Consider the following 110,942-nt stretch of genomic DNA (forward strand, 5'->3'; position numbering starts at 1 on the left):
CAAGAGCGCTTCCGACTTCGTGCGCGCTACAGTGGAGAACCTGTTTGCCGAAGGCGGCGGCGAGGGCGAAGTCGCACTCGCCTACGCGCAGCCCGATACCGGCGTGCGCGACCTGGGCGTCGTGACCGATGGCGGGCTCTCGGGTATCGCCGAAAATGTGTCGATCCTGCCCAAGACCAAGCTGGCCGAAGACGCCGGGCTCGGTCGCTCCGAGCGCGTCATCACGATTCGCGAGACTGGTGCACTGAAAGAGCCGCTGCTCAAGAACGGCTTCGACAACCAGACCTACGACATGATCTCGGCGACGCTGAAGAATGTGCTGTCGTCGGCGAACGTGCCGAGTGGGGCGCGCCTGCGCATCCTGATGGGGCCGGCCCGCAATTCGCAGACCCTGATCCCGCACCGGCTCAGCATCTACTTCCCCGACCCCAAGACCGGTGAGATCAAGCATGCGGCGACCGCCGCACTGACCGACCGCGGCAGCTATGTGCTCGGACTCGAGCCGCCCAAGATCGAGTTCCCGGAAGAAGACACCGAGGAAATCAACGTCAACAACCTGCCCTCGGTCTACCGCTCGATCTGGGAGACGGCGCGCAAGCACGACATCGACGACGCCATCACCTCGCGTATCGTCGCCATGTTCGCCTACGATATCGACCTGACCAAGCGCATCAGCGCCGGCGACTCGATCGAAATTCTCGAGACCGAGAAGGATGCCACCGGCCACCAGGACCTGCTCTATGTGGCGCTGAAGCTCGGCACCACGACGCGCGAGCTGTTCCGCTTCCGCACCGACGACGGCACGGTGGATTTCTACGATCCGGATGGCGAGACCGGAAAGCGCTTCCTCACCCGCCGGCCGCTGCAGGGCGGCGGTCGCCTCGCCAGCCGCTTCGGCAATCGCGTGCATCCGATCTTCAAGTCCCGCCGCATGCATACCGGCGTCGACCTCGCGTCCAAGACCGGCACGCCGATCTACGCCTCGGGCGACGGTATGGTCGAGAAGGCAGGATGGGCCTCCGGCTATGGCAAGAAGGTCGAGATCAAGCATGTGAACGGCTTCGAGACCGGCTACGGCCACATGAGCCGCATCGCTGACGGAATGAAGCCGGGGGTGCGCGTCCGCCAGGGCCAGATCATCGGCTATGTCGGCTCCACCGGTAACTCCACCGGCCCGCACCTGCACTTCGAGATCAAGGTCAACGGCCGCTTCGTCGACCCCCTGAGCGTGAAGCTGCCGCGCGACAAGTCGCTCTCGGCGCAGTACGAGGGCAATTTCGAGCAGACCATCTCGCAGATCCGCGATCTGATGAAGCGCGACGCCGCCCCGATGACGGTTGCAGCGCTGAACTAGCAGCGCCTTCCCATATACAGGGACGTCATTCCCGCGCCCCGCGGGAATGTCCGCTTCTGAGCGGGCTCAGGCAGACGAAACGGCGCCCCGCCGTCGCGCCGGGAAGGCCCGGCAGTCGCGGCCCCTACGGGGCTTTCTTCCGCAGCTTGTTCTCCTGGGTGAACCAGGCGATCACCGCCGACAACAGCGCGAGGCCCGCATTGCTGTAGGCGATGGCGGCGAAGGCGGCGTTATTGGCGCCCTGCCGTGCCGTTTCCGCATCGGCGGCGAGCGGCGCATCGGGCTGCATGCCGAAGAACAGCGACAGCTCGGCAAAGCCGCCGAGCGAGCGCTCGAACACGAAGGCCGCGACACCGCCCATCAGCGCTACCGCGAGCAGGCCCGCAACGCGCGCCACCGCGTTGTTGACGCCCGAGGCGAGCCCGGTGTCGCGATCTTCGACCGAGGTCATCACCGCCGTCGAGAGCGGCGACACCACCGCGCTCATCCCCAGCCCCATCAGGATGGTGAGCGGCAAGACGCCAAGCCAGACATTCTGCAGCGGCGCCAGCAGACCGAGCAGTGCAAAGGCGATGGCGACGATCACGGCGCCCAGCGTGATCATCGGCCCGGGCCCGACCTTGTCGGAGAGCCGGCCGGCATAAGGCGACAGCACGGTGAGCGCGATGCCGAATGGCAGGAAAGCGATCGACACTTCTGCGGCGGTGACGCCCCAGCCGCCGATCAGCGTCATCGGCAGGAAGAAAGTCACCGCCGAGAGCGCGAAATAGAGCGCGAAGGTCAGCCCCTGCGCACCGGAGAAGGCGACGTTCTTGAAGTGGTAGAGCGGCAGCATCGGCGCCTTGCTGCGCGCTTCCCACCAGAGGAAGGCGATGAGCGCCACAAGGCCGATGCCGCAATAGGCCAGCACATGGCTCATGACCGGCGCATTGCCGCCGGTGCCGGTGAGCCCCAGCGCGATGAGCAGCAGCGCCACGGTGATCAACGCCCCGCCGACCAGGTCGAGCCGCCGGCCCGCCTCAGGCTGGTCGGCCGGCACCTTGAGGAACAGCAGCGCCAGCGCGATGCCGCCGAGCGGCAGGTTGATGGCGAACACCAGCCGCCAGCTCCAATCGCCCATGGTGGTGAGCACGAACCCGCCGATCACCGGCCCCAGAATCGTGGTGAGCGAGGAGAATGCCGACCACAGCCCGATGGCTTTGCCACGCTCCTCGCGCGGATAGGCCTTGGCGATGATGGCGAGACTGCCCGGCACCATCAGCGCCGCGCCCAGCCCCTGCACGGCGCGGGCAACGATCAGGAAAGTGGGGGTTGGCGCCACGGCGCAGACCAACGATGCGGCGACGAACAGCACGATGCCGAGCGCGAAGACATTCCGCAGCCCGAACCGATCCCCCGCCGCGCCGCCGATCAGCAGCAGCGAGGCGAGGAACAGCATGTAGGCGTTGGAGATCCACTGCGCGTCGGCGAGGCTGGCGCCGAGATCGGCCCGGATCGCCGGAGTGGCGATCGACAGCACCGAGCCGTCGATAAAGCCCATCGAGGAGGCAAGGATCGCCGCCACCAGCACATAGATGCGGTTCTCGGCCGGGCAGAAGCTGGCCGGCGCGGCACTCGATTTGACGTCGTTCATCCCCGGCTCCTCGAAGCGCTTCAGGCCCGGAGCCTACGCCTTCTCGATCCACACCGCGAGTTCGTTGCCGCCGGGTTCGCGGAAGTGAAAGCGCCGTCCACCGGGAAAATCGAACGCCGGTTTGGTGATCACCCCGCCGGCCTCCAGCACTTCGCGCGCAGCCAGTTCCAGGTCCTCGGTACGGATCACCGCCAAAGGCTTCTCGGTCCGCCCCTCGCCCGCATCGATGCCGGCATCGATGCCCGCATCATTGATCGCCTCGTAGGATGGACCGTAGCTGGTGAAGCTCCAGCCGAAGGCGTCGGCGAAAAAGCGGTGGCTCTGCTGCGTGCTGCTGGAGGGAAATTCGAGGTAGTCGATCTGGTAGCGCTGCTTCATCATCGTAACTCCAGTTGTTCCCTTTTTGTTCCTATCGCATCCCGGACCCATAGGCAATTATTCTGGAGCAGAACTTACTGCGGCCGCCGCGCGACCATCTCGAGCAGCACCGGATAGACCAGCTCCGTCCGGGCGCCTGGCATGCGTGGATCGACCAGGTCGTGCGGCAGAAGGTCGGAGCGCGGCAGCACCTCGAGATCCACCGCCCTGCCCTTGGCGCGCCACGCCGCCACCAGCTGGCGCGCCAGCGCATTGTTGACGGCGAAATCGGCGTCGTTCAGCAGCATGCCGAGCCCCGCGGCCTGCGGTGGCGCCTGCTGCGCGGCAGACTCCAGCACCTCGCCGAGCCGCATGAACTGCGCCAGCGCGTGGGTCGGGATGCGCGGATAGGAGTGCTCCATCCCCGGCGCCCCCTCCGGCTCGAGCGGATTCCATAAGAGCATCATATTGGGCATCCGGAGCAGCAGGTTGGCCGCGGCGCGGTTGGCCCAGGGCGGCACGAAATGCGGCCCGAGGAACGGCGAGACGGCGACGGTGTGCGCGACGTCGGCCCGGTACTGCGCCGCCCAGGCGGTCATCGCACCGCCGGCCGACATGCCGACCACAGTGACCTCGTCCCCCAGCCCGCGGGCCAGGTCGATCGCCGCATCGGTCCTCTCGACCATCTGCTCGGCGCTGAGCCCGGTGAGCGCCAGCGTCATCTGGTCGGCCTCGCCATGGCCGGGCCAGCGCGGCACGTAGACATTGTAGCCCGCCTCGAACAGCTGCCGCGCCAGGTCGTCCGCCTGCAGCGGACAATTGGTGAGGCCGTGCAGGTAGACCACGACCCTGGGCACGCGGGTGCCATGGGTGAACAGGCGTGAGCCGCACTCCGGATGGAGCGGCAGTTTCGCCTCCTCCGCCGCGATTGCCGCGAACGCTGTCGCCGCGGCCTCGTAGTCCGCAGCCGGATTGTTCATCGGGCGGTTCCCGCCGAGCGCCCCGGCATCGAGCGGCAGTTGCGTGAGCCAGGCGAAAGCGCCGCCGAGCAGCAGCACGATCGCCGTCAGTGTGATGGCTCCCGCTTTCAGCAGCCACGGCACCGGCTGCCACGCCGGCGCTGGCGGATAGACCTGGCCCAACAGCAGCGCTGCGATCACCCCGACTCCGGCCATGATCACCATCGCAACGAAGCCGGTGGTGAGGATGGTCAGCGCTGCGAGCTCGAGGATGCCGAAGCTGCGCACGCCGAGAGTCGCGACATCGACTGGCTCCCCCTGCCCGAACTCCGCGATCGCCAGCACTACCGGATAGGAACAGAGCCCGACCAGCGCCCCGGCGAACGCCGCCCGCACCAGCGACAACCGGCGCGGCCAGCCGATGAGCAGCCACCAGACGATTGCCGCCACGACGAAGCTACCGAGGAACGGCGCCACCCAGCTGGTATCGGCCTGCACCACGCCGGCGGGACCAGCGACAGCAAGCCCGGTCACCGGCGCGGCCGCGATCGCGCCAATCCCGAAGATCGCGCCGGCAACCGGCGTCCACCACCAGTTGCCGGCTCGGCTCATTTGCTCACTGCCGATTGGTCGGCGATACGGGCGAAGCGCTCGACCATCGCCGCCTTGAGGCTGGCGATCGCTTGATCGTCCCAGCCCGGCGGCTCGATCAGCGCCCGCCAGGCATCGATGTAATCGGCTGGCGCATAGTCGTGGCCATGCCCCGGCGGCGGCTCGAGCGCCAGCGCCATGTCCATGCCGAGCTGCAGGAATGTGACGACCGGATACCAGTTGAGGATCGGCGAAACGTCCGGCCCGCGTTCGCCCTTCAGCCAGTCCGGCTCGCGATGCAGCGACGTGTAGCTGAAGAACACGATCGGATCGCTGGCATGCTGCAGGAAGGCGATGCGCATCGGCCCCCACGGCACCCCGGGAACATCGAGACCGCCACCCTGGTTGGTGAAGCGGATGGTGGTCTGGTTGCCGAATTTCGGCAGCCACTCGGGCGTGCCCGCCTGCCGGTTGCTGGTGGCCCAGCGCCAGATGCCGCTGGTAAAGGGCGGGCCAACCCACAGCGCCCCCTGGAACGGATCCTGCAGCACATCGAAGAACTGCGCCGAGGCCTGCGAGGCGTGGGCGCCGAGGCTGAGGCCGTTGAGATAGAGTTTCGGTCGCTTGTCGTGCGGCAGCTTGGTCCAGTAGCCATAGACCACGTTGAAAAGCGCCTGCGCTGCCTCGGTGCCGTATTCCGGCTCGACCACCAGCGACAGCGGGCTGAGAAGGTACGAGTATTGCAGCGACACCGAAGCGATGTCGCCCGCTATCAGGTATTCGAGCGTATCCATGCCGGCCGGATCGACCCAGCCGGTGCCAACCGGCGTCACGATCAGCAGCACCGAGCGATCGAAGGCGCCGATCCGCAGCATCTCGTCCAGCGCCAGCTGCGCCCGCGCCTCGGTAGTCTCAGCCGAACGGAGCCCGACCGAAACCCGCAATGGCTCGAGCGCCGGGCGGCCAATCACCGCTTCGATCTCGGTCTTGCTCGGGCCGGAATCGGCGTAGATGCGCCCGTCGCGCCCGATCGTGCTCCAGTCGATCAGCGATTGGGCACTGCCCGATCTCAGCGGATCGGTCGGCGCCGTACCGAACTGGCCCGCAACGCCATCGAGCTGGAGAAAGAACGCATCGGCGGCGCGCAGCGCTGCGCGCATCAGCACACCGTTGAACAGCGTCGTCGCGATAACGCCGACCACCACGAGGCTCCCCACCAGCGCAACGCGCTGCGGCACGTAGCGCACCAGCCAGCGCGAGAAGAAGCCGACCCCGTATGCAAGGAGCTTGCCGGTGTAGATGAGGATGGCCGCCGGCAGCAGGGCGATCAACAGGACTGAGATCGGCAGGCCCGCTTCGACCGGCTGCATGCCCATGATCTCGCGCACCGAATTCTGCCAGCCGGTGGTCTGGTAGAGACACGCCGCCATCAGCACGAGGCAGCCCAGCGTCACGGCGATCTTCAGCCAGTGGGTGTATTTCGAACCCGGCAGCCTGAGGCCCATATAGCTCCACAGCCACTCGAGCGCGACGCCGATACCGTAACCGATGCCGAAGGCGCAGCCCGACAGCAACCCCTGGATCAGCGCTTCACGCGGCAGCAGCGACGGCGTCAGCGCCAGCGAGAACAGGATCGAGCCGACCACCAGCCCCATCTCGGAGAAGCCATCGAGCAGCCGCTTCAAGGACGCCGGTACCTGCACATCACGCCTCCTGCCGCCGCCCGGTCGCCCGGGTCATGGCCCTCGCTGAACTTGCCGCTGCGCTACCGCCAACCGATCAACATTGGGCCCGCAATTTAGTACGATTGCCGGTGACTGCTCAGAGCACCGGCCCAAGCATCGCCACGGTATTGTTCCAGATTCGCCGTGTGCCGCCCCATGCTTCCACTTCCGCGGCATGCACCAGCACGGACGCCTCGATATAGCTCTGCTGGCGTTGCCGCAGCGCCGCGGTGAGCGCTGTGTCGGCGATCAGCATGTTGTTCTCGAAGTTCAACTCGAAACTGCGCCGGTCCATGTTGGCCGAGCCAATCAGCGCCAGCTCGCCATCGACCGTGATGGTCTTGGAATGTAACAGCCCGCCTCGGTATTCGCGGATGATCACGCCGGCCTCGAGCAGCTCGGCGTAATAGCTGTGGCTGGCGGCTGCCACGACCCAGGAATCGTTGCGCTCGGGCACGATGAAGGTGGTCTCGACGCCGCGATAGGCGCTGGCGCAGAGCGCCGCCTGGATGGTTTCGTCGGGCACATAGTAAGGCGTGGTGATCACCAGCTCGCGCCGCGCCGCATTCATCACCGAAACGAAGATTTCCGGCATCGCCGAGGGGCGGACGGTGGCGCCGGTGCCGATCACCTGGGCAACGAAGCCGGGCTCGGCAGGCGGCAGCGGGCGCTGCAGCAACTGGGTCAGGTCGTCCTCGCCATGCCCCATCCAGTCCGACGCGAACAAATGCTGGTTCTGCCGGGCAATCGGTCCTTCGAGCCGCACCATCACATCGACCCATGGCGCGAACTTCGCCTTGGGGGCGAAGGCGGCATCGGCGCAGTTCTGGCTGCCGCAATAGGTGACGGCATTGTCGACGACGACTATCTTCCTGTGGTTGCGCATATCGAGCCGCCCCCAGATCGCGCCGATCAGCGGGTTGCCGATCGGCATGGCGCGGGCAAGCTGTACGCCGGCCGCCTGCATGGCGCGCCAGTGCTCGGAGCGGATCATCGTGCGCGAGCCGACATCGTCGGCCATCGCCCGGCAGGCGACGCCGCGCAGCACCGCCCGCTGCAGCGCTGCGACGATCTTGAGCCCATTGGTGTCGGGCAGCCAGATATAGAACAACAGGTGCACGTGGTCGGTGGCGGTGTCGATATCGGCGACCATCGCCTCGATCGCCGCGTCCGAACTCTCGAGCAGTTGCGCCCTGTTGCCGGCAACCGGCGGATAGCCACTGACCGAAGTGCCGGCGCGAAACAGCGGCAGTGTCCCCTCCGGCAGTTGCGCCTCGACACCGGGCGTGCCGAACGGTGGTGGCAGGGTCTCGAAGGCCTTACGAAGCCGTGCGGTGCGGGTGCGTCCGATATTGGTTTCGCCCACCAGCACATAAGCGATCATCCCGACCAATGGCGCGATGACGATGATCATCACCCAGGCGAGACGCGACACCGGTTCGCGATAGGGCCTGAGCAAGGCGCGGCCGACGAAGAACAGCTGCAGGCCGATTTCCAGCGCCAGCAGCAGCAACGCAACCGTCGATCCCTCCATGCGCCTGCCCCTTGCTCACCACCTCACGGAGACAATGGAATGATCAAGCTCAGAAAGTCGACAGGTGAGCTGCCGCAGTCGACTAAAATCGTCGTCAATCGGCATTAGGCAAGTTTAGACGGCCCCGCTGATACTGTGCTTTTGTAGTTCGGCCAGCCAATGAGGGGTCGCAGCAAGCAATGAGCGAGCAACATCGCCGTACGCCTCCGCCGCGCCATGGCGGCTGGGACGTCATCGCCGGCCTCGCCTTCGCCATCGTCGCGCTGCTGTCGGTGCCGCTTTCCGGCGTCGCCATCAACGAGCTCGTGGCCAGCCCGCAAGGCAGCGTCAGCTGGCTGACCCTGTTCGTCGGCGTCGGGCTGACCGGCGCAGTGTTCTGGTGGCTGCTGCTGATCCGGCCGCGCCGCTACACCCTGTTGCGTGGCGCCATCGCCGGCGTGCTGGTGGCGTTCTTTTCCTATCCGGTGGTGCTGACACTGGCCGATCTGCTGCGCCGCGGCAGCCTCGATCCCGAGACCTATGCCAGTCGCGGCAACAACCTGCTGCTGCGCACCATCATCACCCAGCTGACCACCGGCTTTGCCTCGACGCTGGTGCTCGCCTTCGTCGGCATCGTGCTGGTGCTGGCATTGCACCGCCGGCATCCGGAGACGATTCCGCAGCGCGACCGGCGTGGCTTCTGGCGCAGCGTGCCCAAGCTGGCGGCAGGCCTCGCGTTGTTCCTGGTGGTTGCACTGGTCGGCGCCTTCGCGGTGCTGACACTGCTGCCACTCGATACCGAGAGCCTCAGGGCCAACGCCGCGGCGAGCACCCCGGCCACCAGCTACGACGAAGCGGTGGCGAAAGTCGAAGCGGTGCGGGCCGAGGAAAAACAGCTGCCGCTCAATCCGCGCTGCCTTTCGAACCTCCTGACGCACGGCCGCAAGGTCGAGCGTGTCGTAGTGTTCTTCCACGGCCTGACCAACTGCCCGGCGCAGGCCGAGCAGCTCGGCACCAAGCTCTTCGCGCTCGGCTACAATGTCTACCTGCCGCGCATCCCGCAGCATGGCGATGCCGACCAGATGAGCCTGGTGCTCGCCAATCTGACGGCTGAAGAGCTGGTCGCTGTCGGCAACCAAGCGACCGACATCGCCCGGGGCCTCGGCGACGAGGTAGTCGTCACTGGACTATCGGCCGGCGGCATCATTGCCGGCTGGATCGGACAGCATCGCGCCGATGCCGACCAGTCGATCGCCATCGCGCCGTTCCTCAGCCCCAACCTGGTGCCCGGCTGGGCCAACCACGCAGCAACCGCCCTGTTGCTCAACGCCCCCAACGCCATGGTGTGGTGGGACCCGGCGACCCGCGACAACCCACCGGGCATGACCTACGCCTATCCGCGCTACGCCACCCACGGCCTGGCGCAGGCGCTCCGCCTCAGCATCGCACTGATGGACACCGCCGCCGCGAAAGCCCCGCTGTCGCCGGGGCTGGGCATGCTGATCAACGAGGCCGATGACGCGGTGAGCAAGGCCAAGATCGAGGAGTTGGTGCTCCACTGGCAGGACCACGGCGCCAAGGTGAACGTCGTGCGGCTGCCGCTGGCGCTGGAGCTCGGCCACGACCTGATCGACCCGCACCAGCCCACCGGCGATCCGGATCTCGTCTACCAGGTGATGGTCGACATGATGAACGGGGTGACGCCCACGATTCCCGAGACTGTTCAGTAGAAAGAGCGTTGCACGATTGGGCTGCGCCGGCGATCGTGGGTGCCCCGACTCTTGCCCCAGCCACCGGCTGTCATCCCAGCGAAAGCTGGGACCCATTTCGCCACCCGCGCGACAGGGGAGTTGGGTCCCAGCTTTCGCTGGGATGACACCGTAGGCGGGGTGATTGCAGTGGGTCAGCAGGTTCAGGACCGAGCCCAACTACCGTGCCGGTGCGGTGGAAGTGCCAAAAGCCCACCACCCAATGAGAAAGGGCCGGTCACTGGACCGGCCCTCATGCGTTACGCCGCGGCGTCGATTCCCGGCGCTTCGGCGGCGCCGCTGCCGAGCCGCAGTCCGCGCTCGCCGGCATCGATCACCACGCTCTGCCCGTCGCTGACCCGGCCCGCGAGGATTTCCTCGGCCAACCGGTCCTGCACTTCGCGCTGGATCACCCGCTTCAGCGGGCGGGCGCCATAGGCGGGGTCATAGCCTTCATTGGCCAGCCACTCGCGGGCCGCCTCGGTGAGCTCGAGCGAGATGTCGCGCTCCTTGAGCAGCCCACGCAGGCGCCCGAGCTGGATGTCGACGATCGCCCCCATATGGTCGCGCTGCAGCCGGTGGAAGACGATGATGTCATCGATCCGGTTGAGGAACTCCGGCCGGAACGAGGCCTTCACCACATCGAGCACCTTGCCGCGCACCAGTTCGACCGATTCGCCGTCCTTGAGGTTGACCAGATACTCCGACCCCAGGTTGGAGGTCATGATGATCAGCGTGTTGCGGAAGTCGACCGTCCGCCCCTGCCCGTCCGTCAGCCGCCCGTCGTCGAGCACCTGGAGCAGGATGTTGAAGACATCAGGATGCGCCTTCTCGATCTCGTCGAACAACACCACCTGGTATGGCCGGCGGCGCACCGCCTCGGTCAGCACTCCGCCTTCATCGTAACCGACATAGCCCGGAGGGGCGCCGATCAGCCGGGCAACCGAGTGCTTTTCCATGAACTCGCTCATGTCGAGCCGCACCAGCGCATGTTCGTCGTCGAACAGGAACTGCGCGAGGCTCTTGGTGAGCTCGGTCTTGCCGACGCCGGTTGGCCCGAGGAACATGAACGAGCCGATCGGCCGGTTCGGATCCTGCAGGCCCGCCCGGGCGCGCCGCACGGCCTTCGCCACGGCTTCGACGGCCTCGGCCTGGCCGATGACCCGCTTGCCGAGTTCCTTCTCCATGCCGAGCAGCTTTTCGCGCTCGCCTTCGAGCATGCGGTCCACCGGGATGCCGGTCCAGCGGCTGACGACGCCGGCGATGTGGCTGGGCATCACCACTTCCTCGACCATCGGGTTATCGGGCTTGCCGTCGCCATTCGGATCGTCGGCCGACTTGATGCGCTTTTCGAGATCGGGAATGACGCCATAGGCCAGCTCGCCCGCTTTCGCGAGGTTGCCGGTGCGCTGCGCCAGCTCGAGATCGGTGCGCGCCTTGTCGAGCTCTTCCTTGAGCTTCTGCGAGCCCTGCATGCGCTCCTTCTCGGCCTGCCAGCGCGCCGTCAACGCATTGGCTTGCTCCTCGAGGTCGGCGAGCTCCTGCTCGAGGCGCCCAAGCCGGGTCTTCGAGCCCTCGTCGGTCTCCTTCTTCAGCGCCTCGCGCTCGATCTTCAGCTGCATGATGCGGCGATCAAGTTCGTCGAGCTCTTCGGGCTTCGACTCGGCCGCCATACGCAGCCGCGCCGCTGCCTCGTCGATCAGGTCTATCGCCTTGTCCGGCAGGAACCGATCGGCAATGTAGCGCTTCGACAGGGTCGAGGCGGCAACGATGGCCGAATCCGAGATCCGGATGCCGTGATGCAGCTCGTACTTTTCCTTGAGGCCGCGGAGGATCGAGATCGTATCCTCGACCGTCGGCTCATCGACGAATACCGGCTGGAAACGACGGGCCAAAGCCGCGTCCTTCTCGACATGCTTGCGATACTCGTCGAGCGTCGTCGCGCCGACACAGTGGAGTTCACCGCGGGCGAGCGCCGGCTTCAACAGGTTCGATGCATCCATCGCCCCATCGGTCTTGCCGGCGCCGACCAGCGTATGCATCTCGTCGATGAACAGGATGATCTGCCCGTCGGCCGACGAGATCTCGTTGAGCACGGCCTTCAGCCGCTCCTCGAACTCGCCGCGATATTTCGCGCCAGCGATCAACGCGCCCATGTCGAGCGACAGCAGCGCCTTGTTCTTCAGCGATTCCGGCACGTCGCCATTGACGATGCGGATGGCGAGGCCTTCGACGATGGCGGTCTTGCCGACGCCGGGCTCGCCGATCAGCACCGGGTTGTTCTTGGTGCGGCGGGACAGCACCTGCACAGTGCGGCGTATCTCCTCGTCGCGGCCGATCACCGGATCGATCTTGCCCTCGCGGGCCGCCTCGGTGAGGTCGCGGGCATATTTCTTCAGCGCATCATAGCTGTTCTCGGCCGAAGCGGAATCGGCGGTGCGCCCCTTGCGTATCTCGTTGATCGCCTCGTTCAGCCCCTGCGGCGTGACGCCGGCCGAAGCGAGGATCTTGCCAGCATCGGTATCCTTCTCGACCGTCAAGGCGAGCAGCAGCCGTTCGACCGTGACGAAGGAATCGCCAGCCTTCTGCGCCGCACTCTCGGCGGTCTCGAAGACGCGCGCCAGCTCACGGCTCAGATAGAGCTGGCCGGCATCGCCGGACACCTTCGGGATTTTCTTGAGGGCAGCCTCGGTTTCGGCCCGCGCGATCCGGGCGTCGCCGCCGGCCTTGCTAATCAGCCCCGCGGCCATCCCCTCGTCGTCGTCAAGCAGCACCTTCAGCAGGTGGAGCGGCGCGAATTGCTGGTGACCTTGGCCAAGCGCCAGCTGCTGCGCATTCTGGATGAAGCCGCGCGCGCGCTCGGTGTGTTTCTCGATATTCATTCAACTCTCCTCGTCTGGCACGTCGGATCGCCCTGAATGAGGCACGTATCCAACGCCTGAAGCGTTGATTTGGCTCAAACGAAACCGTTGGAGGATCGATCAAACCAGATCAAGACCCGAGGCCCGCTCAGCGGCGCTCCCTGGTCTCGACGCTGATATGGGGAGCCTTTCGATTGAGAAAAGAGCCAACCCACGTTGCTGCAGCAAATGTCGCTGCTAGACTGCTCGAAAGCTTCGAGGAGGCCACGCCCATGTCAGCCGTCGCAACCCTGCAGAGCTATGTCGAACGGCATTTCGTCGAGCTGGCGGAACTCGCTGACCGCGCCGGTGCCGACATGGCCACCGTTGCAGGCCTTGTCGCCGCCGGCGCCGCACCAGAGCCGAGCTACCGGATCTGGCCCAACGGCGCCTTCTCGAGCCCGATCGGCGGGACCCATGGCGGCGAGCCCCAGGGCCTCCCGACCGACTGGTATGCCCCCGCCGCCGTCTGGTGGATCCGCCGGGCCCTCGGCATGAGCTTGGCGCCAGCCGAGATCGCCCAGCGCTTTGCCGCCGATTTCGTTGTAGAGTTCGTCACCCAGCTCAGCGCCCTGTCCGATGGGCAGCTGGCTTACCCCGATGTCTATGTCGGTGGTGTGCTGTCCCCGGACGCTGCAGCAGCGCTGGCCGCGGCCGAATGGGCCGACTGGATCAATGGCGGCTACGGCGTGTGCCTCCGGCACTGGAGCGCTGCCGATGCGATCGCCAAGATGCTGCAGCGCGGCCGCATCATCGCCCTGACCAATGGCGCAACCCGCGAAACGCTTAGCCCATCCGACCGGCTGGCATTGCTTGAGGCGCTGGAGCGGCTCGAAGCCGTGATACTGCCGTTTGCGCCGCACCAGCGCCCGACTGGCACGCCCGGCTTGTGGATCGACCGCATCCTCAAGCGCTACGGCCTTGGCCGTCCGACCGGCGACGCCACGGCAGAGCCGGCGACGTTGCGGCTCTGTGCCTGACGAAAAAGGCCGGGATCGCTCCCGGCCTTATGTCTTTCCAAGGCGTTTTCGGCCTATTCGGCCGGTGTATTTCCGGCCGTGAGGAAGGCCGGCAGCTCGCCGACGTCAGGCTGCGGGGCGCCGGCGGGATCGGCCCCGCCTTCACCGCCCTGCCCGCGCGACCGGCGACGTGGCCGGCGATCGCGGCGGCGCGGCTCGCCGTCGGCCGGCGGCGCCTCGCCTTCGGCGGCGGCCTGCGGCGCGGCGGCGACAGCGGTCTCGACCGCGGCCATCACCACCGGCTCGCTGCCGGGGATCGGCTGCTGCTGCGGTTGCTGCTGGTCGTGCTGCTGCTGCGGCTGCTGGTTGAACTGGCGCGGCTCGGGCGACGCGAACCGATCGTTGATCGGCGCGAAATCGTCGTCGTAATCGTCCTCGTCCGCCTGCTGACCGAACTGGTCGCGCTGCTGGTTCTGTGGCTGCGCGGCCGACAGGATGCGGAAATAGTGCTCTGCGTGCTGCAGATAGTTTTCAGCCATGACGCTGTCGCCGGAGGACTGAGCGTCGCGGGCGAGCTGCAGGTATTTCTCGGCGATGTGCGAGGCGTTGCCGCGCACCTTCACGTCCGGGCCGTTGCTCTCGTAGTTACGGCTCAACGGGTTGCCGTGTTTACGGCCACCATTGTTGTTCCGACCACGGGAGCGGTTCTTGTTGTTCTGTTGGTTGTTAGGTCTCATCGTCTCTTTTCAAGCCTTGGAAAAGAATACTGAAGGCAACATGGGGACATCGGCACCGGGGGCCGCAGGCGCAATATCCAGCGCGGGCGGTCTCGTTCCAGCAGTACCTGAGCTATCGCGTGTTGAACCACTTTTTGCTCATCAAGGCGTCTCGGTTCCTCGTCCGAGAATCGAACACTGCCAAATGCAGCTTCGCCGATGAGCGGGTGGCCGTCACCTTGGCGCGATCTCGACCGCACCGTTGACAGCACCCGGAACCTATCTGGTTCGCCCTGCCTTTCCAAGCACAAAATATGGGCGGCCCTAACGGATACTCAAGAGGCAGCGTTGAGACGGGCCACCAGCATGCGATCGAGCCCCGCCAGATCAGGCGCCACTTCGACCTCGGCAAAGCCGGCGCCAACGAAGATATCGCTGACCGTGTGGCCCTGGCCGGAGCCGATCTCGAGCAGCAGCACACCCTCGGCCGCAAGGAACAATCCGGCCTCGGCGGCGATCGCCCGATAGGCCGCGAGCCCATCCGGCCCGCCATCGAGCGCCAGCCGCGGATCGTGCTCGCGTACCTCGGGCATCAACCCGGCAATGACCCCGCTCTCGATATAGGGCGGGTTCGAAGTGATGAGGTCGAAGCGTTCGCCCGGCTCGAGCGGATCGAACCACGAGCCTTTGAGCGCGGTGAAGCGGCTGCCCACGCCATGCCGGTTGGCATTGAAGCGCGCCATCTCCAGCGCCTCGGCCGAGAGATCGACGGCCACCGCGGTGACATCGGAATACTCGGTCAGCAGCGAAATCGGGATGCAGCCGGTGCCGGTGCCCAGATCAAGGATGCGCGGCCTGTCGAGCGCCCCGATCACCTCGAGCCCGCGCTCGACCAGGAGCTCCGTCTCCGGCCGCGGCACCAGGGTCGCCGCGTTGAGCTTGAAGCTCAGCCCCCAGAACTCCTTCTCGCCGAGAATGCGGACCACCGGCTCGCCCTTGAGGCGGCGGGCGGCGAATGCCTCGAGCGTCTTCAGCTGCTTTGCCGGGACCTCCTCGCGCTCGCGATTGACCAGTTCCAGCCGGTCCATCTCGAAGGCTGCTTCGGCGAACAGCCGCGCATCCAGTTCCGCCGTGTCGATGCCGGCTTTCCGGAACAGGTCGCGTATCCCCCGCCATGCTGCGCCCACGCTGAGTGTCAGGAAATCCCCTCCATGGCGGCGAGCTGCGCCGCCTGGTTTTCGGTGATCAGCGCCGAGATCAGCTCCTCGAGCGCATCGCCGGCAATCACCTTGTCGAGTTTGTAGAGCGTCAGGTTGATCCGGTGATCGGTGACCCGTCCCTGCGGGAAATTATAGGTCCGGATGCGTTCCGACCGATCGCCCGAACCGACCTGCTCCTTGCGCGCTTCCGACCGCGCCGTGTCACGGGCGTTGCGCTGCTCTTCATAGAGCCGCGCCTGCAACACCTTCATGGCGGTGGCGCGGTTTTGATGTTGGCTCTTCTGGCTGGCGGTGACCACGATGCCCGACGGCAGGTGGGTGATGCGCACCGCCGAGTCGGTGGTGTTGACGTGCTGGCCGCCGGCGCCGGACGAGCGCATGGTGTCGATGCGGATATCCTCGGCTTTGATGTCGATGTCGATCTCTTCGACTTCCGGCAGCACCGCGACAGTCGCAGCGGACGTGTGGATGCGCCCCTGCGTTTCCGTCGCCGGCACGCGCTGCACCCGGTGCACGCCGCTCTCGTATTTCAGCTTGGCGTAGACGCCCTTGCCGGTGATGTTGGCGACCACTTCCTTGTAGCCGCCGACTTCGCCCGGGCTTTCTTCCAGGAGGCTGAACTTCCAGCCCTGGAGGTCCGCGTAGCGCTGGTACATCCGCAACAGGTCGCCGGCGAACAGCGCCGCTTCATCGCCGCCGGTACCGCCGCGCACTTCGAGGATGACACTTCTCTCGTCGGCGGCATCCTTGGGCAGCAAGAGGATGCGGATCTCGGCCACCGCCTGCTCGATCCTGGGCTTCAGCTCGCCGATCTCGGCGGCCGCCATCTCGGCCATTTCCTTGTCACCCGACCCGGCCAGCTCCTCCGCCGATTCGAGATCGGCGAGCAGCTTCTGGTAGGCCTGGATCGGCCGCACCACCGGCTCGAGCTCGGCATATTCCTTGCTCAGTTTGACGAACTGCTCGGCTGACGGTCCCGACGACAAAGCCGCCTCGATCGAATCAAAGCGCTTGGTCAGCGCGTCGAGCTTGTCCTGCGGAAGCGTAGCCATGAAAACCTAGATCACCAGCCCCTGCCGGCCGGCCCAGTCGAGCAGCAGCTCGCGGATACTGGGGCCATGCGCGCCTTCGAGCAGGGCGGCAGAGATGGAATTGCGAATGGGCGTGAGTTCGGTGCCAAGGATCATCTCCTTGATCGGACCGATGGAAGGCGGGCTCATCGAGAGCTTGGTCATGCCGATCGAGAGCAGCGCCAGCGCTTCGACGGTGCGGCCGGCAAGTTCGCCGCACATGGTCAGCGGCACGTTGTAGCGCCGCGCCATGTCGACGATGTGCTTGAGCGCCCTGAGCCGCGGCAGCGCGATCGGATCGTACGACTTGGCGACGCGCTTGTTGCCGCGGTCGGCGGCGGTGAGGAACATCACCAGGTCGTTGGAACCGATCGAGACGAAATCCGCCTCGGGCAGCACCTGGTCGAGCTCCCAGAGCAACGACGGCACCTCGATCATCGCGCCGAGCTCCAGCTTGCTCGGCACCGTCTGGCCGGCATGCTTCATGCGCTCGAGTTCCTTGTTGACCACCAGCCGGGTCTGCCGGAACTCCCAGGCATCGGTGACCATGGGCACGAGGATCTTCATCGGCCCGCCATTGGCGGCCTGCAGCAGGGCGCGGATCTGGATGCGCAGCAGCCCTTGCCGGTCGAGCGCCAGGCGCAGCGAGCGGAACCCCATGGCCGGGTTCTCCTCGGCCTCGTAGCGCAGGTACGGGATCACCTTGTCGCCGCCAATATCGAGCAGGCGGAAGACGATGGGCTTGCCCTCGGTGAGCCGGATCGCCTCGGCATAGAGTTCGACCTGCTCCCTCAACCGGGGGAGCCGCGAGGCGATCATGAACTGGAGTTCGGTGCGGAACAGCCCGACCCCCGAGGCACCGGTATCCTGCAGCATCGGCAGGTCGGCGACGATGCCCGAGTTGTGCAGCAGCGTGATCTCGTGGCCATCCCTGGTGATGGCCGGCTTGTCCTTGAGTTCGAGGTAATGCGCCCGGCGCTTGGCCCCCAGCCGCACCTTGTCGACATAGACCTGGATCATGTCCGGGGTCGGCCGCAGGTACACCGTGCCCTGCTGCCCATCGACGATGATGTCGTCACCCGTCTCCGACATCGAGACGATGTTCTCAGCCTGTCCGACCGCCACGAGGCCCAGCGACTTGGCGACGATCGCCACATGCGAGATGGCGGCGCCCTCCTCCAGCACCACCGCCCTGAGCCGGGTCCGGTCATACTCGAGCAGATCCGCCGGCCCCATGTTGCGGGCGACGAGGATGGCGTTCTCGGGCAGGTCCTTCTTGCCGGTGGCGCCGTCGCCGGTGAGCACGCGCAGCAGCCGGTTGGCAAGATCGTCGAGGTCGTGCAGCCGATCCTTGATGTAAGGGTCGGTCGACCGCATCATCCGGGCGCGGGTATCGTTCTGCACCCGCTCCACCGCCGCCTCGGCGGTGAGGCCGTTATTGATCGCCTCGGTCAGCCGGTCGACCCAGCCGCGATCGTTGGCGAACATCCGGTAGCTCTCGAGGATCTCGCGGTGATCCGAGAACGACTGCATGTCGCCATGGCTGAGCATCTGGTCGATCGAGACCCGCATCCGGTCGAGCGCAGCCGACAGGCGCTTCAGCTCGACCTCGGTATCCTCGGCGACGAAATTGGTGACGACGACACGCGGGTCGTGCAGCACGACCTTGCCTAGCGCCACCCCGTCGGTGAAGCCGTTGCCGGCGAACTGCCGCGGCCGCCTGAGGTCGATATCCTGGCCCGGCTTGATCAGCGCGTCGAAATCGGCGGTCGACATCATCTCGGCGAGCAAGGTCGCCGTGGTCAGCATCGCCTCGATCTCGTCTTCGCCATAGGCATGCGAATCGCGGTTCTGCACCACCAGTACGCCCAGCGTCTGGCCGGCGCGCAGCACCGGCACGCCGAGAAAGGCCTGGAACGGATCTTCGCCGGTTTCCGGGCGGTAGGCGAAGGCCGGGTGCGCCGGAGCGTTGTCGAGGCTGAGCGGCTCGGCCTGCGCCGCGATCAGGCCGACGAGGCCCTCGCCCAGCCGCAGCGTCGTCATGTGCACGGCGGTGGCGGCGAGGCCGCGGGTGGCGAACAGCTCCAGCGCGCCGTCGTCACGCAGCACGTAGAACGAACAGACGTCCGCGTGCATGTTGTCGGCGATGAGACTGACGATCTTGTCGAGCCGAGCCTGCGAAGCCAGCGGCTCCGCCATGGTTTCGCGCAACTGCTTCAGGAGCACGCGCGGCCCGCTGATCGCTATGGCCATAGTTCCCGCCCGGCGGCCCGGCGCCGCCCTATCGCCAGCGGCGCCGTGACCGGGGTCTAGGCGTCTCAGGCGTCCTGCTTGTCCAACCCGTAATACGTATGGAGCGCGCGAACCGCAAGTTCGGCATACTCGTCATCGATCAGCACTGAGGTCTTGATTTCCGAAGTGGTGATCAGCTGGATGTTGATCGACTTGTCGGCCAGCGCCTTGAACATCGAAGCGGCAACGCCCGCATGGTTGCGCATGCCCACCCCCACCACCGAGACCTTGGCGCCGCCCTTGGCGCTGGTCAGCGTGCGATACTCGAAGCGCCCGGCCTCGCCGGCAGCCTTCAGCGCCTTGACCGCCTTGTCGTGCTCGGCATCGGGCACGGTGAAGGTGATGTCGGTGGTCGAGCCATCCTCGGAAACGTTCTGGACGATCATGTCGACGACAATGGATTCGTCACTGAGCGCGCCGAAGATCGCCGCGGCAACGCCCGGCCGGTCCTTGACGTCGCGCAGCGTGATCTTGGATTCGGCCCGTGCCAGGGTAACGCCCGAAACGATCTGCTTTTCCATGATCTCTTCCTCATCGCATACGATTGTGCCGGGAACCCCCGGCGTGCCGTCCGGCGCGATCTGCGGCGCATTCGGATCGTCGAAAGTGGAACGGACGGTGAGGCGCACCTTATGCGCCATCGCCATCTCGACCGAGCGGATCATCAGCACCTTGGCGCCGAGCGAGGCCATCTCCAGCATCTCTTCGAACGAGATCTTCGAAAGCCGCTTGGCCTTGGGGGTGATGCGCGGGTCGGTGGTGTAGACCCCATCGACATCGGTGTAGATGTCGCAGCGATCGGCCTTCACCGCGGCGGCGACTGCCACCGCACTGGTATCGGAACCGCCACGGCCCAGCGTCGTCACCCGGCCCGACGGCGCAACACCCTGGAAGCCGGTGATGACAGGCACCACGCCATCGGCGAAGCGCTTTTCGAGTTCGGTCGGGTCGATCTCGACGATGCGGGCCGCGCCATGCGCGTCGTCGGTCTTGATCGGCACCTGCCAGCCCTGGAACGAGCGCGACGGGATGCCCATCTCGCTCAGCACCACCGCCATCAGCCCGGCCGTCACCTGCTCGCCCGAGGCGACCACGGCGTCATACTCGCGCGCATCGTGGAGTTTCGACGCGTCGTTGACCCAGCCGACCAACTCGTTGGTCTTGCCCGACATGGCCGAGACCACCACGGCGACCTGGTTGCCGGCGTCGACTTCACGCTTCACATGCAGCGCCGCCTGACGGATGCGCTCGACCGAGGCGACCGAGGTGCCGCCGAACTTGACTACGATACGGCCCAAGGCCCCTACCCCGACTGTTGCCCGGCTGAACCCGCCGGTACGCTCAGAATTCGGCCGGGGACATGCCACAAACAGCCGGGGTTATCAACTGCGGGGACGTCACCTATAGCTAGGCAGGCTGGAGGCCGAACCGATGACTATCGAGATTGCACGGCAGGCGCTGGAGACGATCAGTCGGCGCATGCGCGACAGGGACCCAGCAATTGCGGACCTTTTTGTGCCCCATGCGCTGCTTGTTGGCTCCGGGATGGGCGAAATCGCCCGTGGCCGGGGGGCCATCGCCGCACTGTTCGCCAGCATCCACGCAAGGGATTACACGGTTTCATGGGATTTTCCTGAGCTCGACAGCCGTGGCGACGCGGCACGCGTCTGGCTCTTCGCCGAAGGTCATGCGGTAATAGCGCGGGCCGGCGGTTTGGACCGCCTGCCCTATCGACTTGCCGCCGTCCTCGTCGCCGAGGGTGATGATTGGTGCTGGGAGCTGTTCCACGGCTCTGAGCCGCGGCACTAGCCTGCGCCGAAGCGTCCCCTTGCAGCCGGGGCCCGAGCGGCGGATATATCTGACATGACCGACACCACCATCAATCCCGACGAGATCGCCAAGTTTGCCGCCATGGCCGACGAGTGGTGGGACCCCAAGGGCAAGTTCAAGCCGCTGCACAAATTCAACCCGGTGCGGCTGGGCTATGTGCGCGACAAGGTGATCGCCCATTTTGGCAAGGACGGCACCGTGCGCCGCCCGCTCGATGGGGTGCGCATCCTCGATATCGGTTGCGGCGGCGGGCTGTTGAGCGAACCGCTGGCGCGGCTCGGCGCGACGATGGTGGGGATCGATGCCGGCGAAAAGAACATCCGCATCGCGGAACTGCACGCCCAGCAGTCGGGGCTAGAGATCGACTATCGCGCCGTGACGGCGGAGGCGCTCGATGCCTCGGGCGAACGGTTCGACGTGGTGCTGAACATGGAAGTGGTGGAGCACGTCGACAATGTGCCGCTCTACATGAAGAGCTGCGCGAGCCTGGTAAAGCCCGGTGGGTTGATGTTCACCGCCACCATCAACCGCACGCCGCGTGCCTACGCGCTGGCGATCGTCGGGGCCGAATATGTGCTGGGCTGGCTGCCCAGGGGCACCCACGATTTCTCGAAATTCCTGACGCCGGATGAGATCTCGGCGCTCTGCGTCCGCAACGGCCTGAAGATCATCGACAAGACCGGCGTCGTGTTCCATCCGCTGGCCGACGAATGGCGGCCGAGCCGCGATCTGGGCGTCAACTACATGGTGCTGGCGGCAAAGCCCGCCTGAAGCGGCGCCTGGAGCGTTTTCAGGAAAAGTTGCAGACTTTTCCTCCTCGGACTTGATCCGGGGATCGAAAGCGCGACCAAATCAAAGACTCAGCCGATCACCAGCGTATCGCGGCCGAACGCCAGCGTGATGGTGCCGCGGATCGGGTGGCCCGAGAGGTCTTCATCCCAGTAGAGAAACCAGCGGCCGGCGCCGTAGCTGCGGTCGAGCGCGTCTTCGATGGCGACATCGAACGGCTTCAGCGCCTTCAGCGCTGCCGACGCGGCCTCGCTCATCACGGCGCGGATGGCGCCGCCGGTGGCGGTGACCGCGGGGGTCAGGGTGGAATGGTGCATTCTATCCTCCTTGGCGCCCGGAAGCGCCGTTTGTGGAGGCCAATCTGCGTCGGCGGGCTTGAACCATGACTGAACGGCGCGTGTCAGGCGCCGTTCAGGAGGCTGAAGCGCATTCAGCGCTGGGTGAGCGTCGCAAAATCCTCGTCGCTGAGCACGATCGCGGCCGCCGCGGTGTTCTCCTCGAGGTGCTTCACCTTTCCGGTTCCAGGGATCGGCAGCATCACCGGTGAGCGCTTCAGCGCCCAGGCGAGTGCGATCTGGCTCGGTGTCGCGCCATACTTTCCGGCGATCGCCTGCTCGGCCGCACCCGGCCCCCGCTCGCCGCCGAGCGGCGCCCACGGGATGAAGCCGATGCCGTTGGCTTCGCAATAGTCCAGCACCGCATCGCTGCCGCGCGCCGTCGGGTTGTAGCGGTTCTGCACCGTGGCCACCGGGAAGAACCGCCGCGCCGCCTCGATTTCCTCGACCGTCACTTCGCTGAGGCCGGCGTGGCGCACGAGGCCATCGGCAATGAAGCCGGCAATGGCGTCGAACTGCTCGTCGCGCGGGATTGTCGGGTCGATCCGGTGCAACTGCCACAGCTCGAGCCGGTCGAGCTTGAGCCGGCGCAGGCTCATCAGCACGCCTTGCTTGAGAAACTCCGGACGGCCGAGGATTGGCCAGGAGCCGGGCCCATGTCGGGTAAGGCCGGATTTGGTGGCGACGACAGTGCCCCTGCCATAAGGCGCCAGTTCCTCGCCGATCAGCTGCTCGCTGACATAGGGACCATAGCTTTCGGCGGTGTCGATGAAGTTGATGCCGAGTTCGGGCACGCGCCGCAGCGTGCGTCGCGCTTCCTCCGGGTCATCGGGCTCGCCCCAGATGCCGGGACCGGTGACGCGCATGGCGCCGAAGCCGAGGCGATTTACGATGAGGTCGCCGCCAATGGCGAACGTGCCCGAAAGGGCAGCGTCGGGAGTAGACATGTAGGAAATCTCCGGGGGAGTCTGCTGGGAAGGAGGTCCCAAGACTGCATCCATCGGCACTTGCCGATCAATCCTGCCCTTAGGAGCAGTTGACGGCCAAATCCTTGAGCTGTCGCACTTTCGAGGTCGAACGGCGCGCTAGTTCGCTTCGTCCGGCACATGCGGCAGCGGCAGGAAATCGACGCCGTCGTCGATCAGCTCGGCCACTTCATCACGGGTCGCTTCGCCATAGATGCCGCGCGGGTCGGCTTCCTTGAAGTGGATCTTGCGGGCTTCCTCGGCGAACTTGTCGCCGACATAGTCGGCCTCGCTGGTGACCTTCTTGCGCATCACGCGCAGCATTTCACGAATCTCGGCCTGCTGCGGATGACCGCTCGACAGCGACAGCTTGTCGGAGTTCATCCGCGACACCGCCGGCGCCATCAGCGCCTTGTCCACCTTCACCGAATTGCAGATCGGACAGGTGACGATGCCGCGCGCCGCCTGCTCGTCATAGGCCTCGGCGCTTTTGAACCAGGCGTCGAACTTGTGGGATCTGTCACAGATGAGGGAATAGCTGATCACGCCGACACGTCCTCTCGGGCGAATACCGTGGGGCCCGAAGCGCTGAGCGTTAGCGAAAACCGGCGTGCGTTGGCAAGCGCTGGAACCTTGCCGCGGGCGTCATCCACCGCTGATAGCTCGATATCAGCGATGGCGATCCCCGGACCGTCGCCACCGAGCTCGCTGACGATCCGGCCCCAGGGGTCGATAATCATCGAATGGCCCCAGGTGGAACGGCCATTCTCGTGCGTGCCGGCCTGCGCCGCCGCGATCACCCATGAGCCGGTCTCGATGGCGCGGGCCCTGAGCAGCACTTCCCAATGCGCTTCGCCGGTCGGAACGGTGAAGGCGGCCGGCACCGAAATCACCTTGGCCCCGGCTTCCGCCAGCGCCCGGTGCAGCGCCGGAAAACGCAGGTCGTAGCAGATGGTCATGCCGAGCGGGAAACCCGGCGCTTCGCTCATCACCGCGGCATCGCCGCCGGCATAGGTCTCGCTCTCGCGATAATTCCTGAGCCCGGGGAGCGTCGCGTCGAACAGGTGGATCTTGTCATAGGTGGCGGCGATCGCGCCGTCGGGACGGAACAGCACCGAACGGTTGGCAAAGCGCCCGTCGGGCAGCGCCACGGCGAGCGAGCCGAGATGGAGGCTCACGCCGAGCCGTTTCGCGATATCGCCAATCCGGGCAATCGCCGGGTTAGTCTCCCACGGCCCGGCGACGGCTTTGAGCCCGTCACGATTCTCGGCGAACACCACCGAGACTTCCGGCGACAGCAAATAGGTCGCGCCCTGCCTCGCCGCCTCGCTGGCCAACCGCTCGAGCTGGTCGAGGTTGGGGCCGGGCTGGGTGCCGGAATTCATCTGCAGGGCGGCGACGCGCATTCAGCCAGTCCTAATTGGTGAGCAGCGGGTCGAGCTGGCCGCGGCGGTCGAGCGCCGCCATGTCGTCATAGCCACCGACATGGGTTTCGCCCACGAAGATCTGCGGCACGGTGCGGCGGCCATTGGCGCGCTGCACCATTGCCATGCGGACGTCGGGGTCGTCGGCATCGACCTCCTCGTAGCTCACGCCCTTTTCGTCCAGCAGCGACTTGGCTGCATGGCAATAGGGGCACCACTGGGTCGTATAGATTTCTACCTTCTTCATCTCGCCTACAAAAACGCTGGGGTTTGTTGACTTCTATATGGGGAGTTCCGCGCCCGTCACAACGCGTGCGAACGAGATCACATCGATTTTGATCACTCCGGCCCGCTTCAGCTCACGGGTGATGGCTTTGACGGTCGAGCCGGTGGTGATGACGTCGTCGACCAGCACCACGCCGCGCCCCTTGAGCCGGCGCAGCGCTTCGGCATGTGCGGTGAAGGCGCCGGCGACGTTGCGTTGACGCGCATCGTTGGAAAGCCCGACCTGCTGCCGCGTGCGGCGGCTGCGGGCGACGAGCCCGGTATCGACGGAAAGTCCAGTAAGGCGCGCCAGCGCCCGGGCCAGTTCAGTCGATTGGTTGTAGCGGCGCTCGAACTGGCGCCAGCGATGGAGCGGCACCGGCACGAGGACCGGTCCTTCCGCCCAGAACTCTGCCCCAGCCGGGTGCATCAGCCGGGCGCAGAACCCGGCCAGTTCCGGCCTGTCGCCATACTTGAGCCGGCTGACGATAGCGCGCGCCACCTCGTTATAGAGCACGGCGGACCGCGCCCGATCGAAGGGCGGTGGATCGGCGATGGCCTCGGCCGAGCGGGCATCGGGGCCGATCGAGACCTCGAACGGCAGGCCCAGCACCGGGCACCAGGGCCGGGTAATCGGCCGGAGGCTGGCAAAGCAGCGCGGACAGAGCGCCGCGTGTGCGGCGGTCGGCGCCCCGCAATCGAGGCAGGTCGGCGGATAGACCAGATCGAGCAATGCGCCACCCAGCCGCGCCATGGCCGCCGATCCCGCTTTGACTTTGCCCTGCCCCAATTCCATAACGCCGCAGTCTAAAGCGGGAACCGGAGAAGTGGCGAGACCTTTCCGGCTCGATCCCGTGACCAAACCAAACTCGAACTCAGTGCGGATCGACGAATGGCCCTGCCCCCGAAGGTTTTCGACCGCACGCTGATCGCAGAGCACTTGTCGCGGCGGCCGGCCGAGCCGGACGATTTCGTCACCCAGCTGGCGCTCGATGACCTGGCCTCGCGGCTCATTACCGTGTCGCGCGATTTCGAGCAGGCGCTGATCATGGCGCCGGATGGCGCGCGGCTACCACTGATGGGCCGCTCGGCCAGCGGCGCCTTCGCCTTCGAGCGCGTCTCGACAGTACTCGGCTCGCCCGATGCGCCGCTGGTCGATCCCGAGGCATTGCTGCTGCCGCGTGAGGGTTACGACCTGGTCGTCTCGCTGTTCGACCTGCAGGTGATCAACGACGTACCGGGCTTCCTCGCGCGCATCCGCGCTCACCTCCGGCCTGACGGACTGATGATCGCCGCGGCGCTCGGCGGCGACAGCCTGACCGAGCTGCGCCAGGCGTTCCTGCGCGCCGACGCCGAAACCTCCGGTGGCGCCTTCGCCCGGGTCGCGCCATTCATCCCGCTGGCCGATGCCGGCGGCCTGCTGCAACGCTCGGGCTATGCCCTGCCGGTTACCGACCTCGAGACCTATCCGATCCGCTATGGCGACCTGCTGCGGCTGATGCGCGAGCTCAAGGCACTCGGTGCGCAGAACCCGCTGGCCGACCGGCCCGGCCGCATGGCGACCAGGACCCTGATCGCCGCTGCCGGCGCCGCCTATGCCGAACTCGCGGGCGACCCGGACGGCCGGGTACGGGCAACGCTGGAAATCATCTGGCTCAGCGGCTGGGCCCCGCACGAGAACCAGCAAAAGCCGCTGCGCCCCGGCAGCGCCACGGTGCGGCTCAAGGACGTACTGGGGAACGGCTAGCGGGTGGTTACGCCTCAGATGTCGTTGATATTGTCGAGCTGTTCAATGGTGCGGCCCGACACGAAGTCGAACAACGAAATGACGCTCTCGCCGGTCAGGGACATGGCGACAAGCGCCCCAATTGCGATCAATCCGGCAACCAGTCCATATTCGATTGCCGTCGCTCCGCCGTCATCGGCGACGAAGCGTCTGATCTGACGGCAAACACCCCTCATCGCCCACCCTCAGAGCAGATCGCAGAGCGGAGCGATCAGCGGTTCGTCGGCCGGAGGCATCGGGTAATCGCGCAGCTGCTGCGGGCGCACCCACTTCAGGGCGGTGTGTTCGCGAGCCTGCGGCACTCCTTGCCACTTACGACAGACGTAAAGTGGCATCAGAAGATGAAAGCTTTCGTAAGAGTGAGACGCAAAGCTTAACGGAGCAAGGCACGCGCTCTGGGTGGAAATACCGAGTTCTTCTTCCAGTTCGCGGATCAATGCCGCCTCTGGACTTTCCCCCGGCTCGAGCTTGCCGCCGGGGAACTCCCACAATCCCGCCAGCTGCTTGCCTTCCGGTCGCTGGGCGATCAGCACCCGCCGGTCGGCATCGATCAGCGCGCAGGCGACGACGAGCTGGATCTTCACCCGCGGCCCCAATCCGGGGCGCGCCGGTAGCTGTAGGGGTAGACTTCACCGAAGCCGAGCGAGCCATAAAGGTTGAGTGCCGGGGTATTACTGGCCAGCACCTGGATGGCCGAATGGGTGGCGCCCTTCGAGCGCACCCAGTTGAGCGCCGCGCCCATCACTGCCCGGCCATAGCCCATGCCGCGCGCATTGGGGTGGGTGACGACATTGAGATAGATGCCGATGCCACTCGCGACCGCCGCCAGCGCCGCCGCCACCGGAAGGCCGGCCTTGTGATAGACCAGCACACCGCGCGCCTCGCAGGCGATATGCCCGAGGATCTCGCTCGCCACGTCGATCGTCGGCTGGTCATAGCCCGACATCTGCGCCTGTGCCCTGATCCATTGCGGATCGGTCGGCTCAAAATAGCGGGCCTGGAAATCGAGCGGGAAATCCTCGTCCGGCATTTCCATCGCCATGACCAGGCTCGGCTCGAATTCCTCCCACAACAGCCCATCGAGCACTTCGACGATCTCTGGTGCGGTGAGCGGGGTCACCCTGAACACCGGCGGGATGCGGTGGCGCTTCGACAGTTCGGCGAGCCGCATCAGGCGCAGCTCGGCATAGCCGCCGTCGCTCGGATCGAGGCAATGGATCGAATTGGCGCGCTTGGTATAGCCCTGGGCATAGCGCCACAGCCACAGCCCATCCTGCGCCTGCCGCAGCGCCGGCCATGCCGTAAGAGTGGCGCCTTCGATCTGACTGACGCTGAGTGGAACCATCAGGACCTGTAATCGCCGTTGATGGTGATGTAGCCGTGCGTCAGATCGCAGGTATAGACGGTTGCCGTGCCGGCTCCGAGCCCGAGCCCGACCCGCACCTCGATCTCTTCATTCTTCATGTAAGCGCTGGTCGCCGCCTCGTTATAGGCGGGGTCGCGCTCGCCCTGGGTGGCGACGCGGATATCGCCGAAGCTGATCTCGAGCCGGTCCCGGTCGGCCGGCTCGCCGGCCTTGCCCACCGCCATGACGATGCGGCCCCAGTTGGCGTCCTCGCCGGCAATGGCAGTCTTGACCAGCGGTGAGTTGGCGATCGACTGCGCGATACGGAACGCGCTCTTGTCGCTCTCGGCGCCCTCGACGGTGACGCTCACCATCTTGGTCGCGCCTTCGCCGTCGCGCACCACATGGATGGCAAGCTCGTGCAGCACGTCGGCCAGCGCCTCGGCGAACACCTCAGCGCGGGGGTCGGAGGCCGAACTGATGGCGGGGATGCCAGCCTTGCCGGTGGCGAAGACGAGGCAAGTGTCGGACGTCGAGGTGTCGCTGTCGACGGTCACGGCGTTGAAGCTCGTGTCGATTGCAGGCTGCAGCAGGCCCTGCAACACACCCGCCGCGATCGGTGCATCGGTGAATACGAAGCTCAGCATCGTCGCCATGTCGGGCGCGATCATCCCCGACCCTTTGGCGATGCCCGAGATCACCACCGGCACGCCATCGAACTCGACGGTGGCGGTCGCCACCTTGGCGAAAGTGTCGGTGGTCATGATCGCCTTGGCGGCATCCATCCACGGACCGGGCGCCAGGCGGGTCGCCATCTCGGAGGTGACGCCGGCAAATTTCTGCGCATCGAGCGGCTCGCCGATGACGCCGGTGGAGGCGAGGAAGATCTCATCGGGCGCAACGCCCAGCGCCTTCGAAACGATATCGGCTGAGAGGGAGACCGAAGCCTTGCCCTTCTGGCCGGTAAAGGCATTGGCGTTGCCCGAATTCACCAGCAGCGCGCGGGCCTTGCCGCCCCCGAGATTCTGTCGGCACCAGTCAACAGCCGCCGAAGGACACTTCGAACGGGTCAGCACACCGGCAACAACAGTTCCCTCGTCCATCGAGACGAGCAGAACGTCAGTGCGATTCTTGTATTTGATCCCGGCCTCGGCCGTCGCAAACCGAACTCCCGCGACATCCGGCAGTTCCGGGTAAGTCTTGGGCGCGAGGGGAGAAACGGGATGGGCCATGTTGCGTCCTATGCGGCGACAATAGGCCCATCCGTTTGCCTCAAGCCTTGCTGTGAAGCAAGTCGTTCATTTGCTCATAGCGCTTTCGAATGCGTGTCCCCGCAGAGGCGGGATTGCGAACTTGTCGGGTTCGCCAGGGCATCAAACTCAAGCCAGCCGGCCCGTCGCGATGAAACGGCCGAAACGCGACTGAATGCCCGGGATGATGAAGTAAACCATGGCGATCACCATCAGCGGCGCGACGACAAAGTTACGCTCCCACACCGGCCAGCCCTCGGTGAACGGCGCCACCAGATAGATGATCCCGGTGATCACAGGGTAGACGGCAACGAGCACCAGCAATGCCATGCGGGTGCGGGCCGCCAGCGACGGGCGGGCGGGCTTGGCAGGTGCAGCCACGGTGGCAGTGGCGGGTGCGGCAGAGACAGCAGATTGAATGGACATTTCCAGACCCCATATGAACGGTACGGCTCGTTACATAACGAAACGGAACGTAACGTTCAAGTGGATTCGAGCAGCTATTTCGTGTATCCCAGCCATGCACCTCCGTGGGGGCTTCAGTGAGAACCATGTCCAGCATCGAGAGCCAGTCGCGCAGATCCATCGGAGCCGCCCGCAACCCGGACAGCCACGAGGCGATCCTGGCCGCGGCCGAGGAAATCTTCTGCGAGGCCGGTTACGCCGGCTTTTCGATTGAAGCCGTGGCGCGGCGGGCCCGTGCCGGCAAACCCACTATTTACCGCTGGTGGCCATCCAAGGCGCACCTGCTGCTCGACGTCTATACGCGGCTCAAGAGTTCGCGCATGCCCGATCCGGATACCGGGACGCTCGAAGGCGACATTCGCAGCTTTCTGACCGAGCTGGTGCGCTTCTGGTCCGGCAATACCGGCGGGGTCTACAAGTCGCTGATCGCCGAAGCCCAGGCCGACGACAAGGCCGCCGAGGCGCTGCAGGCCTATTCGATCGAGCGCACGCAGCACACGGCTGGCATGTTCGAGCGCGCCAAGGCACGCGGCGAAATGCGGGCCGATGCCGACAGCCTCGCCGCCTCCGACCTGATGTCGGCCTATGCCTGGAAACTGTTGCTGACCGACCGGCTCGCCGACCAGGCCGACATCATCGACAAGGTCACCTCGATCCTGGTCCGCGGCCTCGTCAAATGACAGAACCCCGGCCGAGGCCGGGGTTCTGATCGTCTCGTATCTGGCCGAAGCTGTTACGGTGCGGTGCCGGCAGCGCCTTCGGCGGCCGGTTCGGCCTGCTTCTTGACCGCTGCGGCGAGCGCCGCGTCGGGGATGTCGAGCTTGGCGTCCTTCTTCAGCGCTGCGACCGCCTCGTCGAACGCCTTGAACATCACCTGCTGGCCCAGCTGCTGCTGCACCTGCTCGATCGGCGGAGGCGAGCTCATGCGCTTCTCCTCGACCTTGATGATGTGCCAGCCGAACTGGCTCTGCACCGGATCCGAAATCTTGCCCGGCTCGAGCGTGAAGGCCACGGCCTCGAACTCCGGCACCATCATGCCCTTGGAAAAGAAGCCAAGGTCGCCGCCGTTCTGCTTGCCGGAGGGGTCGGTGGTCTTCTCCATGGCCAGCACTTCGAACGGCTTGCCGCCGTCGAGCTCGGCCTTGACCGCCTTGGCCTCCTCTTCGGTGGCAACGAGGATGTGACGGGCGTGCACTTCCTCGACCGGCTTGAAGTCCTTCACCAGCTGGTCGTAGGCCGTCTTCACCGATTCCTCGGTCACCGCGGTCGCAACCTTCTGGGTGAAGTAGTCGCGGCGCAGCGAGCGCTCTTCGAGATACTGCAGGCGGCGCTTGAACAGGTCGGTATCGGCCATGCCGGCAGCTTTGGCCGCCTTGGCCATCACTTTCATGTCAATCAGCACGGTGACGAGGAAGGCGCGACGCTCCTCGGGCGGCACCTGCTGCAGTTCCTGCTGCAGGTCTTCGGCAGCAAACGCCAGGTCTGCCTCGGTAATGGTCTGGTCGCCGATGGTCGCGACCACCGTCTCGGGCGCCGCGGGGGCGGCTGCGGCCGGGGCAGCGGCATCCTGCGCAAGGGCGGCGACGGGGGCGAAGCCAAGCGCTGTGCCGAGCAGCAGCGCACCGGCCAGGGTCTTCAGAACTTTATGGAAACCCCGCGGGGCATGGACATTCATTGGGAATTCTCCTCGGATGGCGCAGAGCCCCCGGCCCGCGGCCGGCGAGGTTTGGCCCATTTGCGTTCCGTTGACAAGCAAAACACCCGCTCTTACATGTCGCACCACTTCAAAGAGTGTTGACGGGTGAGGACCCGCCGCCTGCCGGATGAGATGAAGCGCCTTAGCGCCACCCGGCCCTGAACAATCAAAGGACGACACGAATGGTACTGGCTGCAATCGCCAAGGCGATCTTCGGTTCGGCGAACGATCGGCAGGTGAAGAAGTACCTCCCGAGGGTTGCCGCGATCAACGCGCTGGAGCCGGAGTTCGAAAAGCTCACCGACGAGCAGCTGAAGGCCAAGACCCAGGAGTTCCGCGATCAGCTCGCGGCTGGCAAGAGCCTCGACGATATTCTCGAGCCCGCCTTCGCCACCGTCCGTGAAGCGTCCAAACGCGTGCTCGGCATGCGCCACTTCGACGTACAGCTGATCGGCGGCATGGTGCTGAACAACCGCTCGATCGCCGAAATGAAGACCGGTGAAGGCAAGACCCTGGTGGCGACGCTGGCGGTCTACCTCAACGCGCTGCCCGGCAAGGGCGTGCACCTCGTCACCGTCAACGACTATCTGGTGCGTCGCGACCTCAACTGGATGGGCCAGATCTACCGCTTCCTCGGCATGACCACCGGCATCATCGTGCATGGTCTCGACGACGCCGAGCGCAAGGCCAACTACGCCGCCGACATCACCTACGGCACCAATAACGAGTTCGGCTTCGACTACCTGCGCGACAACATGAAATACAGCCGCGACCAGATGGTGCAGCGCGGCCACGAATACGCCATCGTCGACGAAGTGGACTCGATCCTCATCGACGAAGCGCGCACCCCGCTTATCATTTCCGGCCCCTCGGCCGACCGCTCCTCGCTCTACGAGATGGCCGACACGCTGATCCCGCTGCTCGGCGAAGGCGATTTCGAAATCGACGAGAAGCAGCGTTCCGCCACTTTCACCGATCAGGGCATCGAGAAGCTCGAGGCCGCTCTGGTCGAGAACGGGCAGCTCAAGGGCGAGAACCTCTACGACATCGAGAACGTGGCGCTGGTGCACCACCTCAACTCGGCTTTGCGCGCCCACAAGATGTTCCAGCGCGAGAAGGACTACATCGTCCGCAACGACGAAGTGGTGATCATCGACGAGTTCACCGGGCGAATGATGCCGGGCCGCCGCTATTCGGAAGGCCTGCACCAGGCGCTGGAAGCCAAGGAACACGTCAAGATCCAGGCCGAGAACCAGACGCTGGCCTCGATCACCTTCCAGAACTATTTCCGCCTCTACAAGAAGCTGGCCGGCATGACCGGCACGGCGGCCACCGAAGCCGAGGAATTCGGCGATATCTACGGCCTCACCGTCACCTCGATCCCGACCAACGTGGCCGTCAAGCGCAAGGACGAGGACGACGCCATCTTCCGTACCGCGGCGGAGAAGTTCGACGAAATCGCCAACCTGATCGCCGATGCGCGTGGTCGCGGCCAGCCGATCCTCGTGGGCACCACCTCGATCGAGAAGTCCGAGATGCTGGCGGAGATCCTCCGCGGCAAGGGCATCAAGGACATCGCGGTGCTGAACGCCCGCCACCACGAGCAGGAAGCGCAGATCGTCGCCGATGCCGGTGTTTCCGGCGCCGTCACCATTGCCACCAACATGGCCGGCCGCGGTACCGACATCCAGCTCGGCGGCAACCTCGAGATGCGCATCGAGAAGGAGGCTGCGGGCCTCGAAGGCGCCGAGCGCGACGCCAAGATCGCCGAGATCAAGCGCACCATCGCCGAGGACAAGGCCAAGGTGCTGGCCGCCGGCGGCCTCTACATCATCGGCACCGAGCGGCACGAAAGCCGCCGCATTGACAATCAGCTGCGCGGCCGCGCCGGTCGCCAGGGCGACCCGGGCCACTCCAAGTTCTTCCTGAGCTTGCAGGACGACCTGATGCGCATCTTCCCGGTCGAGTCGATGGATTCGATGCTGAGCAAGCTTGGGCTCGAGCAGGGTGAATCGATCACCCACCCGTGGGTGACCAAGGCCATCGAGCGCGCCCAGGCCCGCGTCGAAGCCCGCAACTTCGACATCCGCAAGAACATCCTCAAGTACGACGACGTGATGAACGATCAGCGCAAGGCGATCTTCACCGAACGTCTCGAACTGATGGACAGCGAGGACGTCGCCGAGACCGTCAACGAGATGCGCCACCAGGTGGTGGACGACATCATTTCGAAGGCCATTCCGGAGCGCGCCTACCCCGAGCAGTGGCAGGTCGAGCAGCTGGTCGCAGCCGGCAAAACCTACCTCAATGTCGACCTGCCGGTTGAGGCGTGGACGCACGAGGAAGGCATCGACGTCGAAGCGGTGCGCGAGCGCATCACCAAGATCGCCGACGAGTCCGCTGCCGCCAAGGTGGCCCGCTACTCGCCCGACATCATGCGCCAGGTCGAAAAGTCGATCCTCTTGCAGTCGATCGACGGGCTGTGGCGCGAGCATCTCGTGACCCTCGACCACCTTTCGAAGGTGGTCGGCTGGCGCGGCCTCGCACAGCGCGACCCGCTGAACGAGTACAAGCGCGAGGCCTTCGAGCTGTTCGAGCAGTTGCTGGCGAGCCTGCGCGAACTGGTGACCACCCAGCTCAGCCACGTCGAAATCCAGATGCGCCAGCCCACGCCGCCGCTGCCGAACTTCGACGGGCTCGACGAAATCCACATCGACCCGACCACCGGCGAGAATGACGCCGATGACGACATCACCGGCACCATGCCGCGCGCCCTCGGGCCCACCCCGTCGCTGGCGGCCTTCGCCGCCGCTGGCGCTGCTGCCGGTGCCGGCGTGATCGAGGCCGATCCGGCCCTCAGGCCCATCGACCCCAAGCTGCTGGTCGGCGTCTCCCGCAACGCCCCCTGCCCCTGCGGCTCGGGAAAGAAGTTCAAACACTGCCACGGCGCGTTCTGACGCTGCTGCAAACTCCTGAACAGCCAACCGGCCGGTTCCTCCTGGGGACCGGCCGGTTTCGTTTAGCGCTGTGTGCTTGGCGTCCGAATGTCAGACCGAAACCGTCTCCCGCTTCGGACGCCGCACCGCCCGCACTGTCCCGACATTATTGCCGCCGCAATAGAAGCGGTCACCCCCATCGGCCTCGAGCCCCGAAACGCCTTTGCCAGGCGGCATGTCGAGTTGTTCCAGTACTTCGCCCGATTGCGGATCGACGCGCCTGATCTCGCTCTGCCCATCCTCCAGCGTCGCATGCCAGAGTTCACCCTCGACCCAGGTCACCCCGGTGACGAAGCGGTTGGAATTGATGGTGCGGAGCACTGCGCCGGTTTCGGGATCAACCTGCAGGATCTGCTTGCTGCGATACTGCCCGACCCAGAGCGAACCCTCGGCCCAGGCAAGGCCGGAGCCGCCGCCCGGCGACGGAATGGTCTTGACCACCTGCCCGCTCAGCGGATCGATCTTCTGGATCACGTCTTCGGCGAGCTGGTAGAGGTGCTCGCCGTCGAACGTGGTGCCGGCATGCGCCGCAACATCGATGCTCCGCACCGCTTCACCGCTTTCGGGGTCGAAGGCATTAATCCGGTCGCCCGAGGCGAACCACACGTTGGTGCCATCGAAGGTGACCCCGGCCACCGAGTCCACCCCGGGGAACGGACCGTATTCGCGAACAATCTCGGCATGCGCATGCTTCATCGGACTGACCTCTCACTATCGCTTCGAGTGAACACCTAGTCGCCCGGCAGGGGACCCGGGAGTAACAAAGCCGTCGGGAAACCCGGCACCGGCGGAGTGATCCAGCGCAGCGCCCGCCCGCGGCCGAACGACTGCACCTTGCCGGCCTCGGCCAGCTGCTCCAATGCCCGCTGCACGGTGCGCGGGCTGGTGCCGAGCGCCAGGGCGAGCGCCGAACTCGCCCACGCCTCGCCGTCCGCCAGGAGCGCCAACACCCCGGCATGCTGATCTTCCACCGGCGGCGCCAGCACCACGACCTCGCGCGCCGCGACGGGGGCAAGTGTGAAGCCGGCCATGGTGGCGTTGATCTCGGCGATCCGGACCAACTCGGACCGCAACCGCCCCATTTCCACCCGCAGCCGGGCGCGGTGCGATTCGTCCGCTTCCTTGCCGCGGAATGCCTCGGCGATCAGCTGGGCCCGCGACACGTCCTTGGGCCACGCTTCGGCCAGCGCGCGCAGCAGCGCAAACAGCACCGGGCGCGTTGCAAGGTGAACGACCACCCCCGCCTGCCGGACCACATTGCGCGTCGCGTCGACCACCAGGGCGCCCGACGCCAGCACCCGTTCGACACCGGCGAGGGTAAGGGCCCGTTCGCCGCCGCCCCCAATCAGCCGCGCTGCCGGCTCGTTCAGCACCCGGGCATCGGCCTCGATCTCGGCGACCAGCGAGTGGATGCCGGCCTGCTGTGCCGCCCCCAGCGCTCGATCGAACGCGGCATGCGCCGGCTCGGTCTGCACCCGCCGCATGGCGATGCCTGCGGTAACCAGCTGGTGCACAGCAACGCTCGCCGGCGGCAGCTGCTGCAGGTCGAGCTGCGCCAGGATCCGCTCGGCCTCGTCCACCCGCCCGATCAGCAGCAGCCGGCGCGCCGCGAGGTTGGCGGCATGCGCGGCGTTGGCCCGATCGCCCTGAGCCTCCAGCACGCGTTGCGCTGTTGCCAGCGCTTCGGGCTGCCAGGAGAGGTCGCGCGACACCAGCGCGATCTCCGCCTCGGCCACCACGCAGCGGGCCCGCGCCACCGCCTCACGGGCATGAAATGCCTTGCCCGCCGCCTTGAGCAGCGCTTTGGCCCGCTCGAGATCGCCCAGTTGCGCCATGGCGATGCCGCGCAACGCCAGCGCCGGCGCGTCGTCGCGCAGCGCCACGCGCTTCAGTGCGCCAAGCGGATCACCGGCCCCGAGCGCCCGCGCTGCGGCGGTGATCAGCGAGTCCATTCAAATCCCGTCACACTTGTCACTCTCACCCCGATCTGCCCCGCGCCTAGGTTCCGTTCACCGACGAGGAACGCAACCCCTCCAACAACGGGAGATCACCCATGACCACCCTCGAACTCTATGAAATCGCTGCAGACAAGTCCCGCCAAAGCAGCGTCAGCGGCGGCCTGATGAAACTGGCCGTCCGGCTCGCCACCTGGCGGGCCCGGCGCCGGACCATTCTCCGGCTGGCCGGCCTCGATGCCATCCAGCTCGCCGATATCGGCCTCGAACGCACCGATGTCGAGGACGCCCTCGACGGCGACGCCCGCCGGCTCTGGGCCAAGATTCGCCAGCGCAACGCCAGCTGACCCAACCTCTCACGCAAGGAGAACTGCCATGGAAGACAAGAACTACACCACCACCATCACCGTGAAGGCGAGTCCCGAAACCGTCTTTGCCGCCATCAACAACGTGCGCGGCTGGTGGTCCGAGGATGTCGAGGGCAACACCGCCATGCTCGGCGACGTCTGGTTCTACCACGCCAGGGACCTGCACCGCTGCACCCTCAAGGTGGTCGAGTGGCTGCCGAACCAGCGCGTCGCCTGGCGGGTGCTCGACAACCACTTCAGCTTTACCGCTGACAAGACCGAGTGGATTGGCACCACCATCGCCTTCGACATCGAGCCGGTCGGCGAAGGCGCGCGGTTGACCTTCACCCATGTCGGCCTGGTGCCCGACTACGAGTGCTACGACGTCTGCCACGATGCCTGGGGCACCTATATCCGCGGCAGTCTCAAGGCCCTCATCACCTCGGGCAGCGGCCAGCCCAATGTCGGCGCTGCCATCACTGCCGCCGAGCCCACGCTTCCCAACCACGGAGACCACGCCATGAACGACACCAGCTTCACCACCGCGTTCACGGTGGACCAGAGCCCCGAAGCGGCCTTTGCCGCCATCACCGATCCACGCGCCTGGTGGAGCGGCGAGTTCGATGGCGGCACCAAAAAGCTCGGCGACGTGTTCAGCTACCGCTACCAGGACTTCCACTATTCCAAGCAAGTCGTGACCGAACTGGTACCCAACAAGCGGGTCGCCTGGCAGGTGGTCGAGGGCACGCTGAGCTTTGTCGAAGACAAGACCGAGTGGGTCGGCACCACCATCATCTTCGACATCGGCTTGAAGGACGGCAAGACCGAGGTGGTGTTCACCCACGAGGGCATCGCGCCGGCCGTCGAGTGCTATGACACCTGCTCGGACGCCTGGACCTCGCTGATCCAGGGCAGCCTCAAGCAGCTGATCCAGAGCGGCAAGACCGAACTGATCGAGCTGGCCGCGCCGGCGGTGTGAGAAGCGACACTGTTCGATGTTGCGACGAGTCAAACGGTTGCCCGGTGGTTGACTGACCCCCACCCTTAATCCCTCCCCGCAAGGGGGAGGGAGACGCAAACTGAAGGGGTCGTATGAGGGTCTCCCTCCCCCTTGCGGGGAGGGGACAGGGGTGGGGGGGGGCCCGCACCAGCGTTAGAGGGTTCAACAGAGGGTGCCCCCTAAGGCGTATCCACCACTTGCCGTCGCGGCCGCCGCTCGCTCCAGGCGAGCACCAGCCCCGCGACGATCACCAGCGCGGCGCCGAGGAACACCACTTCGGCCGGCTGTTCGCCCCAGAACAGGAAGCCGAAGACGAAGCTCCAGATCAGCGCGAAATACTCGACCGTGCCGAGCACACTCGCCGGCACCAGGCGCGCCGATTCCACCAGCACATATTGCGCCGTGCCGCCGACGATGCCAGTGGCGACCACGATGGCGATCTGCAGCGGGTCCATGTCGGTCCAGAACGGGATCGAGGCCAGCCCCATCACCAGCGTGTAGAACAGGTTGAGCGAGAAGATCAGCACCATCGAGCTCTCGGATTTCGAGATGGTGCGCATCAGGATCATCGCCACCGACCAGAAGAACGCCGCGCCCAGCACCATCAGCGCCGGAATGCCGAAGCTCAGCCCGGCCGGATTGCAGGCGATCAGTACGCCGAAAAACCCGATCGCCGAGGCGCCGACCCGCGCCAGCGTCAGTTGCTCTTTGAGGAAGATCACCGCCAGGATGATCGTCAGCACCGGCGCGAAATAGTAGAGCGTCGTCATCTCGGCGAGCTGCAACTCGCGCCCGGCCGAATAGTACATGCACCAGGCCGCCAGCGTCAGGATGGCGCGCAGCAGCAGCATCGGCTTGTTGCCAGAGCGGATCAGCTCCAGCACCAGCTTCCGCCGCCCGATGATGAGGCAGATCACGACGACGACCAGGCTGCGCACGAACAGGATCTGCACCACCGGCAGCGCATGGATTACCGCCTTCACCAGCGCATCGTGCACCGAGAACAGCGTGTAGGCGAAAATGCCAAGCGCCATGCCCTTGAGCGAGGCGGACTGATGCGCGGACGTGGCGGCAGGTGAGGACACGAGGGACTCGGAGTGGTAGCAGAGGCGAATGCCCGCGCTAGCTCTAGCGGGTCAACACATTGCATGCACCGGCAAACTTTGAGCGGGGCGCTGCAGCTCCCCAAACTCGGTGTCATCCCAGCGAAAGCTGGGCCCCAACTATCCGCTGGTGCGGGTGGTGAGATGGGTCCCTGCTTTCGCAGGCACACGCGGTGGGTGTGGAAGCATCGCACCGCGGGAACGCTGCTCCTCCACCGTCAGGTGCAGGTCACCCGCACCTCGGCAAAACCGGCCTCGTCGGCCGAGAACACCATCACCGTGCAGCTGGTGCCGGCAATGGTGCCGAAACCGGTCTCGACCACCTGGCCGACGCCATCCATGGTGACCGTATCGGCCGTGATCAGGCCGGTCTTTATCACCGCCTTTGACTGGCAGATCGGATAGCTCTCACCCGGCGTCACCATGAAGCGGGTACCGAGCGGGATGCAATCGGTGGTCGGCAGGTTCGGGTCGATCTCGGCGGTCTCGGCGCTTGCGTCCGGGGCGCCGGGCAGAGCGGCGGGGGCCGCCGCGACGGCAGCCTGTTGCGCCGTCCACTCGCCCTCGAGCTTCACCATCCGGTCCTGCAGGGCCAAGAGGCCCGCCGCGGTGCCGTCGTCGACGGGCGCCGTCACGGCCTCGGCACGCTTGGCGAGCTCATCTACCGAGCTGCGCAGAGCCACCACCGCCTCGGTCACCGCCTTGGTCTTCATGTCGGTATTGAGCTGCACGGCGACAGCCCCGGCCAGCGCCACCAAGCCGACGATGGCGGCGAGGAACGGGATCAGCCGGTCGATCAGGACCAGGCGGCGATAACGGCGCATTCCGGCCCCTCCGCGTCTGCGCCAAAGCGATACTCGCCCCGGCAGGCTGCCACCCTGGGCGGGGTGCCCACCGCCTCGAACAGGTCGTGGCCGGCCTTGAGATTACGCCAGAACGGCGCCCAGGTGTTACCGCCCTCGGCGGCCAGCGCCATGGCCGTCATGCGGAACGGGAAGACGTGCACGTCGACGGCGTCCTGACCATGGCTCAGCGCAGCTTCGACCACCGCATAGACCTCGTCGACGTTTGAATCGGTGATGGCGTAGCAGCCGATCGAGGAGCAGCCGCCATGCACCATCAGCGCCGAGCCGGTGCGGCCAAGCTGCCGGTCGAAAGCATTGGGAAAACCGAGGTTGAAGCTGAGGTGATGGCGCGAATTGGGGTTCAGCTGGCTCTGCGCCACCCGGTAGAAGCCCTCCGGTGACTGCTTGTCGCCTTCCTTGAGCTTGGGCCCGAGATCGCCCGAGAATTTGCAGATGTCATAGTCGCGGAACAGCGCATAGCGCCCGCCGGCGCGCTGCAGCCACAGCTCCAGCTTGTGCTCGCGCTTGAAGATGCGGACATACGCCCTGTCGCCGAGCGCAAACCCGGCGGCCGTCAGCTCGGCAACGAACTGCGTGCGGTCATAGACGCGCTCGGTGGCGATGTCGCGATCTCCCGTTCGTTCGGTGAGCACGAAGCGCCCAACCAGCGCCGCCGAGAGGAGCAGGACCCCGATCGCGATGGCCATGCCAACATGGGAGCGATGGGACCGCATCGCAAGATGACCGTCTACGCTCGATGCAGGCGCGGCAGCGGAATCGGCGCCACCTTGCTCGGGTCGATCACCCCGGTCTCGGCGCCGCCGCCAAACATGCCGCCGAAGAAGCTGCCGATCGCCTCGCCACGCGCCTTCGCCGCAGCCTTCTCGTCAGCCGCCTTCTGCGCCTCGGCTGCCGCTTTGGCGGCCTTGTCGGCGAGGTTGGCGACTTCCTTGGCCATCGCCGCCTCGTCGGCGGCAGCCTTGGCCTTCACCGTATCCGGCACGTTCTGCGCTACCGTCACCGGGCAGCTGCCCAGCGCATCGAGCGCCGTGCCGCCTGGCACGTCGAACACGTATTCCTTGTTGCAGACATCCCAGGACACCGGCGCCTTCGAGATCTCGAAGCGGTCGTAGCCTTCCTTGATGTCCTTCCAGAAGCTCATGTTCGGATTGTCGGCATGCTTGGCGAGGTTCTGCGCCGACATGCGGAACGGATAGATCTGCAGCTGGAACGAGGCGTTGCCGCCTTTGAAGCTCTCGCGCGCCAGCGCGTAGATCTCGGCGATCGACTCGTCAGTCATCGAGTAGCAGCCGCGCGACGAGCAATCGCCGTGTACCATCAGGTCCGAACCGGTGCGCCCATAGGCGCGGTCGAACTTGTTGGGAAAGCCGGTGTTGAAGGCCAGGTAGTAGTTCGAGTTCGGGTTCATCAGGCCGGGCGTGACCGTGTAGAAGCCCTCGGGCGACTGGCGGTCGCCTTCCTTGACCTTCGGGCCGAGTTCGCCCGACCAGGCGCAGATCTGATAGGATTTGAACAGCTTGAAGGCGCCGGAGCTGGTCTGCTTCCAGACCTCGAGCTCCGAGCTTTCCTTGAAGATGCGGACCATCATCGCCGCTTCCGGCGACGAGCCAAGACCGGCGAGCCGGCTGACGGTCTCCTGCTTCAAGGGCGCCATCGCTTTGGCGTTGCCCGGCTTCAGACCGCCGCAGCCGGCGAGCAGCGCGGCCACGCTGATGGCGGCGCCAACAAGAAGGATGGAACGGAGCGTTCTGCCCAAAGTCAGCTACCCGAAATGCTTGTCTGCCCGAACAATCGGGTTACGAGCGGACGGTTACCATGTGGTAAGCCGGCATGGTTAACGGCCCGTTTACTATTGGCTTCATGCCCGCTGCTTCGGTGCCAATCAACTCAAATTGGTGCCAATCGCGAGGAATTTGTCACGCCTGTGTTCCCGGACCTCCAGTCGCCCCCGTGTGCCCGGGAAATCGGTCAGAAACTGGGTGATGGCGCGTGCGGTCGAGGCCATCACCTCTGCGTGATGGCGGTGCGCGCCACCGGCCGGCTCCGGGATGATGCCGTCGATCACCCCGAGCCCGAGCAGGTCGGGCGCGGTGATCTTCTGCGCCGCCGCCATATCGGGGGCGCGGGCTGCGTCGCGGAACAGGATCGCGGCGCCCGGCTCGGGCGAAATCACCGAGTAGATGGCGTTCTCGAGCATCAGCACGCGATTGGCCGTGGCGATGGCGATGGCGCCACCCGACCCGCCCTCACCGATGATGATGGCGATGTTGGGAATACCGAGCTGCAGACAGCGCTCGGTCGAGCGCGCGATCGCCTCGGCCTGGCCGCGCTCCTCGGCGCCGATGCCCGGATAGGCGCCGGCCGTATCGACGAACGACACCAGCGGGATATCGAAGCGGTCGGCCATGTCCATGATGCGCACTGCCTTGCGGTAGCCTTCGGGCCGCGCCATGCCGAAATTGTGCTTCAGGCGGCTCTCGGTGTTGGAGCCCTTCTCCTGCCCCAGGATCGCCACCGGCTGCCCGTTGAAGCGGCCAAAGCCGGCCTGCAGCGCCGGATCCTCGGCGAACTTGCGGTCGCCGGCCAGCGGTGTCCACTCTGATATCAGCGACTTGATGTAGTCGGAAAAGTGCGGGCGCTGCGGATGGCGCGCCACCTGCGTCTTCTGCCAGGGGGAAAGCTTCTTGTAGATATCGACCAGCGCCTCGTCGGCGCGGGCCGAAAGTCGCGTCACCTCTTCATCGATGGACACGGCCTGATCGGACGTGGCGAGGGATTTGAGCTCGGCGATCTTGCCTTCGAGATCGGCGACCGGCTTTTCGAAATCGAGATAGGACTGCATCCAACCCGCCAGATAGAGGAAGGGCGTCAACTCGCGCCCTAAAGTGGCCGGAAAGTGGCGATGCGGCCCCGCCGAGTCAAGCATCGAGCGGTGGCCGGGGACCCGTTCCACCGCTGTGTCATGCCGCGTTAACCAATGCATGACGCATTCATGACAACGCTGGAGCGAACGACCGGAACCATCCTTCGACCATGACGACCTATGCCCTGGTGAGCGTTGGCTGCCCGCATTGCAGCGGCCAGTTCCTCGAAAACGCCAAGCTGGTACGCCCCGACGGCGACGCCTGGTGTCCGCATTGCGAGAAACTGTTCACGCTGGACTCTGGCAACCTGGCGACCCGCCGCACCCTCGCCGAAGCCAAGGCCGCCCGGCGCCGGCGTAAGGACCGGCTTACCGAGCTGCGCGCCACCTGGAGCGACGTCCCTGCTGCACCGCCCAAGCCGATGCTGATGGGTGACGTACTGCGTGCGCTGGACGAACTGCTCGACCGGCTCGACGGCCTCACCCACAAGCGCTCCTGAGACCTACTGGCCAGTGATCCGGTAGACCAGGGTGAACCACACCTCGCGCGCCAGCATTGGCAATTGCGTGCCCAGCGTCTGTAACGGCTGGTCGGCGTCGCCGCAGGCCAGGCATCGATCCCCAGCTCGCGCGCCATGGTAACAGCGCGCCTCAAGTGCAGCGGATCGCTGACCACCAGCACCCGGGCCAGCTGACGCTCGGCCAGGATCGGTGCGGCGAAGTCGATGTTCTGCCTGGTCGTCTGCGACTGCGTTTCGACGAGGATCGCCTCGGCTGGAATGCCCGCCGCCATCGCCCACGCCCGCCCGGCCTCGGCCTCGCCGACCGCATCGTACGGGTTCTTGCCGCCGGTCATCACCAGCGTCCGCACCTTGCCGGCCTTGTAGAGCGCGACAGCGTGCCTGAGCCGCTCACGGAACACCGGCGTTGGATGATCCCCGGCCACGGCCGCACCCAGCACCAGCGCCGCATCGGCGGGACCGGGATCGCTGCTGTGGCCGAAGCTCCAGATGTCGAAAGCGATCCACGCCACAACGAGCACCATCGCCGCAGCGACGAGGCCAAGCACACGGAACAGCAGGCGCAGCTCTCAGCCCTCCGCCAGCGGATGGTGCGCTTCGACCAGCGATTTCAGCTTCTCGTCGAGGACGTGGGTATAGATCTGCGTGGTCGAGATGTCGGAATGCCCGAGCAGTGTCTGCACCACCCGGAGGTCCGCGCCGCCCGCCAGCAGGTGGCTGGCAAAGGCATGCCGCAACACGTGCGGCGACACCCTCGCCACGGAAATCCCCGCCCGGCCGGCCAGCCGCTTGAGTTCCCGCGCAAACACCTGCCGGCTGAGATGGCCGCTCTCGCCGCCCGCTGGAAACAGCCACGCGCCGGGCTCGAGCCGCGTCAGATACGCCTTCACCGCATCGCGCGCCCGGTCGGTGAGCGGTACGATCCGCTCCTTGCCGCCCTTGCCGCGCACGGTGAGAAAGCTGGCGTCGCGCATCACCGCGGCCCGCTTCAGTTCCACCAGCTCCGATACGCGCATGCCAGTGGCGTAAAGTAGCTCGAGCAGCAGATAGAGCCGCCCCGCCATGGCGCGCTCAGCCTCGCTCGCCTCCGGCGCTTCTATCTCGGCTTCCGCCAGGCTCAGCAGCCGATCGATCTCGGCGATCGACAGCACCTTGGGCAGGCTTCGCCTCGCTTTGGGCGAAGCGATGATTCGCGTCGGGTCGTCGCCGCGCACCGCATCGGCGGCAAGGAACTTGTGGAACTGCCGGATCGCCGAGAGCTTTCGCGCGCTCGACGAGGCGGCGATTCCCTCAGCTTCGAGGAAGGCGAGATACTCCGTCACCTGTTCGCGCCCGGCCGCGGTCGGTCCGGTGCCGCGGCGCGCCAGGAACCCGCAATAGTCGCCAAGATCGCGGCGATAGGCATCGATGGTGTTTTTGGCCGCGCCGCGCTCGGCGCTCATCATCTCGAGGAACGCGTCGACCAGATGGCCGCCGCTCATTCGATTCCCTGTTGCCGGGTCACCACTTCACCCTCCTCGGCCGGAGCATCGCTGGCGGGCTCGACCGACAGCGCCGGCTCCTCGGCAGCGGGCGGCGCGGCCGCCGGTGCTTCAGGTTGACGCGTGGTGTTGATCTCGCGCCGCACCAGCGGGTCGCGCTGCGTCGAGGGCACCAGGTCGCGCGCCGGAATGCGGATGGTCACGTCCTTGTCGCGCGGCTGGACGATGGCGACGAGCGCGAACATGGCCCCGTAGCCCAGTCCGACCAGGACCAGCAGGATGACGATCAGACGAATGAGAGTCGGCATGGCAATCCGCTTTTGTCACGCTACGGGCCAGTCTCCCCTGTTTGCCGGATGCGATCAAGGGTGCGCTAACCATAGTCGTCCGACCATAGCGGGCATTGACTTTATGCCGCCCTAACGGTTCAAACCGGCCGAACAGGGAAATGCGATGTCACGCGACGGCCCGACCACACGCGACGACCGGCGCGAGGATCTGCAGCGGCTCCTCGGGCACCGCCCGATCGTCCTGATCGGCATGATGGGCGCCGGCAAGACCACGGTCGGCCGCCGCCTCGCCGCCCGCCTCGGCCGCCACTTCGTCGACAGCGACGAAGAGGTGGAGAAGGCTGCCGGCATGACCATCGAAGACATTTTCCGAGCCCATGGCGAGGCCGATTTCCGCGCCGGCGAAGTGAAGGTGATCGCCCGGCTGCTGAAAGACCACAACATCGTGCTCGGCACCGGCGGCGGTGCCTTCATCAACCCCGAAACCCGGGCCCTGGTGAAGGAAGCGGCGATCTCGGTATGGATCAAGGCCGATTTCGAGCTGTTGTTCCAGCGCGTCTCGCGCCGGTCCAACCGGCCGTTGCTGAAGACCGCCAACCCGCGCGAAACCCTGCAGAAGCTGATCGACGTGCGCTATCCGGTTTATGCCGAGGCCGACGTCACGATCGTGTCGCGCGACGTGCCGCAGGACCAGGTGGCAAGCGAAGTGATCGACGCCGTACTGGCGCACCTGAGCAGCGAGACGCCCAATGGCTGAGCCGACCACCGTCCACGTGCCGCTGGACGAGCGCGCCTACGACATCCTCATCGGCAATGGGCTGATCGACAATGCCGGCGCCCTGCTCAAGGCCAGGTTCCCCGGGTGCCGCTTCGGCATCGTCACCGACACCGAAGTCGCCATCGCCCAGCTGCCGCGGCTCACCGCCTCGCTCGATGCAGCCGAAGTCGGCTACACCACGGTGGTGCTGCCCAACGGCGAAGGCACAAAGTCCTTCGCCCGGCTGGGCGAAGTGGTCGAGGCGATTCTCGCAGCGCGGCTGGAGCGCGGCGACCTGATCATCGCGCTGGGTGGCGGCGTCATCGGCGATCTCGCGGGCTTTGCCGCAGCGATCGCGCGGCGCGGCATGGATTTCGTCCAGGTGCCGACCTCACTGCTGGCGCAGGTCGATAGCTCCGTCGGCGGCAAGACCGGCATCAACTCGCCGCACGGCAAGAACCTGATCGGCGCTTTCCACCAGCCCAAGCTGGTGCTGGCCGACCTCGACGCGCTCGACACTTTGCCGCCACGGCAGCTCGCCGCCGGCTATGCCGAAGTGGTGAAATACGGGCTGATCGACGACGAGCCGTTCTATTTCTGGCTCGAAGACAACCGCCGCGAGATCTTTGCCGGCAACGCTGCGTTGCGCGCTGAAATGGTGGCGCGCTGCTGCGCCGCCAAGACCCGCTTCGTGCTCGCCGACGAGAAGGAGACCGGGGTCCGCGCCCTGCTCAATCTCGGCCACACCTTCGGCCACGCGCTCGAATCAGCCACCGGCTATTCCGACCGATTGCTGCATGGCGAAGGCGTCGCCATCGGCATGGTGCTGGCGCATGGGTTTTCGGCCAAGCTCGGCCTCGCGCCCAGCCAGGATACCGGCCGCATTGCCCAACACCTGAGCGCCGCGGGCCTCCCGACGCATTTGAGCGATATCCCCGGCGAGCTGCCCGATACCGATTACCTGATGAACGCCATCGCCCAGGACAAGAAGGTGGTGCGCGGCGCCCTCACCTTCATCCTGACTCACGGCATCGGCCGGGCCTTCATCGAGAAGCATGTCGACCCGGCCGCCGTGCGCGCCTATCTCGAAGAGGTCAGGAGCGGCCGTTAGGCCGCCCGAACCAGGTGGCCAGCGCCTCGGCCAGCCCCTGCCCGGCGGCGTCTCCGACCCACGCCACATAACCGTCGGGGCGGATCAGCACGGCCTCAGGTGCAGTGACCACTCCGAGGTCCGGCAGCTCCCACGCGCCGTCATATGCCGCGTCGACAACCTGCACGCGAGCCGCCCACGGCGCGATGTCGAGTGCGGAGGGCGTGCCGAGGTTGAGCAGCACCGGCCTGGCCGCGTGCAGCAGTGCGGAGCATCGCTTCGGGCCGCTGGCCGTAGCAAGATCGAGATCCGGCATGCGGCGCCCGAGCAGCGGATGGCCTTCGCCGAGCTCGTAGCGGATCCCGAGCCCGGTCAGGTCGGCGGCCACACGCCGGCGCGGCTCCCCCATCTCCAGCAACCCCGCCATGGTTTCGCGCAACGCCTTGGTGCGATCATCCTCACGCCGCAGCGCCGCCGCAGCCATGGTGTAGCGGAGCACCCTGGCCCCGACCGGGTGCCGTTCGGCGTGGTAGCTGTCGAGCAGGCTCTCGGGCGACGTCCCCTTGATCACCTGCGCCAGCTTCCAGCCGAGGTTCACCGCGTCCTGCACCCCGGTCTGCAAGCCCATGCCGCCATCGGGCGGATGGATATGCGCCGCATCGCCCGCCACCAGCACCCGCCGCTCGCGGTAAGTCGCCGCCTGTCGCGCCGCGTCGGTGAAGCGGGTGATCGAGGTCGGGCTGTGGATGCCGTAATCGGTGCCGTAAACGCCGATCAGCGCCTCCTGCACCTCGGCCAGCGTCGGCTCGCCGGTCTTGCCCACCTCCCGCTCGGTCACCAGCACGCGGACAGGACCGCTCTTGGCAAAGATGATCTGACCATCGCGGATCTCGTATTCGGCTCGGCCGATGGAATGAATACCGGTGGCATCCCGGCGAATCCCCAACTCTGGTGGTTCCTCGGCCAGTTCCGCTTCGGCGATCAGGTTGCTGGTGGTGGGGTCCGAGCCGGGGAACTCGATCCCCGCCACCTTGCGCACGAGGCTGCGCCCGCCGTCGCAGCCGACGAGATATTGCGCCCGCAGCACCCCGCCGTCGCTGAGCGCGATGTCGATGCCGGCCTCGTCCTGCGTAAAGTCGGTCACGGCGACGCCCCGATAGATCGGCACCTCGAACGTGTCGATCCAGCCGCCGAGGATCCGTTCGACGTGGTTCTGCCAGAGGCCGAGGGTGTAGGGGTAACGCGTCGGGAAACCGCCGAGGTCGAGGCGGACGCCGGCAAACCCCACCGCCTGCGCCACCTGCCCTTCAGCGAGGAACCGGTCGGCAATGCCGCGCTGCTCGAAGCTTTCGAGCGTGCGGGGATGCAGCCCGCCGGCGCGTGAGCCGACGACGTCCCCACTCGACCGTCGTTCGACGATCGCCACGTCGACACCGGCGAGCGCCAGCTCTGCGGCCAGCATCAGCCCGGTCGGGCCGCCGCCGGCGATCACCACCTGATGTTCGGACTTGCGCATCTTTGTCTCCGTTCAGATCTGACGAGGACACGCCTTTTACGGGATGGTCGGGGTCTTGAAGCAAGCCCCTTGTGCGTTACATATCAGTATGGGCAGAGGGCGAGATCGCGCTTTGCCACCCCTCCCTGACATGTATCCTGCCACCGAGCGCGAGACGCTGGGCACGATTCGAGCCCGCGCCGCGCCAAAAGACGCCGAGGGAAAACCATGTCCGATCGCCGCCCGCTGCTCGTCATCGACGGCGACTCGTTCGCCCACCGCGCCTATCACGCATTGCCCAAGACGGTACGGCGCAAGGGCGATCGCGGTGGTGGCGCCATTGTCGGCTTCGCCAACTACCTGATCCGGCTGTACGAGGCCGAGCAGCCACGCGCCGTGGTGGTCGGCTGGGATACGCTCGCCGAACCCAACTGGCGGGCGCTGGAATTCGCCCCCTACCAGGGCGGCCGTATTTTCGAGGATGAGATCGTCGAGCAGCTCGAGGTGTTGCCTCAGGTCGTCACCGCCTTCGGCTTCGTCTTCGGCAAGGCCGGCCGTTTCGAAGCCGATGATTTCCTCGCTACCGCCGTGGCAATGGAGGAGAAGGCCGGCGGCACGGCTTTGGTCGCGACCAGCGATCGCGACGCCTACCAGCTCGCCTCCGACCGGACCACCATCCTCGCGCCGATCAAGGGCGGCGAGATCGCCCGCATCGACCCGGCCGGCGTGCGCGAGCGCTATAAGGTGGAGCCCCGCCAGGTACCCGATTTCATCGCGTTGCGCGGCGACCCCTCCGACAAGATCCCCGGCGCCAGGGGCGTCGGCGAGGCCACGGCGGCGAGCCTCCTGCAGCGCTACCCGGATCTCGAAGCGATGATCGCCGACAACCGCTTCCCCACCCAGGCCGATGATCTGCGGCTCTATAAGCGCATCGCCACCATGGTGACGGATGCGCCGCTGCCACCGATCCCCGACGCCAAGCCGACCTGGGGCAAAGCCGCCGCCCTCGCTCGCGACTGGGAACTGAACAACCTCGCCGACCGGCTGCAGCAGCTGGCGGACCGAGTCTAGGGACCGACGGTCACGACGACTCTGCGATTGGCGCTGCCGTCACCAAACTCGCTGGTTTCTCCGTGGCCCACGGCCTGTTCCGAGGCAAAGTGCAGATTCCTGCCCTTGATGAACTCCAGCACCGCGTCAGCCCGCGCCTGCGATACCGCGAGGTTCGTTGCCGGTTCGCCGCCTAGGCTGGAGTATCCCGCCACGCCAAGTTCGCACTGGTCGACCGAGAGGTCCTTGAAGAAGCCGATCAGCTCCTGCGCCGTCGTCTCGGTCACGTTAGCCTCGCCATTCGCGAAGTCCGTCAGGGCGATCGTTGCATCTACCGCGCAGGTCGGCTCAGGTGGCGCGTCGCCTGCCGCTGCTTCCTCAACCGGCGGCACCATTTCCTCTACCGGCGTTGCCGCGGCAGCCGGCGGCGCCTCGTCCACAACCGGAGCCTCCTGCTCGGCCGGGACCTCTGCAGTCGGTGTTTGTGTCGTCGCCGCTGCCTCGGTGGCGCCGCCCGCAAGCCAACCGCCATCGGGAGCGGTGAAGCTTGCGGCCGCATTCCAGGCCAAAATCAGGGCGCCCTCCGAGGTCATGTAGATTTCCTTGGCTTCCCCGTCGGCAGCTGCAATCGTCGCCGCAGCCAGATCGGCGGCCATGCCGTCGATCGACACGCCCAGAATGTAGAGCGTCGTGTCGGCGCCCGTATCGTCGATGGCGTCATTGATCAGGTAAACCTTGACCACCGAGCCGGCCTGCAGCAGTTCATTCGGGATCGTGAAGGTCCGATCAGACGCGATGGTGTTCAAGTCGGTACGCTCGCGCGGCTTTGCGCCGTCCGGAGCGCGCAGCGTCCCGGTGCCGATGAGCGTGCCGTCGACAGTCACCGCATATGCTGGCGGGCCCAGCGGACCATCCTCGCCGACCAGCCGCAAAGAGACTTCATCGGCTGACGCGACACCACTGCCTAGAACGGCAGCAAGCAGACAAATACCACCGAGACGCATCCGCGCCCTCCCGTCTGTACGCCGCACCGATACTATTGCGCACAGAAGCGAGCGCGACAACAGCGTGTTGGACGCGCAAACCTGGTCCTTGCCGCGTACCGCTCCGATTACGGCGCGACCGAGATCACCACCCGACGGTTGGCGTAGAACGTCTCGCCGAACTGCTCGGTGGCGCCGGCGCCGGTGGCCGAGACCTTTTCGAACTTCAGCCCGGCCTGCCTGAGATAGGCGAGGACGTTTTGCGCCCGCTCGATCGCGAACAGCGCATTGGTGGCGTGGTTGCCGGCGCGGCTCGAATAACCGGTGACCAGCACCTTGCATTTCTGCTCGCCGATATCGGCGACGATCTGGTCGAGCCGCTCCATCAGCTTGGGGGTGAGGTCGTTCGAACTCTCGTTGAAGCCGACGACATTGTAGAGCTCGTCGCGGTTGCAGGCCGGATTGGCAGTCGGTTCATCTGCTGCGGCGAGGCTCGCGGTGGCGACCGGCTTATCCCCCTCGCCCGTTTCCGGCAGTTTCAAAGCGGTCACCGCTACGGGCGCCTTCACCGCCGCTGGTTCCTCGGCCACCGCCGCGACCTCAGTCGTCACCGGCTCGGCTACCGGCTGCGCCGCGGCAATCGTCGCATCGGGCAGCGGCCAGCCGCCGGTGGGCGCGCGCGACACGCCCTCCACGTTGCCGTCCTTCAGCACCAGGAACTCGCCCAACAGCTCGTTCTCAGTACTGGCTGTGGTGCCCTGCGTCGAAAGTCCAGACACCGTCACGGCGCGGCCGTTCACTGCTACGGCGGCGAGATAGAGGTTGCGGTCGCGGTTCGAGCCGTCGCCGCCATAGGCCTCGTTCACCAGCCGCACCCGGACCTCGCCGCCCGGCTTGAACAAATCCTCGGGAATATCGAAAGCGAAACTCTGCACATACGGGGTCTTGTCGGCGGCATCGGCAAAGCGGCCGGCGGTGGCGGTGTCGATGGCGGCGTTCACTGCGCCCTCACCCAGCACCTTGCCGTCGAACGTCACCTCGAACTTCGGCGGCCCGTCATAGGCCTCGCCGCCGATGATCAGCTGCAAGCTGCTGCCCGCGGCCAAGGCACCCGGCACTGCGCATAGCGCGAAGGCGGTCGCGAGGACCGCCGTCTTCAAAGTGGACATGTCGCCCTCCAGTCTGTCTGCAGACATCACTGCTAGGCAACGCCTTGGGCGATAGTTCGGAGACAAAGCGGCAGCCTGCCATGGCTTCGCCCGGCTTTGGCCGCAAAGCGGCGCACCGGTTGCAGCGCCGGGGCGCGGCACCCATATGTGCCGCATCCAACGATACCAGACGATCAGGCCGTAGAGGCGACCACCTCGACGGCCAGCGCATGGACGCCGGCTTTCAGCTCGGCGTCGAGCGCCTCCATCACGGCACGATGCTGTGCGAGGCGTGACTGGCCGGTGAACATTGGAGAGGCGATCCGGACGCGGAAATGCGTCTCGCCGCCCTCCCGATAACCGCCGTGCCCCCTATGTTTCTCGCTCTCGTCGATCACTTCAAGATGGGTCGGCGTGAATTTGACCGAAAGTTTTTCTGCAATCGTGTCTCGAACGGACATATGGATACCGGTTCAGTTTGAGGCGTGGCTGAGGCCCCGTAACTAGGATTGATGAAGCTGGATTCCAAGTATTTTGACCGCATCCGGATCCGATCTCGGCACCCGGAACCCGAAGCGCGCGCCGAAGTGCCGGCCTGCGGATGGGAGGGTTGCGACCAGCCCGGACTCTACAAGGCGCCCAAGGGCAACCGGGCCGTGGGGCAGTACCACCACTTCTGCCTCGAGCACGTGCGCCACTACAATCAGGTGTTCAACTTCTTCGCCGGGATGAAGCCCGAGGAGATGGAATCCCAGTTGCACGCCGAAAAGGAAACCGACGGCCGACCGAGCTGGGGGTTCGGCGCCAAGCCGGGCGCCGGCACCGGTCCGCGCATGCCGCGTGGCGCGCCGCGTGACCCGACCGCAAAGCGTGTCAACGACCCGTTCGGGGTATTCGCCCGTTATGCCCGCCACCAGCAGCGCGCCCCGGCCGAAGAGCGGGTAAAGCCGCTGCACGAGCAGGACCGCCGCTCGTTCGAGACCTTGGGCTTCAAGGGCTACGTCAAAGCCGAGCAGATCAAGGCCGCCTACAAGGCGCTGGTGAAAGTCCACCACCCGGACGCCAATGGCGGCGACAAAAGCTCCGAGGATCGGCTGCGTGCCATCATCGCCGCCTACGCGCACCTCAAGTCCAAAGGCTTTGTCGGGCGCTGACACCCGCTTCCTGCGGCGCCAGTCGGATGAATCTTTGTTATGGCGGTATTTGCGCCGCCAATAGATGCCGGCAGGTGCCCGTCGACGCGGCACATTGCGCCCGTGCCCGGCTGTCGCCAGATTGTCGCGCAGCCCTACCCCCGGGCACCCGATGCTGCTATAGAGCCCGGCAACCGCCAAGGCAGCCGTCTTGACCTATTTCCTTCCGCGAGCCTCGTGAAATGCCTGAATTCAACAATCTGCCGAACAAGCAATATTCCGTCCGCGAAACCTTTGGCATCGACAGCGATATGAAGGTCATGGGCTATGCGGAAACCGATCCGCATGTGCCGCCGCTGGATCCGGACTATCTGTTCGACCGCAACACCACCCTGGCGATCCTTGCAGGCTTTGCCTTCAACCGCCGCGTCATGGTGCAGGGCTACCACGGCACCGGCAAATCGACCCATATCGAGCAGGTCGCGGCGCGCCTCAACTGGCCGCTCGTCCGCGTCAACCTCGACGCCCACGTCTCGCGTATCGACCTGGTCGGCAAGGACGCCATTGTCCTCAAGGACGGCAAGCAGATCACCGAGTTCCGTGACGGCATCCTGCCCTGGGCCGTGCAGAACAACATTGCGCTGGTCTTCGACGAATACGATGCCGGTCGCCCCGACGTGATGTTCGTGATCCAGCGCGTCCTCGAGACGCAGGGCCGGCTGACGCTGCTCGACCAGAACCGCGTCATCACCCCGCACCCGGCCTTCCGGCTGTTCGCGACCACCAACACCATCGGCCTCGGTGATACGTCGGGCCTCTATCATGGCACCCAGCAGATCAACCAGGGCCAGATGGACCGCTGGTCGATCGTCACCACGCTCAACTACCTGCCGCACGACAAGGAAGTCGGGATCGTCCTCGCCAAGGCCAAGACCTATACCGGCGAGAAGGGCAAGAAGACCGTCAACAACATGGTCCGGCTGGCCGATCTCACCCGCCAGGCCTTCATCAACGGCGACCTGTCGACGGTGATGAGCCCGCGTACGGTGATCACCTGGGCCGAGAACGCCGAGATTTTCGGCGACCTCGGCTTCGCCTTCCGGCTGACCTTCCTCAACAAGTGCGACGAGCTCGAACGCCCCGTGGTGGCCGAGTTCTATCAGCGCGTGTTCGGCGAAGACCTGCCGGAATCGGCTGCCAACCTGGCGGTGACTGCCTGAGCTGGAGGCCCATGGTGGCCCAGAACATCTACGACGACCCGAAATTCCTTGCCGGGTACAGCGAATTCCCGCGCTCGCGTGATGGCCTCGAGGCCACCAGCGAGTGGCCGGCGCTGCGCGCCCTCTTGCCGGAGATCGCCGGCAAGCGCGTCGTCGATCTGGGCTGCGGCTTCGGCCAGCTGAGCCGCTGGCTCGGCGCTGAGGGTGCCCGTTCCGTCCTCGGCATCGACCTCAGCGAAAAGATGCTGGCGCGAGCCGTGGCCGAGACCAGCAATCCGGCCGTCACCTATGCCCGCGGCAACCTCGACGAGCTGGTACTGGCGCGCGGTAGCGCCGACCTGATCGTCAGCTCGATGGCGCTGCATTATGTCGAGGATTTCGACCGCATCTCCGGAACGCTGTACGGCGCGCTGGCGCCCGGCGGACAACTGGTGTTTTCCGTCGAGCACCCGATTTATGCCGCCCGCGCCGAGCCCGAGTGGGTCGCTGCCGCCGATGGACGCCAGGCTTTCGCCATCGCCGACTACCTGGTCGAGGGCCGCCGCGTCACCAACTGGATCGTCGACGGCATCGTCAAGTTTCATCGCACCATCGGCACCATGCTGAACATCCTCACCGGCGCCGGCTTTGAGTATCGCGCCGTCAACGAGTGGAAACCGTCGGACGCGCAGTTCGCCGCCCATCCGGAGTGGCGGGCGACCGAGCTGACCCGCCCGATGTTCCTCTTGATGTCCCTGACCAAGCCTGCCCAACGAGAACACTGATGGCCCCTCCGCCGCGCTCCAAGCAGAACAAGCCCGACACCACTGCCCCGTTCAAATCGGCGATGGGCGCCGCGGTGCGCGCCATTGGCGGCAAGCGTGACCTCGAGGTGAGCTTCACGGCCGATCGGCCCATCCTCACCGCCGACAAGGCGCGGCTCGCCAACCTGCCGCGCCTGCCAACGCTGCGCGACATCGCCATTGCCCGTGGGCAAGGCGACGCCATGGCCATGCGGCTCGCCAGCCACGATCCCGAAACGCATCGGAAGCGCGCTCCCGCCGAGCCGGAAGCCCGCGCCGCCTATGATGCGCTGGAGCAGGCCCGCGTCGAGGCGCTGGGCTGCATCCGCATGCCCGGCATGACCGGCAACATCCACGAAATGCTGGAAGACCGGCTGTTCCGCCAGAACTTCGCCGAGGTCAACGACAAAGCCGACGCTCCGCTGGCCGAGGCGCTGGGCCTGATCCTCCGCGAACGCGTCGCGGGCGTCGCCATCCCGCCCTCGGGCAATGCCATCGTCGAATTGTGGAAGAAGGAAATCGAGCAGCGCGCCGGCAATTCGCTGACCACGCTCCTCACCAAGTTCGAGGACCAGGAGCTGTTCAGCCGCGCCACGCGGCAGCTGCTGCGCGACCTGAGCCTCGTGCCCGACAGCGATCTCGACGACGGCGACAGCGACGATTCCGAGCAGGGTGACGACCAGGAGCCGGAGCGCGGCCAGGACGACGAGAAAAACCCCGAGCAGGGCGAGGGGGAGAGCGAGGACGCCGAGGCCGACGAGGATCAGACCCCCGGCCAATCCGAGCAGGAAGGCGAAGTCGAAGGCGCGGAGATGGATTTCTCCGAGACCGACGAGGACGACAGCTCCGAATCGGGCGAGGACCAGCCTAATCCGCCGCCGCCCGGCGCCAACGCCAAAGAATTCCAGAACGTCTTCAACTACAGGATCTTCACCCAGAAGTTCGACGAGGTGGTGCGCGCCCCCGACCTCTGCCCGCCCGAGGAACTGGACCAGTTGCGCGCGCTGCTCGACAAGCAGCTCGAGAACCTCGCCGGCGCCGTGGCGCGGCTCGCCAACAAGCTGCAGCGCCGGCTGATGGCGCAGCAGAACCGCAGCTGGGAGTTCGACCTCGAAGAGGGCCTGCTCGATACGGCGCGTTTGACCCGCGTGGTCACCGATCCGCTGCAGGCGCTGAGCTTCAAGGTCGAGCGCGACACCGATTTTCGCGACACCGTGGTGACGCTCCTGCTCGACAATTCCGGCTCGATGCGCGGCCGCCCGATCACTATCGCGGCGATCTGCGGCGATATCCTCGCCCGCACGCTCGAGCGTTGCGGCGTGAAGGTCGAGATTCTTGGCTTCACCACCCGCGCCTGGAAGGGCGGCAAGAGCCGCGAGGCCTGGCTCGAGGCGGGGCGTCCGCCCAATCCGGGTCGCGTCAACGACATCCGCCATATCATCTACAAGGCGGCCGACGAGCCCTGGCGGCATGCCCGCCGTAACCTCGGCCTGATGATGCGCGAGGGGCTGCTCAAGGAGAACATCGACGGCGAAGCCCTGCAATGGGCGCATAAGCGCCTGCTCGCCCGGTCCGAAAATCGCCGCATCCTGATGGTGATCTCCGATGGCGCGCCGGTCGACGACTCGACCCAGAGCGTCAATGCCGGCAACTATCTCGAGGCCCACTTGCGTCAGGTGATCGAAGACATCGAGACCCGCTCCGCCGTGCAGCTGGTGGCGGTCGGCATCGGCCACGACGTCACGCGCTATTATCGGCGCGCCGTGACGCTGCTCGACGCCGAAGAGCTGGCAGGGGCGCTGACCGATGAGCTCGCCTCGCTGTTCGATGAGGAGGCCCCTGGCGCCTTCCGCAAGAGCCGATACGGATGACCGCAGCACGGCGTGCCTCGCGTCTCGCCGGAGCGGCACTGCTGATCGCAAGCGCAGGCGCCGCACTGCTGGTAGCGGCTGGGCTGGGCGCCCGGGCCGATGACGAGACGGTGACCTCGGTGCCGCTCTCCACCTTTATGGGCGCAGGCATCGGCCAGCGCGTGCAGGGCCTTGTCTGGCGCGGCGGCATCGAGATGCAGAGCCAGACCGACACCTTCGGCGGCCTTTCCGGCCTCGGCTTCACCGGCCCCGACGGACGGCTGGTCATGGTCTCGGATCGCGGCAATTTTGTTTCCGGCCAACTGCTCTACGACGAAGCGGCGCGGCCGATGGGGCTGATCGGCGTCAAGGTCGAGCCGATCCAGAATTCCAAGGGCAAGGAACTGCCCCGCGCCTATTCGCGCGATGCCGAGGCGCTGGCGGTGATCGTCCGCGACGGCCAGCCGAGCGCCGTGCGCGTCGGCTTTGAAAACCTCACCCGCGTCGCCGACTTCACCCTGGTCGACGGCGTGCCGCAAGGCGCCGCCCGCGAGGTCAACATCCCCAAATGGCTGAGCGACACCCGCACCAACGAGACGCTGGAAGCGGTCTGCATTGCCCCCGCCAACTCGCCGATATCAGGCTCCACCCTGCTCCTTACTGAAGGCATCATCGACGATGACGGCCAGCACTCGGCATACCTGCTCGGCCAGAACGACAAGGGCCCGCTGAGCTACATCTCGGGCGATGGCACCAACCCCACCGACTGCGCCTTCATGCCCAATGGCGACCTCCTGGTGCTGGAGCGCGGCATTGCGCTCCTCGCCTTCCAGATGCGACTGGTCCGCATCCCCGCCGCCGAGGTGAAGGCCGGCGCCCATATGAAGGGCGAGCAGCTGCTGCACGCCGCCGGCGGCGACATCGACAACATGGAAGCCCTCGCCGTCCACAGCGCCCCGGATGGCACCACCCGCATCACCCTGGTGTCGGACAACAACTTCAACGACTGGGAACGCAACCTGCTGCTGGAGTTCAGCCTGCCGGACTGAGGAGGTCGGGATGTCGGCAAGGGACGTGCTTGAGGCCTACACCGACCGCATCAACCGCCAGGACTTCGACCTCCTGATCGACCTCATCGCGCCCGATGCGACGTTCTGGTTCTCGAACGGCACCTATAGCGGCATCGCCGCGATCCGCGCGGCGTTCGAAGCGACCTGGCGAGCGATGGGGCCGAGCGAGCGCTACTGGCTCGATGAGCTGGAGTGGATTGCCGAAGGCGACAGTGCTGCGGCCTGCACCTACCGCTTCAACTGGGAAACCACCGTCGACGGCAAACGCCAGTCGGGCTCGGGCCGTGGCACCACAGTGCTGAAGCGGCTGGGCGACCGCTGGTGGATCGCCCACGAACACCTGAGCCGCTGGCCGGAGTAGGTCAGAGCCGGCTCTAAGCCGCGACCTTGAGCGGCGGCAGTGGCATCAGCTTGCCCATCAGCATCCGGTAAGGCGCCAGCAGCAGCAATGCCGCGAGGAACTTCACCAGGAAGTCACCAGCCGCCAGCGAGAACCATAGCGGCACGTCGGGCCCGAGGCTGAGGAACGGCGCCGGAAAGCCCAGCGAGCCATCCTGTGCCCCATAGATACCGTCGACAAAGCCGAATGACGGGGCGAAGGCGATGGAAAAGAAGATCGCCGTATCGAGCAGCGAGCCGAACAGCGAACCGGCGAGCGGCGGCAGGAACCAGTTCCTGCTGGCCCTCAGCCGCGAGAACACCGAGATATCGAGCAATTGCCCGATGAGGAACGCCGTCACCGAGGCGGTGGCGATACGCGCCGTGGTAGCCGGAGCTCCCCCGGCATTCCACGGCAGCGGGTTGAAGCTCAGGTAGAACGACAGCGCCACCGCCACGACGAAACCGCACACCACCACGAAGCGGGCCCGCGCCGCGCCGTCATAGCGGTTGACGAGGTCGGTGACGAGGAAGGCAAAGGGGTAGGTGAAGGCGCCCCAGGTGAGGAGATCCTTGAGGTTGATCGGGCCGAGCGCGGCGTCAACCGGGTAGAGCACGAGAATGTTGGACGCGGTGACGACCACGACCATGGCCGCGATGGCCGCGACAAGGCGAGCGAGCATATCCTGCACCTCTATGGAACCCGCTGACCGGCATCAGACCGGGGCGGTGGGTTGGAGCTTGCGCTCCGATGGGTCTTCTAGTCTCGATATCATTCCCGCGAAAGCAGGAACCTCTGTTTTGGTGCCTCACGCACAATCGCAAAACGGAGATCCCCGCTGCGCAGGGATGACACCGGTGGCGGACAGCAAGCCGGCCTCAAAACAAACCGCGCGTCCCTTTCGGGACGCGCGGCGAAAACTGAAAGGGCAAAGCTTACGCGGTCGCGAGAGCGGCGCGGACTTCCTTCTTCACCGACAGCGCGACGGGCGACAGCTCGGCGTCGTCTGCCTTGAGCAGGAACGCATCGAGGCCACCGCGGTGCTCGACGGTACGCAGCGCGTTCGCCGAGATACGCAGCTTGACCGTGCGGCCGAGCGTGTCCGACAGCAGCGAGACGTTGAGGAGATTGGGGAGGAAGCGGCGACGGGTACGGTTGAGCGCATGGCTCACCTTGTTCCCGGTCATCACGCCCTTACCGGTGAGTTCGCAGCGGCGAGCCATTGGAGTATCCTGTCAAAAGGCCCTCGGCGGGGGACTATCCCCTCGCAACGGGCTGGAGTCTGTTCTTGATTGCGGACGCTCCCATAGAGAACTGAGCCCCTCCCGTCAAGCTTGTGAACGCCGAATGCCTTGCCAGCCCGAGCCTCGCTCGGCATTTTGGCAGCAATATTGATTCGCTGCCTGGTGACGTCGCGTCGCCGCTTGGCGACGCCGCCAGAGGTCCGTTCCCGTGTTGAACGCCGGTTTCCGCCAGACGATGCGATTGGCCGCACGACTTGCCAGTTTGGGATTGGCGCTGCTGGCCCTGCCCGCCGCCGCAGCCGAGGTCAAGGCGCGCGCCGAGTACATGGTGACCATGGGCGGTACCCACATCGCCAATGTCCGCATCAATCTGACCGATAACGGCTCGGCCTATTCGCTGGTGCTCGACGCCAAGATCACCGGGCTGGCGCAGCTGGTGGCAAGCGGCACCGCCAAGGCCACTTCGACCGGGACCTCCACGGACAAGGGCCTGAGGGCCCAGAAGTTCGACATCCTGACCCGCGCCGGCGGCGAGGATTTTACCGCGGCCGTCACCTATGCCGGCGGCACCGTGGACACGTTCAAGGTGGCTCCACCGATCGTCAACAATATCGATCGCGTGGCAATCGAGCGGAAGCACCTCACCACCGCCAACGACATGCTGGCGCCGTTCGTCCTCAAGGGCGCCGCGCTCGACCAGCAGCTGTGCAACCGGCAGATGCCGATCTTCACCGGTGTCGAGCGCTTCAATCTGAGCCTCAAATACGTCAAGGACGATACCGCGACGAGCAAGCGCACCGGCTACCAGGGGCCGCTGGTGCTGTGCTCGATGCATTACACCCCGATCTCCGGGCACTATACCAACAACGAGATCACCACCTATCTCGCCAGGAACGAGCGCATCCTCGTCTGGTACGCGCCGCTCCAGGCAGCCGGCTACTACATCCCCTACCGGGCGCTGGTGACCACCGAAGCCGGTGACCTCTCGGTGGTGCTGACCGAGCTCGCCGAATAGCCGTACCCCCTGCGGCTTTCAGGAAAAGTTGCAGACTTTTCCACCTCGAAAGCGCGACCACATCAAAGACGTAGAGCATTCACCGATTCAACGAACGGTGAAATGCTCTGGCGATGAACGTCAGCTAAACCCTTGCCTCAGCACGCGTTCAAGCGCGCGACGGCATTTTCTCCTCCAAGGCTCGCGCCAAGGAGGAATTGATGACCATCGTGAAACTCGGCATCGCCGCTCTCGCCACTACGGTCGCGCTCGCTGGCGCCGCCAGTGCCCTCGACCTGAAGATCGCCACCCCCGGCCCGGGCAAGCTCGTGCCGACCAGCATCCAGCTCGGCATCATCCCGCCGCCCAACAATATCTGCCCGGGCAATGGCAAGCTCACCGCCTGGGTCGAAACCAACAAGCCCGGCACCATCAACATTCTGCTGGTGAAGAAGGGCGGCGCCGTCGGCGGTCCTTACGCTGTCACCACCGTGAAGGGCGCCAACGGCATCGTCATGGGCAGCTACACGCAGAATCTCGTGATCAACAATCCAGTCGACGCCGAATACCGCGTCGTCGTCGCCGGCACGCCCATCCAGTCCAACTGGGTCCCACTCGTCGCCGAGTGCTAAAACCCCGGGGCCGCTGCCCCCGACTTCCGCGCCCCGGACCACCGGCAACAGACCCGTGGTCCCTCGTGCCGGCATGCCTCCAAGTGGGGCTGCCGGCCGGGCGGCGGAAATCATGGTTAACCGGGTGTTACCAAAATCCGCGTGTCATTCCGGGACGGTCAACGGCTATTTTGCCAACGCGGCGGCGTGAGCAGCCATTGTTCAGGCACCTAAGGCATGAAGGCCACAAAAATCTTTGCGGGTGAAGGCTTTACGCCTCGTTCACACTTGGCCGATTCGAGCCCTAAACCGCCCGCAATTAACCGCTTCGAAACCTTCCTGAACGCGATTTCCGGGGATTGCGCCGGATGCCACAGGAATGCCGTGGCGCTAGCGGGTCGCTGACCAAGCCACCCACCATATGCTGTAGTGAACAAACACGGATTTCCGAGTCGCAACCGATTCCTTTCCGGTTTGTTCTTCGTTCGTACCAATGGTTAACGCCAGCGCCAGCGACCTCGCTTATTTGTTCCGCGACGAGACACTCGTTTGTTGGCTTTCGATCACCTAAATAGGGCGCGATGACTCCCGCTTCCGCCTCCTCGCTCAAGGCGATCCTTGGGCCCACCAATACCGGCAAGACCTTCTTCGCCATCGAACGGATGCTCGCGCACCGCTCGGGGATGATCGGCCTGCCGCTGCGGCTCCTCGCCCGCGAGGTCTACCACAAGGTGGTCGACCGGATCGGTGCCCAGCACGTGGCGCTGGTCACCGGCGAGGAGCGGATCGTTCCGGCCAAACCGCGCTACTGGGTCTGCACGGTCGAGGCCATGCCGCTCGACGTGCCGGTCGAATGCGTCGCCATCGATGAAATCCAGGTGGCGACCGATTTCGACCGCGGCCACGTCTTCACCAACCGGCTGCTGCATGCCCGCGGCATCAGTGAAACCCTGCTGCTCGGCGCCGCCACCATGACGCCGCTGATCCGCGCGCTGCTGCCCGATGCCGAGATCATCCAGCGCCCGCGCTTTTCCGAGCTGCTCTACGCCGGTTCGAAGAAGATCTCCCGCCAGCCCAAGCGCTCCGCCATCGTCGCCTTCTCGGCCACCCAGGTCTACGCCATCGCCGAGCTGATCCGGCGCGAACGCGGCGGCGCCGCCGTGGTGATGGGGGCGCTCTCGCCCCGCACCCGCAACGCCCAGGTCGACCTGTACCAGAACGGCGACGTCGATTTTCTCGTCGCCACCGATGCCATTGGCATGGGCCTCAACCTCGACGTGCATCACGTCGCCTTTGCCGACGACCACAAGTTCGACGGCCACCAGACCCGGCAGCTGACCCCAGCCGAGTTCGGCCAGATCGCCGGCCGCGCCGGCCGCCACATGCACAACGGCAGCTTCGGCGTCACCGGCCACGCCCCCGATTTCGACGAGGAACTGGTCAAGCGCCTCGAGACCCATGATTTCGAGCCGATCCGGGTGATACAATGGCGCAACGCGGAGCTGGATTTCGCCTCGATCGAAGACCTGCGCCATAGCCTCGACCAGACGCCCACGCTCAGGGGCCTGACCCGCGTTCCCGTCGCCACCGACCAGCATGCGCTGGAGTTCGTCGCCCGCAACGAGGCCGGCGCTGCGGCAAAAAGCGAGGCGGCGGTGCGGCTCTTATGGGAGTGCTGCGGCATCCCGGATTACCGCGATATCTCGCCGGCGCAGCACGGCGAGATCATTACCCGCATCTATCTCGACCTCACCCGCCACCGCCATGTCGACGCCGACTGGATTGCCGAGCAGGTGCGGTTCTGCGACAATGTCACAGGCGACATTGATACGCTTTCCAATCGGATCAAGCAGATCCGGACATGGACCTTTGTCGCCAACCGCAAGAACTGGCTTGAAGACCCCGCATATTGGCGCGAAAAGACCCGGGACATTGAAGATCGACTGAGCGACGCTCTGCACGAGCGTCTCACTCAACGTTTCGTCGATCGTCGCACTTCGGTGCTTATGCGCCACCTGAGAGACAAGCATATGGTATCGCCTGAAATTAACGACCGCGGCGAGGTGAGCCTCGAAGGCCACCTGATTGGCTCCATCGAGGGCTTCCGCTTCACCTTGGCTCGGTCGGAAGGTGGCGATGCCAAAGGCGTGGCGGCAGCCGCGGCGCAGGTCGTGGCGCCTGAAATCGCCAAACGCGCCGAGCGAGTCGCCGGTGCGCCCAACGAAGAGCTGGTGCTCGCCACCGACGGCTATGTACGCTGGCGCGGCCAGGTGATCGCCAACCTGGTCGAGGGCGAACAGCTGTTCACCCCGCGCCTCATCATCCTCGCCGATGAGAGCCTCACCGGCCCCGATCTCGAGCGCGTCCAGGATCGGTTGAACCTGTGGCTCCGCCACCTGGTCAACACCCAGCTCGAAAGCGTGCTGTCGCTCGAAGCACCGGCCGATCTCGAGGGCGCCGCCCGCGGCGTCGCCTATCGGCTCTACGAGAATCTCGGCATCCTGCCGCGCAGCGCGGTGGCCGAAGAGGTCAAGGGCCTCGACCAGGACGTGCGCGGCAAGCTCCGCAAGCTCGGTGTGAAGTTCGGCGCCTTCCACATCTACGTGCCGCAGAGCCTGAAGCCGGCGCCGCGCGAGCTGGCGCTGATCCTCTATGCACTGAAGCATGGCGGCGTGCGCCAGCCGGGCGTCGCCGAGCTGCCGCAGATCGTGCTGTCGGGCCGCACCTCGTTCCTCATCGACCCCGAAGTGAACGTGAAGCTCTATGAGCTGGCGGGCTTCAAGGTCGCCGGCCGCCGCGCCGTGCGCGTCGATATCCTCGAGCGCCTCGCCGATATCATCCGCCCGCTGATCGCGCTGAACCCGGTGACTCACCAGGGCGAATTGCCGCCGGGCGCCGCCGAGGGCAATGGTTTCCGCGTCACCGTCGAGATGACCTCGCTGCTCGGCACTGCCGGCGAGGACTTTGCCTCGATCCTCAACTCGCTCGGCTATCGCGTCCGCCGCACCCCAAAGGTCACGGCGCCCGTTGTCGTCGAGACAGCGACGACCACCGAGACGACCACGTCGGAGACGACCGAGACCACTGAAGCCACTGAGGGCGTTGAGGCGGTCGCGACTGAGACTATCGATACGACAGAGACCACGACCGATGCCGTAGTCGCCGATGTCGCCGATGCCGAGGTGAACGCTGCTGCCGCCGATGCGGTCGAGGGCGTGGCCCCGGCTACGCAGGTTGTCACCGAGACCGAAGTCGTCGCCGTCGAAACCGCCACCGCCGATCTCGGTGCCCCCGCCCCTGCCGAAGACACCAAACCCGCTGAGCCCGAGTTCGACGAGGTCTGGTTCCCGGCTGGCCGCCGGCCCGACAATCCGCGTCACGGCGGCGCCCGCAACCGCGGCCCGCGTGCCGATGGGGCGGAAGCGACCGCCGAGGGGGAAAAATCCGAGCGCCCGCAGCGCAATTTCCGTCGCCCCGAGCGTCCGGAAGGCGATGGCAAGGGCGGCGACGCCAAGCCCAACCGTCCGCGCTTCGAGGGCCGTCGCGACGGCCAGCGCCAAGGGGCCGGCAACAGCAATGGCGGCGGCAAGCCGTTCGAGAACAAGGGTGGCAAGCCGGGCGGCAAGCGCTTCGACAAGCCGCGTGAGGAGTGGAAGGAACACCGTCCGCGCGAGGATCGGAAACCGGCTGTGCTCGATCCGAACTCACCCTGGGCGGCGCTCGCCGCACTGCGGAACCCCAAATCCGAATGAAGACCGCGGAATAGTGGCGCTTGGAGAAGCAGCGGCTCGACAAGTGGCTGTTCTTCTCGCGCGCGGTGAAATCCCGCACCCTGGCGCAGAAGCTGATCGAGAGCGGCGCCATCCGGGTCAATTCCGAACGCACTGACCGGTCCGACCACAAGGTCGGGCCGGGCGATGTCCTCACCATGACAGTGCACACCCGCCTCTTGGTCTGGCGCATCCTCGACCCCGGCACCCGCCGCGGCCCTGCCCCGGAGGCGGCGCTGCTCTACGAGGACCTTTCACCGCCCCCGGTGCCCCGCGAGACAGCTCCACCGAGCCACGCTGAACGCGACATCGGCAGCGGGCGCCCGACCAAGAAGGAACGTCGCGACACCGATCGACTACGCGACGACGAGGATTGAACGGTTCGGCCCCCATCGTTCACTTTGCCGTTACGATCGCCGGCCTCGATTCCTCGCTCTCCCCGCCACAATTGCCAACCTGCACGCCCCGATGCGCATCGCAGCGTCGCGCGCCCGTGGCAGGGACGGATAACCATGTCGGAGAGCAAGGCCGATGCGTCGAAAGCCTGACCGCCCTGTCCCTTGCGGCGTGGGAGAAAAAGGGCTAGCACGGCCCGAGGCGTACGGCTTGCTGCGTGCGCCCGGCTGAAAGACCCAGCGGCCCTAGAAACTTGAGCAGGAACGCTCGCGAAGAATGACCTACATCGTCACGGACAACTGCATTAAGTGCAAGTACATGGACTGCGTCGAGGTTTGTCCCGTCGACTGCTTCTATGAAGGCGAGAACATGCTCGTCATTCACCCCGACGAGTGCATCGACTGCGGCGTCTGCGAACCCGAATGTCCGGCTGAGGCGATCAAGCCCGATACCGAGGGCGGCCTCGACAAATGGCTGGAGATCAACAGCAAATATGCCTCCGCCTGGCCCAACATCACCGAGAAGCGCGATGCTCCGGCCGATGCCAAGGAGTGGGACGGGGTCGAGGGCAAGTTCGAGAAGCACTTCTCCGAAGCTCCCGGCGAGGGCGATTGACCTTCGCCCCGCGAGGGTGGCTGGAAAAGTTCTGAGACTTTTCCGTCTCGAAGACGCGACGAGATCAGTGACCAGCCTCGGTTTTGCCGCCGGTTTGCCATGCCGATGAACCGCTTGGGCCCGGAAGCTGACCGGCTCCCGGCGGTCTTGATTCGCAACTTTTGATTTTGCTGAAATTTTGTGCTACGCTCCTCAAACGAATGGAGCTTGCCCGTCATCCAATGCGTGCCACTAGGCACCCTTTTTTTTGACACCAGCAATAATGGGGCTGCAGTCATCCGGTCGCGCGGACCGGAAGAGTGCGCGAAGGGTTTTTGCTTATCTATTCGGACGGGCGAACCAGCAACAACAGGACGGCCTCTCCGCGAAGAGCTGTCCGGCGGCGGCGTTAATAGGAGTATCCTCTATGGTCACCAAGAAGCCTCAGCAGCGGCTTGGATTCAAGACGGGCGAGTACATCGTCTATCCGGCGCATGGCGTCGGCCTCATCACCTCGATCGAGGAACAGGAGGTCGCGGGGCTGACCCTCGAGCTGTTCGTCATCTCGTTCGAGCAGGATAAACTGACCCTTCGCGTTCCCGTCGCCAAGATCAAGTCGGTCGGCATGCGTAAGCTCGCCGAAGAGGATGAGGTCAAGAAGGCGCTGGAGACCGTCACCGGCCGCGCCCGCGTCAAGCGCACCATGTGGTCGCGCCGCGCCCAGGAATACGAAGCCAAGATCAATTCCGGCGACCTGATCGCCATCTCGGAAGTGGTGCGCGACCTGTTCCGCTCCGACGACCAGCCCGAGCAGTCCTACTCGGAACGCCAGCTGTTCGAGCAGGCGATGGATCGGATGAGCCGCGAGGTTTCGGCCGTCAACAAGCTCACCCTCACCGAGGCTGTGCAGCTGATCGAGAAGAACCTCGCCAAGTCGCCGCGCCGCGGTCCGAAGTCGGACGCCGCCGACGCCGAAGAAGCGGCCTGATCGCGGCAGCAACCACCAGTTCAAAGGGGCCGGCAGCAATGCCGGCCCTTTTCGTTTGTGCACCTGGGAAGCCCCAGCAGCCTGCCGTCGCTGCGCTGGTGACCGAGGGCGAGGTTGGCGGCAAACTGCCAGTCCCCGGGGGTTGATTCCATGACTGCCAGACCGCGACAGATCTTCATCGCCGCTGCCGTGCTTGTCGGCCCCGATGGCCGCGTCCTGCTGGTGCGCAAGCGCGGCACCGACGTGTTCATGCAGCCGGGCGGCAAGCTCGAGCCGGGTGAAGCGCCATTGGCGGCGCTGCAGCGCGAGGTGCACGAAGAACTTGGCCTCGCCGTCGATCCGGCCACTGCCCACTATCTCGGCCGCTTTGCGGCTCCGGCGGCACATGAGACAGACGCCATGGTGGTGGCGGAGGCGTTCTGGCTCAGTATCCAGTCGACCCCCGCTCCGCAGGCCGAGATCGAGGAAGCCCTGTGGGTCGACCCGGCTGACCTGGGCGAGCTTGAGCTCGCGACACTGTCGCGCCATCACATCCTGCCGGCCTATCTCCGCAGCCGCTGAGCCCCGCTACTTCGGGATCGGCCAGAACGCCCGGACGCGCTCCTGGTAGGCGAGGAAGCGGTCGCCACGCGAACGCAGCATATGCGCCTCGAGCGGCGGAACACCCGAAACATGCACCAGCAACCAGTACATCATCGCCGGCGCCAGCAGCGTCAGCCAGCCCCAGGGATAGGCGAGGCTGACGCCGATTGGGATGTAGGCCAGCCAGTACAGCCACTCGAAGAAGTAGTTCGGGTGCCGGCTAAGCGACCATAGCCCGAGATCGCAGACCCGCCCGGCATTGGCCCGATCGGCCTTGAACGCCCTGAGTTGCGCGTCGCTCACTGCTTCACCGGCGATCGCCAGCAGCGCAATGACCACCCCGAGAGCGTCGCCAAGGCCCAGCGGTGCTGGGTTCGCTGAAGCCGCGAGTGCCGCAACCACCAGCACCAAAGCCGCCGCGCCCTGGATGTAGAGAAACACGAACAGCTGGCTCCGATAGCGCTCGCCCCAGCCGCGGCGCAACTCCGCATAGCGCGGATCATCGCCACCACTGAGGGTGCGGCGCGCGATATGGGTGCCGAGCCGCAGGGACCAGAGCGCCAGCAGCGCCATCACCAGCAGCGTCCGGCCGGTCATCATGCCGACCGCGGACCACCACACGGCGACGACGCCAACCAGCCCGGTGCCATAACTCCAGAACGTGTCGGCCCAGCCGGAGCGCCCCGAGCTGACCACCACCCACCAGGCCAGCGCCATCACCGATGACAGCAACACCGCCGCGATAACGATCGCGGTGCCGCTGATCATTCAACCTGCTCCGGCACACGCCGCTCGGAGACCCTCACCGTCCCCGACGCAATCCGCTGCCGCGCCGGCGACCAGTGGAAGAACGGCACCCCCTTGGCGATCAGCTTCAGCGCTTCCCAATGGATGCCGGCGACCACCTTCAGCGTCATCAGCGGGTAGCCGGCAAAGGCCCGCCACAGGGCCCGGTTCGACAGCTCTTCGCGCCGTCCGTGGAAACTGGCGGTGAGCAGCAGCCCCTCGGCATCGTCTTCGAGGATCGAGATGCCGACCCGCTCCCCGGGCGCGGTGATGCGAAAGCGATAGGTACAATCCATCGGCATGAAGGGCGAAACGAAGAACTGCTTCCTGGCCGCATGCCGCACCACCCGCTCGCCACCACTGGCCGGCAGCGCATAGGTGTGGCGCTCGCCATGGGTATTGTGCACCTCGTAGAGAACCCCGGCGAGCCGCCCGTCCTGCCGATGGCAGAAGTAAACACTCAGCGGGTTGAAGACGAAGCCGAAGAGGCGCGGATAGCACAGCAGTTCGATCCGGCCGCCATCATAGCCGATACCAGCCTCCGCCAACCGCTCGGTCGCCCAGTCCCTGAGCGATGAGCGGCCATCGCCGTGATCGGCTTGCCGAAAGCTGAACAGGCCGCCGCGCTCAATGCGAAGCAGCGCAAACCGACCGGCAAGCTCATCGAGCTCGTCGAGGTCGAGCAGCAGGCAGAACACCTTGTAGCCAAGGCTGTGGCGCTTCGGCCTGAGCCGGGTATGGGCGACCGAGCCGCGATACAGCGCCGACCTCACAGGGCCGTTTCCAGCACGGCCGGCGCCACAGCAATACGGCTGCGCTGCGCCGCCCAGGGCGGGTTAACGCCAAACTGGCCGGCGACGGCCAGGCCGGACTGCAGCGCGTCCTCGTGAAAACCGTAGCCGAAATAGCTGCCGCAGAACCAGGTATTGCGCACCCCCTGCAGCCGCCATAGCTGATCCTGCGCTGCCAGCGCCGCGTGATCGAACAGCGGGTGGGTGTATTCGAAACTGCGGATGACGCTCTCTGGTCGCGGCTGCCGCGACGGGTTCAGCGTCAGGAACAGCTGCCGGCGGGTGCGCAGCGATTGCAGGTGATTCATCCAGTAGCTGACGCAAAGCGGCCGGTCGGCGCGGGCATCGTCCGAACCGATATAGTTCCAGCTGGCCCAGACCGACCGGCGCCGCGGCATCAGCGCCGGGTCATCGTGCAGCACCGCGACATTGGGGGTGTAGCGAAAGGCGCCGAGCACCGCCTGCTCGTCGTCGGAAGCATCGTCGAGCAGCCCCAGCGCCTGGTCGGCATGGGCGCCGATCACCACGTCGGTGAACACCTCGCGCCCGCCCGCGGCGTCATTGACGAACACCCGCCCGCCCGTGCGATTGACCCGGGTGGCGCCCGGGCGGCGCTGCATGGCGGTGCCGATATCGGCCAGCAGCGCGTCGACATAGCTGCGGCTGCCGCCGAGCACGGTGCGCCATTGCGGCCGCCTGGTGACCTGCAGCAGGCCGTGGCTGGTGAAGAAACGGAGAAAGGAGCGCATCGGGTAGTGCCGCATCTGCTCCGAGGTGGTCGACCAGATCGCCGCGCACATCGGCAGCACATGCTCCTCGACCAGCGCCCGCGACCAGCCGCCGCTATCGAGGAACTCACCCAGCGAGATGGCCTCCATGGCGCGCTCGTCGAGCCCACGCGTCACTTCGTAGAACTTTACGATATCGGCAATCATCCGCCAGAACCGCGGGTTGACCAGGTTGCGTTTCTGCCCGAACAGCCCGAACGGCCGGCTGGAATATTCGACCCGCCCGTCGCCCACCGACACCCCGAGCGACATGTCGGAATCGACGCTTGCTACCATGAGGTGCTCGAGCAGCGCGGTGAAGTTTGGGTAGTTGCCGGGGTTGTAAACGATGAAGCCGGTGTCGACGGCGACCGGTCCTTCCGGGCACTCCACATCGACGGTGTTGGCATGCCCGCCGAGCCAGCCATTGGCCTCATACAGCACCACCTCGTGCCGCCGGCTCAGCAGCCAGGCCGCCGATAGCCCGGCAATGCCCGCGCCGATGATTGCAATGCGCCGTCCCGACGCCCGTGCCTGGTCTTGGTGGAGATGCCGCACCTGAATTTCCTATCCGCTGCCGATGGGAGGAACTACGGGTCGCGGGCGCGAATTGTTTCAGGCGCGGCAAAAAACTCTGGCGGGTGAAACAGTTGGCGGTTTCGGCCCGTTACTTCCGGCTCAGCCGGCTCTGGAGACCGCCGCATGCCACCCTTCGTCGTCGCCTATGCCGGAGCCGCCATCACTATGCTGGCGCTCGATGCGCTCTGGCTCACCACCATGGTGCCACGCCTCTACCAGCCGCAGTTGGGCAGTCTCCTCGCAGAGCGGCCCAACCTGGCGGTAGCCGGAGTGTTCTACCTGCTCTACCTTGTCGGAGTGCTGGTCTTCGCCATCCTGCCGGCGCTCGAAGCGCGCAGCTGGCTGGCGGCGCTGGGCTTCGGTGCGCTGCTCGGCCTTGTCGCCTACGGCACCTACGACTTCACCAACCTCTCGACCCTGCGCAACTGGCCGCTGAGCCTCAGCCTGATCGACGTCGCCTGGGGCACCGCCCTCACCGCCGTCACCGCGCTCGGCGGTTACTGGGCGGTACGCTGGTTGCTGCCGGGCTGAGGCGCCCTCTACAGATCTACGGTGTCATCAAATGACCGCCGGGCGGCGGTGTTCGTACCACCGCAAACGCCCCAAACTCGGTGTCATCCCAGCGAAAGCTGGGACCCAACTTTCAGCTGGCGCAAGCGGATGAGTGGGTCCCAGCTTTCGCTGGGATGACAGCCGGTGGGGAGAGAAAGCTCGAGGCTAACCACTGGGTTAGAAACAACCGCTTCTCAGCAAACCGCCCCGTCGCCTACTCGACCGTGACGATCTTGTACTTCTGCCCCGCCACGAGCGTGTCGCCCGGGTAGAGGTTGTTGAGGATGTAGAACAGGTCGGTGCCGCGACTGAGCCCGCTCATCCGGCGCGCCAGCGAGTCCGCCGTATCGACGTTGCCGGCAGTGACGGTGCGGACCACCAGCTTCTTGACCAGTCCAAGGTCCTTGGCGGTCGCCGCCCGGAAGCTCTTCAGCGTCGCTTCGGCGGCTTTGGTGAAAGCCGGGTTGTCGAACTTGGCGGCAAAGATGAAGCGATAAACTCGCCCATCATGCCGCACCACGGCCACGCGAAAATTCCACTGCGGGGTGACGGCGACGCCCGTCGCCATCTCGAAGCCGTTGGCGCTCTCGCGTTTCACCGTCGCGGGCTGCAGCCCGGCGATCCAGCCGGACTTCAGATAATCCTCGAGCCCCATCGACGCCGGCACCTCGGCGCTGTCGAAGCGCACTGCCTCGCCCTCGCCGGCAACACCGACGACGGCGCCCTTCGAGATCTGCAGCGTATAGTTCTGCGGCACCTCGAAGGTGAACTTCAGCGTCGGATTGATATAGCGGCGGCCGACCACGGCGCCCTGCGCCGGGCTGTCGCCGAAGGCGAGCCCTTCGATGCCGGCCATGTAGCCATCACGCGCCGTTTCGCCCAGGCCCGGGGCGCCGAAGAAGGCGCGCGCCGTCTCGATCGCCTTCTGGACGCGATCTGGGGTCGAGGGGTGCGAGGAGAGGAAATCGCCTTCCTGGTCGGCATCGCCGGCCGAGAAATGCGCGAACCGGCCCATGGCGCCGAGGAAGCGCGCCGCCGCGTGCGGATCGTAACCGGCGCGGCCGGAGGTCAAAATGCCCTCCTTGTCGGCGGCCAGTTCCTGCTGCTGGCTGAACGCCGCCAGCGACATCTTCGAGCGGTTCGACGCCTGGTCGGTGGCGGTATCGGCGCCGAACACGCCGGTCACCACCTTGTCGACGATCTCGTTGGTACGCACCCGGTTGGTGCGGGCGCGGGCATGCTTCAGCGTCACGTGCGCGATCTCGTGCGCCAGCACCGCCGCGATTTCCGAGGTATCGGAGGCGAGCGCCAGGATGCCGCGGGTGACATAGACATAGCCGCCCGGCAGCGCAAAGGCGTTGACCTCGGCGGTATCGAGAATAGTGACGGTGAATTTCTGGTTCGGCTGGTCGGCGGCGGCAAGCAGGCGCCCGACGATCCGCGCGATCATGATCTCGGCCTGGCGGTCCGAATAGATGCCGCCATAGGAGGCGACGATGCGCGGATGCTCGCGCGCCCCGATTGCATCTTCCTCCGGATCGTCGGAAGCGACGATCGGCGCGTTCTGCCCCTCGGTGCGGGTCGTCGTGACCCCGGGCAGGCTCGAGCAGGCGGCAAGCACTGCGAGGAGTGCTGCTGCGAGCGGGGCGCCGAGCGCCGTGATCATCGAACGCGACTTCATGGAGCGAGGAGAACCTCTATCTGCTCTGGATGGGTGACTTCGACCCGCGGGCCATCAATGTCATCCACCCAGCCTCTGATCCGCACGAGGGCACCCTCGAGCTTAAGGGGGTCGAGACCGGACCGCGAAAACAGCTGGACCGCCGACCGCTCGAGTACGGCGGTGAAGTCCTCTTTCCACGATCGGCCAAAATTCAGGTAGATGCGCCCCTGCGCCTCGTCGGCGAGAAGCACCCGACCCTCCACCAGCTCGTAGTGACCCAGGCGCCCAGCCAGTTCAGCCGGCCGGTCCGCCCGCCGCACGAGATAGTAGGGATCGGCCCAGATGCCAAGCTTCATCAGCCGCGCCGAGCCTTCGGCACTGAGCAACTGTGGCAGACATGCACGATTATCGGGGAATGAGTAGACCCGCGCCCAGCCGTCGGCGATCATCCGCTGCTGCACCCAGAGCTCGGGCGTATCGACGACGAATAACTGCCCCAGCGTCCGGCCGTGCCGGTCGACCTGCTCACCGCCATGACGCACCGCAACCCGTTTGCCGAGCGTCAGCGCTTCCAGCGCCAGCCGCGCCTCCTCAGCCTTCGGCCAGGTCTCGAAACCCTCACGCCCCAGCGGCAGCTTGGGCGCCTGCGTGCCGATCAGGCGAACCACCACGCCGGTATCGAGCACCACCGTGTCGCCGTCGGTCACCGACATGACCGTGCCTTTGGGGCCGTCGACCAGCCCGTCACAGCCCATGGCAAGGGCGCTCAACGGCATGGCGACGAACACCGCAGCCGCAGCAAATCTGAGCACATTGAAGGCAAGCAAGTTTGGCCCCATCCGACGACATGGCAAACTGCACGAAATTGCGGCGAAATTCTTCCATCTCGCGGCGGCACGACGACGAATGTTGCACCTTGGCCACTTCTCCTCAGGAGTGATTCGGCAGCGTGACAGTTCAACCGCTTGCAGCAGGTCACCGTTTCGAGGAAACGGCGGCGTGCTTTAGGATCACGCCGATTCTGCTGCCGGACCCCTGACCGATGCTCGCCGAACTCTTCGTCTATGCTGCGAGCTATCGCCCGACGCCGCCGGCGTTCCGTTCGCATCTGAGCGAGGCGGTGGGCCTGTGGGCCCGCGGCCAGCGCCAGACCCGCGCCTGGGCTCCGCATCTCGCCAACTCCCGCGGCCTGATCGACACCACCATCGACGACCTGACCGCGCGTCGTACCGTGGTGGTGCTCGGCTCCGGCCCGCTGTTCGATGTGCCGGTCGAATCGCTCTGCCGTACCTTCAAGCGCGTGATCCTCGTCGACCGTATCCACCTTTCGACCGTCGGCCAGCGGATCGACCGCTATCCCAATGTCGAGCGCCAATGGCGCGACCTGTCGACGGCGAGCAATCCTGGCGCCCTCGACTTCCTCGAAGCGATCGATGATCTCGACTGGGTGATCTCGCTGAGCCTCGTCAGCCAGCTGGCGCGCGCCGCGCCGGGGGCAGAGCGGCAGGTGGTCGACGGCCATCTCGACAAGCTCGCCATCCTCCCCTGCCCCGCAACGCTGGTGACCGATCTCGATTATCGCGTGTTCAACCGGCACGGCGTGATGCTCGACACTGCCGACCTGCTGCACGGTCGCCCAGTGCCGCGCAGCGGCCTGCGCTGGAAATGGGAAGTGGCGCCCTTCGGCGAGGAAGGCCACCACACCCGTCGCGTGCATTCGATGGCGGCGTGGCCCGACTGGCGCCACGCCTGACCTCTCGGCTGGCTCAGACCAGGCGGGCGTCCAGCGTCACCTTGATGGCGCCGAGCGCCCGCGACACCGGGCACTCGGCCTTGGCCTTCTCGGCCAGTTCCTGGAACTTCGCCGCATCGATCCCCGGCACCTTGCCCTCGACTGTCAGCGCACTGCCGACAATGCCGGTGCCGGGAATGAGCTCGACCGCCGCGGTGACCTTGAGGTTCTCGGCCGTGGTGCCATTGGCGGCGAGAAAGGCGCTGAACTGCATGGCAAAGCAGCCCGAATGCGCCGCCGCGATCAGCTCTTCCGGGTTGGTGCCGGATTGGCCGCTTTCGTCGACGAAGCGTCCCTTGAAGGTGTAGGGCAGGCCCGCGAAAGCGCCGCTCAGCACATCGAGCGTGCCGGTCCCCTCCTGCAACGTTCCCTTCCAGTTGGCGGTGGCAGTACGCTTCATCAGAAAACTCCATTGGTTTCGATCATTGGCGGGCGCGAGACTAGCGCTTCGGTGACCCCGCTTGCCAGCCCGGCCACGAGCCGTCCGAGCCGCCGCATCAACGGCCTCTGCTGCGGAGGGTTCCAGGCCGGCGGCGGCGCCGATATTGCCGCTGGCAAGGGCTGGGTAACCATCCGCCTCTATCCTCTGCCGCGAGTGATCGAGAGTGCCATGCGTAAATCCCCCGTGCCTGCCCTGCTGACCGTTCTGTTGCTGACCTTCGTCCTTGCCGGCTGCTCGTCATTGGGCGGCCTCACCAAGGACAAGCAGCCGCTTTCCGCCCGCACGGTCAGCGTGCTGGCGGCGCTCGACACCACGCCCGCCGCGCCGATGCTGGTGCGCGTCTTCAAGGAGAGCTCGGAGCTCGAAGTCTGGAAGCCCGACAGCCGCGGCAGCTATCGCCTGTTCAAGACCTATGCCATCTGCAAATGGTCCGGTGAACTGGGGCCGAAGGTCAAGGAAGGCGACTACCAGTCGCCCGAAGGCTTTTATGAGGTGACGCCGGGGATGATGAACCCCAAATCCAGCTATTACCTCTCGTTCAACACCGGTTTCCCCAACCGGCTCGACCGCGCCCAGGGCCGCAGCGGCACCAACCTGATGATCCATGGCGATTGCAAATCGGTCGGCTGCTACGCCATGACCGACGAGCAGATGAAGGAAATCTATGCCCTGGCGCGCGAGAGCTTTGCCGGCGGCAATCCGAGCTTCAAGCTGGAACTCTATCCGTTCCGCATGACCGAGGCCAACCTGACCCGGCACGCCACGAACCCCAACATCGCATTCTGGCGCAACCTCAAAGAGGGCTACGACGTACTGGCTCAGACGCAGCGGCCGGCAGCTGTCGGGACCTGCGGCGGCCGCTATGTCTTCAATGCCGGCACCACCAGCCTCCCCAACGACCCGCTGGGCGCCTGCCCGGCCGACGCGGCTGCCCCGACCACTGCCGACCTCGCCGTCGCCGCCGGCAATCCGGCGTTCTCTTAAGGCGGCGACCAGCACTGCGGCGAGGGCGACAAGGTCACGCCACGCCGCCGCCCTCGTGATCCACCGCCTGCCGCTTGCCGGTCGAGAACATGATCAGCGCGAACACCGGTTCCGTGCCGACCGCCCTGGCCCAGTGCCGCACATCCTGCGGGATGCGGATGATGTCGCCGGCGCCCAGCATCACCGTCTCCTCACCCAGCTTATGCTCACACGAGCCCGAGACCACGTAGAGGAACTCCTCGCAATTGGGGTGCGAGTGCAGCGGGTTACGCTCCCCCGGCTTGATGAAGCAGGTGCCGAAGGTCATCTCGGTCCCCGCCATCGATTTGTCGGTGATCTTCCAGTTGAGCTCGCCCCAGCCGGTATTGACCCGCTCGCCATCGGCGGCGCGGGCAACGAACGTCTCGATCGTCATCGCCTGGCTCCCTGCGCTCAGACCGCTGCCGAAACGCCATGCGGCGTCGTGGCGTAAAAGTCGTAGAGCTTCATGATGTCGAGCGCCGTCTCGAGCGTCCCCTTGCTCACCGCCCGCCCCTCCAGCACCGCCTCGCAGAAATGGAGCACTTCGGGCACATAGCCGAGCGTGAACATGTTGTTGTTGTAGAGCTGGCCAAGCGAGAATTCGGGCTCATACACCACCGTGGCGCTCTCCTCGGGCTGGATCCAGCTCGAGGCCCGGCCATAGCTCGGGAGCTTGGCCTTGCGGTAATGCGTCAGCTTCACGCCGTTCTCGACCACCGCGTGGCTACCCTCGCCGATCGCCTCGACCCGCTCGAGCGGCCCGCCCCAGCTCTGGCCGGCGCTGAAATGCAGCGCCCCGATGGCGCCCGACTTGAACTTGAGGCTGGCAATGGTGGCGCCGGTCGGTTCGGCCCACTCGAAGCTTGCCCGCTCGATCTCGCCGGCGAGAAAGCTGATGATCGCGCCCGGGTGGTAGATGTGGTCGATCACCGACTGCATGGCGACGAGGTCGCCCCGCTTGTCGGGCGCCGGCAGCGCCTGCGGGTAGCGCACCACCAGCGAGGTCAGCCGGCCGAATTCCGGCGCCGTGACGATATCCTTGAGCTTCTCGATGGCGGGAAAGAAGGTCTTCTTCAGCCCCGTCATGATGTTCTTGCCGGTGCGCTTCGACACCGCGATCAGCTCTTCGACCTCCGCCCGGCTCGCCGCCGTCGGCTTTTCCATCCACACATGGGCGCCGGCTTCGACCACGTCCTTGGCCAGTTGCGTCGCCTGCACGTGCCCATCCCTGGTGTAGCTGGTGACGATGAACACCACGTCGGGCTTTTCGGCCGCGAGCATCGCCTGGTGGTCGGTATAGGTGCGCTCGGCCCCGAACACCCGCGCGAAGCCATCGGCGCGGTCCTTCGAAAGATCGCAGATGGCGACGAGGTCGACCGGCGCATAGCGGAAGGTCGGGTAGACATTGCGATAGGCATGGCCGCCCGCCCCGATGAAGCAGGCCTTGAGCCGCCGCTCGTACTCGAAATTGTAGCGGATCTCCCGCGGAATGTGGTGCGGCATAACTCAGCCTTTCAATGCGCCTTGCGTGAGGCCTTCGGTGAAGCGCCTCTGGGTCAGGATGTAGAGGATGATGACCGGCAGGAAGGTGATCACGGTGCCCGAGAACACCAGCCGGAAATCGGTGGAATAGGTCGACGCGAACCGCACGAGGCCGAGCGGCAGGGTCTGGTTGCCGGGGCTGATCAGCACCACCAGCGGCAGGAAGAAATCGTTCCAGGTCGACAGCGCCGAGATGATCAGCAGCGCCGAGATGGCCGGCTGCGACAGCGGCAGGAACACTCGGGTGAGGATCTGGAAATGGTTGGCCCCATCGATCCTCGCCGCTTCGCTCAACTCGTTCGGCACGCCGAGAAAGAAGCTCCGCATCAGGAACAGCCCGAACGGGATGCCATTCGCAACCTGCGCCAGCACCACGCCGGCCATCGAGTTGATCAACCCAAGGTTGAACAGCACCTGGTAGAGCGGAATGATGATCGCCTGGATCGGGATCGTGAGCCCGAAGATGAAGGCGTAGAAGGTCCACTCGCGGCCAGCAAAGCGGATCTTGGCCAGCGCATAGCCGGCCGGGGCGCAGACGATGAGGGTCAGCACCACCACGCCCGCCACATTGATCAGGCTGTTGCCGATCAAGGAGCCGAAGCCGCCGATATTCCAGGCATCGGCGTAGTTCTGCCACATCAGCTGTTTGGGCAGCGCGAACGGATCGCCGCGCCCGATCTCCGCCTCGGTCTTCAAACTCGAGGTGACGAGCCACAGGAACGGCCCCAGGATAATGGCGAACACCGGCAGCAGCAGCGCCACCATCGGCCATTCGGCGGGTTTGCGTCTGCTCATGACGATTTCCTCGCGCGCCAGCGGTTGAACGCAACGGTGATGGTGATGGCAAGCACGCTCATCAGGATGCAGAGCACCGCGGCGAGCCCATGATCCTGCGCCTGGAAGGCGAGCCGATAGATGTAGGTGGTGATGATTTCCGAGGCGTAGAACGGCCCGCCATTGGTCATCACGAACACCGTGGCAAAGCCCTTGAGCCCGTTGATCATGGCGAGCGACAACACGAACGTCATCACCTCGCTCAGGCCTGGCAGCGTGACGTTCCAGAGCTTCTGCCACCCGTTGGCGCCATCGATCTCGGCCGCCTCGTAGAGCGTACCGTCGATGTTCTGCAGCCCGGCGATGAACAGCAGCATGTAGAGCCCAAAGCCCTGCCAGGAGCTCGCGACATTCACCGAGAACAGCACCAGCAGCGGGTCGCTCAACCAGCCCTTGGCCCAGCCGGCGAGCCCCCATTGGGTCAGCGCCGTGTTGATAAGGCCATAGAACGGGTCGTAGATATTGGCCCAGATCACCCCCACTACCGCGAGCGAGACGAGGTGCGGCAGGAAGAACGCGGTGCGGAAGAACACCCGCGTGCGGCTCAGCCGGCCGATCGCCAGCGCCAGCGCCAACCCCAGCCCGCCGGCCAGCACCACATGGTAGAACAGCCACAGGAAGGTGCGGCCGAGGCTCTGCCAGATGATCGGGTCCTCGGTGGCGCGAAGGTAATTGTCGAAGCCGACGAAATTCGCCTCGGTGTTGAAGCCGCCCGAATTGGTGAAGCTGATCCAGATGGTTAGGAGGATCGGCGTCAGGCTGAACAGTGCATAAAGCGCGATCGCCGGCAGCATCAGCACGAACGCCGCCCCGAACCCGTCACGCGCCCCATCGGCACGGCGTCGGCGAGTGGCGGCAGGCGCGCGGAGGTCCGCGGGATCGGCTGTGGTGGTCAGTCTGGTCATTGGCCAGGACTCTCAGTCGGGGCCTTCTCCCCTTGTGGGAGAAGGTGGCCGATAGGCCGGATGAGGGGTTCGTGACACGAAGTGTCGCGCGACCTGAGTGAAACGAAGGGCGACTGAGTTCGCGGAGAGAAACCCCTCATCCGCCCTTCGGGCACCTTCTCCCACAAGGGGAGAAGGTGACGGAGCCGAAGCTCCGTATTACAGCGCCGGGATCTTCACCTGGATCTGCGCCATGCCGTCCTCGGCCGAGACCTGGCCGCCGATCAGGCCCTGGATCACCTGGAAGTAGGTGTCGAGCGCTGCGCCGGGCATGTAGACCGACGGGTTGAAGCCCACCCCATTGGCCGCCGCCGCGAACACCTCGGCCATCACCGGCACCGCCGGATTGAGGTCGGGCATGGCGCGCGGCGAGATCTGCGTGCCGGTCTTGTGCTCGGCCCTGAAGCGCATCACCTCGTCGGAGAGGATGTAGTCGATCCACTTGGCGGCGAGTTCGGGTTGCTTGGAACTGACCGGGATCATCCAGCTCCAGCCGATGCCGCCGGTCGGCTTGCTCTCGCCAGCGAGGTCGCTCGGGATGGTGGCAAAGCCCATATTGTCGATCGGGTACTCGTTCTTCCGGGCATTATTGATAAACCACGGCCCGCCGAAAAAGATCGCGGCGCGCTTATTGGTCCAGAGCCGCGTTGCCGCCTCGAGGTCCAGCCCCGCCATCTGGGCGCTGACGTAACCCTTTTTGGCGAAGTCGACGACGCGCTGCGCGCCGAGCAGCGGCTCGGCATCGCTCCACGACTTCTTGGCCGTCACCACCTCGCCCATCACCGTCGTGCCTGCCGCGGCCTGCAGGAAATTGCCCATCAGGTGGCCGCCATTGGCATTGTTGCGCGGGCCGACGGCCAGCGGCTCGAGGCCCTTGTCCTTGATCTTCTGCAGCAGCGCTTCGAAATCGGCCCAGCTACCGCCAATGGTCCAGCCGTTCTCGGCGAACAGGTCCTTGTGGTACCAGAGCCCGATCGCGTCGATGCCATCCGGCACCTCGTAGATCTCGCCGCCGAACTGGCTGCCGAGGATCTCATAGAGCCAGGGGAAGATCTTGTCCTTCCAGCCCATGTCCGAATAGTGCGCGGTGAGCGGCGCGATCAGCTTGGCGTTGACCACCGTGGTGACGCGCCCGATGCCCGAATTGGTCAGCAGCACGTCAGGGCCGGCGTCGGATTGGATGGCGGCCTGTACGGCGCCGTTCGAGATGGTGCCGGTGGGCGGCATGTACTCGACGGTGACGCCCGGGTTGGCGGCCTCGAAATCGGCCTTCAGCTTGTTCCACACCTCGGCGACCAGCGGATCGGCGAGTTGGTCGGTGGCCCAGACCGTCAGGGTCTGCGCCTCAGCCAGGGTCGGCACGGCGAGCAGTCCGGCGGCAGCAAGCGCCACGGCCGAAGCCATCAGGGTTCGTCTCAACATGGTGGTCCTCCTCTTGGTGTCGCGCCGGTTGGCCGGCGTCGTCTGGGCTCGGGCGATACTGCCCTCTAGCGTTTGGCCGGCTTCACCTCCTCGAAGCGCGCCAGCACGGTGCGCTGCACGTCGGAAATGTGAGCGTGCATCAGCGCCGCCGCGGTCTTGATGTCGCGGCGGCGGAAGGCGGCGAGGATGTCGTCGCGCTCGCGCGCCGCGTCCTCGGCAAAGGTGTGACTCTCATTGGCGATGGTGCGGCCGATCTGGATCTGCAGCGCCAGCCGGCTCAGCGTTTCGATCAGCGCGGCATTGCCGGAAAGCTCGGCAATGGTCTCGTGGAACTCGCGGTCGGCCTGGCCATAAGCCACCATGTCGTCGGCCTTCAGCGCCGCCACGGCTTCATCGAGGATGCGCTCGAAATTGGCGATGTGCCGATCGCTCATCTGCGGCACAGCCAGTTCGACCGCAAAGCACTCAAGGGTCTTCCTGAGCTCGTAGAGGTCCTCGGTTTCCTTCTTCGAGAAGCTGCGGACGAAGAAGCCGCGATACGGCTTGATCTCGATCAGCCCTTCCTTGCTGAGCGTCCCCAGCGCCTCGCGGAACGGCGTCCGGCTCACCTGCAGCTTTTCGGTCAGCGCCTTCTCGTCGAGCGGCGCGCCGGAGGGCAGCTCGCCCGAGACGATCATCCGGACGATTTCCTCGTAGATGCGCTCACGCAGGGTCAGGTGTCGGATGTCGTTCATTGCGTCGTCGCGGCCTCGTTGTCCGATGCGCATTTGTATACAATCACTGCAAGAATATACAATATGGAAAATGCACAGTATGGCTATTGCATACGAAACGGCAGCAACAAGCTGCACTTGAAGGGCCAAGAAGCCCGGAAAGCGGGAGGAAATGGCAAAAGTCTACGTGGTTGGAACCATGGACACCAAAGGGCCAGAGCTGCGCTACGCCGCCGAGCGAGTCCGCGCCGCAGGTGCCGAACCGGTGCTCGTCGATGTCGGCACCCGAGACGCGGGCGCCGGCGCCGATGTGGCAGCGAGCGTGGTCGCGACGCACCATCCGGAAGGCTCGAGCGCCGTGCTCGGCCTCACCGATCGCGGCAAGGCGGTGTCGGCCATGGCCCGGGCATTGAGTCGCTATCTCGCGAGCCGCGACGATATCGGCGCCGTGCTCGGCCTCGGCGGCACCGGCAATACCGCTTTGGTCACCGAGGCGATGCGCACCCTGCCGATCGGGGTGCCGAAGTTGATGGTTTCGACCGTCGCCTCGGGCAACACCGCGCCCTATGTCGGGCCGAACGACCTCACCATGATGTACTCGGTGGTCGATATCGCCGGGCTCAACGCCATCTCGCGCCAGGTGATCGGCAATGCCGCCCATGCCGCCGCCGGCATGGCGCTCAACGCCGCCCCCACCTCAGGCGCCGACAAGCCGGGATTGGGGATGACCATGTTCGGCGTCACCACCCAATGCGTCACTATGGTCAGACAGGCGATGGAGGCGACGCACGAGGTCTACACCTTCCACGCCACCGGCACCGGCGGGCAATCGATGGAAAAGCTTGCCGATTCCGGCCTCGTCGCCGGGCTGATCGACGTCACCACCACCGAGGTGCCGGATCTGCTGGTCGGCGGCGTCTTCCCCGCCACTGAAGACCGCTTCGGCGCGGCGATCCGTACCCGCCTGCCCTATGTCGGCTCGGTCGGCGCCGTCGACATGGTCAACTTCGGCGCAAAGGAAACTGTCCCACCCCAGTTCCAGGGCCGGCAGCTGCATGTCCACAACGCCCAGGTCACCCTGATGCGCACCACCCCCGACGAGAACCGCCGCATTGGCGAATTCATCGTCTCGCGCCTCAACCGCATGGAAGGACCGGTCCGTTTCCTCCTCCCGTTGCACGGCGTCTCGGCCATCGATGCCCCCGGCCAGCCGTTCCACGATCCGGAGGCCGACCGGGTGCTGTTCGACACCATCCGCTCCGGCTGGCAGGCGGCGCCCAACCGGCAACTGATCGAACTCGACCTGCATATCAACGACCCCGAATTCGCTGCCGCGCTGGTGGCGAACTTCCGCGACCTCTCTCCAGCCTGAGACCAGACCATGACCAGACTTTCCCGTGAAGACATTCTCCTCAAATTGCGCCAGAAGATCGCTACGGGCATTCCGATCATCGGCGGCGGCGCCGGCACGGGCCTGAGCGCCAAGGCCGAGGAAGCCGGCGGTATCGACCTGATCGTCATCTACAATTCCGGCCGTTATCGCATGGCCGGCCGCGGCTCGCTTGCCGGCCTCATGGCCTATGGCAACGCCAACGACATCGTCGTCGAAATGGCCCACGAAGTCCTCCCCGTGGTCCGCCACACCCCGGTTCTGGCGGGTGTGAACGGCACCGACCCCTTCCTGATCCCCGACAAGTTCCTCGATGAGCTCAAAGCATTGGGCTTCGCCGGCATCCAGAACTTCCCCACTGTCGGGCTGATCGACGGCACCTTCCGCGCCAACCTCGAAGAGACCGGCATGAGCTATGCCCTCGAAGTCGAGATCATCGCGCGCGCTGCCAGAAAGCAGATGCTGACCACGCCCTACGTCTTTTCCAGCGACGACGCCGTGGCGATGACCAAAGCCGGCGCCGACATCATCGTCTGCCACCTCGGCCTCACCACCGGCGGCGCGATCGGCGCCGAAACCGCGCTCACCCTCGACGACTGCATCGAAAAGATCGACGCCTGGTCCGCCGCGGCTCGCGCCGTCCGCGACGACGTCATCGTCCTCTGCCACGGCGGCCCCATCGCCATGCCCGACGATGCCCGCTATGTGCTGGAGCGGACGGAGATGTGTCACGGCTTCTACGGCGCGAGCTCGATGGAACGGCTGCCCACCGAAACCGCCATCGCCGGGCAGGTCGCAAGCTTCACCTCGCTCGCCGTCGGCAGGCGCTCGCGCGGCTTGGCCGGGTTGAGCCAATGACTCGGACGGAGTGGAGCCGCACCGCTCTGCCGCCGGGTTGATCACTCCGGGTTCGGCGGTTCGCGACTTTACCCAGTCCTGCGGCGGCAATAGTCTTTCCTCAATAGAAAACCGTGGCTTGGGGGAAGCATGACGGGGAGCATGGGAGCATTTCGCGCATTCGGCAGGGCAATCGGCAAAGCCCCGCTGACCCGCACACTGGCCGCAGGCTTGCTGCTGCTCCCCACAGTTGCAACAGCGCAGGAGGCGCTGAGCGGCTTCTACGCTGCTGACGCAGATGCCTGCCTGCGAGCCAGCGGGACGCTCTATCTGTGTGGCGAGGCGGAGTGCGTCAGCCAGGACTATTCCGGTGGTCGCCTGTCGCAGCCGACTCCGGGCAAGATCCGGGTGCGCCAGATCGATGCCGATAGCGTCGATCGCAACGGCTACCAGATGAAAGCTGGCGACTACGCGATGCTGTTCGAGCACGGCGGCAACAACGGGCTACGCATCGTCCGCCAGACCGAAACACACCTGCTCACGACCTACCTGGCGCGGCTCGACGACTCCTGGAAGGCGAGCTTCGCCTTCATCGAGAATGGCAAGCGTGTGGATCCTTCGGCACCCGCCACCGAACTCGAGCGCTGCGTCGCCTACGATCCGCTGGTGGCCGACCAGCAGGCCGGGCTTCTGACGCCGCCCAGCCTCGAAGCGCGCGCTCCGGCGCCGGATCTGACGGGTGGGATGGACTATGGCCACGTCGAACCCGAGGCGATCCCGGTGGAATTCGAGGTCCCGAGGACCGGCGCCCATATCGTCGATGTGGTGCCGGTGCGGCTCGGCGATCCTGACTATCCCGCCCTGTTCGTCCTGTGGGTGCTCAATGTGGGCGGCACCCCGCTGCCGGTACAGATCCTCACTTACGACCGCGACAGGAACACCTATGTCGACGGTACGGCCACCGTCATCAAGGGCGCGGTGCCGCTGGTCGATTACCCGCTGAACCTGGCGACCGCGCCCTTCAACGCCAGTGGCGATCTCGGCGTGTTCATCGGCAGCAGCGGCTACGATGCACCGCCGTTTCCGCGCACCACCAACACGCTGCTGCTCCCCACCGGCGACGGCCGGCTCGAGGACCGCAGCGAGCTGCTGCCCAAGGCGCCGCAATTCACTCACGACGTGAGCGCCGGGGTCATCGACCATCAGGGGCGCTGGGGCATCTATGCGAACGACATGTACATCCCGGAATACTATGTGAGCCGCCTCGACGGCACCCTTGTCGACCGGGCGAAAAACCTGCCCTCGTCGATCCACCGGGACGGCCCGAAATTCACCTCGTCGGCGATGGCCGATGTCAACGGCGATGGTCTCGCCGACCTGGTGCTCGGCTCCGCCGATCAGAGCAGATGGGCCTCCCGCATCTTCCTCAATGATGGCAAGGGCCGGCTCAACCGCAAAGACCCCATCGCGCTGCCGAAGTCGCCGCTGGCGGATCATACCGGCGCCATCACCGGCGAAATCGTCGGCGCTGTGATCGCCGACATCCAGCCGATCTATCTCACCAGCAAGGACTACGCCGACCTGGTGGTCATCTCGACCGGCGGCGGCTATCGCGGCAGTGCAGTGCAAATCCTTGTCAATGACGGCAAGGGCAACTTCACCGACCGGACCAGCGAGCTGGTGGACGGCCCGACCGCCCCCTACCTCAACCGCAACGAGACGCCGTACTCCTGGATGCGGAACGTGACGGTGCTCGATATTGGTGGGGTGTCCGACATCGTTCTCCACTCCGCCAGTCCAGCCATCGTCCCCTCCTACGTGCTCGTAAATGACGGACATGGTCGCTTCCGCGTCGCTGCCTACACGAACCACTTCGCCATTGCATCGGCAGCGATCATCGGCGGCAAACCGACCCTGATCGAAGTCAAGCGCGACGCTATCCGGCTGGTGGAATACCCGGCGGTGGGTGGTACGCACTAGCCGAGGCGATGGGACGCTCGAAGATCCGGCGGCGCCGCAACCGGTGCGCGCATCTGCGGCACCGACAACCGCGAACGGGGTGGTTCCCCCGAAGCGTCGCATTTGCTATGTCCCGACCCAGCGACCCCGTAGCTCAGCAGGATAGAGCGCAGGATTCCTAATCCTGAGGCCATGAGTTCGAATCTCATCGGGGTCACCACTGCATGAGGCCATGCCGGACTTCCCCGGCCATACAAGGAGGACCGACCATGACCCTCAAGGGATATCCCGCCCTCGTCCGCATCGTACTCGCCGCAACGCTTGCCGCCGGTCTTGCCGCCTGCTCGATGGGTGGTGGTGGCGGCCAGCTGTCGCCGGGCCTGTCGGCGCCGATGAACCAGCCGGGCGCCAAGCTGAACCGCGTCGAGGCGCTGTTCCTGCTCAACGATTTCCGCCGGGCCCAGGGCGCCGCCGACGTGCGCGGCGACACCGTGCTCGACAACACCGCCCAGTCGCTCGCCACCGCCTACGCCAAGACCGGCGCACAGCCGGCTTTGCCGGCAGGCGCCGTGGCGATGCGGCTCAGCGCCGGCTACACCACCTTTGCCGAGGTGTTTTCGGGCTGGCGCGCCGTGCCGGCCGATGCCGCGGCGATTGCCGATTTCACCGCCAAGCGCGCTGGCCTGGGCGTCGCCTACGAGCCCAACTCGTCGCACGGCGTCTATTGGGTGCTGGTGCTTGACGACTGACGCCGAGATCATCGACTGCCGCGGGCTGAAATGCCCGCTGCCGGTGCTGAAAATGGAAAAGCGCCTGTCGCAGCTGGCGGCAGGCGCTTCGTTCATCGTGCTCGCCACCGACCCGATGGCCAAGATCGATATCCCGCTCTACTGCCGGCAGAACGGCCACACCTGCGAAGTCAGCGGCGAGGCTGACGTGCTGCGCTTTGCGATCGTGAAGGCGGCTGACTGAAGCGGACGGCCTCCTCCCGGCCTCCCCCATGAAGGGGGAGGTGAAGAGTCGAGGCTGTGTCGAGATGGTGCCAAACACTGGATGCGGCACCTCCCCCTTCATGGGGGAGGATGGGAGGGGGCTGTCTCTATCAGTCATCGACCGAGGCAACCGCCGCTGGAGCCCAGGTCGGGCGTGGGCGCGGCAGTGGCACGTCGTCGACGACGATGCCCAGATCCGTGGCGGCATAGGTCACGCCGTCGATCTCGTCGGTCAGGTAGCTCGGATGGCCCTTGAGCCCCATCGGGAACGCCGCTTCGCGCTCTTTGACATAGGCCTTGGCTTCCTTGCCGCAGATCTGCGAGCGCATATTCACCGGCGGCTCGTCGATATTGCTCAGCTGCACGACGTTCTGCCCGGTGCCGCTGATCGCCCCGGAAAGGCCGCGCAGGAACAGCTCGGCCGTCATCTCATTGCGCTCGCGCGCCGAGGAGCCACCCAGCACCACCGCCAGCATCGAGCGGCCGCCGCGCTCCACCGTCGCGACGATATTGAGGCCCGAGGCGCAGACATAGCCGGTCTTCATGCCGGTGGTGCCGGCGAAATGTTCGAGCAACCCGTTATTGGATTCGAGCTTGGCCTTGCCCAGCTTCACCGCTTCGGTGCCGAACATCGGCAGGTACTCTGGGAAATCGCGCCTGAGGATCAGCGCCAGGATGGCGAGATCGCGCGCCGAGGTCACCTGGCCTTCGTTATGCAGCCCGTGCGGGTTGACGAAATGCGTGGCGCTGAGCCCCATCGCTGTGGCCATGCCGTTCATCTCCTCGACGAAGGCCGGCACCGAGCCCGAAACCGTCTCGGCAATCGCCACCGCCATGTCGTTGGCCGACTTCACCACGAGGATATAAAGCGCATCCTTCATGGTGACCGAAGCGCCCACCTTGAGGCCGGATTTGCTCGGCGCCTGGTTCCAGGCGTTCTTCGACACTTTCACCTTGGTATCGAGGTTGACGGTGCCGGCCTTGATGGCGGCGAACGCCACATAAGCGGTCATCAGCTTGGTGAGCGACGCCGGATGCCACGGCACGCCCGCGTCCTCGGCATAGAGGACCTCAAAGGTGTTCGCATCGACCAGCAGCAACGGATTGGCCCAGGCGGGCGTCATGCCGAGGGTGGCGAGGATGACCAACAGGCTGGCGGCGATGCGCCGGCGAAGATGCGCGAGCAAGGCGCCTCCAGATGCAGACCGTCTCGGAATTGGCAGCGTTCTAGCAATCCGGCCCGTGTCGCTCAACCGCCGCCGGGGCCCGCTCAAATGATTTTGAAGCACGGCGGTTCCTTCTACGTTAAGTCGGGCAGATTCAGGGCACTCGACCAGCGGTGGAACAGCGTACGGCGCGGCTCCGGCATTGACGCCTCCAGCACCTCCAGCGCGCTGATGCTGTCGACCCGGAAGTTACGGAAGTCGTGCCGGAGCGTGCACCAGGCCACCAGTGTCTGATAGCCCTCGAAATAGCCCAGTGCCACCGGATAGACGGTGCGCTCGCTGGTGGCGCCGCCCTTGTCGCGATAGCCGAGCCAGACCTGCTTTTCCTCGCGCAACGCCCGCCGCAGCCGCCCCAGCGGGTTGGCTTCGTCGACCGTGCGTGGCGGAATGACGAACAACCCCACCGACAGCATCTCGTCGCGCTTGGCCCTCGGCAGCACCGCCTCGATCTTGCTCGAAGCATCGCGCGCCGTCGCCGCCATCTCGCCATCGGGGCCGTAGATCAACCCGCGCAGGCCCAGCACCAGCGCCTCGATCTCCTCGTCGGTGAACATCAGCGGCGGCAGGAAGTGCTCGGCGCGCAGCTGGAAACCGACCCCGGCCTCGCCGTCGATCGCCGCCCCCATCGATTTCAGCGTCTCGATGTCACGATAGACCGAGCGCAGCGACACGCCCATCTCCTGGGCCAGCACCGCCCCCGTCACCGGGCGGCGCCGCCGCCGCAGCGCCTGCATCAGGTTGAGCAGCCGTTCCGAGCGCTTGGCCATTAGCTGTGCATCGCTGCTGACAAAATCGGGTGCCGGGCGCGGTTAGCCTTCTCGCATCGAAAACCAAGGAGAGACGAAATGACCACCATCCTCACCATCCTGACCGAAGGCTTCGCCGACTGGGAGACCGCCCTGCTCAACGCCGTGGCGCACAGCTTCTACAAGGTGGAAACCAAGTACGCGACCCCCGGCGGCAAGCCGGTGACCTCGTCGGGCAACATGACGGTCACTCCCGAACTGGCGCTCGAGGCGATCGACGTGGCCGACTATGACGCGATCATCGTCTGTGGCGGCACCATCTGGCAGTCGCCCGAGGCCCCCGACCTGGCGCCGCTGCTGACCGCGGCCAAACAGCAGGGCAAGCTCATCGGGCTGATCTGCGACGGCACGGTGGCCGGCGCCAAAGCCGGACTGCTCGACGGCATTCGCCACACCAGCAATGGCGACGGCTATCTCGATTTCACCGGCTATCAGGGGAAGTCGCTCTATCGCGACACGCCCGCGGCCGTGACCGACGGCCGCGTCGTCACCGCCGGTGGTACCTCGCCGGTGAGCTTCATGGCCGCGGTAATGGATGGCCTCGGGCTGGCCGACGAGAACCTCGATTTTTACGTCGGCATGCACGCGGCGCAGTTCAGCAAGGCGGCTTGAGTCTGAGCGTGGGGCACCCCCACCCTTGATCCCTCCCCACAAGGGGGAGGGAGACGCATACTGAGATTGCGGCTTCTGCTCTCCCTCCCCCTTGTGGGGAGGGTAGCGCAGCTAGGCGGAGCCGTAGCGAAGCTGGGTGGGGGTGGCCAAGCGCACCGGCCTCGCCGTCGTTCACACCGGCAGCAGCAACCGATCCCGCCGCACCACCTCTGCCGACAGCCCCACATCCGCCGCATGCCGCGCCACCCGGATCACATACCGCCCCGGCTCCACCAGCCAGTGCTGCGCCTCGGTGCGATAGTAGGCGAAGGCCCGGTCATCGAGTTGCAGCGTCAGCCGCTGCCGCTCGCCGGGGCCCAGATGCACTTTCTCGAATGCCTTCAGCTCCTTGGCCGGCCGTGACACCGTCGCATCCGGGGCCGACACATAAACCTGCACCACCTCGGAGCCGGCCCGGCGACCGGTGTTCTCGACCGTCACCGAAACGCTCACCCGGCCATCCGCTTCGAACCCAGAGGCATCCAGTTCGAGTTCCGACACCGCAAAGCTGCTGTAGCCAAGCCCGAAGCCAAACGGGAACAGCGGCGCGATGCCGTGGCGATCGTAGTGGCGATAGCCGATGAACACGCCTTCCTCGTAACGCACCTTGCCGTCGAGGCCGGGATAGATTTCGCGATCCTGCGAATTGGTCGGATTGTCCGCCCACTTGACCGGAAAGCTCTGCGGCAGCCGGCCACCCGGCTCGGCTGCGCCGGTCAGCACGTCGGCAATGGCGTTGCCGGCCTCCTGCCCCGGATACCAGGCCTCGAGCACTGCCGCGACCTCGCCGAGCCACGGCATCTCCACCGGCCCGCCGGACTGCAGCACCACCACGGTGCGCGGGTTCACCACCGCCACGGCGGCGATCAGCTCGTCCTGCCGGCCGGGCAAGGTGATCGAGTCGAGGTCGCTGCCCTCGGTGTCCCACTCGCCGTTGCGCCCGACGAACACCAGCGCCACTTCGGCGTCGCGCGCCGCCTCGACCGCCTCGGCGATCGCTGCGTCGCCGAGCGGCAAGCCGATGCCGGCGGCGAAGGCCGCAAGCCCCAGCGTCGCGAACGGCTTGGTGGCGAACTCGATCACCACCTCGTAGCTGCGCCCGGCTTCCAGATTGATGGTACCCACCACCTCGTCGCAGCCTTCCTCGAAGAAGGTGCGGCCTTTGCTCCAGTTCGTCCAAGCATCGGCGACCAGCTTGCCGTCGACCAGCACCCGCGAAAAGCCGGCGCTGTAGATGCCGACCCGGTGCTCGCCGCTTGCCTCAGGCGTGAACCGCCCGGTGAGCCGGGCCGAGAAATGCAGCGGATCGACCTTGCCGCCGCCAACCCGGCCGATCCAGAAGGCCTGCGCTTCCTCCAGCGTCTCGGTGAACACCGGCGCGTCGGCAAGTGTCTCGTTGGCGAAATACTCGGCCGTGAACCCACCGCGCAGCAGCGGTTCGAACCGGTGGTTGGTCGATCCCGCCGCATAGCTGAGACGCGCCTCGCCCAATGCAGCAACCAGGCCGTCCCACGGCGAGACGCGATAGTGCGGATTGAGCTGCGCGCTGCCGCCGCCCATGATCTGCGCCACTTTGGCGTTGGGCCCGATTACCGCAAGCTTGCCCAACCCGCTGAGCGGCAGCAGATCGCCGGCGTTCTTCAGCAGCACTGCGCCTTCGGCGCCGGCGCGACGGATCAGCGCCCGGTGCTCGGCGCGGTCGTCGGCCTGCTCCGCCCACTCGCTGTGATCATCGAGCGCGCCGGTCCGCTCCATCAACCGGAGCACGTCGAGGACGCGGGCCCGCAGCGTCTCGCGGCTGACTTCGCCGGCTTCCACCGCCGCCACCAGCTTCTCGCCACGGTCGCGCGGCGGCCCCGGCATTTCGAGGTCGAGCCCGGCATTGACCGTCGGCGCGGTGGAGTGCGAGCCGAACCAATCCGACATCACCACGCCGTCATAGTGCCATTCCCGGCGCAGCACCTGGTCGAGCAGCCAGGGGTTCTCGCTGGTGAAGGTGCCGTTGAGCTTGTTGTAGGAGCTCATGATGCCCCAGGTGCCGGCGCGCTTCACCGCCCATTCGAACGGCACGAGATAGAGTTCGCGCAGCGTCCGCTCGTCGATCTCGGAGCTGATGCTGGTGCGCTCGATCTCGGATTCGTTGCCGGCAAAGTGCTTGATCGTCGCCGAAACGCCCTGCCCCTGCAGCCCTTCGATATAGCCGACGGCCAGGCTGGCGGTGAGGATCGGATCTTCCGAGTAGCACTCGAAATTGCGCCCGTTACTGACCGAGCGATGAAGGTTCACCGTCGGGGCGAGGCTCACATGCGCCCCCTTCGATTTCACCTCCTCGGCCAAAGCCGTGCCGATCTCGGTGAGCAGCCGGACGTTCCAGCTGGCGCCGAGCGCGATCCCTACCGGGAACGCCGCCGACTTCACCCCGCCGATCAGCGAGCCGCCGCCCCGCGCCCCGTTCGGCCCGTCGGTGACGCGAAGCTTGCCGATGCCGAGCCGATCGATCGCCGGCAGCGACCAGAAATCCTCACCCGATAACAGGCTCACCTGCTCCTCGAGCGTCATCCGGTCGACCAGTTCTTCGATCCGCCCCATCGTTATCTCCATCGTGTTGAACGTTCTACGCCCTTAGCGCGGAGTCTGCCGGCATGGCAACGCCCCGCATGCATAGCGCACCCCTAGTCACAAGGAGTAACCGTGTCTATATTTGTGACTAAAGTACCTTTTGCCCGTTTGGAGGCACCAGATGAAACCCATTCCCGGCCGAAGCGAGACCTGCAACGCCATGGCCGACATCCTCAATCGCATCGGCGACAAGTGGAGCGTCATGATCGTCGGCTATCTCGGCAAGAAGACCATGCGCTTCAACGAGCTGCGCCACACCATCGGCGGCATCTCGCAGCGCATGCTGACTTTGACGCTGCGTAACCTCGAGCGCGACGGCCTCGTCACCCGCACGGTCTATCCCGAGATCCCGCCGCGGGTTGAGTACCAGCTGACCCCGCTCGGCCAGAGCCTGCAGGGGCCGATCAGCTCGCTCTGGGCCTGGGCCGAGGAGCATCAGGGCGAAGTGCAGAGCGCCCGGCTCGAGTATGACGGGTTGCACGACGACGCCACTGACCAGCACCCGCCGGAGCGGCGCTACGCCGGCGCCGCCAGGTGACGGTTGGGGTTGCAACCCGCTCCAGCCTCGCTGACAACCTGAGCGCCATCGGCCTCGCCGATGGCGATGCCGTGCTGGTGCATGCCGCGCTACGCCAGGTCGGCAAGCTGGTGAACGGCCCCGACGATATCATCGACGCGCTGCGCGACGTGATCGGTCCGGCCGGCACCATCCTCGGCTATTGCGACTGGCAGCTCGAGGACGAGCTGCGCGACGACCCGGCGATGCGCCGGCATATCGCCGCCTTCGATCCCGAGCGCTCCCGCTCCATCCGCGACAATGGCTATTGGCCCGAGGCGCTCCGCACCACGCCCGGCGCGCTGCGCAGCGGCAGCCCTGGCGCCTCGATGGCGGCGCTCGGCGGCGAGGCCGAGTGGTTCACCGCCGACCATGCGCTCGACTATGGCTATGGCCCGCAATCGCCGCTCGGCAAACTGGTCGAAGCCGAGGGCAAGGTGCTGATGCTGGGCGCCCCGCTCGACACCATGACGCTGCTGCACCATGCCGAGCACCTCGCCAATTTCCCCAACAAGCGCATCCTGCGCTACGAGGCCCCGATCCTCGTCGACGGCGAAGCGGTCTGGCGCTGGTTCGAGGAGTTCGACACCGGCGATCCGCCGGACGGGTTGCCCGAGGGCTATTTCGCCACCATCGTCGAACAATTCCTCGCCACCGGCCGCGGCAAGCGGGGCAAGGTCGGCGAGGCGAACTCAGTGCTCGTCCCCGCCGCCGAGATGGTAACTTTCGGCGTCGATTGGCTCGAACGCTGGGGTAAGACGCGGTAGGGCCTGGACCTACAACGCCAAGATCTTCACCTTCCCACCGGCGTCATTCCCGCGAAGGCGGGAACCCAGTGGGATGCTCTACACCCGCTGTTGTTGAAGCATCGCTCTGGGTCCCCGCCTACGCGGGGATGGCATCTGTGGTTGGGCTCGACTAGCGCTTGGCCACCCAGGCGCCGCTGTCGCCATAGCGCTTGCCCGAGAACTTCTCGGCCGCTAGCAGTTCGCCGAGCGTCTTCAGCTCCTCCGCCGAGAGCGTGATGCCCGCCGCGGCGACGTTCTGCTCGAGATGCGCGATCCGCCGTGCTCCGGGAATCGGCACGATGAAATCGCCCTGGTGGATCACCCAGGCGAGCGCCAGCTGCGCCGCCGTCACGCCCTTCTCTGCCGCCATCGCTTCGAGCAGTTGCACCAGGCGGGCATTGGCCGCCATGTTCGCCTCGCTGAAGCGCGGCAGGCTGCGCCGGAAATCGGTGGCGCCGAGATCTTCCGGCTTCTGGATCGTGCCGGTCAGGAAGCCGCGGCCCAGCGGACTGAATGGCACGAAGCCGATCCCAAGCTCACGGCAGGTGTCGAGGATGTCGCCCTCGGGATCGCGCGTCCACAGCGAGTATTCGCTTTGCAGCGCCGCGATCGGATGCACGGCATGCGCCCGGCGCAGGGTATCGGCGCTGGTTTCGGACAGCCCAAGCGCCCGGACCTTGCCCTGCCGCACCAGCTCGGCCATGGCGCCCACCGTGTCCTCGATCGGCACCTGAGGGTCGACGCGGTGCAGGTAGAACAGGTCGATAGCTTCGACGCCCAGGCGCTTGAGCGACGCCTCGGCCACTTCGCGGGCATGCTCGGGCCGCCCATCGACACCGGCCATGGCGCCGATGTCCGACTTGCTGGGGTCGATCTTGAACCCGAACTTGGTGGCGATCACCACCTTGTCGCCAAATGGTTGCAGCGCCTTGCCGACCAGGATTTCGTTGGTGAACGGCCCGTAGACCTCGGCGGTGTCGAACAGCGTGACGCCCAGTTCCACGGCGCGATGCAGCGTGCGGACGGCATCGGCTTCGTCCTGGCCGCCATAGGCATGGCTCATCGCCATGCAGCCCAGCCCGACAGTCGAAACAGTCAGCGGCCCGAGGGTTCGCGTCGCCAAGCGGCTATCAGCGGGCGGCTGCCCGCCTGACGGTTGCCGGTCGCTTGCGGCGTTCTGGGAGTGCGTCATATTCCTTCATCCTCTTCGATATGCCGGCATAGCCGGCGATCTTGGCGTCGAGGACAAGGAGGCATTCAGAGAGTTCGGCCAGCTGGGCCCGCACCTTCTCGCGGTGCCGCTCCAGCAGTTCGCGACGCGCCGCCTCGGTTGCGGGACCCTGGTCACGCAAAGCTGCGTAATGCAGCATTTCCCGGATCGGCATTCCGGTCGCCTTGAGGCGGCCGAGAAATTCGATCCAGGTGAGGATCGACGCATCGTAATCGCGCTGGCCCGACTGGTCCCGGTCGGCATAGGGCAACAGCCCGATCCGCTCGTAATAGCGGATCGTATGGGCGGTGAGTCCCGAACGCTCGACCAGTTGACCGATCTTCATCTCTGCCTTCCTTGCCACGACGAGAGACGAGGCTAGGAGTTCGAGTGCACTCTAAGTCAAGCGGTGATTTTCCAGTAGGCCAGCGCGATGGCGTTCTAGGCGTTGAAGCCGCTGTCGACGAGGATCGAGGTGCCGGTGATGCTCCGCCCGCCGGGGCCGGCAAGATGCACTACCGCCGCCGCGATATCCTCGGCGGCGCCGAAGCGGCCGAGCGCATTGAGCCCCATCTGCGACGGCGCCATCGGCCCGTCCGCCGGGTTCATGTCGGTATCGGTCGAGCCCGGATCGACGGTGTTGATGGTGATCCCCAGCGGCCCCAGCTCGCGCGCCAGTGCCCGGGTCATGCCGCCCAGCGCCGATTTGCTCGTCACATAGAGGCTGAGCCCCGGCCCGGCCACGCGGGTCGCCATATTGGTGCCGATCGAGATGATCCGCCCACCCTCGCTCATGTGTTTCACCGCCGCCTGCGTGGCGAAAAACGGCGCCCGGGCGTGGATCGAGAACAGCCGGTCGAAGTTCTCCACCGTGACCTCGCCGAACGGCCCACCGGTGCCGACGCCGGCATTGTTGACGAGGATATCGATGCGCCCCAGTTCTCGGGCGGTGCGGTCGACGGCGGCCATCACCGCCTCGGGGTCGGCCGAATCCACCTGCATGGCGATGGCGCGCCGGCCGAGGGTGGTGACCTCTCGTTCGATCTCGCCGGCCTTCTCGCCGTTGCGCTCGAAGGTGAAGGCAACGTCGGCGCCGGCCTCTGCGAGCGCCAGCACGGTGGCTGCGCCGATGCCGCGGCTGCCGCCGGTGACAAGGGCCACGCGGCCGGAAAGTTCGAGGTCAGTCATATCGGATCTCCATTTTCTACCGATCGGTACACAATTGGCTATGACGGTTGCGATGCAGCGTCAAGAATTTTATACTGATCGGTAGACAATCATCCGGAAACCCGATTTTGGCAGGCCGTCCCCGCGAGTTCGATCGAGACCAGGCACTGGACCAGGCAATGCGCCTGTTCTGGGAGCGCGGCTATGAGGGCACCTCGGTCAACGACCTGACCGAGGCGCTGGGCGTCGGCAAGCCGAGCCTCTATGCCGCCTTCGGCTCCAAGGAGCAGCTGTTCTACGAGGCGCTCGACCTTTACGTGCGCACCTACGGGCCAACCCTGGGGGACGTGCCCACGGCGCGCGGAGCGATTGAGTCGCTGCTGCGATCCAATGCCGAGACCTATGTCGATCCAAATATCCCATCGGGATGCATGATCGTGCTCGCCGCCGCCGTCGGCCCACCGCAGAACGCCGAGGTCCGGGCGCATCTGGCAATGCTGCGCAACGCCTCGACCGGCTCGTTCGCGGCGCGGATCCGGAAGGGGATGATCGACGGCGATGTACCCCAAGGCGCCGATGCTGACGCCATGGCGCAGTTCTACACCACGGTGCTGAACGGGCTGGCCCTGCAGGCGAGAGACGGCGCCGGCGGCGCCGCCCTTGAGCGTGTCATCGACGGCGCGATGGCCGCCTGGGACGTGCTATCCGTCCCTAGACCAGCGCCGTGATTTCCTTCTTCCGCCACCAGCCGAGATAATAGGTGGCCTGGAAGGTGAGCAGCGCCGTGAAGCTCATGCAGTAGCCCCACCATACGCCCTCGAGCCCGAAGAAGTGGCTGAGCGTCAGCGCCGCCGGCACTTCGACCAGGATGATCGCTGCCAGCGACAGCGCCATCGGGATCCATACATCGCCCGAAGCGCGCATCACCGCCGAGAACACCGAGCCCCAGCCGAACACCAGGCAGCTCCACAACACGATGTGCAGCAGCCGCTCGGCGACCTGCACCACCGCTTCGTCGGTGATGAACAGCCGCACCAGGTGCTGCGAGAAGAGGTAGGCGATCGTCACCAGCGCCCCGGTGACGATGAGGTTCATCAACAGCGCCGTGCGGGTCACCTTCTCCACCTCGTCGAAGCGCCGCGCCCCGATCGCCTGGGCGGCAAAGATCGAAGCGGCGATGCCGATCGACATGGCCGGGAACTGCACATAGCTCAGCACCTGGTTGACTGCGCCATAGGCCGCCGTGGCGTCCGAGCCGAAGCGATTGATAATGCCGACGATGACGATGGCCGAGATCGACGACACCACCATGGCGACGCCGGCCGGGATACCGAGCTTGAGGATCAGCCCGAGCAGCTGGAAATCCACCTTCAGATGCCGGATCAACTCGGCGTCGGGCGCCATCGGGCTCTTCTTGTAGTTGAGGTAGAAGAACAGAAAGATCAGCACCACGACGAAGCCGGCGATGAACGCCACCGCCGCGGCGAGCACGCCGATCTGCGGCAGGCCGAACCAGCCCTGGATCAGCGCCGGCGTGACGACGAGCCCCACCCCGATCGAGAAGATCAGCGTCAGCAGCGGCGTTACCGTGTCGCCGACGCCGCGCAGCGTCGAGGTGATGATCAGGAACAGGAAGAACCCGGGCATGCCGATCAAGACGATCCGGCCATAGGCCGTCGCTTCGGCGACGATGTCGGCGGGCGCCCCGAGCAGTTCCATCAGGTTCTGCGCAAAAAAGCCGCCGAACACCGCAACGACGAGGCCCATGAGGAAGCCGACGGTCAGCGTCGTACCGGTGACCTGCTTGATCTTCAGGAGGTTCTTGGCGCCCCACGCCTGGCCGATCAGGATCGCCGCGCCCGAAGCGAGGCCGATCACGAACGAGATGAGGAAGATCATGATCGGGAAGAACACCGAGACGGCGGCCAGCGCCTCCACCCCGATCATCTGCCCGATATAGATATTGTTGATGGTGCCCGACAGCGACTGCAGGATGTTGCTGAGCATCAGCGGCACGAGAAAGACGAGGAAACGCTGCCAGAGCGGCCTTGAGAGATTGTTCATCGAGTGAACTCCGAAACCCGTAAATTATGCGACGGCGTTGGGCCCCAAATGACCAGCGGCCGGTCGAGTCGACCGGGTCGCGAGGCGGGCCACTTCACATCTCAGCTGAAGATGCAGGCGGGTCGGAGCACGATGGGGTATGAACGCACGCCGGTTCTCTAGCCCCGCCCCGCGCGCCGGTCAACGTCCGGGCGCTCCTGACCGGCCATGTCGGACAAAGGCAAAAGCAATGACCACCGGCCTCCAGCTGTCGCGCCGCTTCTACGAATCACTGGTCGCGCCGATCATCGCCCGGGCCCTGCCGCAGCTCAGCTATGCCGCTGCTCGGCTCGGTGATGGCTCCGAGGTGCTGGGCTTCGACACCGAGATGTCGGCCGACCACAATTACGGTCCGACCGTGCAGATCATCCTCGATGCCGCGGACTTCGCCCACGCCGACGTGCTGATGGCGGCGCTGGATGCGCAATTGCCCGAACGCTTCGAGGATTGGACCATCCGGTATGAGAGCCTTGGCCGTCACGTTCGCGCCGATGGCTGGCACACCTCGGATCACGGCGCCGAGCTGATGACGCTCGAGGCGCTGCTGCGCCGTCAGGTCGGCGCTGCTCTCGGCCCATGGTCCAATGCCGACTGGCTGAGCTTTCCCGAACAGCGCCTGCTCACCCTCATCGCCGGCGCGGTGTTCCGCGACGATGGCGGACAGCTCGCCGACCTGCGGCAGCGGCTCGACTACTTTCCGCGCGACGTCCGGCTGCTGCGCCTCGCGACCGAATGGGACGCGATCGGCGAGGAACGCGCTTTCGTTGGCCGTACCGGGGAGCTTGGCGATGCATTGGGCTCCCGGGTCATCGGCTCACGCCTCGTCGAGCACCTGATGCGCATCGCCTTCCTGGTCGAGCGCCGCTATGCGCCCTACCCCAAATGGTTCGGTACCGCCTTTGCCCGGCTCGACAGTGCGACGGTGCTGCTGCCGCTGCTGGCCGAGGCGCTGGAGGCAGCCGACTGGCAGCAGCGCGAAGCCGCCATTGCCCGCGCCGCCGAGCATCTGGCACAGTTGCAACTTGAGCATGGCATCCCCGGCGCGGTGCCGCCGCGCATCGCCTCCTACTTCACCCGCCCGTTCCAGGTGATCAATGCCGACGCGATCGCTGCCGGCCTCCGCGGCGCCATTGCCGACCCGATGCTTCGGCAGCTCCCGGTCGGCGGCATCGACCAGTTGACCGGCATGGTGCCGATCCTGACCGCGCCGGAGCAAGCTCGGCGCCTCGTCGCGGCGCTGGTTCCCGATCAGCCGGGCGAATAGCTGCAATCAGCAACTCTCATCCCCCAGGCCCGCCACCTCGTGTAGTCTGATGCCCATGACCAGACCCATCGCCATCGTCACCGGAGCCGGCCAGGGCATCGGCGCCGCCATCGCCCGCGAGCTCGCCGCTCGCGATTACCAGCTGGTGCTGTTCGCCCGCTCGGAACAGGTCGAGGCCGTTGCCGCCGAGCTCTCCGCCACCGCGGTGCGCGGCTCGCTCACCGAGCCCGCCGACCTGCAGCGCCTCGTCGAAACCACTATCACGACGCATGGCCGCATCGATGCCGTGGTCAACAATGCCGGCCATGTCCCCAGTGGCGATATCGGCGCCATGGCCGATGACGACTGGCAACACGGTTTCGATATGATCGTCTTGAACCCGGTCCGCCTGATGCGGCTGGTGACGCCGCATTTCCTCGCCGCCGGCAAGGGCGCGGCAGTGAACATTTCGAGCTTTGCCGGCAAGTCGCCGGATCTCGCGATGCCGATGTCGTCGGCGCTGCGCCCGGCATTGCAGGCCTGGACCAAGCTCTATGCCGATCGCTACGGCGCCGACGGCATCCGTATGAACGCTGTGCTGCCGGGCTTTCTCGACAATTACGACACCGTCGAAGCCCGCCGCCAGAAGATTCCGGTCGGTCGCTACGGCGAACTCCAGGAGCTGGCGAAGGTCGTGGCCTTCCTCCTCTCCGACGACGCCTCCTACGTCACCGGCCAGAGCCTGCTTGTCGATGGCGGCATGACCCGTGCCATCTGACCTGCAATCGACGGCCTCGATCATTGCGATGAATGGGGTCGATCACCAGATGTCATCGCGCCACCGCACCAACCTGATGTAGCGTCCCCGCCCATGCATGCCCCCGCCCCCCATGGCGGACCCGCGCAGTTCTGGCTCGGCGTCCGTATGTTCCTGCCCGTCGCCGTCTCCATTGCCGCCTATGGCGTGGTGTGGGGCGTGCTCGCCGGCCAGGCCGGGTTGAACGTCCTCGAAGTGGCGCTGATGAGCGGGCTGGTGTTTGCCGGCGCCAGCCAGTTCGTGGCGCTCGATATGTGGACCCCGGGAAACCTGCCGGTGCTGTCGATCGTCATCGCCGCCGGCATCGTCAACCTCCGCATGCTGCTGATGTCGGCGACGCTGCGGCCGCTGGTCGGCCATCTGTCGCTGCCCAAACAGCTGGGCGCCATGTTCTTCGTCTCCGACGAGCAATGGGCGATGACCATGGCCGAGGTCCGGAAGGGCACCGGCAGTGTCGCCTTCCTCATCGGCACCGGCGTCCTCAGCTGGTTCGCCTGGATGGGCTCGACCCTCTGCGGCCGGGTGCTCGGGGCGTTCATCGACGATCCCACCAAATATGGGCTCGATTTCGCCTTCACCGCCACCTTCCTCGCCTTGCTGCTCGGCATGTGGCGGGGCCGCGGCGACCTGGTGCCGTGGATCGTCGGCGCGCTCGCCGCCATCCTCACCTCCAAGCTGATCGAGGGCAACTGGTACATCATCGTCGGCGGCCTGGTCGGCAGCTTTGCCGGCGCCCTTGCCGAGACCATCAGGGGGCGCCGCCATGTCGCTTGAGGCGCTGATTGCCATCCTCGGCATGGCCGCGGTGACCTTTGCCATCCGCGCGGGCGGCCTGCTGCTCGCCAACCGGCTGCCCACCACCGGCTTCGTTGCCAGCTGGATGAAGCACGTCCCGGGCGCAGTGCTGGCCGCGCTGGTTGCGCCCGCGATTCTCGCCGGCGGCGCCGCCGAAGGCATCGCCGCCGCCGTCACCGCGCTGGTCTATCTCGTCAGCCGGAACCTGTTTGCCGCCATGCTGAGCGGCGTGCTGGCGGTCTACCTCGCTCGCCTGGCGCTGGGCGCCTAGGGAACACCGCCGGCTCCTTGCTCGTTGTAACGATAGCAAGGAGGGTCATATGCAGACCATCATCGGACAGTTCGACAGCTACGAGCATGCCGCCGCCGCCGTACATGCCCTGCACGAGGCCGGCATCGCCCATACCGACATCAGCTTTGTCGCCAACACCCCGCCCGACTTCGAACCCGACGAGGTCGGCGAAGGCGCCACCGCCGGCGCCGAGCTGGGCGCCGGTCTGGGCGCCGCCGGCGGCCTGCTGGCTGGTCTCGGCATCATTTCCATCCCGGGCCTTGGTCCGGTGGTCGCTGCCGGCTGGTTGTTCGCCACCGCCATCGGCGCCTTCGCCGGGGCTGGTGTCGGTGCGGCAACCGGTGGCCTGATCGGCGCCTTCACCAGCGCCGGCGTTCCCGAAACCGAGGCCAAGGTGCTCGCCGAACGGCTCGAGCGCGGTGGCGCTATCGTCAGCGCCCGCGTCGACGAAGCCCATGCCGGCCCGGCCGCCGCGATCCTCAGGCACGCCGAGGGCATCGAAGCAGTGCCGCACGGCGAAGAGATCGAAACCGCCGCACGGCAGATCCCCGACGAAGACCTGCCGCCGCCGCGCCGCGACACCGACTACCCTTTCGTGCCGCCGATCGTCTGAGGGAGCGCTGCATCGAGAAAGCTATCGACCAGCGCGTGAAACAGTTGGCGGTCATCGCGGCGGATGAAGTGCGTTGCGCCGGGGACCACAGCAACCTCGGCGCCCAGCGAGCGGATGATCGCCCGGTGACTGGCGGTGATGCCGATGCGGATGGTCCCGGTGATGATCTTGACGGGCACGCCCGTGCCGGCAAGCTCGCCGAGCAGGGTCGGCCAGGCGCGGGTTGGGATGACATCGCCCTGCGCCACCAGCGCGACATCCATGTCGGCCTTCGCCTTTGACCACGCAGCAAGCTCATCCTGCGGCCAGCGCGGGAACAGCTCGGCGATCTCCGCCTGCCGCTCCGCGTCGCTGACGGCCTGCCAGCGCCGGAGTGTTGCGGCAGCGTTTACCGCGACGTCACGATCCTGAAACGGGGTGACCGGCAGCCTCCAGAATGGATCCTCCAGCACAACCGCGCTGACCCGCGAACCCAGGCGGGCAGCCACGGCAGCCGCCGCACTTCCCCCGGCGGAATGCCCGAACAGCACCGGCGGCTGGTCGGCGCCGGAGAGCCATTCGTTGAGGTCGGCGAGGATGTCCTCGACGATGACATCACCGGGGTGGCGCTTCAGCAGATCCGCGGTCCAGCGCGACGATTGACCGTGCCCACGCGGATCGATGGCCAGCACACGGAAGCCGTTGCCGGCCCAGTGTTGTGCAGTGATGGCGAGCGTCGCAGCCGATTCGGCAAGCCCGGGGATGGCGACGATTGTGCCGCGACAGGGAGCGGCCGGATTGAACTCCAGCCTATGCAGCACGCTCATCGCAGCGGCTCGGGGAAAGCGAGCGGCCGGCCCTCGACGATGCGGGTGAGTTCGCTGGCGATATGCTCGCCCATGCGGCCAATCTCTGTCCCCATCGATCCGGAGATATGGGGCGTGAGAAAGACGTTGGGCAACGTGTGGAGCTCGCTGTCCTCAGCCAGCACTTCCGGATGCGTCACGTCGAGAATGGCTTCGATCCGGCCGGCCCTGAGCTCGATGATCAATGCATCCTGATCAACAATGGCGCCGCGGGAGGTGTTGATCAGCGTTGCGCCGTCGCGCATCAGGCTAAGGTGGCGGGCGGTGATCATGCCGGCCGTCGCGTCGTTGAGCGGAGGGTGGAGGCTGACGATGTCGCTGCTTGCCATCACTTCGTCGAGCGGCACCAGGCGTGCCCCCAGCCGGGCGGCGTCGGCCGGGCTGATGAAGGGATCATAGAGCTGGACCGAGACGCTGAGCCCGCCGAGCCGCTCGATGACCATCCGGCCGATGCGCGACGCGCCGACGATGCCGATGGTCTTGCCGACATTGCCGGCAGCAGGAAACTCCAGTTCCCGGTCGATATGGTCGCGACGCCGCCAGTAGAGGCGACGGGCGCGGAACGTGTCCTTGTTGGCGAGGACGATCATCGCGACGGTGAATTCGGCCACCGGAATGGCATTGATCCAGCCGGCATTGGCGGCCTCGATGCCCCGCTCGGCCGCGCTTTGCGGGAGCAGCGGCGCGGCCTGGCCCCCGGCATGGAGGACATAGCGCAGTCGCGGAGCCGCATCGAGATGCTGGTCGGTGAGCGGTGGGGCGCCCCAACCGGTGATCAGCACCTCCGCCTGGCCCAGGGCGTCAAGCGCCCCGGGTGCGTCGAGCGATGGAAAAGGACGCTGATGCAGCGGCGTCGCTCCGGCGCGGCGGAGCACTTCGAAGCCGGGACCGAACAACCGGGCGGCAAGCTCGGGCGGGTTCATGACGGCGATGAAGCCGACGGATGCCTGCGCTCGCTCATCGATGCGTGCGGTCGCTTCGTCATAGGTGAGCGTCATCATTGCCTCGGACCACGTCAAGCTGTGTAACTAGTTACACATCAAGTACACAACGACTAGTTGCACACCAACCGAAAGGCAAGCCCGATCAGATGGGGGCGGCCGATCCGCGGCGCATGAAGCGGGTTTGCAGCAACACATCGGCCGCCGGGGCGACACCGAGCGCAATCTCGGCGGCACGCACGCCGACCTCGAAAAAGGGCGGATGCACCGTGGTCAGCCCGGGCGTGAGGTCGGCCACCACCGGCACGTCGTCGAAGCCGATGATCGAGAGATCGTCAGGCAGCGTCAGGCCCCGCCCCCGGGCCGCCCGATAGGCGCCGACTGCAATATTGTCCGTCATGGCCACGATGGCGGTTGCCCCGACCCCGGAACGCAGCAGTTCATCGACGGCGCGAGCCCCGTCGGCCTCACTGTTGGCGGCGACCCGCACCAGCGCGGGATCGGGCGCAATGCCGTGGCGGACGAGGGCAGCCGTGTAGCCATCAAGCCGCTGCTCGGCCGTCGTCATGCCGCGCGCCTCACCGACATAGGCGATGCGCCGATGCCCCAGGGCGACGAGCTCGTCGACGCCGGCGCCGATGCCATTGCGCTGGTCGTAGTCGACGCTGACGATATCGTCCTGGCCGATGATCGGCGGGCGACCGCAGAGGATCAGCGTTGCGCCGACCTGCGCCAGGTCGCGAGCATAGCCGGCGGCGCGTTCGTCGAAGGCGGCATCGGTTTCGGTGGAGCCGACCAGGAGGACAGCCTTGACCCTGAGCTCGCGCAGCACGCCGATCAGCTCGCGCTCGCGCTGCTCATCGCCTTCGGTGGCGCACATCAGCACCAGGTGGCCGTTCTTGCCGGCGACGCTCTCGACGCCGGCGGCCAGTGAGGCAAAGGTCGGGCCGATCATCGCGCGCACGACAAAGGCGATGGAGCGTGGCCCGCGGCCGGTCATGGCCCGCGCCAGCCCGTTCACCACGTAGCCGAGCTCGTCGGCCGACGCGAGGACGCGTTCCTTGATTGCCCGCTGCACATTGGCGTTGCCCGCAAACACCCGCGACGCGGTCGCGAGGGATACCCGGGCATGCGCGGCGACGTCGCGCAGGTTGACCGGAACCATCCGTCCTGGCCCGCGCGTCCCGCCGCGCGACGGCCTCGGAGCGTTCTCGTTCTCATCCATACCAAGACATCTACAGCCTCCCTTGACTCATGTCGACGCGTCACCTAGCCTGCAAGAAACTAGTTACAGGAACTAGTTTCACACTATGCCGAGGAGGGGCATCGTGCAAGGAAAAGCCGTTGTTCCGGCCACGCGCAGGCGTCGGCCGCCATCGCCGGATGGGCTGGTTCTGCTGCTTCTCGCAGTGCCCGGAATCGCCTGGTTCTCGGTGTTCGCATACGGGCCGATGGCCGGCCTCGTCGTCGCCTTCAAGGATTTCAACGTCCGCGATGGCATCTTCGGTAGCCCGTGGAACGGCTTTGCCAATTTCCGCTACTTCCTCACCAGCGGCGACGCCGTCACCATCATCGTCAACACGCTGTTCCTCAACGCGCTGTTCCTCAGCGCCTCGCTGCTTGCCGGGCTGATCCTCGCGCTCATGCTCAACGAGATCCGCGGCAGCCTCTACCGCCGCTTCATGCAGTCGACGATCTTCTTTCCGTATTTCGTCTCGCCTATCGTTATCAGCATCATGCTGCAGGTGATCCTGTCCGGCGTGGGCGGCAGCGGCGGGGCACTCAACAACCTGCTCAGCGTCATCGATCTGCCGCAGCTCAGTTGGTACACCGAACCCGGGGCGTGGCCCTGGATTCTGACGATCGTCAAGGTCTGGCAGCTGGGTGGCTACACTTCGGTCATCTTCCTTGCCGCCATCACCGCGATTTCTGAGGAGGTCTATGAGGCCGCGGCGATCGACGGCGCGAGCCGGGCGCGCATGGCGCTCTCCATCACCACGCCGCTGCTGCTGCCGACCCTGGGCGTCCTGCTGGTCCTGGGCGTGGGGCGAATCTTCTTCGGCGATTTCGCCACCATCTACGCCATCGTCCAGGACAACGGCATCCTCTTCCCGACGACCGACGTCATCGACACCTACGTCTTCCGCTCCCTGAGGACCATTGGTGACTTTGGCACCACGGCCGCCATCGGCCTGTTCCAGTCGGTCGTCGGGTTTTTCTTCGTCACCGCCGCCGTCCTCGTGCAGCGCCGCTTCCACAAAGAAAGCAGCATCCTATGAGCACGACCGGCTACAACGAGAGCCTTCTCGATCACGAAGCGCGCGAGGCCGACAAGCCGGCCGCTCGCCGCAGGGCTCGCCGCCGTCCCGAGCCGTTCACCGTCGCCAGCTATATCGTCGTGACCCTGTTCGGGCTGTTCTGCCTGATCCCCCTGTGGATGATCATCGCCGGCTCGTTCACCGATGAAACGGTGCTGGCGCGGCAGGGCTACAGCCTGCTCCCTAACCCCTTCTCGCTGACCGCCTACGAACTGCTGTTCAGCGGCCAGTCCCTGCTTAACGGCTATGTCGCCTCGCTGTTCATCACGCTGGTCGGGACGATCCTGTCGGTCTCCAGCACGGCGTCGCTCGCCTGGGTGATCGCCCGCCGGCTGCCCTGGATCAGCCGCCCGCTCACCGTCTTCGCCTACGTGCCCATGCTGTTCCACGGTGGGCTAGTGCCGCTCTACCTGCTGGTGACGCAGGTGCTCAGCCTCTCCAACAGCTGGTTCGCGGTGATCCTGCCGATCCTCCTGGCGCCGTTCCTCGTCTTCATCACCGTCAGCTTTTTCCGCCAGTTGCCGGAGGAAATCCTTGATGCGGCCCGCATCGATGGCGCCGGCGAGTTGCGCATCTTCTTCCAGATCGTCCTGCCACTGTCGAAGCCGATCCTCGCAGTGCTGGGCCTGTTCTACGCCGTCACCTACTGGAACGAGTGGTTCATGGCGCTGCTCTTCGTGTCCGACCCGGACAAGTACCCGCTGCAGCTGATCCTGCAGAACCTGATCGCCAACGTGACCAACGCCACTTCGCTGCCTGGCGCAACGGCCGCGCAGGCCGCGGCGCCGGTCTATCAGCTGCGCTTCGCGATGACGGTCCTGACGGTCGGCCCGATCCTGCTCGCCTACCCGTTCGCGCAACGCTTCTTCGTCAAGGGCATCACCCTGGGCGCTACCAAGGGCTAGCGGCCCCCCGAATAGAGCCGCTCACAACAGGAGGAGAATACCGATATGACACGCAACTTCAGTCGCCGACACTTCCTCGCCCTCAGTGGTGCGGCGGGTCTTGGCGCTACCCTCGCCGGCGGCATGCCGCAGGCCTTCGCAGCGGGCCTGTCGGGCACCTCGCTGACCCTTCTGCCGTCCCAGGCGCCGAGCAACTGGAAAGCGGTGCTGGACAAGGCCAATGCCGCACTCCTCGCCGAGCACGGCTTCACCCTCGATGCGCAGTTCATCAACTGGAGCAATTACGGGCAGCAGTCGCTGCTGAAGTTCACCGCCGGCGCCAGTTTCGATACCGCCCTGCAGGCGCTGTGGCTGAACATGGCGCAACTGCAGCAGAGCGGTTCGCTCGCTGACCTGACCGGTGAGCTCGACAAGTGGCCCAATCTCAAGGCGCAGATCGCTCCCAAGCTGATCGAAGCCAATTCCTGGAACGGCAAGCTCTGGGGCATCCCGCAGGTGAACAGCGCCGGCCGCGTCCAGCATTTCAGCATCCGCCAGGATCTTGCCGAAAAGCACGGCTTCGGCGAGATCCGGGATTTCGATACGCTCGAGCGGTACTTCTACACCATCAAGGAAAAAGAGGACGGCGTGACGCCGTTCGGCATCGGCGCCAACTCGACCTGGGTACTGGCCGTGCCGACCCCGACTGGAATGTTCAACCAGCAGTCGTGGGAAGATCCCACTCGCATGCAATACCTGTTCGCCGGTTCCGGCCTGCGGTTCCTGCTCGCCAAGGATGCGGCCACTACAGGCTCGTCGAAGCCGATCCCGTTCTGGGAAGATGACGGGGTGGTCGCGGCGCTGAGGAAGATCCGCAAGTACCACGAGGACGGCATCATCAATGCCGACCCATTCAACTCGGATAGCGCGACGATCCAGAGCCAGTTCCAGGCCGGCCGCATCGCCAGCATCTGGTCGATGACCGATGGCCTCGCCAGCAATCAGCTGGTCGGCCTCCGAAAGGCCGTTCCCACCGCAAGCCTCGCCCAGGTGGTGCCGTTCGGCAAACCCCTCAGTGAGGTCAAACCCGTCCAGACCTTCCAGGCCGACAACATGGTGGTGGTGAACGCCAATGGCGGCGACGTCGACCGGGCCCTGGCGCTGCAGGACTGGCTCTCGGTGAAGCAGAACCATGACCTCATCGAGTACGGCATCGAAGGCACCGACTGGGAAGCGGCCGGCGACGACAGCCTGAACCAGCTCAGCCAATACGCCTTCCCCGGCTACGCGCTGCTGTGGCGTTCAGCCCTCGAGCGCCGCTCGTCGTTCATGACCGAGTCCGAAAAGGCCGTCTTCGACTGGGCCCAGGACTACGACAACTTCGCCACCGACACCTTCGCTTCGTTCATCCCTGATGTGAGCGCGGTCAAGCAGGAGGCGGCGCAGATGAACAACGTCATCATCCAGCACGCCAACCCGCTGTTCCACGGGCTGGCTGACGTCGATGCCCAGTTGGACAAGCTCAAGAGCGCCGCCGACGCGGCAGGACTGAACATGCTGCAGGCCGAAATGGAAAAGCAGGCGGACGCTTACCTCAAGGCTCGGGGGTAGCTGCGGGTCGCCGCTCTCCCAGCCCTATGGGAGAGCGGCCAGCCGGAGGGTGCCGCGCCACCTTGGCACCCTCCGGCTTCTGGCCGTCCGGCCGCAGGCAAAGTCGACAACCTGGAGCGTTTCAGCGCTTCCTGTGCACAGTGAAGCGCTCTAGGTGCTTGATGCCGCGTGAGGCTTGGGCTAGGCAGGTCCCGCTCGGAGTGCCCCTCTGGCGGAATGGTAGACGCGGCAGACTCAAAATCTGTTGTCGAGAGGCGTGCCGGTTCGAGTCCGGCGGGGGGCACCAATCATCTTTCGACGCAGGCGACCGCTGCCCGCTTCGTCTATTGCGGCTTCAGGTTCTCGGTACCGGTTCCGGGCTGCCCGGCAATGGTCCAGATTCCCTCCATCGAGCCGTCGTCCATCACCTGGTAGATCACCAGCCCGATCGCCTCGCCCATCACGTAGCCGGCCGAGAAGGCGTTGCCATTGCGCATGCAGATGCCCTGCGACGTCGACGGACCCGTGGTCCAATAGATCTCACATGTGGTCTCGCTGGTGAGCACGATCTTGGCGGTGCCGCCATAACTCGAGCCGTCGAGATTGGTGCCTTCGACGGCATAGTCGCCCCCGATACTCTGCGCCAAAGCCGGACTCGCGAATGCTATCGCCATGCCAGCCAATAGAAATATCCGTCGCATATCACGCCCCTCCGTTTGTCCCTTGACGTCAGACTAAGTCACAGTCCTCTGGACTGACAATCAGGGCCGACGCAGAGTGGCGATCACTTTTGGCGCGGAGGATTCGATGGCGGGAACGATCAGGCTCGGCACGGCCGGCTGGGTGTTCGAGGCCTGGCGCAAGAGCTATTACCCCGACGGGCTGAAGCAGAAGGACGAGCTCGCCTGGTCGAGCGCCCGGCTCGGCAATATCGAGATCAACGCCACCTTCTATTCGCACCAGAAGGCCGCGAGCTTTGAGAACTGGGCCGGCCAGACCCCTGATAGCTTCGTCTTCAGCGTGAAGGGCCACCAACTGGTCACCCACATCAAGCGGCTGAAGGATGTCGAGCTCCCGCTCGCCAACTTCTTTGCCTCCGGCGTCATGGCGCTGGGCAAGAAACTCGGGCCGTTCTGCTGGCAGCTGCCGGGCAACAGCAAATACGACCCCGATCGGATGGAGGCCTTCCTCGCTCTCTTACCGCAGTCGCCGGAAGCGCTGGTCGCTCTGGCCGGAAAGACCGATTACGGCAAGAACCCGCCCTATCTCGACGCCACCGGCATCGTCAGGGTCCGCCACGCCATCGAAGTGCGGCACGAAAGTTTCGCCGATCCACGCTTCATCGCGCAGTTGCGGGCCCACAACGTCGCCCTCGTCGTCGCCGATACCGCAGAATGGTCCTACATCGACCAGACCGCCGACTTCTCCTATGCCCGGCTGCAGGGCGCACCGGGAAAGGAGAGCTATTCGGTTGCCGAGCGCGATGTCCGCGCCGGCTGGCTGAAGGCCTGGGCCGAGGGCAAGCCGGTTGCCGATGCGCCCTATGTCACTGCTGCCGAAGCGAGCCCGCCGCCGCGCGATGTGTTCGCCTTCTTCGTCTCCACCGACAAGGAGCATGCGCCCGACAATGCGCGCGCCGTCATGGCTTCGCTCGGCCTCAGCGGACCGGGCGGCGAGTGACGATCTCGTGAGCGGGCTTAAGTTGACTCGGAGCCCGCTCCCGAGAATATGGCGCGCATCCGAATAGGAGCGTCATCGTGACCACCAGCCTCGCCACCGACCGTCCCCGCCTGCTCGCCACGATCGCCTTCGTCCTCGGCCTCGCGACCATTGCCGGCGCCTGGGGCTCGCAGCTGTTTGGCGGGCTGGTGCCGTGCGAGCTCTGCCTCGAGCAGCGCATGCCCTACTATTGGGGCCTGCCGCTGCTCGCGCTGGTGCTGATCCTGTGGCACCGGCTGCCGCGTGCCGTGTGGTATGTCGGGATCGTCCTGGTGCTCCTGACCTTCGTCTGGTCGACCTATCTGGCGGGCTATCACGCCGGCGTCGAATACGGCTTCTGGCCCGGCCCCACCGCCTGCACCGGCACCGGCGTCGATGTCAGCTTCTCCGACCTCACCAATATCAACGCCGCCCGCGTCGTCCCCTGCGACAAGATCCAGTTCAGCCTGTTCGGCGTGACGCTGGCCGGCGCCAACACGCTGATCTCGGCAGCGATCGTCCTGCTGCTCGGCACCGTGCTGCTCAAGGGCCGGAAGGCATAGAGCGCTTTCAGGAAAAGTTGCAGACTTTTCCGGTTCGAAAGCGCGACCAACTAGAGAGACCAGAGCCCTGCCGCTACTGCGTGAGGAAGGCCGTCGCGACCTCGGTGAGGAGCGGTGACTGGATCAGGTTGTAGTGCGTGGTGCCCGGGAGGATAGCCAGCCGGCTGGCCGGGCGCTGCGAGCCGTCGAACCCGGCGTCGCGCTGGCCGCCACCGAGCAGCTTCCAGAACGCCACCATGTGCTCGGGCCGGATCGAATCCGCGTCCGCGAACACCAGCAGCGTCGGGGCCGTCATCGCCTTGACCCGCTCGGTCCAGTCGTACTCGGGCTCGTTCATTTCGCCGGACTTGCGGAACACCCGCTCCCAGTCGACGTCGGGATAGAGCTCTCCGAGGGGTGAACTGGCGAGTTGCTGCCCGTACTCCGCCGCGTGGGCCGGCAATTGCCGGAAGGCCTCGCGGACTTCGGGATAGTCGTCGTCGGTGCGGTAATCCACCGAGACCGACACCAGCTTCTCGACCAGCTCCGGGTGCCGGAATGCCACCTGCAGCGCGACGCCGGCGCCGAGCGAATAGCCCATGAAGTGCGCCTTGCCGATGCCGAGGTGCTGGAGCACAGCCGCAACGTCGTCGGCCATCAGTTCGGAGGACCAGGGCGCGTCGGTGTCCGCACTGAAGCCGTGGCCGCGCATGTGGATGGCGATCACCTTGTGGGTCTTCGTCATTGCGGCGAGCGGCGCACCAAACGTCTGGGACGGGTCGACGCCGCCATGCAGCAGCACCAGCGGCGGACCGTCACCGTGGATCTCGTAGTAAATCTCGGCGCCGCCGACCGGGACCTTGCCCGTGCTGCTGGGGGTGCTCATCGGAATGTCTCCTGCGGTTTGGGCAATGACGGGCGCTGCGACGAGAGCCGCAGCGACAAAGGCGAGGGTCATGAGGGCGCGCCTCAGCATGATAGTCCTCCTGAAATCAGTACGTCGCGAGCTGCCGCTCAAGCTTGTCGAAGGCCTGGTTGGTGCCCTCGAAGAAACCGCCTTCGATCGCGACGGCGAGGTGTGCGGCGCTGTCGAACTCGGCGCGCATGGTGAAGATCGTCTCGTTACCGAGCGCCTCGAACGTGAGGGTGGCCAGATAGCTCGGCGGCGGATTAACCGCTTCGGGCGGGCGCCACGGCCGGTAGACGATGCGTTCTGGCGCGAGGATCTCGACGAACTGGTAGCGCACCGGATGCTCACCGCCGTCGGGCCGCCGCATGGTGACGTGCCACTCGCCACCGGCACGGAACTCGAGCTTGGTGACAGTGGAGGTGAAATGTTCCGGGCCCCACCACTGGGCAAGCAGGTACGGGTCCTCGAAGGTGCGCCAGACCAGCTGGCGCGGCGCCTTGAGGCGGCGGCTGATGACGAACTCGCGCTGGGTGAGCGGGTCCAAAGCTGTGTCACCGGTCATGGCGCGCCTCAGT

General features: G+C 65.9%; 113 protein-coding genes and 2 tRNA genes (2 of these 115 only partly in view). 51 read left to right on the forward strand and 64 right to left on the reverse strand.

The window, feature by feature from the left end; all coding sequences use genetic code 11:
• Positions 1-1,354 carry the 3' portion of a M23 family metallopeptidase gene (locus ASC68_RS25500; protein WP_055886244.1) on the forward strand. Its footprint begins 611 nt before the window's first position, so the window shows 1,354 of its 1,965 coding nt (coding positions 612-1,965); the start codon falls outside the window, past its left edge; the stop codon is at positions 1,352-1,354.
• Positions 1,355-1,478: 124 nt separating this feature from the next.
• Here the strand turns inward: ASC68_RS25500 and ASC68_RS25505 are convergent, their stop codons facing one another.
• The 5 genes from ASC68_RS25505 to ASC68_RS25525 all read right to left on the reverse strand — a co-directional run bounded on the left by ASC68_RS25505 (position 1,479) and on the right by ASC68_RS25525 (position 8,152).
• Positions 1,479-2,987, reverse strand: coding sequence for an MFS transporter (locus ASC68_RS25505; protein WP_055886249.1), 1,509 nt, complete (start codon positions 2,985-2,987; stop codon positions 1,479-1,481).
• A 33-nt stretch (positions 2,988-3,020) separates the two neighbouring features.
• Entirely contained in the window at positions 3,021-3,368 is a 348-nt protein-coding gene (locus tag ASC68_RS25510; RefSeq protein ID WP_320410490.1) for a VOC family protein, read from the reverse strand.
• Positions 3,369-3,439: 71 nt separating this feature from the next.
• A complete protein-coding gene (locus ASC68_RS25515; protein ID WP_055886254.1) occupies positions 3,440-4,915 on the reverse strand; it encodes an alpha/beta fold hydrolase in 1,476 nt (491 codons plus the stop codon).
• Complete coding sequence (locus tag ASC68_RS25520; protein WP_248310604.1) at positions 4,912-6,597, reverse strand: alpha/beta-hydrolase family protein; 1,686 nt, start codon at positions 6,595-6,597, stop codon at positions 4,912-4,914. The genes ASC68_RS25515 and ASC68_RS25520 overlap by 4 nt, the downstream gene beginning before the upstream one ends.
• 118 nt (positions 6,598-6,715) lie before the next feature.
• Positions 6,716-8,152: a phospholipase D-like domain-containing protein gene (locus ASC68_RS25525; protein WP_055886258.1), complete on the reverse strand. Its 1,437-nt coding sequence runs from the start codon at positions 8,150-8,152 to the stop codon at positions 6,716-6,718.
• 179 nt (positions 8,153-8,331) lie between these two features.
• Between ASC68_RS25525 and ASC68_RS25530 the strand changes: the two genes are divergently transcribed.
• Entirely contained in the window at positions 8,332-9,861 is a 1,530-nt protein-coding gene (locus ASC68_RS25530) for an alpha/beta hydrolase (protein WP_055886263.1), read from the forward strand.
• Between the two features lie 278 nt (positions 9,862-10,139).
• On the opposite strand, the gene clpB is transcribed toward ASC68_RS25530, so the two are convergent.
• A complete protein-coding gene (gene clpB / locus ASC68_RS25535; protein ID WP_055886267.1) occupies positions 10,140-12,761 on the reverse strand; it encodes an ATP-dependent chaperone ClpB in 2,622 nt (873 codons plus the stop codon).
• 251 nt (positions 12,762-13,012) lie between these two features.
• On the opposite strand from clpB, the gene ASC68_RS25540 reads away from it, so the two are divergent.
• Positions 13,013-13,759, forward strand: a complete 747-nt coding sequence (locus ASC68_RS25540; protein ID WP_055886270.1) for a DUF6058 family natural product biosynthesis protein — start codon at positions 13,013-13,015, stop codon at positions 13,757-13,759.
• Positions 13,760-13,812: 53 nt separating this feature from the next.
• Here the strand turns inward: ASC68_RS25540 and ASC68_RS25545 are convergent, their stop codons facing one another.
• The 5 genes from ASC68_RS25545 to ASC68_RS25565 all read right to left on the reverse strand — a co-directional run bounded on the left by ASC68_RS25545 (position 13,813) and on the right by ASC68_RS25565 (position 20,334).
• Positions 13,813-14,475, reverse strand: a complete 663-nt coding sequence (locus ASC68_RS25545; RefSeq protein ID WP_082528487.1) for a DUF4167 domain-containing protein — start codon at positions 14,473-14,475, stop codon at positions 13,813-13,815.
• A 314-nt stretch (positions 14,476-14,789) separates the two neighbouring features.
• Positions 14,790-15,641 (reverse strand): peptide chain release factor N(5)-glutamine methyltransferase, encoded by an 852-nt coding sequence (gene prmC / locus ASC68_RS25550; protein ID WP_055886277.1) that lies wholly within the window; start codon positions 15,639-15,641, stop codon positions 14,790-14,792.
• An 8-nt stretch (positions 15,642-15,649) separates the two neighbouring features.
• Positions 15,650-16,726 carry a peptide chain release factor 1 gene (gene prfA / locus ASC68_RS25555; RefSeq protein WP_055886280.1) on the reverse strand — a complete coding sequence of 359 codons (1,077 nt, stop codon included), beginning with the start codon at positions 16,724-16,726 and terminating at the stop codon, positions 15,650-15,652.
• A gap of 6 nt (positions 16,727-16,732) precedes the next feature.
• On the reverse strand, positions 16,733-18,997 hold the full coding sequence (gene ptsP / locus ASC68_RS25560; RefSeq protein WP_055886283.1) for a phosphoenolpyruvate--protein phosphotransferase: 2,265 nt from the start codon (positions 18,995-18,997) through the stop codon (positions 16,733-16,735).
• 65 nt (positions 18,998-19,062) lie between these two features.
• Positions 19,063-20,334, reverse strand: coding sequence for an aspartate kinase (locus tag ASC68_RS25565; protein ID WP_055886287.1), 1,272 nt, complete (start codon positions 20,332-20,334; stop codon positions 19,063-19,065).
• A gap of 133 nt (positions 20,335-20,467) precedes the next feature.
• Here ASC68_RS25565 and ASC68_RS25570 point away from each other — a divergent pair, with 133 nt between their 5' ends.
• Entirely contained in the window at positions 20,468-20,845 is a 378-nt protein-coding gene (locus tag ASC68_RS25570) for a nuclear transport factor 2 family protein (RefSeq protein WP_055886292.1), read from the forward strand.
• Between the two features lie 45 nt (positions 20,846-20,890).
• Entirely contained in the window at positions 20,891-21,637 is a 747-nt protein-coding gene (gene ubiG / locus ASC68_RS25575; protein WP_055886295.1) for a bifunctional 2-polyprenyl-6-hydroxyphenol methylase/3-demethylubiquinol 3-O-methyltransferase UbiG, read from the forward strand.
• 89 nt (positions 21,638-21,726) lie between these two features.
• On the opposite strand, the gene ASC68_RS25580 is transcribed toward ubiG, so the two are convergent.
• From ASC68_RS25580 to ASC68_RS25605, 6 genes are all read right to left on the reverse strand, one after another.
• On the reverse strand, positions 21,727-21,972 hold the full coding sequence (locus ASC68_RS25580; RefSeq protein ID WP_055886298.1) for a hypothetical protein: 246 nt from the start codon (positions 21,970-21,972) through the stop codon (positions 21,727-21,729).
• Positions 21,973-22,085: 113 nt separating this feature from the next.
• A complete protein-coding gene (locus ASC68_RS25585) occupies positions 22,086-22,937 on the reverse strand; it encodes an aldo/keto reductase (protein ID WP_055886301.1) in 852 nt (283 codons plus the stop codon).
• A gap of 138 nt (positions 22,938-23,075) precedes the next feature.
• Positions 23,076-23,501 carry a DUF1178 family protein gene (locus ASC68_RS25590; RefSeq protein ID WP_055886305.1) on the reverse strand — a complete coding sequence of 142 codons (426 nt, stop codon included), beginning with the start codon at positions 23,499-23,501 and terminating at the stop codon, positions 23,076-23,078.
• The gene (locus ASC68_RS25595) at positions 23,498-24,361 is read right to left on the reverse strand and encodes a carbon-nitrogen hydrolase family protein (RefSeq protein ID WP_055886309.1); all 864 of its coding nucleotides are present in this window, start codon (positions 24,359-24,361) and stop codon (positions 23,498-23,500) included. The genes ASC68_RS25590 and ASC68_RS25595 overlap by 4 nt, the downstream gene beginning before the upstream one ends.
• Before the next feature lie 10 nt (positions 24,362-24,371).
• The gene (gene grxC / locus ASC68_RS25600; protein WP_055886312.1) at positions 24,372-24,626 is read right to left on the reverse strand and encodes a glutaredoxin 3; all 255 of its coding nucleotides are present in this window, start codon (positions 24,624-24,626) and stop codon (positions 24,372-24,374) included.
• 33 nt (positions 24,627-24,659) lie between these two features.
• The gene (locus ASC68_RS25605) at positions 24,660-25,397 is read right to left on the reverse strand and encodes a ComF family protein (RefSeq protein WP_055887129.1); all 738 of its coding nucleotides are present in this window, start codon (positions 25,395-25,397) and stop codon (positions 24,660-24,662) included.
• Between the two features lie 138 nt (positions 25,398-25,535).
• Here ASC68_RS25605 and ASC68_RS25610 point away from each other — a divergent pair, with 138 nt between their 5' ends.
• Positions 25,536-26,390 (forward strand): hypothetical protein, encoded by an 855-nt coding sequence (locus tag ASC68_RS25610; RefSeq protein WP_055886316.1) that lies wholly within the window; start codon positions 25,536-25,538, stop codon positions 26,388-26,390.
• 14 nt (positions 26,391-26,404) lie between these two features.
• Here the strand turns inward: ASC68_RS25610 and ASC68_RS25615 are convergent, their stop codons facing one another.
• The 5 genes from ASC68_RS25615 to ASC68_RS25635 all read right to left on the reverse strand — a co-directional run bounded on the left by ASC68_RS25615 (position 26,405) and on the right by ASC68_RS25635 (position 29,450).
• Positions 26,405-26,605, reverse strand: a complete 201-nt coding sequence (locus tag ASC68_RS25615) for a Flp family type IVb pilin (protein ID WP_055886320.1) — start codon at positions 26,603-26,605, stop codon at positions 26,405-26,407.
• A 9-nt stretch (positions 26,606-26,614) separates the two neighbouring features.
• The gene (locus ASC68_RS25620) at positions 26,615-27,013 is read right to left on the reverse strand and encodes a (deoxy)nucleoside triphosphate pyrophosphohydrolase (protein ID WP_082528513.1); all 399 of its coding nucleotides are present in this window, start codon (positions 27,011-27,013) and stop codon (positions 26,615-26,617) included.
• The gene (locus ASC68_RS25625; RefSeq protein ID WP_055886326.1) at positions 27,010-27,774 is read right to left on the reverse strand and encodes a GNAT family N-acetyltransferase; all 765 of its coding nucleotides are present in this window, start codon (positions 27,772-27,774) and stop codon (positions 27,010-27,012) included. Before ASC68_RS25625 ends, ASC68_RS25620 begins: the two co-directional genes overlap by 4 nt.
• Positions 27,774-29,006 (reverse strand): bifunctional glutamate N-acetyltransferase/amino-acid acetyltransferase ArgJ, encoded by a 1,233-nt coding sequence (argJ, locus tag ASC68_RS25630; RefSeq protein WP_055886330.1) that lies wholly within the window; start codon positions 29,004-29,006, stop codon positions 27,774-27,776. Before argJ ends, ASC68_RS25625 begins: the two co-directional genes overlap by 1 nt.
• 147 nt (positions 29,007-29,153) lie before the next feature.
• Complete coding sequence (locus ASC68_RS25635; protein WP_244488555.1) at positions 29,154-29,450, reverse strand: hypothetical protein; 297 nt, start codon at positions 29,448-29,450, stop codon at positions 29,154-29,156.
• A gap of 125 nt (positions 29,451-29,575) precedes the next feature.
• Here ASC68_RS25635 and ASC68_RS25640 point away from each other — a divergent pair, with 125 nt between their 5' ends.
• Complete coding sequence (locus tag ASC68_RS25640; protein ID WP_055886338.1) at positions 29,576-30,169, forward strand: TetR/AcrR family transcriptional regulator; 594 nt, start codon at positions 29,576-29,578, stop codon at positions 30,167-30,169.
• A 53-nt stretch (positions 30,170-30,222) separates the two neighbouring features.
• Here the strand turns inward: ASC68_RS25640 and ASC68_RS25645 are convergent, their stop codons facing one another.
• Positions 30,223-31,164 carry a peptidylprolyl isomerase gene (locus tag ASC68_RS25645; RefSeq protein ID WP_055886341.1) on the reverse strand — a complete coding sequence of 314 codons (942 nt, stop codon included), beginning with the start codon at positions 31,162-31,164 and terminating at the stop codon, positions 30,223-30,225.
• Positions 31,165-31,367: 203 nt separating this feature from the next.
• Between ASC68_RS25645 and secA the strand changes: the two genes are divergently transcribed.
• On the forward strand, positions 31,368-34,142 hold the full coding sequence (secA, locus tag ASC68_RS25650; RefSeq protein ID WP_055886344.1) for a preprotein translocase subunit SecA: 2,775 nt from the start codon (positions 31,368-31,370) through the stop codon (positions 34,140-34,142).
• A 90-nt stretch (positions 34,143-34,232) separates the two neighbouring features.
• Here secA and ASC68_RS25655 read toward each other — a convergent pair whose 3' ends face one another.
• Together ASC68_RS25655 and ASC68_RS25660 are read right to left on the reverse strand one after the other, a co-directional pair.
• Positions 34,233-34,877 (reverse strand): hypothetical protein, encoded by a 645-nt coding sequence (locus ASC68_RS25655; protein ID WP_055886347.1) that lies wholly within the window; start codon positions 34,875-34,877, stop codon positions 34,233-34,235.
• Between the two features lie 35 nt (positions 34,878-34,912).
• Positions 34,913-36,133 carry a hypothetical protein gene (locus ASC68_RS25660; protein ID WP_055886350.1) on the reverse strand — a complete coding sequence of 407 codons (1,221 nt, stop codon included), beginning with the start codon at positions 36,131-36,133 and terminating at the stop codon, positions 34,913-34,915.
• Positions 36,134-36,234: 101 nt separating this feature from the next.
• Between ASC68_RS25660 and ASC68_RS25665 the strand changes: the two genes are divergently transcribed.
• Both ASC68_RS25665 and ASC68_RS29050 read left to right on the forward strand, forming a co-directional pair.
• The gene (locus tag ASC68_RS25665; protein ID WP_055886355.1) at positions 36,235-36,483 is read left to right on the forward strand and encodes a DUF1127 domain-containing protein; all 249 of its coding nucleotides are present in this window, start codon (positions 36,235-36,237) and stop codon (positions 36,481-36,483) included.
• A gap of 28 nt (positions 36,484-36,511) precedes the next feature.
• Positions 36,512-37,462: an SRPBCC domain-containing protein gene (locus ASC68_RS29050; RefSeq protein WP_197421414.1), complete on the forward strand. Its 951-nt coding sequence runs from the start codon at positions 36,512-36,514 to the stop codon at positions 37,460-37,462.
• A 200-nt stretch (positions 37,463-37,662) separates the two neighbouring features.
• On the opposite strand, the gene ASC68_RS25680 is transcribed toward ASC68_RS29050, so the two are convergent.
• From ASC68_RS25680 to ASC68_RS25700, 5 genes are all read right to left on the reverse strand, one after another.
• Positions 37,663-38,568: a DMT family transporter gene (locus ASC68_RS25680; RefSeq protein WP_156387454.1), complete on the reverse strand. Its 906-nt coding sequence runs from the start codon at positions 38,566-38,568 to the stop codon at positions 37,663-37,665.
• Positions 38,569-38,804: 236 nt separating this feature from the next.
• A complete protein-coding gene (locus tag ASC68_RS25685; RefSeq protein WP_055886363.1) occupies positions 38,805-39,410 on the reverse strand; it encodes a hypothetical protein in 606 nt (201 codons plus the stop codon).
• On the reverse strand, positions 39,383-40,138 hold the full coding sequence (locus tag ASC68_RS25690; RefSeq protein ID WP_055886365.1) for a murein L,D-transpeptidase: 756 nt from the start codon (positions 40,136-40,138) through the stop codon (positions 39,383-39,385). The genes ASC68_RS25685 and ASC68_RS25690 overlap by 28 nt, the downstream gene beginning before the upstream one ends.
• A gap of 41 nt (positions 40,139-40,179) precedes the next feature.
• Positions 40,180-41,208 (reverse strand): murein L,D-transpeptidase family protein, encoded by a 1,029-nt coding sequence (locus ASC68_RS25695; protein WP_055886370.1) that lies wholly within the window; start codon positions 41,206-41,208, stop codon positions 40,180-40,182.
• 126 nt (positions 41,209-41,334) lie between these two features.
• Positions 41,335-42,294 carry an acetyl-CoA carboxylase carboxyltransferase subunit alpha gene (locus ASC68_RS25700; RefSeq protein ID WP_055886383.1) on the reverse strand — a complete coding sequence of 320 codons (960 nt, stop codon included), beginning with the start codon at positions 42,292-42,294 and terminating at the stop codon, positions 41,335-41,337.
• Between the two features lie 191 nt (positions 42,295-42,485).
• Between ASC68_RS25700 and ASC68_RS29265 the strand changes: the two genes are divergently transcribed.
• Positions 42,486-42,815 (forward strand): hypothetical protein, encoded by a 330-nt coding sequence (locus tag ASC68_RS29265; RefSeq protein WP_055886392.1) that lies wholly within the window; start codon positions 42,486-42,488, stop codon positions 42,813-42,815.
• 590 nt (positions 42,816-43,405) lie between these two features.
• Here ASC68_RS29265 and ASC68_RS25710 read toward each other — a convergent pair.
• Positions 43,406-44,317, reverse strand: a complete 912-nt coding sequence (locus ASC68_RS25710) for a site-specific tyrosine recombinase XerD (RefSeq protein WP_055886401.1) — start codon at positions 44,315-44,317, stop codon at positions 43,406-43,408.
• Complete coding sequence (locus tag ASC68_RS29080; RefSeq protein WP_082528489.1) at positions 44,314-44,625, reverse strand: hypothetical protein; 312 nt, start codon at positions 44,623-44,625, stop codon at positions 44,314-44,316. The genes ASC68_RS25710 and ASC68_RS29080 overlap by 4 nt, the downstream gene beginning before the upstream one ends.
• Before the next feature lie 145 nt (positions 44,626-44,770).
• On the opposite strand from ASC68_RS29080, the gene ASC68_RS25720 reads away from it, so the two are divergent.
• A complete protein-coding gene (locus ASC68_RS25720; RefSeq protein WP_055886404.1) occupies positions 44,771-45,364 on the forward strand; it encodes a shikimate kinase in 594 nt (197 codons plus the stop codon).
• Entirely contained in the window at positions 45,357-46,475 is a 1,119-nt protein-coding gene (gene aroB / locus ASC68_RS25725) for a 3-dehydroquinate synthase (RefSeq protein WP_055886407.1), read from the forward strand. The genes ASC68_RS25720 and aroB overlap by 8 nt, the downstream gene beginning before the upstream one ends.
• On the opposite strand, the gene ASC68_RS25730 is transcribed toward aroB, so the two are convergent.
• Positions 46,459-47,970, reverse strand: a complete 1,512-nt coding sequence (locus ASC68_RS25730; RefSeq protein WP_055886410.1) for an FAD-dependent monooxygenase — start codon at positions 47,968-47,970, stop codon at positions 46,459-46,461. The two genes, aroB and ASC68_RS25730, sit on opposite strands and share 17 nt — an antisense overlap.
• A gap of 207 nt (positions 47,971-48,177) precedes the next feature.
• On the opposite strand from ASC68_RS25730, the gene ASC68_RS25735 reads away from it, so the two are divergent.
• Positions 48,178-49,020 carry a 5'-3' exonuclease H3TH domain-containing protein gene (locus ASC68_RS25735; RefSeq protein ID WP_055886413.1) on the forward strand — a complete coding sequence of 281 codons (843 nt, stop codon included), beginning with the start codon at positions 48,178-48,180 and terminating at the stop codon, positions 49,018-49,020.
• Here ASC68_RS25735 and ASC68_RS25740 read toward each other — a convergent pair.
• The 3 genes from ASC68_RS25740 to ASC68_RS25750 form a co-directional block, all read right to left on the reverse strand.
• Positions 49,017-50,003 (reverse strand): OmpA family protein, encoded by a 987-nt coding sequence (locus ASC68_RS25740; protein ID WP_156387455.1) that lies wholly within the window; start codon positions 50,001-50,003, stop codon positions 49,017-49,019. The genes ASC68_RS25735 and ASC68_RS25740 overlap by 4 nt on opposite strands.
• A 107-nt stretch (positions 50,004-50,110) precedes the next feature.
• Positions 50,111-51,151, reverse strand: coding sequence for an OmpA family protein (locus ASC68_RS25745; protein ID WP_055886419.1), 1,041 nt, complete (start codon positions 51,149-51,151; stop codon positions 50,111-50,113).
• 173 nt (positions 51,152-51,324) lie between these two features.
• A complete protein-coding gene (locus ASC68_RS25750) occupies positions 51,325-51,591 on the reverse strand; it encodes a BolA family protein (protein ID WP_055886422.1) in 267 nt (88 codons plus the stop codon).
• 51 nt (positions 51,592-51,642) lie between these two features.
• Between ASC68_RS25750 and ASC68_RS25755 the strand changes: the two genes are divergently transcribed.
• From ASC68_RS25755 to ASC68_RS25780, 6 genes are all read left to right on the forward strand, one after another.
• Complete coding sequence (locus tag ASC68_RS25755; RefSeq protein ID WP_055886426.1) at positions 51,643-52,284, forward strand: J domain-containing protein; 642 nt, start codon at positions 51,643-51,645, stop codon at positions 52,282-52,284.
• 221 nt (positions 52,285-52,505) lie between these two features.
• A complete protein-coding gene (gene cobS / locus ASC68_RS25760) occupies positions 52,506-53,483 on the forward strand; it encodes a cobaltochelatase subunit CobS (RefSeq protein ID WP_055886431.1) in 978 nt (325 codons plus the stop codon).
• Between the two features lie 14 nt (positions 53,484-53,497).
• On the forward strand, positions 53,498-54,247 hold the full coding sequence (locus ASC68_RS25765; protein WP_055887136.1) for a class I SAM-dependent methyltransferase: 750 nt from the start codon (positions 53,498-53,500) through the stop codon (positions 54,245-54,247).
• Positions 54,247-56,136 carry a cobaltochelatase subunit CobT gene (gene cobT / locus ASC68_RS25770; protein WP_055886434.1) on the forward strand — a complete coding sequence of 630 codons (1,890 nt, stop codon included), beginning with the start codon at positions 54,247-54,249 and terminating at the stop codon, positions 56,134-56,136. Before ASC68_RS25765 ends, cobT begins: the two co-directional genes overlap by 1 nt.
• The gene (locus ASC68_RS25775) at positions 56,133-57,164 is read left to right on the forward strand and encodes an esterase-like activity of phytase family protein (RefSeq protein ID WP_055886437.1); all 1,032 of its coding nucleotides are present in this window, start codon (positions 56,133-56,135) and stop codon (positions 57,162-57,164) included. The genes cobT and ASC68_RS25775 overlap by 4 nt, the downstream gene beginning before the upstream one ends.
• Positions 57,165-57,174: 10 nt before the next feature.
• Entirely contained in the window at positions 57,175-57,546 is a 372-nt protein-coding gene (locus ASC68_RS25780; RefSeq protein ID WP_055886441.1) for a nuclear transport factor 2 family protein, read from the forward strand.
• A gap of 13 nt (positions 57,547-57,559) precedes the next feature.
• Here the strand turns inward: ASC68_RS25780 and ASC68_RS25785 are convergent, their stop codons facing one another.
• Both ASC68_RS25785 and rpmB read right to left on the reverse strand, forming a co-directional pair.
• Entirely contained in the window at positions 57,560-58,246 is a 687-nt protein-coding gene (locus ASC68_RS25785; RefSeq protein ID WP_055886444.1) for a queuosine precursor transporter, read from the reverse strand.
• Between the two features lie 253 nt (positions 58,247-58,499).
• Positions 58,500-58,787 carry a 50S ribosomal protein L28 gene (rpmB, locus tag ASC68_RS25790; protein WP_055886447.1) on the reverse strand — a complete coding sequence of 96 codons (288 nt, stop codon included), beginning with the start codon at positions 58,785-58,787 and terminating at the stop codon, positions 58,500-58,502.
• A gap of 262 nt (positions 58,788-59,049) precedes the next feature.
• Here rpmB and ASC68_RS25795 point away from each other — a divergent pair, with 262 nt between their 5' ends.
• The 7 genes from ASC68_RS25795 to ASC68_RS25825 all read left to right on the forward strand — a co-directional run bounded on the left by ASC68_RS25795 (position 59,050) and on the right by ASC68_RS25825 (position 66,722).
• Positions 59,050-59,823 (forward strand): DUF3108 domain-containing protein, encoded by a 774-nt coding sequence (locus tag ASC68_RS25795; protein ID WP_197421415.1) that lies wholly within the window; start codon positions 59,050-59,052, stop codon positions 59,821-59,823.
• A 200-nt stretch (positions 59,824-60,023) separates the two neighbouring features.
• Entirely contained in the window at positions 60,024-60,434 is a 411-nt protein-coding gene (locus tag ASC68_RS25800; RefSeq protein ID WP_055886454.1) for a hypothetical protein, read from the forward strand.
• 560 nt (positions 60,435-60,994) lie between these two features.
• Entirely contained in the window at positions 60,995-64,165 is a 3,171-nt protein-coding gene (locus ASC68_RS25805; protein ID WP_055886458.1) for a helicase-related protein, read from the forward strand.
• A 20-nt stretch (positions 64,166-64,185) separates the two neighbouring features.
• Complete coding sequence (locus ASC68_RS25810; RefSeq protein WP_055886461.1) at positions 64,186-64,560, forward strand: RNA-binding S4 domain-containing protein; 375 nt, start codon at positions 64,186-64,188, stop codon at positions 64,558-64,560.
• 295 nt (positions 64,561-64,855) lie between these two features.
• Positions 64,856-65,194, forward strand: a complete 339-nt coding sequence (gene fdxA, locus ASC68_RS25815; protein ID WP_055886464.1) for a ferredoxin FdxA — start codon at positions 64,856-64,858, stop codon at positions 65,192-65,194.
• Between the two features lie 406 nt (positions 65,195-65,600).
• Positions 65,601-66,161, forward strand: a complete 561-nt coding sequence (locus tag ASC68_RS25820) for a CarD family transcriptional regulator (RefSeq protein WP_055886468.1) — start codon at positions 65,601-65,603, stop codon at positions 66,159-66,161.
• A 150-nt stretch (positions 66,162-66,311) separates the two neighbouring features.
• Positions 66,312-66,722: an NUDIX domain-containing protein gene (locus tag ASC68_RS25825; protein ID WP_055886471.1), complete on the forward strand. Its 411-nt coding sequence runs from the start codon at positions 66,312-66,314 to the stop codon at positions 66,720-66,722.
• Positions 66,723-66,728: 6 nt separating this feature from the next.
• Here ASC68_RS25825 and ASC68_RS25830 read toward each other — a convergent pair whose 3' ends face one another.
• From ASC68_RS25830 to ASC68_RS25840, 3 genes are read right to left on the reverse strand one after another with little or no spacing between them, the layout of a single operon-like run.
• Positions 66,729-67,511 (reverse strand): DUF1295 domain-containing protein, encoded by a 783-nt coding sequence (locus tag ASC68_RS25830; RefSeq protein ID WP_082528492.1) that lies wholly within the window; start codon positions 67,509-67,511, stop codon positions 66,729-66,731.
• Complete coding sequence (locus ASC68_RS25835) at positions 67,508-68,302, reverse strand: DUF1365 domain-containing protein (protein WP_055886474.1); 795 nt, start codon at positions 68,300-68,302, stop codon at positions 67,508-67,510. The genes ASC68_RS25830 and ASC68_RS25835 overlap by 4 nt, the downstream gene beginning before the upstream one ends.
• Positions 68,299-69,645 (reverse strand): FAD-dependent oxidoreductase, encoded by a 1,347-nt coding sequence (locus ASC68_RS25840; RefSeq protein ID WP_248310605.1) that lies wholly within the window; start codon positions 69,643-69,645, stop codon positions 68,299-68,301. Before ASC68_RS25840 ends, ASC68_RS25835 begins: the two co-directional genes overlap by 4 nt.
• A gap of 144 nt (positions 69,646-69,789) precedes the next feature.
• On the opposite strand from ASC68_RS25840, the gene ASC68_RS25845 reads away from it, so the two are divergent.
• On the forward strand, positions 69,790-70,197 hold the full coding sequence (locus ASC68_RS25845; RefSeq protein ID WP_055886479.1) for a DUF2177 family protein: 408 nt from the start codon (positions 69,790-69,792) through the stop codon (positions 70,195-70,197).
• Between the two features lie 235 nt (positions 70,198-70,432).
• Here the strand turns inward: ASC68_RS25845 and ASC68_RS25850 are convergent, their stop codons facing one another.
• On the reverse strand, positions 70,433-71,899 hold the full coding sequence (locus tag ASC68_RS25850) for a M48 family metalloprotease (protein WP_055886483.1): 1,467 nt from the start codon (positions 71,897-71,899) through the stop codon (positions 70,433-70,435).
• Complete coding sequence (locus tag ASC68_RS25855) at positions 71,896-72,708, reverse strand: thermonuclease family protein (protein ID WP_248310606.1); 813 nt, start codon at positions 72,706-72,708, stop codon at positions 71,896-71,898. The genes ASC68_RS25850 and ASC68_RS25855 overlap by 4 nt, the downstream gene beginning before the upstream one ends.
• Positions 72,709-72,923: 215 nt before the next feature.
• Here ASC68_RS25855 and ASC68_RS25860 point away from each other — a divergent pair, with 215 nt between their 5' ends.
• Positions 72,924-73,634, forward strand: coding sequence for a hypothetical protein (locus tag ASC68_RS25860; RefSeq protein WP_055886491.1), 711 nt, complete (start codon positions 72,924-72,926; stop codon positions 73,632-73,634).
• Between the two features lie 13 nt (positions 73,635-73,647).
• On the opposite strand, the gene ASC68_RS25865 is transcribed toward ASC68_RS25860, so the two are convergent.
• Positions 73,648-74,073, reverse strand: a complete 426-nt coding sequence (locus tag ASC68_RS25865) for an OsmC family protein (protein ID WP_055886495.1) — start codon at positions 74,071-74,073, stop codon at positions 73,648-73,650.
• Between the two features lie 12 nt (positions 74,074-74,085).
• Here ASC68_RS25865 and ASC68_RS29060 point away from each other — a divergent pair, with 12 nt between their 5' ends.
• Positions 74,086-75,099 (forward strand): murein L,D-transpeptidase family protein, encoded by a 1,014-nt coding sequence (locus ASC68_RS29060; RefSeq protein ID WP_197421416.1) that lies wholly within the window; start codon positions 74,086-74,088, stop codon positions 75,097-75,099.
• Between the two features lie 34 nt (positions 75,100-75,133).
• On the opposite strand, the gene ASC68_RS25875 is transcribed toward ASC68_RS29060, so the two are convergent.
• From ASC68_RS25875 to ASC68_RS25900, 6 genes are all read right to left on the reverse strand, one after another.
• A complete protein-coding gene (locus ASC68_RS25875; protein WP_055886497.1) occupies positions 75,134-75,514 on the reverse strand; it encodes a dimethylsulfonioproprionate lyase family protein in 381 nt (126 codons plus the stop codon).
• Between the two features lie 17 nt (positions 75,515-75,531).
• Positions 75,532-76,623: a Gfo/Idh/MocA family oxidoreductase gene (locus ASC68_RS25880; protein ID WP_055886500.1), complete on the reverse strand. Its 1,092-nt coding sequence runs from the start codon at positions 76,621-76,623 to the stop codon at positions 75,532-75,534.
• Positions 76,624-76,626: 3 nt separating this feature from the next.
• On the reverse strand, positions 76,627-77,457 hold the full coding sequence (locus tag ASC68_RS25885; protein ID WP_055886503.1) for a carbohydrate ABC transporter permease: 831 nt from the start codon (positions 77,455-77,457) through the stop codon (positions 76,627-76,629).
• On the reverse strand, positions 77,454-78,401 hold the full coding sequence (locus tag ASC68_RS25890; RefSeq protein WP_156387457.1) for a sugar ABC transporter permease: 948 nt from the start codon (positions 78,399-78,401) through the stop codon (positions 77,454-77,456). Before ASC68_RS25890 ends, ASC68_RS25885 begins: the two co-directional genes overlap by 4 nt.
• A 198-nt stretch (positions 78,402-78,599) precedes the next feature.
• A complete protein-coding gene (locus tag ASC68_RS25895; protein ID WP_055886507.1) occupies positions 78,600-79,862 on the reverse strand; it encodes an extracellular solute-binding protein in 1,263 nt (420 codons plus the stop codon).
• Positions 79,863-79,927: 65 nt separating this feature from the next.
• Entirely contained in the window at positions 79,928-80,596 is a 669-nt protein-coding gene (locus tag ASC68_RS25900) for a GntR family transcriptional regulator (RefSeq protein WP_055886511.1), read from the reverse strand.
• A gap of 151 nt (positions 80,597-80,747) precedes the next feature.
• Between ASC68_RS25900 and ASC68_RS25905 the strand changes: the two genes are divergently transcribed.
• The 6 genes from ASC68_RS25905 (at position 80,748) to ASC68_RS25930 (ending at position 85,733) form a co-directional block, all read left to right on the forward strand.
• Positions 80,748-81,947 (forward strand): Tm-1-like ATP-binding domain-containing protein, encoded by a 1,200-nt coding sequence (locus ASC68_RS25905; protein ID WP_055886514.1) that lies wholly within the window; start codon positions 80,748-80,750, stop codon positions 81,945-81,947.
• A gap of 9 nt (positions 81,948-81,956) precedes the next feature.
• Positions 81,957-82,823: a phosphoenolpyruvate hydrolase family protein gene (locus ASC68_RS25910; protein ID WP_055886517.1), complete on the forward strand. Its 867-nt coding sequence runs from the start codon at positions 81,957-81,959 to the stop codon at positions 82,821-82,823.
• A 141-nt stretch (positions 82,824-82,964) separates the two neighbouring features.
• Positions 82,965-84,782 (forward strand): VCBS repeat-containing protein, encoded by a 1,818-nt coding sequence (locus tag ASC68_RS25915; RefSeq protein WP_055886521.1) that lies wholly within the window; start codon positions 82,965-82,967, stop codon positions 84,780-84,782.
• 122 nt (positions 84,783-84,904) lie between these two features.
• A tRNA-Arg gene (locus tag ASC68_RS25920) sits at positions 84,905-84,981 on the forward strand.
• Positions 84,982-85,030: 49 nt separating this feature from the next.
• Positions 85,031-85,510, forward strand: coding sequence for a CAP domain-containing protein (locus tag ASC68_RS28840; protein ID WP_055886525.1), 480 nt, complete (start codon positions 85,031-85,033; stop codon positions 85,508-85,510).
• Positions 85,500-85,733, forward strand: a complete 234-nt coding sequence (locus ASC68_RS25930) for a sulfurtransferase TusA family protein (protein WP_055886530.1) — start codon at positions 85,500-85,502, stop codon at positions 85,731-85,733. Before ASC68_RS28840 ends, ASC68_RS25930 begins: the two co-directional genes overlap by 11 nt.
• Before the next feature lie 130 nt (positions 85,734-85,863).
• Here ASC68_RS25930 and ASC68_RS25935 read toward each other — a convergent pair whose 3' ends face one another.
• Positions 85,864-86,940 (reverse strand): D-alanyl-D-alanine carboxypeptidase family protein, encoded by a 1,077-nt coding sequence (locus ASC68_RS25935; protein WP_055886533.1) that lies wholly within the window; start codon positions 86,938-86,940, stop codon positions 85,864-85,866.
• A gap of 113 nt (positions 86,941-87,053) precedes the next feature.
• Positions 87,054-87,746: a YafY family protein gene (locus tag ASC68_RS25940; protein WP_055886537.1), complete on the reverse strand. Its 693-nt coding sequence runs from the start codon at positions 87,744-87,746 to the stop codon at positions 87,054-87,056.
• A gap of 78 nt (positions 87,747-87,824) precedes the next feature.
• On the opposite strand from ASC68_RS25940, the gene ASC68_RS25945 reads away from it, so the two are divergent.
• Positions 87,825-88,397, forward strand: a complete 573-nt coding sequence (locus ASC68_RS25945) for a DJ-1/PfpI family protein (RefSeq protein ID WP_055886540.1) — start codon at positions 87,825-87,827, stop codon at positions 88,395-88,397.
• Between the two features lie 171 nt (positions 88,398-88,568).
• On the opposite strand, the gene ASC68_RS25950 is transcribed toward ASC68_RS25945, so the two are convergent.
• A complete protein-coding gene (locus ASC68_RS25950) occupies positions 88,569-91,025 on the reverse strand; it encodes a glycoside hydrolase family 3 C-terminal domain-containing protein (RefSeq protein ID WP_055886544.1) in 2,457 nt (818 codons plus the stop codon).
• Positions 91,026-91,176: 151 nt separating this feature from the next.
• On the opposite strand from ASC68_RS25950, the gene ASC68_RS25955 reads away from it, so the two are divergent.
• Together ASC68_RS25955 and aac(3) are read left to right on the forward strand one after the other, a co-directional pair.
• The gene (locus ASC68_RS25955; protein ID WP_055886548.1) at positions 91,177-91,593 is read left to right on the forward strand and encodes a helix-turn-helix domain-containing protein; all 417 of its coding nucleotides are present in this window, start codon (positions 91,177-91,179) and stop codon (positions 91,591-91,593) included.
• Positions 91,590-92,378 carry an aminoglycoside 3-N-acetyltransferase gene (aac(3), locus tag ASC68_RS25960; protein ID WP_055886552.1) on the forward strand — a complete coding sequence of 263 codons (789 nt, stop codon included), beginning with the start codon at positions 91,590-91,592 and terminating at the stop codon, positions 92,376-92,378. The genes ASC68_RS25955 and aac(3) overlap by 4 nt, the downstream gene beginning before the upstream one ends.
• 151 nt (positions 92,379-92,529) lie before the next feature.
• On the opposite strand, the gene ASC68_RS25965 is transcribed toward aac(3), so the two are convergent.
• The 3 genes from ASC68_RS25965 to ASC68_RS25975 all read right to left on the reverse strand — a co-directional run bounded on the left by ASC68_RS25965 (position 92,530) and on the right by ASC68_RS25975 (position 94,797).
• Positions 92,530-93,522 carry an aldo/keto reductase gene (locus ASC68_RS25965; RefSeq protein WP_055886555.1) on the reverse strand — a complete coding sequence of 331 codons (993 nt, stop codon included), beginning with the start codon at positions 93,520-93,522 and terminating at the stop codon, positions 92,530-92,532.
• A gap of 7 nt (positions 93,523-93,529) precedes the next feature.
• Positions 93,530-93,955 (reverse strand): MerR family transcriptional regulator, encoded by a 426-nt coding sequence (locus ASC68_RS25970; protein ID WP_055886560.1) that lies wholly within the window; start codon positions 93,953-93,955, stop codon positions 93,530-93,532.
• A gap of 95 nt (positions 93,956-94,050) precedes the next feature.
• Positions 94,051-94,797 (reverse strand): SDR family oxidoreductase, encoded by a 747-nt coding sequence (locus ASC68_RS25975; RefSeq protein ID WP_055886563.1) that lies wholly within the window; start codon positions 94,795-94,797, stop codon positions 94,051-94,053.
• A 158-nt stretch (positions 94,798-94,955) separates the two neighbouring features.
• Here ASC68_RS25975 and ASC68_RS25980 point away from each other — a divergent pair, with 158 nt between their 5' ends.
• Positions 94,956-95,504 carry a TetR/AcrR family transcriptional regulator gene (locus ASC68_RS25980; protein WP_082528494.1) on the forward strand — a complete coding sequence of 183 codons (549 nt, stop codon included), beginning with the start codon at positions 94,956-94,958 and terminating at the stop codon, positions 95,502-95,504.
• Here the strand turns inward: ASC68_RS25980 and ASC68_RS25985 are convergent.
• Positions 95,488-96,840, reverse strand: coding sequence for an MATE family efflux transporter (locus ASC68_RS25985; RefSeq protein ID WP_055886569.1), 1,353 nt, complete (start codon positions 96,838-96,840; stop codon positions 95,488-95,490). The two genes, ASC68_RS25980 and ASC68_RS25985, sit on opposite strands and share 17 nt — an antisense overlap.
• A 229-nt stretch (positions 96,841-97,069) precedes the next feature.
• On the opposite strand from ASC68_RS25985, the gene ASC68_RS25990 reads away from it, so the two are divergent.
• From ASC68_RS25990 to ASC68_RS26010, 5 genes are all read left to right on the forward strand, one after another.
• Positions 97,070-98,143, forward strand: a complete 1,074-nt coding sequence (locus tag ASC68_RS25990) for a DUF4037 domain-containing protein (protein WP_055886572.1) — start codon at positions 97,070-97,072, stop codon at positions 98,141-98,143.
• A gap of 55 nt (positions 98,144-98,198) precedes the next feature.
• Positions 98,199-98,900 carry an SDR family oxidoreductase gene (locus tag ASC68_RS25995; RefSeq protein WP_055886576.1) on the forward strand — a complete coding sequence of 234 codons (702 nt, stop codon included), beginning with the start codon at positions 98,199-98,201 and terminating at the stop codon, positions 98,898-98,900.
• Positions 98,901-99,047: 147 nt separating this feature from the next.
• The gene (locus tag ASC68_RS26000) at positions 99,048-99,713 is read left to right on the forward strand and encodes an AzlC family ABC transporter permease (RefSeq protein ID WP_055886580.1); all 666 of its coding nucleotides are present in this window, start codon (positions 99,048-99,050) and stop codon (positions 99,711-99,713) included.
• Complete coding sequence (locus tag ASC68_RS26005; protein WP_055886584.1) at positions 99,703-100,005, forward strand: AzlD domain-containing protein; 303 nt, start codon at positions 99,703-99,705, stop codon at positions 100,003-100,005. The genes ASC68_RS26000 and ASC68_RS26005 overlap by 11 nt, the downstream gene beginning before the upstream one ends.
• 49 nt (positions 100,006-100,054) lie before the next feature.
• Positions 100,055-100,639, forward strand: coding sequence for a hypothetical protein (locus ASC68_RS26010; protein WP_055886588.1), 585 nt, complete (start codon positions 100,055-100,057; stop codon positions 100,637-100,639).
• Here the strand turns inward: ASC68_RS26010 and ASC68_RS26015 are convergent.
• The 3 genes from ASC68_RS26015 to ASC68_RS26025 form a co-directional block, all read right to left on the reverse strand.
• The gene (locus ASC68_RS26015; RefSeq protein ID WP_055886595.1) at positions 100,612-101,445 is read right to left on the reverse strand and encodes an alpha/beta hydrolase; all 834 of its coding nucleotides are present in this window, start codon (positions 101,443-101,445) and stop codon (positions 100,612-100,614) included. The genes ASC68_RS26010 and ASC68_RS26015 overlap by 28 nt on opposite strands.
• Positions 101,442-102,482, reverse strand: a complete 1,041-nt coding sequence (locus tag ASC68_RS26020) for a hydroxyacid dehydrogenase (protein WP_055886602.1) — start codon at positions 102,480-102,482, stop codon at positions 101,442-101,444. Before ASC68_RS26020 ends, ASC68_RS26015 begins: the two co-directional genes overlap by 4 nt.
• Before the next feature lie 88 nt (positions 102,483-102,570).
• Positions 102,571-103,590 carry a LacI family DNA-binding transcriptional regulator gene (locus tag ASC68_RS26025; protein WP_055886606.1) on the reverse strand — a complete coding sequence of 340 codons (1,020 nt, stop codon included), beginning with the start codon at positions 103,588-103,590 and terminating at the stop codon, positions 102,571-102,573.
• Positions 103,591-103,753: 163 nt separating this feature from the next.
• Here ASC68_RS26025 and ASC68_RS26030 point away from each other — a divergent pair, with 163 nt between their 5' ends.
• The 4 genes from ASC68_RS26030 to ASC68_RS26045 all read left to right on the forward strand — a co-directional run bounded on the left by ASC68_RS26030 (position 103,754) and on the right by ASC68_RS26045 (position 107,524).
• Complete coding sequence (locus ASC68_RS26030) at positions 103,754-104,704, forward strand: ABC transporter permease subunit (RefSeq protein WP_197421418.1); 951 nt, start codon at positions 103,754-103,756, stop codon at positions 104,702-104,704.
• The gene (locus ASC68_RS26035; protein ID WP_055886614.1) at positions 104,701-105,648 is read left to right on the forward strand and encodes a carbohydrate ABC transporter permease; all 948 of its coding nucleotides are present in this window, start codon (positions 104,701-104,703) and stop codon (positions 105,646-105,648) included. The genes ASC68_RS26030 and ASC68_RS26035 overlap by 4 nt, the downstream gene beginning before the upstream one ends.
• 45 nt (positions 105,649-105,693) lie before the next feature.
• The gene (locus tag ASC68_RS26040; RefSeq protein ID WP_055886617.1) at positions 105,694-107,238 is read left to right on the forward strand and encodes an extracellular solute-binding protein; all 1,545 of its coding nucleotides are present in this window, start codon (positions 105,694-105,696) and stop codon (positions 107,236-107,238) included.
• A gap of 202 nt (positions 107,239-107,440) precedes the next feature.
• Positions 107,441-107,524, forward strand: a tRNA-Leu gene (locus ASC68_RS26045).
• Positions 107,525-107,561: 37 nt separating this feature from the next.
• Here the strand turns inward: ASC68_RS26045 and ASC68_RS26050 are convergent.
• Positions 107,562-107,864, reverse strand: coding sequence for a hypothetical protein (locus tag ASC68_RS26050; RefSeq protein WP_349236254.1), 303 nt, complete (start codon positions 107,862-107,864; stop codon positions 107,562-107,564).
• Positions 107,865-108,024: 160 nt separating this feature from the next.
• Here ASC68_RS26050 and ASC68_RS26055 point away from each other — a divergent pair, with 160 nt between their 5' ends.
• Together ASC68_RS26055 and ASC68_RS26060 are read left to right on the forward strand one after the other, a co-directional pair.
• Positions 108,025-108,897 carry a DUF72 domain-containing protein gene (locus ASC68_RS26055; RefSeq protein ID WP_082528498.1) on the forward strand — a complete coding sequence of 291 codons (873 nt, stop codon included), beginning with the start codon at positions 108,025-108,027 and terminating at the stop codon, positions 108,895-108,897.
• A gap of 77 nt (positions 108,898-108,974) precedes the next feature.
• Complete coding sequence (locus ASC68_RS26060; protein ID WP_055886624.1) at positions 108,975-109,478, forward strand: disulfide bond formation protein B; 504 nt, start codon at positions 108,975-108,977, stop codon at positions 109,476-109,478.
• Between the two features lie 73 nt (positions 109,479-109,551).
• Here the strand turns inward: ASC68_RS26060 and ASC68_RS26065 are convergent, their stop codons facing one another.
• The 3 genes from ASC68_RS26065 to ASC68_RS26075 form a co-directional block, all read right to left on the reverse strand.
• The gene (locus ASC68_RS26065; RefSeq protein WP_055887150.1) at positions 109,552-110,343 is read right to left on the reverse strand and encodes an alpha/beta hydrolase; all 792 of its coding nucleotides are present in this window, start codon (positions 110,341-110,343) and stop codon (positions 109,552-109,554) included.
• Positions 110,344-110,449: 106 nt separating this feature from the next.
• Positions 110,450-110,929 (reverse strand): SRPBCC domain-containing protein, encoded by a 480-nt coding sequence (locus ASC68_RS26070; protein WP_055886626.1) that lies wholly within the window; start codon positions 110,927-110,929, stop codon positions 110,450-110,452.
• Between the two features lie 8 nt (positions 110,930-110,937).
• Positions 110,938-110,942: the final stretch of a metalloregulator ArsR/SmtB family transcription factor gene (locus tag ASC68_RS26075; protein WP_055886630.1), read on the reverse strand. Its footprint extends 343 nt past the window's final position; the window shows 5 of its 348 coding nt (coding positions 344-348); its start codon lies beyond the right edge, outside the window; its stop codon occupies positions 110,938-110,940.

Origin of the sequence: Devosia sp. Root105 (assembly GCF_001424865.1) — a bacterium.
Classification (GTDB): Bacteria; Pseudomonadota; Alphaproteobacteria; order Rhizobiales; family Devosiaceae; genus Devosia_A.

What these genes read in the sequence shown, in the direction of transcription:
- ASC68_RS25505 (WP_055886249.1), bottom strand. Translation starts at nt 2,987, where the DNA reads ATGAACGACGTCAAATCGAGTGCCGCGCCGGCCAGCTTCTGCCCGGCC.
- ASC68_RS25510 (WP_320410490.1), bottom strand. Translation starts at nt 3,368, where the DNA reads ATGATGAAGCAGCGCTACCAGATCGACTACCTCGAATTTCCCTCCAGC.
- ASC68_RS25515 (WP_055886254.1), bottom strand. Translation starts at nt 4,915, where the DNA reads ATGAGCCGAGCCGGCAACTGGTGGTGGACGCCGGTTGCCGGCGCGATC.
- ASC68_RS25525 (WP_055886258.1), bottom strand. Translation starts at nt 8,152, where the DNA reads ATGGAGGGATCGACGGTTGCGTTGCTGCTGCTGGCGCTGGAAATCGGC.
- ASC68_RS25530 (WP_055886263.1), top strand. Translation starts at nt 8,332, where the DNA reads ATGAGCGAGCAACATCGCCGTACGCCTCCGCCGCGCCATGGCGGCTGG.
- clpB (WP_055886267.1), bottom strand. Translation starts at nt 12,761, where the DNA reads ATGAATATCGAGAAACACACCGAGCGCGCGCGCGGCTTCATCCAGAAT.
- ASC68_RS25540 (WP_055886270.1), top strand. Translation starts at nt 13,013, where the DNA reads ATGTCAGCCGTCGCAACCCTGCAGAGCTATGTCGAACGGCATTTCGTC.
- ASC68_RS25545 (WP_082528487.1), bottom strand. Translation starts at nt 14,475, where the DNA reads ATGAGACCTAACAACCAACAGAACAACAAGAACCGCTCCCGTGGTCGG.
- prfA (WP_055886280.1), bottom strand. Translation starts at nt 16,726, where the DNA reads ATGGCTACGCTTCCGCAGGACAAGCTCGACGCGCTGACCAAGCGCTTT.
- ptsP (WP_055886283.1), bottom strand. Translation starts at nt 18,997, where the DNA reads ATGGCCATAGCGATCAGCGGGCCGCGCGTGCTCCTGAAGCAGTTGCGC.
- ASC68_RS25570 (WP_055886292.1), top strand. Translation starts at nt 20,468, where the DNA reads ATGACTATCGAGATTGCACGGCAGGCGCTGGAGACGATCAGTCGGCGC.
- ASC68_RS25580 (WP_055886298.1), bottom strand. Translation starts at nt 21,972, where the DNA reads ATGCACCATTCCACCCTGACCCCCGCGGTCACCGCCACCGGCGGCGCC.
- ASC68_RS25585 (WP_055886301.1), bottom strand. Translation starts at nt 22,937, where the DNA reads ATGTCTACTCCCGACGCTGCCCTTTCGGGCACGTTCGCCATTGGCGGC.
- ASC68_RS25595 (WP_055886309.1), bottom strand. Translation starts at nt 24,361, where the DNA reads ATGCGCGTCGCCGCCCTGCAGATGAATTCCGGCACCCAGCCCGGCCCC.
- grxC (WP_055886312.1), bottom strand. Translation starts at nt 24,626, where the DNA reads ATGAAGAAGGTAGAAATCTATACGACCCAGTGGTGCCCCTATTGCCAT.
- ASC68_RS25605 (WP_055887129.1), bottom strand. Translation starts at nt 25,397, where the DNA reads ATGGCGCGGCTGGGTGGCGCATTGCTCGATCTGGTCTATCCGCCGACC.
- ASC68_RS25610 (WP_055886316.1), top strand. Translation starts at nt 25,536, where the DNA reads ATGGCCCTGCCCCCGAAGGTTTTCGACCGCACGCTGATCGCAGAGCAC.
- ASC68_RS25615 (WP_055886320.1), bottom strand. Translation starts at nt 26,605, where the DNA reads ATGAGGGGTGTTTGCCGTCAGATCAGACGCTTCGTCGCCGATGACGGC.
- ASC68_RS25625 (WP_055886326.1), bottom strand. Translation starts at nt 27,774, where the DNA reads ATGGTTCCACTCAGCGTCAGTCAGATCGAAGGCGCCACTCTTACGGCA.
- argJ (WP_055886330.1), bottom strand. Translation starts at nt 29,006, where the DNA reads ATGGCCCATCCCGTTTCTCCCCTCGCGCCCAAGACTTACCCGGAACTG.
- ASC68_RS25635 (WP_244488555.1), bottom strand. Translation starts at nt 29,450, where the DNA reads ATGTCCATTCAATCTGCTGTCTCTGCCGCACCCGCCACTGCCACCGTG.
- ASC68_RS25640 (WP_055886338.1), top strand. Translation starts at nt 29,576, where the DNA reads ATGTCCAGCATCGAGAGCCAGTCGCGCAGATCCATCGGAGCCGCCCGC.
- ASC68_RS25645 (WP_055886341.1), bottom strand. Translation starts at nt 31,164, where the DNA reads ATGAATGTCCATGCCCCGCGGGGTTTCCATAAAGTTCTGAAGACCCTG.
- secA (WP_055886344.1), top strand. Translation starts at nt 31,368, where the DNA reads ATGGTACTGGCTGCAATCGCCAAGGCGATCTTCGGTTCGGCGAACGAT.
- ASC68_RS25655 (WP_055886347.1), bottom strand. Translation starts at nt 34,877, where the DNA reads ATGAAGCATGCGCATGCCGAGATTGTTCGCGAATACGGTCCGTTCCCC.
- ASC68_RS25660 (WP_055886350.1), bottom strand. Translation starts at nt 36,133, where the DNA reads ATGGACTCGCTGATCACCGCCGCAGCGCGGGCGCTCGGGGCCGGTGAT.
- ASC68_RS25665 (WP_055886355.1), top strand. Translation starts at nt 36,235, where the DNA reads ATGACCACCCTCGAACTCTATGAAATCGCTGCAGACAAGTCCCGCCAA.
- ASC68_RS29050 (WP_197421414.1), top strand. Translation starts at nt 36,512, where the DNA reads ATGGAAGACAAGAACTACACCACCACCATCACCGTGAAGGCGAGTCCC.
- ASC68_RS25685 (WP_055886363.1), bottom strand. Translation starts at nt 39,410, where the DNA reads ATGCGCCGTTATCGCCGCCTGGTCCTGATCGACCGGCTGATCCCGTTC.
- ASC68_RS25690 (WP_055886365.1), bottom strand. Translation starts at nt 40,138, where the DNA reads ATGGCCATCGCGATCGGGGTCCTGCTCCTCTCGGCGGCGCTGGTTGGG.
- ASC68_RS25700 (WP_055886383.1), bottom strand. Translation starts at nt 42,294, where the DNA reads ATGCAGTCCTATCTCGATTTCGAAAAGCCGGTCGCCGATCTCGAAGGC.
- ASC68_RS29265 (WP_055886392.1), top strand. Translation starts at nt 42,486, where the DNA reads ATGACGACCTATGCCCTGGTGAGCGTTGGCTGCCCGCATTGCAGCGGC.
- ASC68_RS25710 (WP_055886401.1), bottom strand. Translation starts at nt 44,317, where the DNA reads ATGAGCGGCGGCCATCTGGTCGACGCGTTCCTCGAGATGATGAGCGCC.
- ASC68_RS29080 (WP_082528489.1), bottom strand. Translation starts at nt 44,625, where the DNA reads ATGCCGACTCTCATTCGTCTGATCGTCATCCTGCTGGTCCTGGTCGGA.
- ASC68_RS25720 (WP_055886404.1), top strand. Translation starts at nt 44,771, where the DNA reads ATGTCACGCGACGGCCCGACCACACGCGACGACCGGCGCGAGGATCTG.
- aroB (WP_055886407.1), top strand. Translation starts at nt 45,357, where the DNA reads ATGGCTGAGCCGACCACCGTCCACGTGCCGCTGGACGAGCGCGCCTAC.
- ASC68_RS25730 (WP_055886410.1), bottom strand. Translation starts at nt 47,970, where the DNA reads ATGCGCAAGTCCGAACATCAGGTGGTGATCGCCGGCGGCGGCCCGACC.
- ASC68_RS25735 (WP_055886413.1), top strand. Translation starts at nt 48,178, where the DNA reads ATGTCCGATCGCCGCCCGCTGCTCGTCATCGACGGCGACTCGTTCGCC.
- ASC68_RS25740 (WP_156387455.1), bottom strand. Translation starts at nt 50,003, where the DNA reads ATGCGTCTCGGTGGTATTTGTCTGCTTGCTGCCGTTCTAGGCAGTGGT.
- ASC68_RS25745 (WP_055886419.1), bottom strand. Translation starts at nt 51,151, where the DNA reads ATGTCCACTTTGAAGACGGCGGTCCTCGCGACCGCCTTCGCGCTATGC.
- ASC68_RS25750 (WP_055886422.1), bottom strand. Translation starts at nt 51,591, where the DNA reads ATGTCCGTTCGAGACACGATTGCAGAAAAACTTTCGGTCAAATTCACG.
- ASC68_RS25755 (WP_055886426.1), top strand. Translation starts at nt 51,643, where the DNA reads ATGAAGCTGGATTCCAAGTATTTTGACCGCATCCGGATCCGATCTCGG.
- cobS (WP_055886431.1), top strand. Translation starts at nt 52,506, where the DNA reads ATGCCTGAATTCAACAATCTGCCGAACAAGCAATATTCCGTCCGCGAA.
- cobT (WP_055886434.1), top strand. Translation starts at nt 54,247, where the DNA reads ATGGCCCCTCCGCCGCGCTCCAAGCAGAACAAGCCCGACACCACTGCC.
- ASC68_RS25775 (WP_055886437.1), top strand. Translation starts at nt 56,133, where the DNA reads ATGACCGCAGCACGGCGTGCCTCGCGTCTCGCCGGAGCGGCACTGCTG.
- ASC68_RS25780 (WP_055886441.1), top strand. Translation starts at nt 57,175, where the DNA reads ATGTCGGCAAGGGACGTGCTTGAGGCCTACACCGACCGCATCAACCGC.
- ASC68_RS25785 (WP_055886444.1), bottom strand. Translation starts at nt 58,246, where the DNA reads ATGCTCGCTCGCCTTGTCGCGGCCATCGCGGCCATGGTCGTGGTCGTC.
- rpmB (WP_055886447.1), bottom strand. Translation starts at nt 58,787, where the DNA reads ATGGCTCGCCGCTGCGAACTCACCGGTAAGGGCGTGATGACCGGGAAC.
- ASC68_RS25800 (WP_055886454.1), top strand. Translation starts at nt 60,024, where the DNA reads ATGACCATCGTGAAACTCGGCATCGCCGCTCTCGCCACTACGGTCGCG.
- ASC68_RS25805 (WP_055886458.1), top strand. Translation starts at nt 60,995, where the DNA reads ATGACTCCCGCTTCCGCCTCCTCGCTCAAGGCGATCCTTGGGCCCACC.
- fdxA (WP_055886464.1), top strand. Translation starts at nt 64,856, where the DNA reads ATGACCTACATCGTCACGGACAACTGCATTAAGTGCAAGTACATGGAC.
- ASC68_RS25820 (WP_055886468.1), top strand. Translation starts at nt 65,601, where the DNA reads ATGGTCACCAAGAAGCCTCAGCAGCGGCTTGGATTCAAGACGGGCGAG.
- ASC68_RS25825 (WP_055886471.1), top strand. Translation starts at nt 66,312, where the DNA reads ATGACTGCCAGACCGCGACAGATCTTCATCGCCGCTGCCGTGCTTGTC.
- ASC68_RS25830 (WP_082528492.1), bottom strand. Translation starts at nt 67,511, where the DNA reads ATGATCAGCGGCACCGCGATCGTTATCGCGGCGGTGTTGCTGTCATCG.
- ASC68_RS25845 (WP_055886479.1), top strand. Translation starts at nt 69,790, where the DNA reads ATGCCACCCTTCGTCGTCGCCTATGCCGGAGCCGCCATCACTATGCTG.
- ASC68_RS25850 (WP_055886483.1), bottom strand. Translation starts at nt 71,899, where the DNA reads ATGAAGTCGCGTTCGATGATCACGGCGCTCGGCGCCCCGCTCGCAGCA.
- ASC68_RS25860 (WP_055886491.1), top strand. Translation starts at nt 72,924, where the DNA reads ATGCTCGCCGAACTCTTCGTCTATGCTGCGAGCTATCGCCCGACGCCG.
- ASC68_RS25865 (WP_055886495.1), bottom strand. Translation starts at nt 74,073, where the DNA reads ATGAAGCGTACTGCCACCGCCAACTGGAAGGGAACGTTGCAGGAGGGG.
- ASC68_RS25875 (WP_055886497.1), bottom strand. Translation starts at nt 75,514, where the DNA reads ATGACGATCGAGACGTTCGTTGCCCGCGCCGCCGATGGCGAGCGGGTC.
- ASC68_RS25880 (WP_055886500.1), bottom strand. Translation starts at nt 76,623, where the DNA reads ATGCCGCACCACATTCCGCGGGAGATCCGCTACAATTTCGAGTACGAG.
- ASC68_RS25885 (WP_055886503.1), bottom strand. Translation starts at nt 77,457, where the DNA reads ATGAGCAGACGCAAACCCGCCGAATGGCCGATGGTGGCGCTGCTGCTG.
- ASC68_RS25890 (WP_156387457.1), bottom strand. Translation starts at nt 78,401, where the DNA reads ATGACCAGACTGACCACCACAGCCGATCCCGCGGACCTCCGCGCGCCT.
- ASC68_RS25895 (WP_055886507.1), bottom strand. Translation starts at nt 79,862, where the DNA reads ATGTTGAGACGAACCCTGATGGCTTCGGCCGTGGCGCTTGCTGCCGCC.
- ASC68_RS25900 (WP_055886511.1), bottom strand. Translation starts at nt 80,596, where the DNA reads ATGAACGACATCCGACACCTGACCCTGCGTGAGCGCATCTACGAGGAA.
- ASC68_RS25905 (WP_055886514.1), top strand. Translation starts at nt 80,748, where the DNA reads ATGGCAAAAGTCTACGTGGTTGGAACCATGGACACCAAAGGGCCAGAG.
- ASC68_RS25910 (WP_055886517.1), top strand. Translation starts at nt 81,957, where the DNA reads ATGACCAGACTTTCCCGTGAAGACATTCTCCTCAAATTGCGCCAGAAG.
- ASC68_RS25915 (WP_055886521.1), top strand. Translation starts at nt 82,965, where the DNA reads ATGGGAGCATTTCGCGCATTCGGCAGGGCAATCGGCAAAGCCCCGCTG.
- ASC68_RS28840 (WP_055886525.1), top strand. Translation starts at nt 85,031, where the DNA reads ATGACCCTCAAGGGATATCCCGCCCTCGTCCGCATCGTACTCGCCGCA.
- ASC68_RS25940 (WP_055886537.1), bottom strand. Translation starts at nt 87,746, where the DNA reads ATGGCCAAGCGCTCGGAACGGCTGCTCAACCTGATGCAGGCGCTGCGG.
- ASC68_RS25945 (WP_055886540.1), top strand. Translation starts at nt 87,825, where the DNA reads ATGACCACCATCCTCACCATCCTGACCGAAGGCTTCGCCGACTGGGAG.
- ASC68_RS25950 (WP_055886544.1), bottom strand. Translation starts at nt 91,025, where the DNA reads ATGGGGCGGATCGAAGAACTGGTCGACCGGATGACGCTCGAGGAGCAG.
- ASC68_RS25955 (WP_055886548.1), top strand. Translation starts at nt 91,177, where the DNA reads ATGAAACCCATTCCCGGCCGAAGCGAGACCTGCAACGCCATGGCCGAC.
- ASC68_RS25970 (WP_055886560.1), bottom strand. Translation starts at nt 93,955, where the DNA reads ATGAAGATCGGTCAACTGGTCGAGCGTTCGGGACTCACCGCCCATACG.
- ASC68_RS25975 (WP_055886563.1), bottom strand. Translation starts at nt 94,797, where the DNA reads ATGACTGACCTCGAACTTTCCGGCCGCGTGGCCCTTGTCACCGGCGGC.
- ASC68_RS25980 (WP_082528494.1), top strand. Translation starts at nt 94,956, where the DNA reads ATGCGCCTGTTCTGGGAGCGCGGCTATGAGGGCACCTCGGTCAACGAC.
- ASC68_RS25985 (WP_055886569.1), bottom strand. Translation starts at nt 96,840, where the DNA reads ATGAACAATCTCTCAAGGCCGCTCTGGCAGCGTTTCCTCGTCTTTCTC.
- ASC68_RS25990 (WP_055886572.1), top strand. Translation starts at nt 97,070, where the DNA reads ATGACCACCGGCCTCCAGCTGTCGCGCCGCTTCTACGAATCACTGGTC.
- ASC68_RS25995 (WP_055886576.1), top strand. Translation starts at nt 98,199, where the DNA reads ATGACCAGACCCATCGCCATCGTCACCGGAGCCGGCCAGGGCATCGGC.
- ASC68_RS26000 (WP_055886580.1), top strand. Translation starts at nt 99,048, where the DNA reads ATGTTCCTGCCCGTCGCCGTCTCCATTGCCGCCTATGGCGTGGTGTGG.
- ASC68_RS26005 (WP_055886584.1), top strand. Translation starts at nt 99,703, where the DNA reads ATGTCGCTTGAGGCGCTGATTGCCATCCTCGGCATGGCCGCGGTGACC.
- ASC68_RS26010 (WP_055886588.1), top strand. Translation starts at nt 100,055, where the DNA reads ATGCAGACCATCATCGGACAGTTCGACAGCTACGAGCATGCCGCCGCC.
- ASC68_RS26015 (WP_055886595.1), bottom strand. Translation starts at nt 101,445, where the DNA reads ATGAGCGTGCTGCATAGGCTGGAGTTCAATCCGGCCGCTCCCTGTCGC.
- ASC68_RS26020 (WP_055886602.1), bottom strand. Translation starts at nt 102,482, where the DNA reads ATGACGCTCACCTATGACGAAGCGACCGCACGCATCGATGAGCGAGCG.
- ASC68_RS26025 (WP_055886606.1), bottom strand. Translation starts at nt 103,590, where the DNA reads ATGGTTCCGGTCAACCTGCGCGACGTCGCCGCGCATGCCCGGGTATCC.
- ASC68_RS26035 (WP_055886614.1), top strand. Translation starts at nt 104,701, where the DNA reads ATGAGCACGACCGGCTACAACGAGAGCCTTCTCGATCACGAAGCGCGC.
- ASC68_RS26040 (WP_055886617.1), top strand. Translation starts at nt 105,694, where the DNA reads ATGACACGCAACTTCAGTCGCCGACACTTCCTCGCCCTCAGTGGTGCG.
- ASC68_RS26055 (WP_082528498.1), top strand. Translation starts at nt 108,025, where the DNA reads ATGGCGGGAACGATCAGGCTCGGCACGGCCGGCTGGGTGTTCGAGGCC.
- ASC68_RS26065 (WP_055887150.1), bottom strand. Translation starts at nt 110,343, where the DNA reads ATGAGCACCCCCAGCAGCACGGGCAAGGTCCCGGTCGGCGGCGCCGAG.
- ASC68_RS26070 (WP_055886626.1), bottom strand. Translation starts at nt 110,929, where the DNA reads ATGACCGGTGACACAGCTTTGGACCCGCTCACCCAGCGCGAGTTCGTC.